The organism is Nonomuraea sp. NPDC051191, assembly GCF_044455665.1.
Lineage (GTDB): Bacteria > Actinomycetota > Actinomycetes > Streptosporangiales > Streptosporangiaceae > Nonomuraea.
Map to the genome: position 1 here is coordinate 115,344 of NZ_JBITEZ010000003.1, position 113,208 is coordinate 228,551.

Sequence of the window (113,208 nt, forward strand, 5' to 3'; positions counted from 1 at the left end):
CCATGCTCACCCCCAGTTGTGGTGACGTCTAGGGCCTTGACTCCTCCCGCCGTGCCGTTGAACTCGAAAACACCCTTACGTCGTCGTTCGGCAAGCTTCTTTGTGCCCTTCGAGAGGGTGGCCGTTTCGGTGAAACTCACCCCGTGTCCGGATGCCAGAACGTTTCTCAGTACCTGGACGGGATCTTTGGAGACTGCCCGCACCGAAGCGTGCACTGGAGCAGCCCCCGCCAGCAGAGCACCACTGGCCAGCAAAGCTAAGATCATGTTTCTCATGATGATGATTCTGCCTTGATCAGGACACGTATGGAACACGGCTTGGATGCGACTGGCGATAGCGAGTGAAGGCTAGGTGGCTGAGCTGCAGGTGCAACAGCAGAGGTTGGCGCTGTGGTTGCGGCTGACGGGATCCCGCCCCTGAGGAAGACCCCTCACAGGAATGCCTCCTGCCGAGATGAGAAGCGCCCCAGACTGCCATCAGCAGTCATAGGTATTACCTTTCTTCTCCGCTTGCTGTTCGAAAAGATTATCGCAGGCCTCTATCGGCTGGTCGAGATAGAGGACGAGATACGTTGGCCAGAATTTGGTGATGTTGTAATAGTGGTACCACTGCTCCCTGTGTTCGGCCTCGTGACGAAGGAACTCCGGCTGATTCTTGTCAAACCAGTCGGGGCTGCGACGATTGCCTTGGGAGTCGTATCCAGTGAGTGTCACGTTTCCCAGTGTGGTTCCACCTCGACCAAAGTGCAGACCTTTGGTGAGGCCGCTACAGACAGTGAGCCCAGTCGCGGCATGCTTTTCACATGTCCCATGTTCCTTCGTGGCCCATGCAATCAATTTCTTCTCGAATGTCTTGCTCGACCAAGTGGGGTCTGCGTTCACGAGGAACAGTACGAGCCTTCTACCAATCCCTCCGTTGCCCACGATTGTGCCGACATCGCTGAGCTGGCAGGGTCCGTCGCCGACCTCTCCCCTGCAGAACAAGTCTCGCCATTCGAGCCACTTATACCGAACCTCTTGCTTACACTTATCCGTTTGCATCTGCTGATAGCAGCTACTGAGCCGCTGGTCCAGCTCGTAGGTCGCTTTTAGAGCGCGGGTAACTTCGAGGCGCGTCACCTTCTTGCCATCGCCACCCGACGGCAAGGCGACGCTCCACAGAGCCTTCCACAGCGCCCTGACGTCCTCCTCCGGGGCGCCATCGTAAACGAAGTCGATAATCTCTTGACGGATCTTCTTTTCGACCGTCCAGAAACCGTCCATGGCCTGCATACCGTTTGGCAGGATGTTCCGCTTCTTGAGTTCGGATTCCGGCAGTGCAAGCGTGACGTTGTAATCGACAGCTCCGCAATAGTTGTATGCGGGGCCGGCGCAGGCGACTCCTCCTCCGCTCCCCCCGAACCCGTCGCCGATCGTTTTGCCTCCGCTCCCTCCGGCTCCCCGGCAGTAGGTTGCCTTGAAGGCGTCGATGGAGTCATTGCAGAGGTTGCCTGAATAGCCGCCGGAGCCGTACTCGAAACCGGTGGAAGCGGCCGCGTGCCCCGTGGGATCGGTTCTGGTGAGGGGGGAGGCGTTGGCGTAGGTGTAGCGGTTCGCCTGAACGGATGGGGTCGGATCGAGCGTGGCGGTGTCGCGACTGGCGAAGGTGCCGGTGCCGGGCTGGTACCAGCGGGCGTGCATGTTGACCTTGCCGGTGTCTGGGTCGGTGTATTCGCCCTGGTAGCCGAGCTGTGCCTTGGTGCCGGTCTGGGCAGTGACGATGCCGAACGGATCGTAGGCGGTGGAGGTTTGCAAGGTGGCGGTGTATGTGGCGATCAGGTCGCCGTGCAGGTCGGACAGCGCCGCCACGGCTGCGCTGGCACCTTCCTTGATGCCGAGCAGGGCACCCTTGGCATCTCGGGCGTACTTGGCCTGGGCGGTGCCGCTGCTGTCGGTGATGGCGGCCAAGTCGTTGCCGAGTCCTGAGTAGGCGAAGGTCTGCTTTGCAGTGCCGCGAATGCGACTGACGGTGCGGTCGAGGGCGTCGTAGGCGTAGAGGCTGTCGCCGTCGGCGATCATGCGGTTGAACGCGTCGTAGGTGTAGCTCGTGGTGGTTGCGGTCTTGGTCTGGCTGGCCAGCGTGCCACGGGGTGTGTAGCTGTAGTCGGTGCCATCACCACTGGTCAGGCGGTTGCGTTCGTCATAGGTGAAGGTGGTACTACCAGCCTTGGTGCGGTTGCCCGCAGCGTCCCACTCGTAGTTGGTGACGGCGCCGCCGGGGGAGCTCCAGGAGGTGAGGCGGCCGGCCTGATCGTAGCTGTAGGTGTTGGCACCCGCCCCTGCGGTGCCGACGGTGGTTTTGGTGGTGAGGTTGTCGTCCTTGTCCCAGCCGTAGCCAATCTTGGCGATCTGGGTTCCGGAGCCGTTCTTCAGTGTCTGGCCGGTGACCCGGTTCATGTTGTCGTAGTCGATGGTCTGGGTGCCGGCAGTGCCACTGGTGGCGGTGATGGTTTTCAGACGGCTGGCGCTGTCGTAGCCGTAGGTGAGGGTGCGCGCGGTGACCGGGTCGGTGGCGGTTGCCAGCCTGTTGGCGTTATCCCAGGTGAAGGCAGCCGTCCCGGCTGCATCAACGCGCTGGGTGGGGTTGCCGAGCGCGTCGTAGGCGTAGGCGGTCTCCTGCACGGTGCCGCGGGTCACCTTCAATGGCAGGCCGCGGTCGTTGAGGTCGACGGTCAGGTCGCCAGCACTGGTCATGCGACCGGCCAGGTCATAGCCCAAGGTGCGCTCGGCGCTGGCTGCGCCGGCGCCTGCGCCGGTCTCCTTGGTGAGCTGGTTCAGCTGGTCGAAGGTACGGTCAATGCGAACGCCGCCGGGCTGGATGGTCGCAGTCTGGTTGCCGGCGGCATCGTAGAGCTGGGTCCAGGAGCGGTCGGCCACATCTGGGTGCGCGGTCGTAGCCGATTCTGTCAGCGTTTCAGGCAGCCCAAGAGTGTTGTAGCTGGTCCAGGTGGCGTTTCCGCGACCGTCGGTGATCCTGGTTCGGGCCCCAGAAGCGTCGTAGCCGAAGGTCGTGGTGATCGATTCATCTGCCGAAACCGGCTCGATGCGCGAAGTAAGCTGGCCAAGCGCGTCGAAGGTCTGCCGGGTGATGTGGCCTTCGGGGGAGGTGGCGCTGGTCTGATTCCCCGCCAGGTCGTAACCCACGCTGTAGGTACGCAGTACCGCGCCGGTGTCGTCCAGGTCCTTGACTGTGGTCTTTCGGCCGGCCAGGTCGTAGTCGGCGGTGGTGGCGTTGCCGTTCGGGTCGGTCGTCTTCGTCAAGCGTCCGGCTAGGTCGTGAGCCATGGTGGTCTTTTTGAGCAGCGGGTCGGTAGTGGACGTGGTCTCACCGGCCGCGTTGACCGTGAAGCTAGTCACGCCACTGCCTGGGGCTGGGGCGGTCTGCTTGACCAGCTGGCCCGCGTCGTCGTATTCCAGCTTGGTGATGTAGCTGGCTGTGGACGGTTTGCGCTCGATCTGGGTGGCGGTGATCTGCCGACCGAGATCGTCATAGGTGGCCTGGCTGCGGGCGCCGGTGGGGTCGATGCTTGCGACCTTCTCCCCGGCCAGGTCGTATTCGGTCACCCAGGTCCCCGCGGTCTGGCCGTTCGGGGTGGGGTCGGTGGTGCGAACCTGGCGGCCAAGCTGGTCGTAGTCGTAAGAGGTGACGTTGCCGCGCGGGTCGGCGGTGGACGTCAGCCGTCCCGCCGGATCGTAGGCATGGACGATCGTGGGGGTGATGGCGGTTCCACCGGGAGGGGTGTAGCTCGGCGCGGTCTGCTGCGTCGCCCGTCCAGCTTTGTCGAAGGTGGTGGAGATCCGGCGGCCCTCGGCGTCGAGGGTGTGCGTCTGGGCACCGAAGGTGTCGTAGCCAGCCCGAGTGGTGGGCCGAGTAGTCGTGGTCGCCCCAGCCTTGTCCACCTTGACCTGCGGCCCGGTGGTTTCCATGGCGCGGCCGAGGGCGTCGTAGCGGATGGTGGTCGTGAAGTCGGCCGCCGTTGCTCCTGCCGCGTTTCCGCGCGGGTCGGTCAGCTCGGTGACCAGACCTCTGTCATCAACCTTCCACGTGGTGGTGAGGTCCTGATCGCCGTTCTCGATCGTCTGCCGGGTCTTGATGCCGAGCGCGTTGTAGCTGAACTCGGTGATCTCCACTCGGGAGTCACCGCCACCGGAGCGCGAGACCTTGATCGGGTTGTTGACGGCATCGTACTCATAGCTGGTCTTGCGCTTCAGCCCGGCCGGGTCGAAGAGGGTCGAGGTGACGCGATTGGCGGCGTCCACGGTGACCTCGGTCGTGGCGATGCCACTGGACACGGTCTTGAGCACATTCCCAGCCGGGTCGTAGGTCGTGTCCTTGAGGATCACGTCCCTCGTTGAGGTGGAACCGTTGAGCTTGACGTCATCGGCGATCACCTGGGAGGGCAGGTTGTCGCCGAAGTAGGTGTAGGAGGTCTTGCGGCCCATGGCGTCGGACTGGGTCGCGAGCCGGCCAGCCGGGTCGTAGGCGAACGACTCCAGCACGACGTCCTTGGCCGGCTGTGGCACAACGGGGCTGCCCGTCCAACCCTTGAGGGTGCGTGAGAGGAGTTCGCCGCGTTTCGAGTAGACATGTTCGATGGCAGTTCCCGCAGCATCGATGGTGCGGACGAGGGTGCCCATCTTGGACCATTCCTGTTTGCTCACCCCGCCCCCAGGCCCGGTGATGGTTTCTAGGCGGCCCAGCGGGTCGTAGCCGTACGTCGCGGTTCGCGCGGTGTCACCTCCGGTCAGGTCGGCCAGAGTCTCCGACTCCTTGTTGCCGTCGGCGTCGTAGACCAAGCGTGCCTGCGCGGTGTGCGTCACGTCGGTGATCTCGTTCCGCGCACCGGGCCCGGTCTGAGTAAGGACCCGGCTGAGGGCGTCGTAGGTGAAGGTGGTCTTGACGCCGTCGGGATGCGATGCCGACACCTTCGTCCGGGACGTGACGCGTCCTAGCGCGTCATGGGTGTAGACGGTCTTTAGCCCGGTCGGGCTGGTCTCCTCGGCCAGGTCACCGGCCGCGGTGTAGGCGTAGCGGTATTCGCGATGCCGGCCGTTGTGCCAGTTGAAGCGGCCCTTGACCAGCCCTGCGGGCATGGTGCCGCCGCCGATGGCCGGCTCGGTGCCGTTGGTGTAGTCCTGTCGTTTCCCCCACCAGGAGTCACCTGCGACGTTGGGCCATGTCTCCGCCTCGACTAGGCCATTGTCCAGCAGCCACCACCGGGTGGCGTAGGTCTCGTCGAGGAATCCGCTCGATCGGGCGTCCAGATGGGCGACCATCCGGTCGTTGCGGGGATCGACCGGGTTGCTCTCGTTCAGGTAGTAGTTGAACCACTCCCAGAAGCAGCTCTGCGCCGTCCGGCAGACGTTCCGTCCGAAGACGTTGCCACGCTTGTCGTTGGCCAGCGTGACCTTGTTCCCGTTCGGGTCGACGGTCTCGGAGAGGTAACCACCGGTGTCGTAGCTGTACTTGGTGAGTTTGCCGAGCTGGTCGGCCTCGGAGACGATGCGGTAGCCGCGCCAGGCGTCATAGGTGGACACCAGTGTGTTGTTGTCCGGGTCGGTCACCGTCACCTTCGACAGTCCGGTCGAGGCGGTGTATTCGGGTGCGCCGATCTGCCAGGTGCCGCCGTTGGCGTCGGTGTGGGTCTTGAGCCGGTCGGTCGCTGGGTCGTAGGTGTTGCTCATCCACACCCTGCCGGACGGCAGGGTGATCTTCGCCAGCTTGTACGGCACGGCTAGCCGCGCCTCGTAGTGCAGGCGCACGTCTTCAGGGGTCAGCGGCTTGGCGTAGACGGCGACCTCGTCGACCTGCCCCTTCAGGCCGAAAGTGGTCTGGGCTCCGGCGGTCCCCGGCGTGGCCGGCCACTGACCTCCGACGATGGTGCCGAGGCCGACGTCCGCCTGGGAGGGCCAGCCGACGGTGGTGGGCTGGGCCAGGGTGCCGGCTTGGGCGCCGTCGAGGTACATGCGCTGCTCGAAGCCCGACAGCGTCAGCACCACGTGATGCCACTGCCCATCGTTCACCGTATTGGCGGAGGTGATCGGTGAGATCCCGGCGGTGCCGCCGCTGCCGACGCGCCGTAGCTGGCCGCGCAGCTTGCCATCCGTGCCGACGTACACCAGGGCGGACTTGGTGTCCGCGGACGTCCCGACCGACAGCAGCGCACCGGCCTGCGTGGTCTTGAACCAGGTCTCGAACGACGCGGCTCCTTCCACCCGGGCCAATGCGTGGCCGGGCAGACCGACCCCTTGCGTGCCGGACAGTGAGACCGCAGTGTCGCCGGTGCCGGCCAGCACGCCCGGCTGCTTGAGCGTCGCGGACTTGTAGGTCGCGGGCCCAGCACCCCAGCCGAGGTCGGTTGCCTGGCTGCCGCTGGCCTCACCGAGCCGCCAGTAGCCGATCGGGTCGGAGTTCAGCACAGCGCTGCGGTACAGCGATCCGTCGGTGTAGTCGAAGGAGACGCAGTTGGGCGCCTGCAGCGGCGAGCACACCTGCTTGAGCTGGTCGCCCTCGTACGCGTAGGTCCAGGTGAGCGCCCTACCGTCGACGGGCTGGGTGGACACGCTCGCCACGTGGGCGCCGTTCCAGGTGAAGGACAGCGACCGGCCGCCCGGGCTGGTCACGCTGGTGAGCTTGCCGCTGTCGTCGTAGGCGAACTGCTGAGCACGGCCGAGATTGTCAGTGATCGTCGTCAGTTTGCCCAAGGTGTCGAACAGGTAGGTGGTGGAGGACTTGTCCATCAGCCGCCACCCGGACGGCTCCTTCACGCACTGCTGTACCTGGCAGACGTCCCTGAATGTCTGCACCAGCGTCGCGTACATGCCCGGCGGCGGTTGATAGCTGCCGTCTCCCTTGGCCGCGAAGCGCACGTGCCGCCCATCTGGGTGGGTCAGCAGCAGGGTCGGTACCGCTGCCACCGTCTCGGGCTGGATCTTCATGTCGAACCGGGTCGACCAGCCGGCCCCGAACATGCCGTCCTTGCGCGGGTCCATGCTGTTGTAGGAGCGCACGATTGACAACGGCGGCCCGGCCGCCGCCACCGTCGCGTCGGTGAAGGACGTGGTGTAGTTGCCGGGAAGCTGGTGGAACTCCTGGCCGTTCACGCCGGAGCTGGCCAGCTGAGAGGTGATGGCGGGCTGCCGGACGCCGGTGGTGAACGACAGCGCGGGCGTGGTGGTGGTCAGCGAGTAGGCGCTGTCCAGCGCCGCGATCGTCCACCAGTACTCCTTGCCCCACACTAGCTTGTCCGCGGGCACCCGCCAGGTGTTGACGTTGCTGGCGAGCTGGCCCGAGGTGAAGCAGGCGGTCCCGGTCATGTCGGCGTTGTCGCACACCTTGAACGTGTACTTGATCGTCGAACCGCCGTTGTTGCTGCGCGCGTGCGAGACCAGCAGCGGCGTCAGCGAGTCCACCAGCATCTCATCGACCGGGAAGGCGTCCTCGACGGTCGGCGGGTAATACACCGGCTCCGGATCGGGATCCGGAGCCGGCGGGTCAGTGCACACCGGGCCGCGATTCCAGTAATCCCGCAGAATTCCCGCCCCTTCGGGCGTGATCTCATAATACGTCGAACCCGGCGCCTGAAAGGCCGGGACCGATACACGTGCGGTCCAGATGTACCTCGTCCCGCCACTACTGCCGTACGCGACCTGCGACCCCCAGGAGTAACTGTTCGATGAAACGTAAGCAGGGTACGACGAGCAATACACGTCGGCTAACGATTGAGCGTCGGAGGATTTCGCTGACGTGGACGGCTGGGCTTCCACGTCGAACCGGCCCTCGGGCCGCAATACGCCCTTACGCTGACGCGGGTCCTGCTTGGAAGGCTCGTTCTTCGCACTACTGGTCGTGGCATCCGCATCGACCAGCGGCGGCAACGCACCAGTTGATCCCCACTGCTGGTCCGGTGTATCTGGAACGCCCTGCCCATCAGTAAAAGTCCCACCAGCTGCAGCTTGGGCCTGCAAGGCGGATACGAACGTAAGGCCAGGGAGCAGCGCCAAGGGCGCGAGAACGCGCCAGCCATTCCGAATTAAAGCAGCAGAAAACTGTCCACGACGCATGTAGTCATACTCCGAACCAACGAGGGCGCCCCTATGGGAACGCCAGACGTTGCTCCCCCCCATCCGGCGCGGAACTTGTTCTTTGTCACGGAAGGCTCAGAGCGGCGCTAAACAGGGCAGAGCGTATCTTCGTGTCGATTCATTCCGCAAGATCTTGTTCTGGCACGCAAGGCTCACAAAGAGTAACAATGCATTCTTTTGGTATTTTTAGAGAGAAATACCGTAGCGGTGCGACCTATATTTCATCTACACATGGAGCACGGCACCCGACGACTGCACCTCGCCGGAGTAACCGCCCACCCGACCGGGGCATGGACCGTGCAGCAGGCCCCCAACCTGGCAATGGACGTGAGTGACCGCATCGCCAGGCTGCGATTCCTGATCCACGACCGGGATCCGCTCTTCACCTCCACCTTCAGGCAGGTTTTCGAAGCCGAAGGGCTGCAGATCATCACAACGCTGTCGCGGACGCCGAGGATGAACGCCATCTGCGAGCGCGTCATCGGCACCCTGCGCCGTGAACTCCTGGACCGGATCCTGATCCTCAACGAACGCTACCTGGCCCTCGTGCTCCAGGAGTACCTGATCCACTACAACCGGCACCGGCCGCACCAATCCCGGCAGCAACCCCCTGGACCTCACAACGCCCACCCACGACGTGACCGACCTCAACGATCAGCGAACCGTCCATCGAAAACCCGTCGTAGCCGGCATGATCAGCGAATACCACCACGCCGCTTAACCACAGCTCAGGACAAGTAACTCAATATTCGAGCGGCACACGCACCGAGCCCGGCCGGGCCACTTCATTCGACGTTGCGTCGCGGCCCCCGGAATGGGATCCGCGCTCCAACCACGCCAGCGCCATCCACGGACGAGGGTCATGGTGCTCGGCGGGCGCTCCAACCTGTACACCACTCCCTGCATGCTGCTCCGACCGCCCGACAAGACCAACTTTGCGGCATCCTCCTCGATGACCTGCTGGCGCTGGCCGATCCGCGCGAGCCCGCCACCCGCACCCAGATCGCCGACCTGATCAAGCGCACGCTGGCCGAGACCGACACGCTCCCGACGCTGGAGACGGTCCGCCGCAAGATCAAGACCGGGCAGCATCTGACCCAGGAGATCACCGTCGAGCAGTGGCTGACCGAGTTCCTGCACCGCAAGCGGAGGATCGAGGAGACCACCCGCCGCTCCTACGAAAGCCACATCCGCCTCTACCTCACCCCATACCTGGGACGGCTCAGGTTGGATCAGCTCAAGGTCAGCGACATCGCGTTGATGTTCGAGCAGATCGAGGAGTTCAACGACACCATCGCCGAACGCCGCACCGACCCCGACCCGCAGGTGCGCCAGAGCGTCAAGTTCCGGCGGCCGATCAGCATCGCCACCATGCACCGCATCCGCGCCACTCTCCGCCACGCGCTAAACATGGCCATGCGCCAGGACCGGCTGGTCGACTTCAACCCCGCCGCCGTGCTGGAGATGCCCGCCCATGTCCGGCCCAAGCCATTGGTGTGGACCGAGGACCGAGTCCACGCCTGGCAGCAGGACTTCCGCACCTACCGGCAGGCGGAGAAGCAGCGCCGAGGCGGGCGGCGAGTCGATCCCCTCGACGCCTACACCAGCGTGCCGCGCCCCTCCCCCGTCATGGTGTGGACACCCGCCCAGACCCGCCTGTTCCTCGAAGAAGCCCGAGCCCACCGGTTGTTCGCCTTGTATCAGCTGATCGCGCTGCGCGGGCTACGGCGCGGCGAGGCATGCGGGCTGCGGTGGAAGGAGGTCGATCTCAACGGCCACAGTCTGACGGTGAACTGGCAGCTGGTGCAGCTGGCCTGGCAGGTCCACGAGGGCACACCGAAGACCGACGCCTCGGTACGCACCATCGCCCTGGACAGCGACACCGTCCAAGTGCTGCGCGCCCACCGGCAGCAGCAACTGCAGGAACGCTTGGCCATGGGGGAGGCGTGGATCGACTCCGGGTTCGTGTTCACCCAGCCCGACGGCACCCGCCTGCACCCCCAGCACGTCTCTGATCAGTTCCTGTGGCTGGCCTACCTGGCGGGCCTGCCACCCATCCGGCTGCACGACCTCCGCCATGGGGCCGCCTCGCTGATGCTGGCGGCCGGGGTGGAGATGAAGGTGGTGCAGGAAACGCTGGGACACACCTCCAGCGCGTTCACCGCCGACACCTACACCTCCGTCTACCCGCAGGTGGCCACCGCCGCCGCTGAGAAGACCGCGGCCTTGCTGTTCGGCAAGGAAGACCAGACAGTGGCGGGGAGAGTCGTCTCGTTGAGGAGCTGACAGTCGGATTAGGCATCCGGCCCCGCGTTCGCCGCCTGCTCGCGGCGAGGCGGGGCCGCTACTCTTGCCGCACAGGCTCGGAGATGCCGGATGATCATGGTGTGTGCAGGGTTGGTGCAACCGAGCACGCACGGAGCACGCAATCGCTAGACGAAAATTCTAGAACGCATCCGATTCCGCATAGCCGCAGGTCAGGCCATGAGCAAAGCGCGCCCTGCAGGATTCGAACCTGCGACCGTCGGATTAGAAGTCCGGTGCTCTATCCAGCTGAGCTAAGGGCGCTCCTGCCTTATTGTGCATGATCCGGCGACTTGTCACGCACACGTTTTGGTCGTGTCAGGCAGACAGGGCGATCACCAGCCACATGAAGAGGGTTCCGGAGACCGTGGCGGCCAGGGTCCAGCCGGTGGCGCGTCTCGTTGTGTGGGCCTCGGGGAGGATGTCGGAGATGGCCAAGTAGAGGAGGAAACCGGAGAAAAGGCCCAGGTAGGCGGTCAGGATGTGGGCCGGGATGGTGATGAGGAAGGTCAGGGTGGCGCCGATCACGGGGGCGAGGGCGTCCAGGGCCAGGAGGGTGAAGGCGCGGCGGCGGGCGTTTCCGTACAGAGAGGTGATCGTGTACGTGTTGAAGCCGTCGGTGAAGTCGTGGGCGATGACGCCAATGGCGACGGCCACGGCGAGGGAAGCGTCCGTCTGGTAGGAGGCGCCGATGGCGGCGCCGTCCAGGAGGCTGTGGATGACCAGGGCGGATCCCGCTGTGACGCCTACGCCGGCTCGGGCGTGGCGGTGGGCGGCGTAGTCGCCTTCGTGGGCGTCGTGCATGCCCATGGAGCGTTCGACGATGTGGATGCCGAGGAACGCCAGGGCGAACATGAGCATCGGGAGCGGCACGCCGAGGACTTCGACGGCGTCCCGGGTGAGGGCTTCCGGGAGGAGGTCGAAGGCCACGACGCCCAGCATCACGCCTGCGGCGGCGCCGAGTACGAGGTGGCGGTTGTTCTTGACGCGGTCGGCGACCAGCCCGCCCAGCAGCGTCATGAGGAAGGCCGCCAAGGAGAGCAGGATGGGCACGGTTCCTCAGGCTAGGGGGTGGGTGGGGGCGGGGGGTGGTGCGACACTCGGCCTGCGTTCCAGGCCACGCGCCGAGGGGCAGGGCTGGGCAGGGGCAAGCGGGGCGCGGTGGCCGTGCGTCACGCATGCCTCCCGCGGTCGGGGCGCCGGTCGGGGCCAAGGTGCCGATCGCGGTTGGGGTGCCGGGTGCCGGTCGGGGTTGGAGCTGCCGGTCGAGGTCAAGGGGCCGGTCGGGGTTGGGGTGCCAAATACCGGTCGAGGTCAAAGGGCCGGTTCGTCTCGGATGCCCCCGTGGTCGGGAGGGCCGGTTCGTCTCGGACGGCTCCCGCTGTCGCCGGGGCTGTTCGTCACGAACGTGCCCCCCTGTTGAGGTGCCGGTTCGGCGTGGATGGCCCTCGTGGTTGTGGCGTCAGGGGTGGGGACGGCATGGAGGTGGCGAGCTTGCAGGGGCGGGCATCGCCGGGCCAGGCCGATTCGGAGGCGAGGGAGGAAAAGGAGGTGGAAACGAGGGAGGGAGGCAAGGAAGGGGCCGGTGGGGTGGGTGAAAGGGCAGGCGGCGGTGGGGCAAATGGGGCTAAGCTGTTGTGGCATGGTCGCGACGCTCCTGCATGAGATTCCCCTGCAGGGCGGGGACGTGACAGACGGGGTGGTGCGCGTCGGTGACACGGTGCGCAGGCCGGTCTGTCCGGCCACGCCCGCCGTGCACGCCCTGCTCAGACACCTTGAGGCAGCCGGGTTCGGGGGTGCGCCGCGGGTCCTGGGGACGGACGGTTTAGGCCGCGAGATGCTCACCTACGTCCCGGGGCGGAGTGGGTTGTGCCTGGCGAGTTCGACCGACGGGTTCCTGGTCGAGCTGGCGATGCTGGTAAGGGAGTTCCACGACGCGACCGCGGGCTTCCCGCTCGACGCCGGACGATGGGAAGGCGGCTCGAACGACGACCGCGCGCCGGAGATCATCGGCCACTGCGACCTGACGCCCGACAACGTGGTCTTCCATCAGGACGGCGACACCACCGCGGCCCCCGTCGCGCTGATCGACTTCGACCTGGCCCGGCCCACCACCCGCCTGTTCGACATCGTGACCACCCTGCGCCACTGGGCCCCGATCGCCGACCCGGTCGACCGTCCCCCGCTCCAGCGCAACGTCGACGTGGGGGCCAGGATCCGCCTGTTCTGCGACGCGTACGGCCTGCCGCCCCGCGAACGACGACGGCTGCTCGAACTGTCCAGGCTCCGCTTCCACCGCTCCTACGACGTCATGCGCACCCGTGCCACGGCCGGCGGCAACTGGGCCAAGATGTGGGCCGGCGGCGCGGGGCAACGCATCCGCCGGGCGGCAGCCTGGCTGGATGTGCACGAAGATGAGCTTCATGCCCATTTGGTATGACCCGCTAGGTCTCGCGCTCGGTGTCGCACTCGATCAGGTTCTCGGTGATCCGCGCAGCTCAGCCCACCCGGTCGCCCTGTTCGGACGGGCGGCGGCGAAGCTGGAGGAGTCGTCGTACGGCGACACGAGGTGGCGTGGGGTGGTTCATGTCGGGATCTGCGTCGGAGGCGTGACCGCCCTGGGCATGCTGGCTCAGCGCAGCGGCGACCGGGCCGTCCGTACGGCGGTGACGGCGTTGGCCACGTGGGCCGTGCTCGGCGGCACGACCCTCGCCCGCGAAGGCGTGCACATGGCCGAGGCCCTGGAGGCGGACGATCTCCAGCGGGCCCGGGACCGGCTGCCCCACCTGTGCGGGCGCGACCCGTCGCGGCTGGAGGCGTCCGAGCTGGCCAGGGCGACGGTGGAGTCGCTGGCCGAGAACACCTCCGACGCCGTGGTGGCCCCGCTGTTCTGGGGCGCGGTGGCCGGCGTCCCGGGGCTGCTGGCCTACCGGGCGGTCAACACGCTGGACGCCATGATCGGCCACCACTCCCCCCGCTACGAACGGTTCGGCTGGGCCGCGGCCAGGCTCGACGACGTGGCCAACTACGTACCGGCACGCGTGACGGGCCTGCTGACGGCGGCGCTGGCGGCCGACCCCGTCCAGGCGCTGCGGGTGCTGCGGCGGGACGGCCACCGCCACCCCAGCCCGAACGCGGGCAGGTGCGAGGCCGCCTTCGCCGGCGCGCTGGGCGTCACCCTCGGCGGCACGAACGTGTACGGCGGGCGGACGGAACACCGTCCCACGATGGGTGACGGCCCCAAGCCGGACGTCAAGGACATCAGGCGCGCCGCCCGGCTCACCCGCGCGGTCGGACTGGCGGCGGCGGGGCTGGCCGTGGTCACCGCTTGGGGCCTGCGCCACCGCCGCCGTTCCGGATAATCGCGGTAATCGGCTGAATGGCGGTCAGCTCATTATCCGATTGAGATTGATCGCGAGCCAGATGACGAATGCGGCGACCGCGGTGACGGCGACGAGACCCTTCACCGCGTTGTGCGCGGTCTCCCGTCGCACCGTCACCTGCCTCTGCGTTTGCTTCCAGGCCTGCCTGAGCATGATCATGTTCTGGAAGCGGCGTCCCAGCGCGAACAGGGCCAGCCCGATGAGGACGAACAGGATGACCCGACCATCGGCAGGTTCCACGACACGGCCCCCTTTTTCAGCGTGAAGAAGGTGTGCCCCCGCACATTTGGTCACTCACGATACTCGTCTTGCTGCTGTTTGTTGATTAAATTATCGCGTCGAGATCCACCACGATGGGCGCGTGATCCGAGGGGCCTTTCCCCTTGCGCGCCTCGCGGTCGACGTACGCCGACCGCACCCGTTCGGCGACGTCGGCGCTGGCGTACACCAGGTCGATCCGCATGCCCTTGTTCTGGTGGAACATCCCGGCCCGGTAGTCCCAGTACGTGTACGGGTGCGGCCCCTTCATCGGCGTCGGCACCACGTCGCGCAGCCCGAGGTCGAGCAATTCGGCGAGCGCGCGGCGCTCGGCGGGGGTGACGTGCGTGGAGCCGACGAACAGCGCGGGGTCCCAGACGTCGGCGTCGGTCGGCGCCACGTTGTAGTCACCGCAGGCCACCAGCGGCGAGCCCAGCTCCTCGGCCAGCGCGTCCCGCAGCGCGGCGAACCACTCCAGCTTGTACGCGTAGTGCGGCGAGTCGAGCGCGCGGCCGTTCGGCGCGTACAGGGACCAGACCCGCAGGCCGCCGCAGGTCGCGCCGATCGCGCGGGCCTCGGGACGGGCGGCGCCCACCCCGTCGAGCTCGGCGAAGCCGGGTTCGCCGGGGAAGCTCCGCGTCACCTCCTCCAGCCCCACCCGCGACAGCACCGCGACGCCGTTCCACCGGCCGTCGCCGTGGGCGGCGGCGGCGTAGCCGAGCTCGCCCACCTCCGCCACGGGGAACGACTCCGCGGGACACTTGGTCTCCTGCAGGCAGACGATGTCGGGCTCGGTCGCGGCCAGCCAGTCGAGCAGGCGCGGCAGCCGTGCCTTGACCGAGTTCACGTTCCAGGTCGCAAGGCGCATCCCCCCAGCCTGCCACGGCCGAACCCGGCGCCCGGTGTCCGGTGTCCGGTGTCCGGTGGCCGGTGGCCGGTGGCCGGTGGCCGGTGGCCGGTGGCCGGCGTCCGGTGGCCGGCGTCCGGTGGCCGGTGGCCGGTGGCCGGTGGCCGGCCGCCTTCGGCGAAAGTGTCAGACCGCCTTCATGAGAGGGGCCGAGATCTCGCGCAGGAAGCCGCCTTCGCCCGCGTCGAGGGCGGCCTTGGCCTGGCGCACGGCGTCGAGGACGTTCCCGGCGGCGCTCGGCGAGTCCTCCACCACCATGCGCAGCTCCACCTCCAGCGGGGAGCCGCCGAACCCCTCACCCTCCAGCCGGATGAACGCGATCTTGCGGTCGTCGAGGAAGGGCAGGTACTGGGCGCCGACGTGGGTGGAGGTGCCGGCGCCGGTCGCCTTGGTGGCCCGCTTGCCCGCCATCCTGGCCGGGTCCTGGAGGTTGACGAAGTCCATGTTGCCCCCGGCCAGGAGCTGGTAGCCGTCGTGCAGGCGCACCCCGCTCGCGGTCAGGGCGTCGACCAGCGCGCGGTGCACGAGCGTGGCGCCGAAGGAGCTCTTGAGGTCGTCGCCGAGCAGCGGCAGCCCGGCCGCGGCGAAGCGGTCGCGCCACTGCTCGGAGCGGGCGAGCACGGCGGGCATGCAGTTGACGAACGCGCAGCCGGCCTCGATCGCGGCCTCGGCGTACAGCTCGGTGGCGCGCTGGGCGCCGGTGGGCAGGAAGTTCACCACGACCTGGGAGCCGGTCTCGCGCAGGTGGGCGGCCACGTCGGCGACCGTGGCGCCGCCGGTCGGCTCGACCAGCTCGGCCGAGCCCTCGCCCACGCCGTCGGCCAGGACGCCCTCGCGCACCGGCACGTCCAGGTGGGGCACGTCGGCGAAGCGGCGCGAGTTGTTCGGCGGCGCCCAGATCGCCTGCGACAGGTCCAGGCCGAGCTTGGCGCGGCCGACGTCGAAGGCGGCGGTGAAGCGCACGTCGGAGACGGCGTATCCGGCGCACACGGGGTTGAGCAGGCCGGGGGCCTCGCCGTCGCGGTAGTACTCGACGCCCTGCACCAGGGACGACACGCAGTTGCCCACGCCGACGAGGGCGACGTTCACGGTGGTCATGCCGAGTTCATATCAGGCCGGTCCGGCGGGCCAGCGCGGCGGCCTCGACACGGGAGGCGGCGCCTAGCTTGGCCATGATGTTCGACACGTGCACGCCGGACGTCCTGGCCGAGATGAACAGCCGCTCGGCGATCTGCCTGTTGCTCAGGCCCTCGGCGACCAGGCCGAGCACCTCCAGCTCGCGGGCCGACAATCCCGGCGTCGCGGACAGGGCCACCCGCGTGGTGGCCGCCGCCGCCTCCGCCTGCCGGCGCAGGGGCTCCGCGCCGAGCGCGGCGGCGATGGCCAGGGCCTCGCGCAGCGGCTCGCGGGCCCGCGCCGGGTCCTGCTCGGCCGCCCTGACCAGCGCCTGCCCCAGCCCGTACGGCTGCGCGACGGCCCGCCAGGCGGCCACCGCGTCCGCCCACGAGCCGCCGAGCTCGGCCTCGAACGTGGCCCGGTACGCCTCCTGCACCCGCCCGACGGTGGACAGGCCGGGCGGCGCGGCGCGCACCCGTCCGATGCGGGCCGCGAGGGCCAGCAGCGGCCAGGCGTAGCGGCGGCTGCGGGTGAGGTCGTGCTCCGACAGCACGTGGTCGACCAGCCGCCGCGCCCGGTCCAGGTCTCCCCCGGCCTCGGCGAGGCGGAGTTCGAGCAGGTCGGGCTCCAGGCAGGAGTCGTAGCCGCGCGACCGCCCGCGCATGAGCGGCCTGGCCTGCGCGAGCAGCGCGTCGGCCGCGGACGCCGAGCCCTCCCGCACCGCGACCGTGCCGAGCACCAGCAGGATCCAGGCGCGGTGGATCGGCGGCGGGTCGAGCGCGAGCGCGGGAGCGGCCACCTCGCGGGCCTCCCGCCAGCGGCCCAGCGAGGCGAGCGGTTCGGCCAGGTTCGCTGCCAGATGGGCGCCGCGCGAGCGGGCCAGGCCCAGGCGGGCGGCCTCGGCGATGCCGCGCCGCGCGACCGCCTCGGCCCTGGCGTGCTCGCCGGCGGCCTCCAGCGCGTCGGCCTCGCCGGCGTACGACACGAGCAGCGTATCGTCGTCGGGCGCGCCGACCCGGGCGCGGGCGTACAGGGCGGAGGCGGTACCGAGGTCGCCGTCGAGCGCCGCGAGCGCGGCCAGGGTGGTCAGGGACCTGGTGTCGCCCAGCTCGTACGCCTCCTCGGCGCGGACGCGGGCCTCTCCGTCCCGGCCGTGCCAGGCCAGCGTGCACGCCAGGGCGCCGAGCAGCCTGGACTCGCGGGGAGCCAGGCGTACGGCCTCGCGCAGGTCGTCCAGGCCCTCCTCGCCGTGCAGGTCGCGGACGGCGACGCGCAGCTCCAGCAGGTGGGCCGCGCGCAGCGGGTCGACGACCTCGGCGAGCGCCCTGGTGGCCAGGTCCTCGGCGCGGTGGGCGTCGCCGTCGCGCAGGGCGTCCCTGGCGGCGTTCTCCAGCACTTCGGCATGGTCCTGGCCGTCCGCGTACGCCCACAGTTTCAGCACCAGGTCCCATCTGCGGGCCCGCCAGGCCGCCTCGAAGGCGCGCGGGCCGTCCCCGGCGGCGTGCCAGTGATCGGCGGCCAGCTCAGGCTGGACGGGGGCGCAGCGGGCGTGCAGGCGGCGGCGTTCGCCGGGGAGCAGGTCGTCGTAGACGGCCTCGCGGATGAGCGCGTGCCGGAAGACGTAGTCGTCGCCGTCCACGAGCAGCAGCCGCGCCCGTACGACCGGCCGCAGCGCCTCGTCGAGCGCCAGGTCGTCGAGCCCGGCGACCCGGCGCAGCACCTCGTGGGGCGTCCTGCGCCCGGCCACGGCGGCGATCCGCAGCACGTCGAGGCCGGGGCCCGGCAGCTTCTCGGCCCCGGCGAGCAGCAGCTCGCGCAGCGAGGCCGGGGTCGTGTCGCCCGCCTCGGCCAGCGCCTCGGCGAACAGCGGGTTGCCCTCGCTGCGCGCCACGATCGTGTCCACGTCGTCGCGGCCGAGCAGGCGGGCCACCTCGTCCCGGCCGAGCGGTGGCACCCTGACCACCTCGGCGCCGGGCAGCCGCAGCGGCTCGCGCGAGGTCACGACGACCATCACGCCGGGCCGCGTCAGGTTGCGCAGCAGGTACGCCAGCAGGTCGCGGGCGGCCTGGTCGGCCCAGTGCAGATCCTCCAGCAGGATCAGCAGGGGACGGCGCTCGGCGGCCCGCTCGACCAGCAGCAGCACCTCCTCGAACAGCCGGGCCCGGCCCAGGTCGGGCGTGTCGTCCAGCTCCCCCAGCTCGGGCAGCAGGCACGCCAGCCCCTTGCGCCCGCCGCCCGGCACGAGCCCGGCGCCGTACTCCCTGACCAGGCGGCGCAGCACGGGCACGAACGGCGCGTACGCCGGCCCGCCCGGATCGGCCCCGCCCTCGGCCACCAGCGCGTCCACCCCACCGGCGAACCGCTCGACCAGCCTGGACTTGCCGATCCCCGCCTCGCCCACGACCAGCACCGCACCGGGGGTACGGGCCCACGCGGCGGCCAGCCGGGTCAGCTCGGCCTCACGTCCCACGAACACCTCCTCATTATGAAGAGGCGGCTACGCATCATGCCCGATCCCGTCCAAGGCGGGATTTGTCATCGTCGAAGGCGTGATGACGCGTTCGTTAGGTCTGATGATGGCCGCCTCGGTGTCCGGGATGCTCGGCTTCTTCCTGTTGTTCTCCGCCGTCCCCCTCTATGCCGCGACCGGCGGCTCCGGCGCGACCGGCGCGGGCCTGGCCACCGGCGCGATGATGGCGTCCACGGTCCTCGCCGAGCTGGCCGTGCCCTGGCTGCTGTCCCGGCACGGCTACCGGGTGGCGCTGGCGCTCGGCCTGCTCCTGCTCGGCCTGCCCGCCCTGCTGCTCCCGCTGTCGGCGGACCTGCCCGTGGTGCTGGCCGTGTCGCTGCTGCGCGGCGCGGGCCTCGGCGTGCTCGTGGTCGCCGGCACCGCGCTCACCGCCGACCTGGTGCCCGCCGAGCGCCGCGGCGAAGGGCTGGGCCTGTACGGCCTGGCCGTCGGGGTGCCCTCGGTCGCCGGTCTGCCGCTGGGCCTGTGGGCGGCCGACGCGCTCGGGTTCGCGCCCGTCCTGGTGGTCGGCGGGCTGCTGCCGCTGGCCGGGCTCGCGGCCGTGACCGGCCTGCCCGCCGCCCGGCCGGTCACCGCCGGTCCGGGCGGGCGGACGGGCGGGCTGGCCGCGCCGATGCTGGTCTTCGCCTCGGTCACGTTCGCCGTCGGCGTGCTGGTGACGTTCCTGCCGCTGGCGGGCTCGCCCGGACTGGCCTCGGCGGCCCTGCTCGCCCAGTCGCTGGCCACGCCGGCGGCCCGCTGGTGGGCGGGCCGGTTCGGCGACCGCCACGGCCCGGCCACGCTGCTCGTGCCGGGCCTGCTCGCCGCCGCCACGGGCACCGCGCTCCAGGCGTGGACGGACGCGCCGGTACCGGTCGTGGCCGGGATGGCGCTGTTCGGCGCGGGCTTCGGGGTGCTGCAGAACGCGACACTGACGCTGATGCTCCGGCGCGGCCCGGCGGCCCGGGTCAGCGCCCTGTGGAACCTGGCCTACGACGCCGGGATGGGCGTGGGCGCGACGGGGTTCGGGCTGGTGCTCGGGCACACCGGCTACCGGCTGGGGTTCGTGCTGGTGGCCGCGCTGATCGCGGTGACGGTCCCGCTGGCCGTGGTCAGGCCCGCGTACGCGCCACTCCCACGGTGATCTCGTGGCCGAGGCGGCGGCCGGTCAGCAGCTCCAGGTCGTCGCCGCTCCAGAACCTGCCGGGGTCGTACCAGTTGGGACGGCGTCCGCCGGGCAGCAGGCCCATCGCCTCGTAGGTGACGGCCACGACCTCCGCGCAGTACGCGCTCTCCAGCGTGCGGTCGTTCCTGGCGCGGCGCGGGACCCGGCCCCTGGCCCAGCGGGCGGCCAGCCGGGCCGTGGACGGGAACGGGGTGCCGTCGAGCCGGGCGACCGTGCGCAGCGCCGCGTCCTCCATCTCGGGGGTGGCCTGCGGTTCGAGCTGGCGCAGCCACGGACGCTGCCCGTAGCGGTCGGCCCAGACGGTGACCGCGTCGCGCAGGTCGTGCAGCTGGACGCCGCGGTGGTGGGTGCCGTCCCACAGGTCGAGCAGCGACTTGCCCAGCTCGGCGTGCCACATCATGGGCGGCAGGTCCTCGATCACGATCGCCATGCCCACGTGGTTGACCGGGCTGTTGGTCATGGTCTGGATGGCCCGGTCGGGCACGGACCTCCCGCGGAAGATCCACAGATCGCCGGTCCTGGTCACCTTGACGGCCTCGTCGAGAGTCAGCACATCGCTAGCCTAGGCACATGCGCTGGTGGAAGATGCTCGGTCTGGCGGGAATCGCGGGAGTCGCGGCGACAGGGGTGGTGATCGCGCGCGCCGAGCGACGGCGGCGGGCGTACACGCCCGAGGAGATCAGGACGCGGCTGCGCGAGCGCGTCGAGGCGTCCTCGGCGGAGGCGGTTCAGCCGGAGGGGCGCAGCTCGTAGGCGAACACCACGTCGGGGTAGGCCGGGTTGTCGTCGTAGCCCTGCACACCGCCCAGGTAGGCCCGCTGGTACCGCACCACCCAGGGCAGCGCCGCGGCGGCCCGCACGTCGAGCACGCGTCCGGTGGCCTGCTCGTAGGCCGCCCGCGCCGCCTCCTTGTCGGTCACGCTCAGCTCGGGCAGCCCTTCGAGCAGCTCGTCCAGGGTCCTGTCGCGCAGGTAGGCGAGGTTGAACACGGGCGGGTCGGCGCTGCGGAAGACGTTGCCGAACCATGAGTAGCCGTCGGCGTACTCGGGCCACCAGTACATGAGGAAGATGTCCTGCTCACGTTTCCTGCCCTGCTGCCACTGGGCGTTCCAGGACAGGGCGCGGGCGTCGAGCGTGACGTTGAGCGGCTTCAGCTCCGCCGCCAGGCTGGTGGCCAGCAGCCGCTGGTCGTGGTCGCCCTGGGCGTAGGTCAGCCGCAGCCGCAGCGGCCGGCCGGCGGGCCCGTACCCGGCGCGGCCCAGCAGCCGCGCGGCGCCCGCCAGGTCCTGCCGGGGCTCGCGGCCCGCGACGTGGCCGGTCAGCCCCTCGGGGACGATGCCGCTGGCCGGCGCGACCGCTCCCCTGAGCGCCCTGACCAGGCCGCGGTAGTCGACGGCCTTCTGCACCGCGCGGCGCACCCGCACGTCCTTCATGGGCCCGGCCGCGGTGTTGAACAGCAGCATGGCCGTCTGGTACGAGTCCCGCTCGCTGGTGCGCACCCCCGGCGTGACCGCGGCCCTGGCGAACAGCCGGGGGCTGAGCCGGTCCACGAAGCTCACCTCGCCGCGCGCCAGCATCCGCCACGCGCGGTCGGGGTCGGGCACGACGCGGTACTTGACCGCGCTGTAGTGCGGCTTGTCCCATCCGCCCCAGTATTTGGGGTACGCCTTCAGCGTCAGCTCGTCCTCCTGGCCCGGACGCCAGGCCGCCACCGTGTACGGCCCCGACCCCGCGTCCCGGCCCGCGCCGAGCCATGAGCGCAGGTCGGGCGCCGCCTGCGTGTCGTAGATGTAGGCCGCGTACCCGGAGGAGGCCACCAGGTCCAGCGGCACGGCGTACTTCAGGGCGAAGGTGACCGTGCTCGCGTCCACGGCCCTGATGGAGGAGACGGCGTCCCAGATGTAGGACGCGCCCGCGCGGGCCTTCATCGTGCGCTCGATCGACGCCTTGACCGCCGCCGCGTCCACCGGCCTGCCGGTGTGGAAGGTCGCGCCCTGGCGCAGCGTGAACGTCCAGGTGCGGCCGTCGGGGGTCGAGCGCCAGGAGGTGGCCAGGCGGGGGGCCGACTTCTTGGTGAAGGGGTTCCAGAGGGTCAGGGTCTCGTAGACGTTCTGGAAGGCGATGAGCTCGTTGGAGTCGGAGGTCGCCGGGTCCCAGTCGGAGATGACGTCCAGGTTCTGCGCGTACACGAAGACGGACTCCGCGGCGGGGGGCCGGGGGATCTCCGCCGGGGCCGAGCAGGCCGACAGGAGTGCCAGCGCGGCGGCCGCTACGAGACGACGGCGCAACGCATCTCTCCTCTGTAACCGATTTGGGGGAAACCTACTGCAAGATCACGGACACATGTCCAAAAGTCCAGAAAAATTGGGCAATTGGGTGATCGAATTGCTATCCTCTGGGCTTGTCCCGTCCGGGGTTGCCAGCAGGGGACCGACCGGAGTGAGGTGCCATGGGTCGTAGCCGGACGATCCGCATGAAGATCATCGGACTACTACTCGTGCCCCTGACCTCCATGGTCGTGCTGTGGGGCGTCATCACCGCCGTCACCGCCGGCGAGAGCCTGGAGCTGCGTCAGTACAAGACACTCTGGACGAACCTCCGCCATCCGGCGTACAAGTTGATCAGCGAGCTCCAGCACGAGCGTCTCTCCTCGGCCAAGCTGCTGCGCCGGGCCGCCTCCCCGAAGGACGTGGCCGACCAGCGCACCCGCACCGACGCCGCCAGGGACGAGTTCAGAAAGCTCTCCAGCAGCTCCAAGGACCGATCGGAAGAGATCCGTACGCAGGTGGACGCGGTGTACACGCAGCTCGGCAGGATCGACGCGATCCGCAGTGAGATCGACGACGGCCATTCCGACCGTCTGCTCGTCGGCGAGGCGTACAACACCGTGGTCGACTCCCTCTACGGCCTGCACCGGCGCGTCGCGCTCATCAACGACATCCCGATCTACGAGCAGTCCCGTGTGATCATCGAGCTGGGCTACGCCAAGGAGCTGCTGACCAGGGAGCAGGCCATCGCGCTCGGGCCCGTCACGCCGTCCGAACGCCGGCAGTTCACCCAGATCGTCGGCAACCGGCGCTTCCTGATCGACCAGGGGCTCGGCGAGCTGGACCCGAGCCTGCGCGACACCCAGGTCTCCCTCGTCACCTCCCCCGCCTACCAGCGCATGCGGCTGATGGAGGACCGGATCATCGCCGGCGCCACGCCGCCGCGCGGCTGGCTGAGCACGACCGAGTCGATCTCCAAGACGTACGCGGAGTCGCTCATGCGGGCCAGCACGCTGCTCAACTCGCGCGCCGACCCGGTGGCCGACCAGGTGCTGTCGCGGGCGTTCATCCTGGCCGGCACGTGTTTCCTGCTGGTCATCGTGTCGATCGTGTTCTCGCTGCGGATGGGCAACCGGCTGTCGAAGGAGCTGGGCGCGCTCAGGCTCGCCGCCCTGGAGGTCGCCCAGGAGCGGCTGCCGCACGTGGTGGCCAAGCTGCGCAAGGGCGAGCGCGTGGAGATGCCGGAGTTGTCGGTGGCGACCAGCACGGTCGAGATCGGCGACGTCGGCCAGGCCTTCTCCACCGTCCAGCAGACCGCCGTCGAGGCCGCGATCGGCCAGGCGCAGCTCAGCGAGGGCGTCGGGCACGTTTTCCGCAACCTCGCCAGGCGTTCCCAGGCCCTGCTGCACCGCCAGCGCATCCAGCTGGAGGACATGCAGCACCGCGCCACCGACCCCGAGGCCCTGGACGACCTGTTCCGCCTCGACCACCTGACCACCCGCATGCGCCGCCACGCCGAGGGTCTGATCATCCTGTCGGGCGCCACCCCGGGCCGCGGCTGGAGCAAGCCCGTGCCGCTGCTCGACGTGGCCCGCGGCGCCACGGCCGAGGTGGAGGACTACCGCAGGGTCACCGTCGAGCCGATGTCCGGACAGCGCCTGGCCGGACCGGTGGTCGGCGACGTGATCCACCTGGTCGCCGAGCTGATCGAGAACGCGACCGTCTACTCGCCCCCGCACACGCAGGTCATCGTGCGCGGCGAGGAGACGGCCCGCGGCTTCGCCTTCGAGGTCGAGGACCGCGGGCTGGGACTGAGCACCCAGGAGCTGGCCGAACTCAACGAGCGGCTGGCCAGCCCACCCGAGTTCGACCTGGCCGACAGCGACAAGCTGGGGCTTTTCGTCGTCTCCCGCCTGGCCGCCAGGCATGACATCCGCGTGACGCTACGCGGTTCACCATATGGAGGGACCACCGCGATCGTGTTGATCCCGGCTGAGCACGTGGCCGATCCGGAACCGGAGGCCGACGTGAAGGAGCCCGCCCGTCCTGTGATGCGGGTGGTGCCAAGTGAGTGACGAGCGCTGGCTGGACGAGGACGCCGGTCCGATCGTCCCGGCCTACCTGCTGACCAGGGGCCGTACGGTGCCCGCGAGCGAGGCCATCGACCTCATCGCGGTCATCGTCACCGCCGGCGGGCTGACGCCTCCGGTGGGGCTCGGGCCCGAGCACCTGATCATCATGCAGAAGTGCACCAAGCCCACCCGGCTGGTGGACGTGGCCGCCGAGCTGAACCTGCCCATCGGCGTGGTCAGGGTGCTGGTCGGCGACCTGCACGCGCGGCAGCTCGTCCAGGTCGAGCTGCCGCCGCCCGCGCCGGACGCCAAGGTGCTGCTGGAAGTGATCAGTGGGCTGAAGGCGCTGTGACGGCCCGGCTGTTCAGCTTCCCGTAGACCGTGGCGAAGGCCGCCGCGACCAGCCCGGCCACCGCGGCGGTGCCGAACACCCACTGGAAGCCCAGGACGCCGGGCCGCGCGGCCAGGGTCGCGGCGATGGCCGCGCCCGCCACACTGCCGCCGACGATGCGCACCAGCGCGTTCACGCCCGCGGCCAGCGCGGTCCTGGACGACTCGACATGCTCGACGGCCATCGTGCCCAGCGCGGCGTAGCCGACGCCGAGGCCGACGCCCATGAGGGAGGAGGCCACGTACAGGGTGGCCGGGCTGCCGTGCTCGAACGCCAGCCACGCCCCCGAGAGCCCGGTCACCCCCGCGCCCGCCGCCACCATGTACGAGGCGGCGAACCGGCGCATGAGCCGCCCCGCGAACAGCGAGATGACCAGCATGAACAGGGTGCTCGGCAGCAGGAAGAAGCCGACCTGCAGGGTGGAGGCGCCGAAGCCGTAGCCGGTCACCTTCGGCACCTGGGCGAACTGCGACATGCCGGTCAGCAGCGTGAAGAACGAGAACCCGAGCAGCATCGAGGAGACCGTCGCGCCGATCGTGCCCCTGTGCACCAGCATCGACATCTCGACCAGCGGCTCGGCCACCCTGCGCTCGACCAGCACCCACACCACGGCCAGCGCGGCGGCCGCGGCGAACAGGCCGAGCACGCCGGGCGACGTCCAGCCCCACGAGCCGCCCTCGCTGATCGCCAGCAGCAGCGCGACCAGCCAGGCGGTCAGCAGCGCGGCCCCGGCGAGATCCGGACGGCCCTTGCCGGCCGGCGCCACGTCACGCACGAGGAAGGCCAGGATCACGAGGGCCACCAGGGAGATCCCGCCGGTGATCCAGAACACCAGGTGGTAGTCGCCGGCGGCCAGCCCGGCCAGGATCATGCCGCCGCCGCTGCCGAACCCCATCGTCGCGCTCAGCACGCCGATGCCGGTCGCGAGCTGCTGCCGGGGAAGCAGGTCGCGGACCACTCCGATCGACAGCGGGACCAGCGCGGACACCGCTCCCTGGAGGATGCGGGCGACGATCAGCCAGGCCAGCGACGTGGCCAGCGCCGCCATGACCGAACCCACCACCAGCAGGGCCAGGGCGCCGAGGATCATCCGGCGCCGGCCGTACATGTCGCCGAAGCGCGACAGCAGCGGCGTGGAGACCGCGGCGACCAGCAGGCTGATGGTGAGCGTCCAGCTCACGGCCGAGAGTGAGGCGTGCAGCTCGCGCTGCAGCACGGGAAGCAACGGGACCACCGCGGTGTTCTGGAGGGCGGCTATGGAAGCCGCGAACGCCAGTGAGACCACCGTGGGCCAGGGGTTGCGCATCGACGTCTCACGCGCCGCGGATGCGACGACTGTCGCCATGTCGGCTCCTTTAGATAACTTAGGTAAGTAACCGAGCAACGATGATACATACGTAAGTTAGGTAAGCAAACAGATGGGCGAAGATCTCAACAAGACGGTGTCGGCCTTCCGCCGGCTGGTCATCACGCTCAACCGCGCCAAGGCCCACGAGTGGCTCACCGAGGCCGCCGGCATCCGGCTCGACCGGCCCGACGTGCAGATCATCGTCTACCTGCTGGACGCGGGCGAGCCGCGCAGGATCGGCATGATCGCCGAGGGCCTGCAGGTGGAGAGCCCGCACGTGACCAGGCACGTCGCCGCTCTGGAGCAGCGCGGGCTGGTCGAGCGCGTACGCGACCCCGACGACCGGCGGGCCTGGCGCATCGCACTCACCGAGGAGGGGGCCGAGGTGGCTGGCAGGTGCCGCCGGATCACCACCGGCTGGTTCGAGGAGGCGCTGGCCGACTGGCCGGAGTCGGAGCGGGAAGAGCTGTCCAGGCTGATGACGAAGCTGTCTGACGATTTCTGCGAGCGCATGCGCGCCCGGTACACCTGAAAAACGCGTTGCGGGGCCGGTCGGCCGGGCGGCATGCTCGTGCCATGGTCATCCGGCGAATGCGCGTCCCGCACCCGTCCGGGGGTTCCCGCCGTTGAGATCGGCAGCCCCCGGCTCGTTCCAGGCGGGTGGGGGCGCTGGTGTGCCCGGCGGTTTCATAAGCCGCTCCAGGCGGGTTCGATCCCCGCACCCGCCACCGCGTTGCTGATAGAGATGAACCCATGCGGATCTCGGTGGCGGCGGACAGCGACGACGGAGTGGCCGGGCGCGTGGTGTCCGAGCTGCGCGGGCGGGGTCACGAGGTGCTGACCCACGGCGCACTCGACGACGGCGAACGCGACGACTGGGCCTGGGCCTGCGAACTGGCCGCCAGAGACGTCGCCGAGGGCCGGGCCGACCAGGCGGTGGTCTGCTGCTGGACGGGCACGGGCGCCTCGATCGCCGCCAACAAGGTGCCGGGCGTGCGCGCCGCGCTCTGCGTCGACGCCTACACCGCCGACGGGGCGCGCAAGTGGAACGACGCCAACGTGCTGGCCCTCAGCCTCCGTCTGACCTCCGACGTCGTGCTCGGCGAGATCCTCGACGCCTGGTTCTGCGGCCGGCCCAGCACCGATCCGGCCGACGTGGCCAACGTGGCGCACCTCGCGGAGATCTAGGCTCTGTGGCATGGACAACTTACGGTGCACGCACTGCGGCGAGGAGGGCCTCGAACCCGGGTTCGTCGCGGACCAGGGTGAGCACTCCCGGGGGTACGCCCGCTGGGTCGAAGGGGCCTTGCGGCGCGGGATCCTGGGCGGGGCCCGGCTGATGGGCCGTCCCAAGTGGGAGATCGACGCCTACCGCTGCCGTTCCTGCCACCACCTCGAACTCTTCGCCACTCGTCCCGACTAGGCCGTGCCCGCCGTCCGGGGGCGACTCACAACCCTCGCGTCCGGGGGCACGGAAATCGTCGGTGCCGCCCTCTAGGGTGCTTGCCATGACCGACGTGCTGATCCGCGGCGGGCGGCCCTGGGGGCTCGCGTTCCCCGCCGACCTGCTCGTCCGCGACGGCCGCATCCACCAGGTGGGCGCGTCCCTCGACGCGCCCGGCGCCCTCGTCCTCGACGTCACCGGCCAGCTCGTCCTGCCCGGTCTCGTCGACGCCCATTGCCACCTCGACAAGACGCTCTACGGCGGCCCCTGGATCCCTCACTCCGCCGACGACTCGCTGGCCGGCCGCATCGCCAACGACCTGGGCCGCCGCGCCGAGCTGGGCGTGCCGAGCGCCGAGCGCGCCGGCGCGCTGCTGGCCCGGATGAGCGAGGCCGGCACCACCCACGTGCGCACCCACACCGACATCGACCCTTCCGTGGGCCTGCGGGGCGTGGAGGCCGTGCGCGAGGCCGCCGCCCGCTCCCCCGTCGACGTGCGGCAGGTCGCCTTCCCGCAACACGGCGTGCTCACCAACCCCGGCACCGCCGACCTGCTGGCCGAGGCGCTCAGAAGCGGCGTCGAGGCGGTCGGCGGCCTCGATCCGGCCGGCGTCGACCGCGATCCGGTGCGCCACCTCGACCTGATCTTCGGCTTGGCCGACCGGTTCGGCGCGCACATCGACATCCACCTCCACGACGGAGGCTCGCTGGGCGGCTGGGAGCTGGAGCTGATCATCGAGCGCACCAAGGCGCTGGGGCTCGGCGGCCGGGTGACGGTCAGCCACGCGTACGCGCTGGGCGAGCTCGGCGACGCCGCCCAGGACCGCCTGATCCAGGGCTTCCTCGACGCGGGCGTGGCCGTCGCCACCGCCGCCGTCTACAGCTACCCGGTGCCGCCGGTCAAGAAGCTGCGCGCCGCGGGCGTCACCGTCGCCTGCGGCCACGACGGCGTCCGCGACCTGTGGGGCCCCTACGGCTCGGGCGACATGCTGGAGCGCGCGATGCACCTCGCCTACCGCAGCGCGTTCCGCCGCGACGAGGACATCGAGCTCGCTCTGGAGGCGGCCACCGTGGGCGGCGCGCGGGCCCTCGGGCTGCCCGACTACGGCCTGGCTCCGGGCGACCGGGCCGACCTCGTCGTGGTGCCCGCGAGCGGCCCCGGAGAGGCCGTGGTCGTTCACCCTCGGCGCACTCTGGTCATGAAGGACGGCGTAGTCCTGCACAATTGACCGGCGGGACCATCGAAAGGCAGGCAAGTGCTCTCTATACACCAGCGGATCGCGGCAGAGCTCGACGTGCGCGACGGGCAGGTGCAGGCGGCGGTCGATCTGCTCGACGGCGGCGCCACCGTGCCGTTCATCGCGCGCTACCGCAAGGAGGTCACCGGCGCCCTCGACGACGCGCAGCTCCGCACGCTCGAAGAACGGCTGCGCTACCTTCGCGAGCTCGACGAGCGCCGGGCGGCGATCCTGGAGTCGATCGAGTCTCAGGGCAAGCTCGACGACGACCTGCGCGCGCAGATCATGGCGGCCGAGACCAAGGCCAGGCTCGAAGACATCTACCTGCCCTACAAGCCCAAGCGGCGCACCAAGGCGCAGATCGCCCGCGAGCTGGGCCTTGAGCCGCTGGCCGAGAAGCTGCTCGGCGACCCCACGCTCCACCCGGCCACGGTCGCCGCGGAGTTCGTCACCGAGGGCGTGGCCGACGCCGGCGCGGCCCTCGAAGGGGCCAGGGCGATCCTGATCGAGCGGTTCGCCGAAGACGCCGACCTCATCGGCGACCTGCGCGAGCGGCTGTGGAGCCGCGGCCGGCTGGTGTCGAAGGTGCGCGAGGGCAAGCAGGAGGCGGGGGCGAAGTTCTCCGACTACTTCGAGTTCACCGAGCCGTTCACCAAGCTGCCCTCCCACCGCGTCCTGGCGATGTTCAGGGGCGAGAAGGAGGAGGTCCTCAACGTCGTGCTGGAGCCCGGCGAGACCGCCGACTACGAGCTGCGCATCGGCGCCCGGTTCGGCATCTCCGACAAGGGGCGTCCGGCCGACGCGTGGCTGGCCGAGACCGTGCGCTGGGCCTGGCGCACCCGCATCCTCGTGCATCTCGGCATCGACCTGCGGATGCGCCTGTGGCAGGCGGCCGAGGAGGAGGCCGTGCGGGTCTTCGCCGCCAACCTGCGCGACCTGCTGCTCGCCGCCCCGGCCGGCACCCGCGCGACCATGGGCCTCGACCCCGGCCTGCGCACCGGCGTGAAGGTGGCCGTGGTCGACGCCACGGGCAAGGTCGTCGAGACCGCCACCATCTACCCCCACGAGCCCAAGCGCCAGTGGGACCAGTCGCTGGCCGTGCTCGGCGCGCTGGCCCAGAAGCACGGCGTCGAGCTCATCGCCATCGGCAACGGCACCGCCTCGCGCGAGACCGACAAGCTGGCCGGCGACCTGGTCAAGCTCATGCCGTCGATCACCAAGATCGTGGTGTCGGAGGCGGGCGCCTCGGTCTACTCGGCCTCGGCCTACGCCTCCCAGGAGCTGCCCGACCTCGACGTGTCGCTGCGCGGCGCGGTCTCCATCGCCCGCCGGCTCCAGGACCCGCTGGCCGAGCTGGTCAAGATCGACCCCAAGTCGATCGGCGTCGGCCAGTACCAGCACGACCTGGCCGAGTCCAAGCTCTCCCGCTCGCTCGACGCCGTCGTCGAAGACTGCGTCAACGCGGTCGGGGTCGACGTCAACACGGCGTCCGCGCCCCTGCTCACGCGGGTGTCGGGCATCGGCGCGACGCTGGCCGAGGGCATCGTGCGCCACCGCGACGCCAACGGGCCGTTCCGTACCCGCACGGCGCTGAAGGAGGTCTCGCGGCTCGGGCCCAAGGCGTTCGAGCAGTGCGCCGGCTTCCTGCGCATCCCGGACGGCGACGACCCGCTCGACGCCTCCAGCGTGCACCCCGAGGCGTACCCGGTGGTCCGGCGCATCCTGAGCTCGGTCCAGACCGACCTCAAGTCGCTGATCGGCAACACCTCGGCCCTGCACACGATCCGGCCGCAGGACTTCATCGACGACACCTTCGGCCTGCCGACCGTCACCGACATCCTGCGCGAGCTGGAGAAGCCGGGTCGCGACCCGCGTCCGGCGTTCAAGACGGCCGCCTTCAAGGAGGGCGTGGAGAAGATCTCCGACCTGGTGGCGGGGATGATCCTGGAGGGCGTGGTCACCAACGTGGCCGCCTTCGGCGCGTTCATCGACATCGGCGTCCACCAGGACGGTCTGGCGCACGTGTCGGCCCTGTCCCGCACCTTCGTCAAGGACCCGCGCGACGTGGTCAAGCCCGGCGACATCGTCCGGGTCAAGGTGCTCGACGTCGACATCCCGCGCAAGCGCATCTCCCTGACCCTCCGCCTGGAGGACGACGTCACCCAGCCGTCCGCGGAGGGCCGCCCGCCCCGCAAGTCCGGCACCCGCCCGGAGGGCGCCCGCAACGGCGACGGCGGCGGTCGCAACGGCAACCGTGACGGCTCCGCCCCCCGTGGCGAAGGCGGCCGCAACGGCGGCGCCCGCGACGGTGGCCGGGGCGACGGCGCTCGCGGTGACAGCGGTCGCGACGGCGGTCGTGACGGTGGCCGCGACGGCGGCCGCGACGGCGGCCGCGACGGTGGCCGCGACGGTGGCCGCGACGGTGGCCGCGACGGTGGCCGTGGTCAGGGTGGTCGTGGCGACGGCGGTCGTGGTCAGGGCCGCGGCGACGGTCAGCGCGGCGGCCAGCGCCGCCAGGACCGTCCGGCTCCCATGGGCGCGATGGCCGAAGCCCTCCGCAAGGCGGGCCTCGGCGGCGACAACCGCTGACCCAGCCACTGGACGGTGGGCCGGCCACCATCACCTGACCGGCCCACCATCCAGCCTGCGCCGACATACGCCGCCCACCATGACGGCCCACCATCCAGCCTGTGCCAACCACACGCCGCCCTTGGCCCGCCACTCGACAAGTGGTCCCCTGCACCACCCCACCACCGACCGACCACCCCCACCCGCCCCACCAGCCGGTGGAGCCGACCAACGACACCGCCACGCCAGGCGCGGCGCCGGTCGAAGCGAGCCGGCCCGGCCTGAGCGGAGGGTGAGGTGGGCGGGGGTGTCGGTGGGCGGGGTGTCGGTGGGCGGGGGTGTCGGTGGGTGGGGGGTGTCGGTGGGTGGGGCGGTACGGTCGGGGGGTGAGCACAACTGCGTTTTCCGCGGCCGTCGCCCAAGCCCGCGACCTGCTTCGCTGGCGTTCGCCGCTGCGGACCGAGCTCTGGGCGGCCCGGCTCACCGCCGGTCTGGAGCCCGACGAGGTGGAGCCGTTCCTGCGCGAGCTGGCCGAGGACGGGAGCGCCGAGTCGCGCCTCACCCTCGCCGCCCTGGCCGCGATCGACAGGACCGGTTGGACGGGGACGCGCCCCCTCCCGGACGCCGACGACGAGTCGGCTGACCCGACGGCCGATCAGCACGTACCGGACGGAGACCGGCGGGGCCCGGAGCCAGGGGCCCCCGGCACAAAGGACCGGGAAGCCTCCGCCACGTCCGGCACACAGGACCGGGAAGCTCTCGGGGCGTCCGAGGGGCAGGAGCCGGAATCGGATGAGGGACCGCTGCGGATTCTCGGGGTGGAGGTTCCCGGGACGACGTACGCCGATCTCGTACTGCCCGGCTGGGTAGGCCGTATGGGCCAGGTGACCTGCGAAGGAGCCTGGTACGGCAAGGCCGACCCGTACGGCGAGCAGACCTTGGCCGTCCTGTCGTTCCGGTACGGGAACGGCAAGGAGCCGCACCTCCTCGTCGTCGGCATCGACCAGCCCAACGGCGGCCTCGCCGTCGACGCCGTCGTCGAGGAGGTCAAGTTCCTCGACGATCTGGGCCTGCGCCCGGCCGAGCCCGGGGTGGTGGCCGGGCGGGTGCTGGACGGGTTCGAGCTGGGCGACCGGATCATGGGGGCTCAGGTGGCCGACACGCTGGCCGCCGTCCGTCCGCTGGCCGTCGCGCGGGCCCTCGCCGTGCCGGGGCTCGTCCGGCAGGCGCCCGACGGGACGATGGCCGACTTCCATGACCTGCCCGACGTGCCGGGGGCGCGGGAGGCGTTCGAGAAGCTCGTGGAGTTCGTGGGCGGGCGTCCGCTGTGGTGGAGTCCGGCGCGGGTGAGCCAGTTCCTGACGTCGTGGCTGCCGCGGGAGGCCATCCTGTCGGACCCGGCGGTGGCCGCGATGCCGGAGGTGGTCCGGGCGTGGAGCCGCTTCAACGGCGGCCATCCCGCCGTCCTGCACCAGATCGACCTGGACGCCCCGCGCCTGCCCGCCCTGATGGCGGACGAGTCCCTGGCAGGGCTCGGGAAGCGCATCGCCCGCCGACAGCTGTGACGAGGGCCCGTGCAGCGAACGCGTGACCGAGGGGTGGGCCTTGCCGGAAGTGGGTGGACCGCGATGGGGGTGGGGGCGGCTATGCTGCGCAGTGACGTTTAGCAGTGCCCCACTTGGGCGTTTCGAGGGAGACTTGCGCGATGTACAAGGAGTTCGCTGTCGAGGCCGTCATGTGGCTCGTCCCGGTTGCGGTGCTGATCGGGGTCGCGCTCCTCGTCACCGCCTGACCCAGGACCCGAGGAGTGACGGGGGCCGGGCGCAGGCTCGGCCCTCGTCCGCTGCCTGAGGCGCGGCCGGGAGTCAGGATGCCCAGGCCAGCAGGGGGCCGTCCTGGCGGAGCCGTTTGAGCGCCTGCTTCTCCAGCTGCCTGACGCGTTCCCTGGTCAGCCCGAGACGGTCCGCGATCTCGCTGTGGCTCTGTGCCTTCTGCCCGGTGAGGCCGTACCGGAGCTTGATGACGAACGCCTCGCGCGGCGGCAGCGACGTGACCACCTCCCGGACGTCGGCGCTCATGGCACGGTGTTCGGCGACTTCCTGCACCCCCATGCCGTCCTCGTCGGCGATCAGATCGGCGATGCGGCTCTCGCCGGACTCCCCTACCGGGAGGTCCAGGCTGACCACGTCCTGGCCGAGGCCGCGTAACGCGGCGACCTGGCAGGAGGGCAGCGCGGCCGACCGGGCGAGCTCGCCGTCCGTCGGGTCGCGGCCCAGGTCGGCGGCGAGCTGCCGCTCGACCCTGAGCAGCCGCGACAGCTCCTCGCCCACGCGGATGGGCAGCCGTACGGTGCGGCTCTTGTCGTGGATGCCGCGTTCGATGGCCTGGCGGATCCACCACATCCCGTACGTCGAGAACTTGTACCCGCGGGTGTAGTCGAACTTCTCCACGGCCCTGATCAGCCCGAGGTTGCCCTCCTGGATGACGTCGAGCAGCGGCAGCCCGCGGAAGGCGTAACGCTTGGCGGCGGCGACGACCAGGCGGAGGTTGGACCTGATCAGCTCGTCCTTGGCACGCCGCCCGTCGCGTACGAGGTGTTCGAGCTCGGGGGTGCCGTCGCCGCGCCCGATGAGGTGGCCCGCGTACAGGCCGGCCTCGATGCGACGGGCGAGGTCGACCTCGTCCGCGGCGGAGAGGAGGGGGTTCTTGCCGATCTGCTTCAGGTACATGCCGAGCGGATCGGGCTCTGAGGCCGACATGTACCGGCAACTACCCGGTGAACGGCGGCGAATTCCCGGCTTCGTTGAGTTCCGCGATGGCGAGTTCGGCCGTGCTGCGGATGTCGAAGAACTTGTCCAGCGCGGTGATCGCGAACAGGTGCTTGCACCGGCCGTTGAGACCGGACAGCAGCAGCTTGCCACCGGAGGCGGTGACGGCCTTGTGCAGGTAGACCAGCACGGACAGGCCGGAGGAGTCGCAGACGCTGACGGCCTGCATGTCGATGACGAGGAGCGGCGGCTGGGTGAGGTCGAGCGCCTTGGTGACACGGTCGCGCACCTCGGCCGCGGACCCGAAGTCGAAATCTCCAGTCAGCCGCGCGATGACGCAGGGGCCCTGGAGTCCGAGGCTGATCGACAAAGCCTGCTCCGAAGTCACCCAGCTCCACCTACCTGCGTCGCTTTCCCACTTGTCGTCACTTCTCGACCACTTTACGAGAAGTAACGCCTTGGGTTGAACACCAGCATCTGCTCAATCTGGTCGTCGGTGACACCGGAGTCGAGCAGTGCGGCCAGTACGTCATCGTGAATGTGATCGTAGCGCCAGTTCGGCGCGAGCGTGCTTCTGGCCTCGTCCCATGCGCCGCCGAAGTAGTCCATGAAGCAGGCGGCGTCGTGGCTGAGGACCATGCGGTCGGCGTATCCGCGTCCGCAGAGGGCGGCGACCGTGGCCACGCGCTGCTCGGTCGAGTTGTAGGCGTCGAGACCGAACCGGTCCATCCCCAGCGTCGCGCCGGTGTCGGCCAGGCGCATCAGGTAGTCGAGGTCGTTGCTGTCGCCCGCGTGCCCGATGACCACCTTCTCCAGGTTCACCCCTTCCTTGGCGAACAGGTCGAGCGCGAGCAGACCGCTCTGGGTGAAGGAGTTCGTGTGTACGGTGATCGGCGCCCCGGTCCGTACGTGGGCCCGCGCGACGGCCCGGCAGATGCGCTCGACGCCGGGCGTCAGGCCCTTGTGCTCCACCACGCACTTGAGCAACGCGGCCTTGACCCCGGTGTCGGCGATGCCCTCGGTGAGGTCCCGGACGAAGTCGTCGATCATCGGGTCCGGCATGTCGAGGAACAGGCCGGGGCCGCGGTGCTCGTACTGGTGGGGCAGTTCCTCGAAGGCGTAGAGGCCGGTGGCGACGACGATGTTGAGTCCGGGCACCCCGGCGGCCACGCGCTGGATGCGCGGGATGTGGCGGCCCAGGCCCCACACCGTCGGGTCGACGATCGTCCGCACGCCCTTGGCCGCCACCGCGTTGAGCTTCGAGATCGCGTCGGCGACCCGGAACTCCTCGTCCCACCAGGCGCCTTTGCCGTAGTTGTCCACGTGCTCGGCGGCCACGACGAAGACGTGCTCGTGCATCAGCGTCTGACCGAGCTCCTCGACGTCGATCGGGCCGCGGACGGTCTCGACGGTGGGCATGGGACCTCCATACCAACTGGTCAGTAAGTGGGCCCAACGTAGGCCGCCCCTGCCGCACCGTCAACCATCCCCGGGTCGGACGTCCGCACCGGGGGTGGACGCGTCCGTACATGTCAGGACTCATCGGGTCAGGCGCGGGAACAGCGGCTCCGGCCGTGGCAACCGCTCCCCCGCCACCGCCGCCGCCACCCGCGCCGCCGCCGTCGGCAGGAAGGGCTCCAGCTGGTCGGCCAGCGTCCGGCACGCCCCCACCAGCACGCCCAGCGACGCCTCCCGCTCGGCCGGGGGCTGCTTCCACGGCCGGACGCGTTCGACGTACCTGTTCGCCTCCTCGACCAGCCGCCACACCGCTCCGGCGGCCCGGCGGAAGTCGAAGTCCCCCAGCGCGCCGTGCACGTCGCCCGGCCCGAACTCCGCGCGCACCTCCGGCACGTTCCCGTCCAGGAACCGGTGGACCATGGTGACCACCCGGTTGACCAGGTTGCCCACGCCGTTGGCCAGGTCCTCGTCGGCCCTGGCGACCAGGCGTTCCTCGGTGAAGTCGGCGTCGCCCACGCGCGGCACCTCGCGCAGCAGCCACCACCGCACCGCGTCCACGCCGTACGCGTCCACCAGGGCCACCGGGTCGGCGGCCGTCCCGGACGACTTGCTGATCTTGCGGCCGTTCGCCGTGAGGTAGTCGTGCACGAAGATCTGCGAGGGCGGCGGCTGCCCGGCGGCCAGCAGCATCGCCGGCCAGTAGACCGCGTGGAAGCGGATCACCCCCTTCCCGACCAGGTGCACCTTGTCCGGCTCGGCCACCCACCAGCGCTCGTAGTCCGAGCCCTCCAGGGCGGTGACGTAGTTGGCGAGGGCGTCCCACCACACGTACACGACCTGGCTGGGATCGCCCGGCACGGGGATGCCCCAGCCGCGGGCGCGCGCCGCCGACCGCGAGACGCTGATGTCGGCCAGCCCCGCCTCGACGAACGCCAGCACCTCGTTGCGCCGGGCCGCCGGCTCGATGCGCAGGTCGCCGCCGCGGATGAGGTCGAGCAGGGCGTCCTGGTAGCGGGAGAGCCGGAAGAACCAGTTCCGCTCCGACACCGCCTGCAGGGGCGCCTCGTGCCCTTCCGCGCAGGGGCCCTCCGGGTAGAACTGCTCGCAGCCCACGCAGTAGAGCCCTTCGTAGTGCCGCTGGTAGAGGTCGCCTTCGACGGCCTTCCAGATGCGTTCGACGCCGGCGCGGTGCCCGGGATGGCTGCTCGTCCTGACGAACGCGTCGAAGGACAGGTCCAGCGGTTCCCGCAGCTCTTGGAAGGCGGCCGCGTTGCGGTCCACGAACTCCCGTACCGGCACTCCTTCGGCCTCGGCGGCCAGCACGTTCTTCAGCGAGTTGTCGTCGGTCCCGGTCTGGAACCGCACGGGTTCGCCGCGCCGCCGGTGGTGCCTGGCCAGCACGTCCGCCTGGACGAGCTCCAGCGCGTGCCCGAGGTGCGGTCGCGCGTTGACGTAGGGGATGGTCGTCGTGATGTACATCGGTCGCCTCCCGAAGGGGCCCCGACACGACGAGAGGCCCCGGGTCGCAGGGCCTCAACAGGTCGTCGTCGGTGAAACCCCCTACGGGGTCATCATCACCGCGCTGATCGTCATGTTCGGCATCGTACCGTTCTCAGGCGAGCCCGGCGAGCTTGTAAAGCACCAGCGACCCGGCCACCGCCACGTTGAGGCTGGCCCCGGTGCCGATCATCGGGATCTCGACCACGGCGTCGAGCAGGTCGAGCGCCTCGCCGGGGATGCCGGTGGCCTCATGACCGAGCACGACGACGGTGGGCTCGCGGGCCATGGGCAGGTCGGCCAGCCTGATGGCGTTCTCGGCCAGCTCGACGCCCAGCACGCGCTCGCGCCGGGAGGCCAGCCAGGGCAGCGGTTTCACCCAGTGCACGCACGCCCCGGCCCGCAGCGTGTTCCCCCTGGCCAGCGCCTCGGGGACCCACGGCAGGCGAGGCACGGCCATGCAGGCGCCGGCCGCGTCGCAGGTGCGCAGCAGGGTGCCGAGGTTGACGCCGTGCATGGGCCACAGGGGGGCGACGGTGAGGTGGCCGAGGCATCGGGGCGGCCTGCGCCGCCGCTGGGCCCGGAGCTCTCCGGAGGTGCGCACCCGGATGCCGCTCATGCGGCCGGGAGGAGGTTCCTTACGCGGACGTTCACGAGGAGGGCGCTTTCGTCGGCACGCCCGGGCCATCACCGAAGGGATTCGCGGCCAGTCTACGCCCGCGAGCCGGTCGAGGCACGATCACGAGCGATGGCGTACGGCCCACGCGACCAGCCCCACGGCGAAGACCGCCACGCCCGCGAGCACGGACGCGAGCGGCAACGTGAACGCCAGCACCAGGCACAGGACCAGCCCGAGCACCGGCACGGCCTTGACCGGCGCGCCCTCGGCCCGCGAGAGCGTCAGCGCGCCGGCGTTGGCGATCGCGTAGTAGACCAGCACCCCGAACGAGGAGAACCCGATCGCGCCGCGCAGGTCGGCCACCAGCAGCAGCACGACCACCGCGGCCCCCACCGCCGCCTCGGCCCGGCGCGGGACCCGCCGCTGCGGATCGACCGCGGCCAGCACGCCCGGCAGGTCGCGCTCCCTGGCCATCGCCAGCACGGTGCGCGAGACGCCGAGCAGCAGCGCGAGCAGCGCCCCGAGCGAGGCCACCGCCGCCCCTGCCCCCACGACCGGGACCAGCCACTCGGCCCCGCCCCGCCGTGCGACCTCGGCCAGCGGCGCCGCCGACCCGGCCAGCCCGGACGCCCCGAGCGTGCGCAGGGCGGCCACCGCCACCAGCGTGTAGACGACGAGCGTGACGCCCAGGGCGATGCCGATCGCCCGCGGGATGGCACGGGCCGGATCGCGCACCTCCTCCCCCAGCGTGGCGATCCTGGCGTATCCGGCGAACGCGAAGAACAGCAGCCCGGCGCCCTGAAGCACCCCCCACAGGCCGGCCCCGGACAGCGCGGCCTCGGGCGTCACAGGCGGCCGCTCCCCCGTCAGCCCGGCGACGATCACCGCCGCCAGCACGGCGAGCACGAGCACGACGATCACCCGGGCGACCGCGGCCGAGCGCTGGACGCCGTAGAGGTTGAGCAGGGTGATCGCGACGACCGCCGCGACGGCCAGGGGCCGGGCCGCGCCGGGGGCGACGTACGAGCCGAAGGTGAGCGCCATCGCGGCGCACGAGGCCGTCTTGCCGACGGTGAAGCCCCAGCCCGCCAGGTAGCCCCACAGCGGGCCGAGCCGTCGCCTGCCGTAGACGTAGGTGCCGCCGGACTCGGGGTAGAGCGCGGCCAGCCGGGCCGAGGACGTGGCGTTGCAGTAGGCCACGACGGCGGCGAGCGCGAGGGCGGCGAGCAGCTTGCCTCCCGCCGCGGCGGCGGCCGGGGCGAAGGCGGCGAACACGCCCGCGCCGATCATCGCGCTCAGCCCGACCACGACCGCGTCGCCGGTGCCCAGCCGCCGTGCCAGGCCGTCAGCCATGCCGCCCCTTCCTCCGGGCCCGCGCCCGCGTCGGGGGTCGCCGGTCAGGGGATCCCGAGGGGGCCCACTCTGCCGTACGTTCCCGGCGTTCCCGTCCCCGGGGCCGTCAGGAGGTCGCCTCGGGGCCCGGGACCACCAGCACGGGACGGCGGGCGTGGTGCAGGACGCGGTCCGAGGTGCTGCCGAGCAGCAACGACCGCACTCCGCCCAGTCCCCGTGTCCCGGTGACGATGAGGGTGGCGTCGATCTCGTCGGCCACGTCCACGATGGTCGACCACACCGCCACCGAGTCCAGGTCGCACCGCGGTGTCGCGTCGAGGCCGGCCTCGCGGGCCAGCTCGGCGCCGTGTCCGGCCAGCTCGGTCATCGCCTGGCCGATCGCCTCGTCCTCGGCCGCGGTGTTGTCGAGGGTCATCATGAGCCCGGCCGAGGCGCGGGCCGAGGTCATCGCCAGCCGCTCCCACACCGTGAGCACGACGGCGGACCTGTCCTGCACCGCTCGTCCGGCGAAGGCGATGGCGGCCTTGGAGTCGTCCGAACCGTCATAGGCGATCAAAATGGTCATGTTCACAGCTCCTTGCCCGAGGTCAGATGCCTCTCCTCTTTCCAGGAGCGGACCGTTCTCACGCGAAAAGGGGCGGGAAGATCATCCCGCCCCTCGCGAACCAGGCGTCACGCCAGCACGGCCGACACCCGCCGGGCCGCCGGCCTGAGCATCGACAGGCCCGCCAGCGCCAGCACCCCGATCTCGGTCACGACCACGACCCGCTGCGTCAGGCCCGCCGGGATGTCGTCGTTGCTCAAGGGGATGCCGAACATGCGCACCACGTACGGGACCACGACCAGCAGCAGCGCGCCGAGGGCCACGCCGCTCAGCACCCGCATCGCCGTGGCGTACCTGGTCCTGGCCTTGGCCAGCAGGAAGCCCGCGGCGGGCATCACCAGGAAGGCGGCGAAGGCGGCGTAGCGGTGGATGCCTCCGGACAACGACAGCGGCACCCCGGGACGGTCGGTCGGGAACGCCCCGATCAGGAACATGCTCGCCCCCCACGCCAGCAGCAGCGCGACGACCCAGCGGTTCGCTCCGGAGCGGCGCAGCGCCTCGGCGATCAGCCCGGACCCGACGGCGAACAGCGTCAGCGAGGCCGGCAGCAACCATCCGGACGCCTGGAAGGCGTACTCGCTGATCACGCTGTGCAACGGGTCGAGGCCCGCTTCGGCGTGCAAGGTGAGCATGGCGCCGGTCCCGGTGCCGATCGCCGTGAATCCGCTGGCAAGCAATCCCCTCATGCCTTAAAGCTCGCGGAATGCGCTCTTTGCCAACATCGGAGATGAGCCCCAGCGGGCCCTGACTCGTCCCTTAAGACCTTGGTCGCGGGGCCTCAGGGTCGGGCCTCCGACCTGCGGGAAGATGACCCTGAGTAGGGCCTGCCCCCTCAGGGTGGCTACAGCCGGCGGCACCCTCGACTTGACTTCGAGTGCACTCAAAGGGTGAACCTGTACGCATGACGATCCAAGAGGCCGCCCAGCGTTCGGGCCTCAGCGCCCACACCTTGCGCTACTACGAGCGCATCGGGCTCATCCACTCGGTCGGCCGCAACCTCAGCGGGCACCGGGACTACGCGGAGGAGGATCTCCGCTGGCTGGACTTCCTCACCAAGCTCAGGACCACCGGCATGCCCATCGCCGACATGTGCCGTTACGCGGAGCTGCGCCGCATGGGCGAGCACACCTCCCCCGAGCGCCTGGCCATGCTGGAGCTGCACCGCGAGCGCGTCCAGGCCAGGATCGCCGAGCTGAGCAAGGACATCAAGGTCCTCGACCTGAAGATCGACGTCTACAAGGGCCGGGTGTGAACGGGCGTCCTCCCGCCCGCTAGCCGAGCGCGCCGGAGGCCGGGCGCCGGGCCTCGCGCCTGGTCACACCGGTCACGATCACCAGCGCGACCAGCACGACGGCGATCAGCGGGACCGGCGTCGGCGTCAGCGCCGACAACAGCACCAGCACGGCCGCCCCCAGGAAGGCCGCGCTGTCGGCCGCGCCGTAGCGGTGGGGCCGCACGTGCAGCAGCCAGACCATGAACAGGAACACCGCGACGGGCACCGAGACGGCCAGCGCCGCGCCCGTGCCGGACAGGTGGGCCGTGCCCGACTCGAAGTCGATGGCCACCTCGACCCCGGCGCTGAAGGCCCCGACGGCCGCGAAGACGGCGTAGTGGCCGTACCCCCACAGGATGGCGCGCCTGGTGGAGTCGAGGATGTCGGCGGTCGGCGGGTCGAAGTAGAGCCACCACATGGCGAACGCGATCACCAGCGCGCCCAGGGCCAGCACGATCAGCTCGGGCCGCAGGCCGCCGCCGCGCGCCTCGCCCTGGAAGGCCACCGTGGCGGCCAGCACGTTCTCGCCCATCATGATGATCGTGAACGAGCCGTACCGCTCGGCGATGTGGTGCGGGTGCCAGGCGGTCGGACTGCCGCGCTCGGCCCATACGGGCACCGAGAGCTCCAGGACGACGCCGAACGCGAACGCCGCCAGGTACCACTCCCCCGGCACGACCAGCAGCGGGATCCAGCCGGCCTGCGCGAGGCAGATGCCGACGGCGTACCGCACGGCCGTACGCCGTCCCGCCGGGTCGCCGCAGGCCGCGCGCAGCCAGTGGGCGGCCATGGCCAGGCGCATGATCAGGTATCCGGCGTAGACGACGCGGAAGTCGTGGTCCTGGAACGCCCTGGGCACCCCGGCGGCCAGCACCAGCACGCCCGACATCTGCACGAGCGTGGTCAGCCGGAACAACCAGTCGTCGTTGTCGTAGGCGGAGGCGAACCAGGTGTGGTTCATCCACGCCCACCAGATGGCGAAGAACGTGGTCAGGTAGCCGAGGACGCCCTGGGCCAGGTGCCCTTCGCTGAGCGCGTGGTGGAGCTGGGAGCCGGCGAAGGAGACCGCGACGACGAAGCACAGGTCGAAGAAGAGTTCGAGGTTGGTGGCGGTGCGATGGGACTCGCCCGCGTCGCGTGCCCGCATGGGCCGGAGCCGGATCATCCTCCGATGTCTACACCAGGACGTCCGGCAGGTCGAAGTAGGCGCGGACCGCGGTCGCGCCGGGGCGGGTGTGGACGCGTACGAGATCGCTGAGCAGGTTGACGATGAGCAGGCCGCGCGAGCCGGAGCGCTGCGCCTCGACGGGGACGCGTCCGGCCAGCGGATCGGCGATGTGACCGCGGTCGGCGACCTCGCAGACCAGCCGCGCGTCCTCGGTCCAGATCCTGACCAGGCCGGAGCCGCCGCCGTGGTCGAGGCTGTTCGCGCCGAGTTCGGCCACCACGAGGCGGATGTCGTCGAGCCGGTCGTCCCCGAAGCCCGCCGCACTGGCCTGCTCGCCCGCGAGGTTGCGGGCCGCGGCCAGGTCGGTGCGGTCGAAACGCAGGGAGACGCACGCCGCGGGCTCGTCGAAGGGCCGGTTGTGCCGGGCGACGACCAGATCGGGCGCGTAGCGGGGGCTGGCCCGCTCACCTGTGGCGTCGCGCAGCACGGGATGGGTGCGCTCGGCCTCGCGCAGCACCTCGGGCGTCAGCCCCTCCAGGTCGTACGGGCACAGGATCGTGACGTGCCGGCCCGCGAACGACAGATTGATCAGCGCCTCGTGCTGGGCGCAGGCCGGGTATTCGGTGCCCGAGCGACCGGGCCAGACGGGCTCGCCGATGATCCGCACGTGCTGGCCGGGATGCCGGTCGGCGACGGCCCGCAGCACGGCGGGGATGATGCGCCCCGGGTTGCGGCCCGCCACGCCCATGTCGATCAGGGTCACCCGGGAGGCGTCGGCGCCGAGCCCGGCCTCGATCCTGGCCAGATTCGCGGCGGGCACGGCCACCGCGACGGGCTCGCCTGCGGCCAGCCCCTCGCGCACGAAATCCGTGGTGGCAGCCACATATTCCGGGTCACCTCGGTAGAAGAGGGCCGGATGCACGAAGAGGTCCGCCGACATCAGGCATCACGGTACCTGCGCATGAGGACTCCAAGACAATCAAATGGGTATTTGTCGGGTGTGAAGAGACTTCAGCTCGTACGCAGGCCCCTGAGGGGGCGCCGGTACTCCCACCTCGATCTGCGGACCCCTTCAGGGCGACGCCTCCCGTTCTGATCGCCGCGAACCTATGCTCGGGACATGTCGGAAATGCAGATGCGGGTCTCCGACGAGGACCGGGAGCGCACGGCAGGGCAGCTCCAGCAGGCGTTCGCCGAAGGCCGCCTGACGCGTCCCGAGCTCGAAGACCGGCTTGAACTCGCGTTCACCTCCAAGACCTATGGCGACCTGCTCGGCCTGATCACCGATCTGCCCGCCGGGACGGCACCGGCCGACGACGTGGTCGAGCTGGAGTCCAAGAGCGGCCACGTGCGCCGCTCGGGCGACTGGGCCGTCCCCCGGCGGCTGCGGATCGCCTCCAGGTACGGCAGCGTCGATCTCGACCTGTCCCAGGCCGTCATCCCCCACCCGGTCGTCGACCTCGAACTCGACCTCACGTACGGCTCCGCCAAGATCGTCGTTCCCGAGGGCGCCGTCGTGAACGTGGACGCTTTCCGCACCGACTGGGGGCAGACCGTCGTCACCGACGTGCCCGGCAGGCGGCGGCCCGGCGTGCTCTACCTGGTGGTCGGCGGCCGGGCCAAGTACGGCGGCCTGCGGGTGCGCTATCCGCGCAAACGCTGGTTCACCCACTGATGGAAGGCCGAGATGTGGTGCTCGCTCGGCACCAGCACGCCGCCCGCCCGGTAGGCGCGTGACCCCATGCCGAGCTGGGTCCGCTCGCAGGCGTCGAAGTCCTGCTCGTTGACCCGGTGGAACAGCTCGACCGACGGCGACAGGTCGGCCCCGGAGGCCACCACGTCCGGGTGGTAGAGCCAGTCGCACTCGACGACCGTGCGGTCGGCGGCCATGGGGAACATCCGGTGCAGGATCACGTGGTCGGGCACCAGGTTGACGAACACCTGCGGCTTGACGGTGATCGCGTAGTAGCGGCGGTCCTGCTCCGGCGCCACGTCGGGGAGGCGGCCGAAGCCCGCGCCGCCGTCCACGGTGAAGCCCTCGACACGCGGCGCGAACTCGGCGCCGTGGCCCACGTAGTACTGGGCGGCGTACCCGCCGGCGAACTCGGGCAGCACAGCCACCAGCTCGGGGTGGATCGTGGCGCAGTGGTAGCACTCCATGAAGTTCTCGACGACGAGCTTCCAGTTGGCCTTGACGTCGTAGACGACGCGGCGGCCCAGGGCGAGCCGGTCGACGTGGTAGTTCTCGATCGCGGCGGGGTCGCCGAGGCGCTCGGTGGCCGCGTACGTGACGGTGTCCTCGAAGGAGGGCGGCTCGTCGGCCAGGCACACCCAGGCGTAGCCGAGCCATTCGCGCAGGGCCACCGGGACCAGGCCGTACTCGACGCGGTCGACGTCGGGCATCCTCGCCAGGTTGGGGGCGGCGGCGAGGCGGCCGTCCAGGTCGTAGGACCAGGCGTGGTAGGCGCACCTGATCGTCCGTCTGACCTCGCCCTGCTCCTCCATGCACAGCCGCGCCCCGCGGTGGCGGCAGACGTTGAGGAAGGCGCGCAGCAGCCCGTCGCGCCCGCGGACCACGATCACGCTCTCCCCGCCCACCTGGACGGTCCGGAACGCGCCGGGGCCGGGCAGGTCGCCGGCCCGGACGGCGCAGAACCACATGGACTCGAAGATCTTGGCCTGCTCCTCGGCGAACAGGTCGGGATCGGTGTAGGAGCGGCCGGGAAGCGTGGAGATCAAGCTCGACGTGGTGGTCAACCGACACCCCTTGTTGCGTATTACGCACCGAGTTGCTCTATATGCGACATCGTCCGGCGGCTTTCACAAGGCTGTCAAGAGGTAGGAGCTGAACCTGCGCAGCGACTCCGTGTGCGCCCAGGTCGCCATCCGGTCGGGGAGCAGTCCGGCGAACGAGCGCTGCCGGTTCGTCACCTCGGTCCCGGCGATCATGGCGGGCCGCCGCGCGATCCGCGCCCTGGCTCGCTCGTACGCGCGCAGGTCGCCTCCGGCCGAGCGGGTCAGCAGCCAGGCGTCCTCCAGCGCCTGGTTGGCGCCCTGGGCCATGGTGGGCGGCATGGTGTGGGCCGCGTCCCCGGCCAGCGTGGTCGGACCCCTGCCCCACACCCGGGGGATCGTGTGCCGGTGGTGCGGGAAGAAGTCGATCTCCTTCATCGTCTCCAGCACCGTGGGCACCGGGTCGGCCCAGCCGCCGAACCGCTCGCGCAGGCGCGGCACGATGTCGGGGTCGTCCCCCCAGAACGGCCCGCCGGGCGACGCCTGGACGTCGAACCACCACAGCAGCCTGCCCTCGCCCGCCGGGATCAGCCCGCACAGCTCCCGCCGTCCGGCGATCATCACCGCCCGGCGAGCCCCGGTCAGCGACGTCGGCGCGGTGGTGAACCCCTGCCAGGTGACCCAGCCGCTCAGCGTGGCCGGATCGTCCCCCCACAGGGCGCGGCGCACCGCCGACCTGCGGCCGTCGGCCCCCACCAGCAGGTCGCCGCGTACGACGCGGCCGTCGGACAGCCGCGCCTCGGCCCGCTCGGGCTCGGCGTGCTCGACGCCCGCGCCGTAGACGACGGGCACACCCTCGCACAACGCCTCGACCAGCTCGCGCCGGGCCACGTGGACGCACGGACGCCCGTAGCGCCGCTCGGCGGCGGTGAGGTCGATGGTGAACAGCCGGCGGCCGTCGTCGGCCCACGACTCCATCGTCTCCAGTCGCCATCCGACGTCCGCGTGCCCGACGCCGAGCTCGTCGAGGATGGACGTGCTGCCGGGCCACAGGGTGACCGAGCCGCCCGCCGTGCGCTGCTCGGGCGCCTTCTCGTACACCTCGACGTCATGACCGGCGTTCAGCAGGCCGCGCGCCGCCGCGAGCCCCGCGACCCCGGCTCCCGCCACGATTACTCTCATAGAAGCCCCACTTTGAGAGACTGTCAGTATCAGATACTTGGAGTATCACAATGTCCGCGCGTGGCCGCAAGCCCGACCCCACGGTCCATCACCGCATCAGGCAGGCCGCCACCGAGCTGCTGCTCTCCCACGGTCTGGACTTCACCATGGACGACGTCGCCCACGCGGCAGGCGTGGGCCGGGCGAGCGTGTTCCGTCGCTACGCCACCAAACGCGACATGCTGCTCGAATCGCTCGGCGGCCTCATGGACACGCACGTCGCCGTCCCCGACACCGGCTCGCTCGAAGGCGACCTGCGCGTGGTCGTCGCCGACACCCTCGCCCTGTGGCGGCAGCCCGGCGTCGCCCGCCTGACCAGGCAGATGTACGGCGAGACCGGCCGCGACCCCGCCGTGGCCGACATCATCCGCACCGGCATGCGCACCCGCATGGAACGTTCGTGGATCGTCTACGAGCGCGCGATCGACCGCGGCGAGCTGCCCCCGGACGCCGACCTGTGGCTGCTGACGGACCTGTTCGCGGGCCTGGTGACCTACCGAGGCATGCTCGACCTGCCCATGCCCGGCCCCGCGGAGGTCGTCGAGGTGCTGCTGCGCGGCTTTACGCGCATCTGACGGCCGGAATGTTAGCGGCGTGCAAGCGGCGATCAAGCAGAGATCGCTAATGTCCTCCTCGTACGGAAAACCAACGAAGGGCACCAAAAATGACTCCCCCTCGCCGACTCGCCCTCGCGGTCGCGACGATCTCCCTTGCCGTTCTGTCCACCGCCTGCGGTGCCGTCGGCCAGGCCGTTGACTGCAACAGCGCCGTCAACGAGCTTTCGAAGATCACCACTGAGTGGAGCGGCGCCATCACGAAGAACGCCACGGACACCGCGGCGATCGGCGACGCCTCCAAGGCCGCCGCCGCCAAGACCAAGGAGCTCGCCGGCAAGTACGACGGCGACGTCGCGGCCGCCCTGAACGACTTCGCCTCCGGCTTCGAGAGCCTGGAGAGCGGCGACCTCAGCAAGGCGACCGAGTTCAGCGGCAAGATGAGCGGCTTCACCACCAAGATCACCGCTGCCTGCTCCTGATCGGCCCGCGGTCGCCGCACCGCCTGCGGGGGGCAGGCCGGCGCGGTGACCGCGTCATCCGGTCCGTCGGAATGGGGAACGGACAGGACCGGATGGCCCCTTTACGCTTGCTGCCGTGACGGACGAAACGGTGATCGCGCGGCCGCAGGCAGACACCGCACTCCCCGCCAGAGTGCTCTTCCGCCACCGTGTGCGGGTCGGCGCCCTCGCGCTGCTCGCCGCGGTGGCGTACGCCGTTCTCGGCCTGGTCAAGCTGGCCACCTTCCGCGCGACCACGTTCGACCTGGTGATCGTGGATCAGGCCGTGCGCAACTACGCCCGGTTCCGGCCGCCGTACGTGCCGGTGCTCGGCGTCTTCCACGAGCGCGGCACGGACTACCTCCAGCTCGCCGACCACTTCTCGCCCATCTACGCGCTGCTCGCGCCGTTCTACTGGGTGCACGACGGGCCCGAGACGCTCATCGTGGCCCAGGCGCTGCTGTTCGCGGGGGCGATCCCGTTCCTGTGGCTGTTCACCCGGCGCGTGCTCGGGGTCGGGCCCGCCTATCTGGTCGCCGTGGCGTACGCGCTGTCGTGGCCGATCGCGCAGGCCGTCGCCTTCGACGCGCACGAGGTGATGTTCGTCCCGCTGCTCACCGCGATCATGATCGAGCGTTACCACGCCGGGCGCGTGCTGCCGGCGTTCCTGGCGATGCTCGGGCTCCTGCTCGTCAAGGAGGACATGGGGCTCCTGGTGATCGGGGCGGGGCTGTACCTGTTCGCCGTCGGCGACCGCCTGCGCGGCGTCGTGGCCGCGCTGCTCGGCGCGGGGGCCGTCGTGCTCGTCCGTGGCCTGCTGATCACCTCGTTCGGCGGCGACAGCAAGGACTTCTGGGCCTACGGCGACCTCGGCCCCGACGCGCCCGGCGCGCTGCTCGCGATGTTGCGCGACCCGCTCGCCGCCCTGCTGCTGCCCTTCAGCGACGAGGCCAAGGTCGACACGCTGTTCCTGCTGGTCTGGCCGACGCTGTTGCTGTGCCTGCTGTCGCCGCTGTCGCTGGCGGCGCTGCCGCACGTGCTCGAACGCCTGCTGTCCGACCGTCCGCAGTGGTGGCAGGCCGACTTCCAGTACAGCGCGTTCACCGTGCTGATCCTCTTCTGCGCCGGCGTGGACGGCCTGGCCAGGCTGCTGCGCTGGACCGGCCGCGCCGATCGGCAGGGGCTCAAGCTGGCCTGGGCCGCCGCGGCCTGCGCCGTCGCCCTCACCCTGGTGCCCAGGTTCGCGCTCGACCAGCTCTACCATCCCGCCTTCTACAAGGAGGACAAGGCCGCCGCCGCGGCCGAGGCGGTGAGCAGGGTGCCCTCCGGGGTGACGGTCGAGGCGGTCAACTCCGTCGGCCCGGCGCTGAGCTCGCGCACCACCGTCCTGCTGTGGAGCGCGGCCCCGCGCGGCGCCCCGTGGATCGTGGCCGACACCGCCCGCTGGGAGTTCCCGTTCGGCTCGGCCGACGACCAGCGCAACCGGGTCGAGCAGCTCCAGACCGAGGGCTACACGAAGGTGTACGAACGCGACGGGTACGTCGTCCTCCGGCGGAACTGACCGTACCGGCCGATGCCGCAGAATGTCGGCATGGGAATGATCGTGCTCACCGGCGCCGCCGGCATGGTGGGCGGCGCCGTACGCGAGCGGCTCCGCCAGTCCGCCACCAGGCTGATCCTGGTCGACAGGGAGCTCATGGAGGCCGGGCCGGGCGAGGAGGCCGTCCGCACCGACCTGTCGGACCTGGCCGCGACCGTGGCGCTGGTCAAGGGCGCCGACGCGATCGTGCACCTGGCCGGCGTGCCGGACGAGGCGCCCCTGCCCGACCTGCTCGACGGCAATGTGCTGACCACCCACCGCGTGCTGGAGGCGGCCCGGCTGGCCGGCGTGCCACGCGTGGTGCTGGCCAGTAGCAACCGCCTGACCGGCATGTACCCGGCCACCGCGACGATCTCCCCCGACCTGCCGCCGCGCCCCGACGGCCTGTACGGCGTCAGCAAGGCCGCCGTGGAGGCCCTCGGCCGCCTGTACGCCGACAAGTTCGGCCTTGAGGTGGTCTGCCTGCGCATCGGCAGCCTGGAGGCCGAGCCTCAGGACGTCCGCCACCTGGCGACCTGGCTGAGCCCCCGCGACTGCGCCGGCTTCGTCCACGCCGCCGTCACCACGCCCGGCCTGCGCTTCCTGGCCGCCTACGCCGTCTCGGCCAACACCCGCCGCTTCTGGCTGCTCTCCCCCGAACTCGGCTACGAGCCCGAGGACGACGCCGAGTCGTACGCCGCCCGCGTGACCGGCACGCCGGACGCCTTCTTCACCGAGGGCGTCCCGCAGGGCGGCGACTTCGCCTCGCGCGAGTACACGCTGCGCAGGGGCGGCCTGGTCTAACGCGCGATCGCCTGCTCGTAGGCCCGGTCGAACCCCTCCAGCACCCCGGCCCACGAGCCCGCGACGGGCGGCGTCGACCGGTTGTGGGCGGCGATCTCCCTGCGCAGCCCCGCGTCGGAGCACAGCCGCGCCACCGCCCCGGCCAGGTCGCCCAGCGTGCGGCCGAGCAGCCCCTCGGTGCCGTCCTTGACGAAGTCGGCGACGCCGCTCTGGGCCCTGGCCACCACCGGCACGCCGGCCGCCCGCGCCTCCAGCGCCGCGATGCCGAACGACTCCCTGGCCGCCGGGGCCACGAAGACGTCGGCCGAGTCGAGCACCTTGGCGATCTGCTCCCGCGTGTAGCGGCCCGGCAGCGACACCCAGCCGGTCATGCCGTGCTTGACCAGGAACCGTTCCATGCGGGCGCGGGCGGGCCCGTCGCCCACGATCGTGGCGCGCATCGGGATCTCGGCGGGCACCCGCTCCCGCGCGGCCAGCAGCAGCCTGAGCAGCCGTACGGGCTGCTTGCGCGGCGCGAGCCGGCCGACGGCGACCACGTGCACCTCCGCCCGCGCGGCGGGCACGCCCGGGGAGGGCGCCCAGCCCGTCAGGTCGAGGCCGTTGGAGACCACCCGCACCGGCACGCCGGCCCCCGCCACCGCCCTGATCGGCGCCGCCGCCGCCGTGCTCACCGTGGTGGCCACCAGCCCCCAGCGCTGCCAGCCGAACGCCAGCCGCAGCAGCCGGTAGAGCCCCCGCGTGACCGGGTCCCACATGCTGTGCACGGTCACCACGCACGGCACCCCCGCCCGCCGCGCCGCCCGCACCCCCATCCAGGCGAACGGCGAGACCGCTCCGGTGTGCACGTGCACCACGTCCGGCCGGACGACGGAGATGCCCCGAGTGAGATGCCCCACTCCGAACGGATGGACCGGCAGGTCGAACGGCATCCTGGCGACGACCCTGCGCACCCCCGGCAACGCCTCGCCCCTGGTCGCCGTGGCCACGAGCACGTCGTGCCCGGCCTCGCGCTGAGCGCGCACGAGGTCGGCCACCTGGACCTCGATCCCCCCGAGTCTCGGCAGGTAACAGTCACTCACGTGAAAGATCCGCACCCCTCCCAGACTAATCTGGGCGTGTGCCTCCACGTACCGCGGTCTTCTTCCACGCCCATCCCGACGACGAGGCTTTGCTCACGGCGGGCACCATGGCGATGCTCGCGGCCGAGGGCCACCGCGTGGTGCTCGTGGTCGCGACGGCCGGCGAACGCGGCCTGGCCGAGATCGGCCCCGGCGAGGAGCTGCGCGAGACCAGGCTCAAGGAGCTCTACGAATCGGCCGCGCTGCTCGGCTGCGCCCGCGTCGAGTGCCTGGGCTACGGCGATTCCGGGCTCAGCCCCAAGGGCGGCGTCGCCGACGAGCGGCCCGACAACGCCTTCATCGACGCCGACACCGAGGCCGCGGCCAGGGCGCTGGCGGCGATCCTGGAGGAGGAGAAGGCCGACCTGCTGTCGATCTACGACCCGGCCGGCGGCTACGGGCACCCCGACCACGTGCAGGTCCACCGGGTGGGCAAGCGGGCGGCGCAGATCGCGGGCACGGAGATCGTCCTGGAGGCGACGGTCAACCGCGACCCGCTGGTACGGCTGCTGCGCATGGCGGGCCGGGTGTACAAGTTCCCGCCGGAGTTCGACGTGCGCACGTTCGAGAGCGCGTACTCGGCGAGCGACACGATCACCCACCGGGTCAACGTCCGCCGGTACGCCCGGCAGAAGCGCGCCTCCATGGCCGCGCACGCCTCCCAGGCCAGCGGCGGCGACAGCGACCGCACCCTCGCCGTCATGCTGAAGGTCCCCGGCCCGCTCTACCGCCTGGTCTTCGGCACCGAGTGGTTCGTCCGCCGCGACCTGCCCCCCGGCGCTCGTCTCACTCACCCTTTCGACCGATGGCCGAAGTAGCACCTGAGGGTGACGTGCCGGCTCCGGCGACCCGTCAGACTGGTGGGCGATGAAGAACAAGCCGCTCCAGATCGCCCTGTCCGTCCTGTCGCTCGGGCTGGCCGTGCTGCTCGTGGTCTACCTGCCGCAGATCGTGCGCACGCTCACCGGCAAGCCGGTCTCCTGGCACGCGATCGGCGAGGTCTTCGGGGCGCTCGGCGCCGGCCAGATCGTCCTGATGACGGCCCTGTGGCTGCTGAGCCTGCTGGCGTACACGTTCGTGCTGACCAACTCGCTGCCGGGGCTGACCAACCTCCAGGGCCTCACACTCAACGCGGCGGGCAGCGCGGTCAGCAACCTGCTGCCGTTCGGCGGCGCGGTCGGGGTGGCGCTGTCGTTCGCCATGACCAGGGGCTGGGGCTTCGCCAACCGGCCCATCGTGGTGATGACGCTGGTCAGCGGCATCTGGAACACCTTGTTCAGGTTCATCCTGCCGGCTGTGGGCATCATCGCGCTGCTCATGGCGGGCGAGGTGCTCGACCCGGCGTTCGTCAAGGCGGGCTGGACGGGCGCGATCTCCATCCTGGCGCTCTGCGTGATCGTGGCCGTCGCCCTCTACTGGGACCGCGCCGCCGCCGTGCTCGGCCGGGCGCTCGACGGCCTCACCCGGCTGCTGCGCCTGAAGGTGCACGCCTCCGAGGCCTTCCACCGGCTGCGCGCCGACACCGCGGAGATCGTCCGTACGCGCGCGCTCGGCCTGTCGCTCGGCATGGTGTTCTTCCTGGGCTTCCAGTGGGCCATCATGGCGGCCTGCATGTGGGCCACCGGCGCCTGGCCGGGCCTGGCCCAGTCGATCGCGGTCTTCGCGCTGTCCCGCGTGCTCACCAGCGCCGTGATCACGCCCAGCGGGGCCGGGATCATGGAGAGCGGGGTCGCCGCGTTGCTGATCACGTTCGGGGTGCCGGGCACTCCGGCCGTCGCGACAGCACTACTTTTCGGCTTCTGGACTTACACTATCGAGATCCCGTTCGGCGGCCTCGCACTGGGCGCGTGGGCGCTCCTGCGCAGGCGCAACGGCCGGAACGCCGCCGCGGAGCCCCCGTCCGCGATCTCGAAGGCCCCCCAGTGACAATCCCAAAGCCATCAAACACCTTGTGCGCCGTTCGGAAGCCCGCATAGCGTGGCGGCTGACATGGTGGCGTTCCGGGTTCTGGGGCCAGTCGAGGCGTACGAACACGACGACGAACTCGACCTCGGCGGGTTGCGGCAGCGGGCCGTCCTCGCCCGACTTCTCGTGGCCAGAGGTCAGGTCGTGCCGGTTGACACGCTTCTTTACGATCTGTGGGACGACGACGCCGCCAAGGGCGCCCAGTCGGGTCTCCAGGTCTACATCTCCCGCCTGCGCAGAGTGCTCGAACCGGGCCGTCCGCGCGGCGGCCCCAACCGTCTGCTGGTGACCGTCGCCTCCGGCTACGCCCTGCGCGTGGCCGCCGAGCAGGTCGACGCGCTGCGTTTCGAGCAACTGGTCAGGGCGGCGGGCGAACACCTCGAAGAGGGCGACCCGCAGTCCGCCCGCGGCCGCCTGGAAAAGGCGCTCGGCCTGTGGCGCGGCACCCCCTACTCCGACTTCGCCGACCAGCCCTGGGCCGAGGCCGAGGTCAACCGGCTGGCCGAGCTGCGCCTGGTGGCCCGCGAGCGGCACGCCGACACCGGCCTGCGGCTGGGCCTGCACGCCGAGACCGTGCCCGACCTGGAGGCGCTGACCACCGAACACCCGCTGCGCGAGGAGGGCTGGCGGCTGCTGGCGCTCGGTCTCTACCGCTGCGGCCGGCAGGGCGACGCGCTGGCCGCGCTGCGCAGGGCCAGGAACATGCTGGCCGACGAGCTGGGCATCGACCCGGGCCCCGCGCTGCGCAAGCTGGAGTCCGACATCCTGGCCCAGTCCCCCGAGCTGGAGCTGGCCGCGCCGCCGCGGCCCGCCAGGTCCGCCCCGGTCACCGACACCTGGCCGCCGCGGCCCGCCGCCGCCCACGTCGAGCCGCCGCCGCTGGAGCCCGAGCCGTTCGTCGGCCGCGACGCCGAGCTGGCCAGGCTGACCACCGCCGCCTCGCGCACCGGCCGCTTCCAGGTCTCGATCGTGACCGGCGTCGCCGGCGCGGGCAAGACCACGCTGCTGCGCCAGCTCGACGGCAGGCTCGGCGCCGACGGCTGGATCACCGCCTCCGGCGCCTGCCCCGACTCCAGCGCGACCCCGCCGGGCTGGGCCTGGGTGGAGATCCTGCGCTCGCTGATCGGCGCGACCGGCGCCGGCGAATACGCCCAGCTCCTCGCCCCCCTGCTCGACGACACCGCCCCCGACCCCGACGAGGACGAGGTCTCCGGCGGCTTCCGCCTGCACCGCGCGGTCGGCGGCTACCTCGCCGGCGTGGCCCGCCGGGCGCCGGTGCTGCTCACGCTGGAAGACCTCCACTGGGCCGACGACCAGACGCTGGCCCTGCTGCGCGCGCTGCCGAGCCTGCTGGCCACCAGCCGCGTCCTGCTCGTCGTGACGTGCCGGGAGAGCGAGCTCGACGACCGCCAGTCCGACGTGCTGGCCGCCCTGGCCCGTCTCGAACCGGTCCGCGTAGGCCTGTCCGGTCTCGACCCCAAGGCCGTGGCCGAGCTGGTCAAGGCCACCTGCGTCCGCGAGATCGACGAGGACGCGGTCGAGTCCATCGTCGAGCGCACCGGCGGCAACCCGTTCTTCGTGCGCGAGACCGTGCGCCTGCTCGACGCCGAAGGCGCGGCCGACCGGGCCAGCGCCACGCAGGTGCTCTCGCGCGTGCCCTCGGGCGTGCGCGACGTGCTGCGGCGGCGCATCTCGCGGCTGCCCGCGGGCGCCCAGCAGATCCTGCTCCAGGCCGCGGTCATCGGCCGCGACGTCGACCTCGACGTGCTGGTCACGGTCGCCGGCGACGAAGACGCGGTGATCGAGGCGGTCGAGGCCGCGCTGCTGGCCGGCCTGGTGACCGAGCCGGGGCCGGGGCTGCTGCGCTTCGACCACGACCTGGTGCGCGACACGATCTACTCCGACGCCTCCCGGCTGCGCCGCACCCGGCTGCACGCCGCCGTCGCCGCGGTGATCGAGCAGCGCACGTCCTCCGACGTGGCGGCGCTGGCCCACCACTACTTCCTGGCCGACGCGGCCGAGAAGGCCGTCCACTATGCGGGCCTGGCGGCCGAGCAGGCCGAGCGGCGCTTCGCCCACCGCGAGGCGGCCACGTTGTGGGAGCAGGCCATCGCGGCCTTCGACCGGGGCGGCCCCCGTACCGAGGACAAGGGGCGCGAGCCCGGCCAGGAGCGCGCCAAGGAGCGGCTACGGCTGATGCTGCGCCAGATCAAGGCACTGGCGCTGTGCGGCGACATGACGGCCGCCAGGCTGCTGCGCCGCCAGGCCATGGACGCCGCGCTGCCGCTCGGCGACCTGGAGATCACCGCGAAGGTGGCGGCGTCGCTGGCCGTGCCGCACAAGGGCATGGCGCGCGACTTCACCCGCACCGCATGGGAGATCGTCGACGTCACCGAGAAGGCGCTCATCGAGCTGCCCGCGGGCGAGCAGCGCCTGCGGGCGAGCCTGCTCACCACGCTGGCGCTGGAGCTGGAGGGCTCCTCCTCGCCCGAGCGCGGGCGGCAGGCCTCGCTGGAGGCGCTGGAGCTGGCCAGGCAGAGCGGCGACCCGACGCTGATCGCGGCGGCGCTGAGCGGCCGGCTGCGCCAGTCCTACGACATCCCGGCCGTCGACACCCGCGAAGGCATCGGCAGGGAGCTGCTGGAGGTCGCCCAGCGCTCGGGCCAGATGGCCACGCAGGCCCTGGCCCACCTGGTGCTGCTGGAGTGCGCGGCGGCCAGGGGCGAGTTCGCGGCCGCCGACCAGCACGCCGCCGCCGCCGACCGGCTGGCCAAGCAGTACGACCTGTCGGCCCCCGCGGCCGTCGTCGTCTGGTACGCCGGCCAGCGTCTGATGATCTCCGGCGACTACGCGGGCGCCGAACGCACCTACCGCGAGGCCGCCCGGATGACCGCGCGGGCCGGCATGCTCGAAGGCCGCCAGGACCTCCCGCTGATCACCGCGTTCTGCCTGCACCTGGTCGACGGCCGGGCGGCCCAGACCGTCGACCTGCTGGCGGCGGCCCACCAGCGTGGCGCCAAGTGGACGCTCGACGCCTACGCGCTCGCGCTGGCCTCGGCCGGGCATCTCGACGACGCCAGGGCGGTCGCCGCGACGCGCCCGCCGGTCCGGCCCGACTTCCTCTACGAGCTGGTGATGACCTGGCGCGCCCTGGCGGGCATGCTGCTGGACGACCGCGAGCGCATGGTCGACTGCTACGACAAGCTCAAGCCGTTCGCCGACCGGGTGGCCGGCGCGGGCACGGGCGTCGTGGCGCTGTGGCCGGTGGCGCTGACCCTCGGCGATCTGGCCATCCGGCTGGGCCAGCCCGACGCGGCGCGCGCGCACTACGAGAAGGCGCTGGAGGTGGCCCAGCGGGTGGGCGTGCCGCGCTGGGTCGAGGCGGCGCGGCGCTCGGTCAGCAGCTCACCTGGAAACGCTCGCTCATGACGGTCCCGCCGGGCCGGGCGATCAGCTCGACCCGGTACCACCCGGCGTTGCCGGTGATCTGCGGCTGCCATTCCACGTTCCGGCTGCCGGCGGCGAACCCGGAGTGGTCCACCAGGTAGGTGCGCCACGTCCTGGCCGCCGGGCTCCAGCGCGACAGCCGCCAGCGGTACAGGACCGTCGTGCCCGGCCGCGGGTTGACCAGCAGGCCGCGGGCCAGGAACGACTTGCCGCAGCCGGGGGTGGCGTCGGGCAGGGCGCTGAGGGCGATCTCGCCCGCCCTGGCGGGGGCGCTCTGCCGGGCCGGGGCGGTGATGGGCAGCTCGCGGGCCGAGAGGGTGACGGTCCGCGCGGGCCCGGTGTCCGAGCCGGCGCTGCTGTAGGCGGAGACGCCGACGTAGGCGCTGGTGAAGGCCAAGGCCGCCACGAGCAGCTTGACCGCGTTGGCGGTACCGCCTGCCAGGACCACCGCGCTTCTCGACGACATGATCAACACCCCTTTTGCTCAGTTCAGGTATAGGGCGTGAGGGTTGAGGGGTGGTTGTCGCCTACTTGCAGCCGGTGCCGTGCCCTTGCAAGCTGATGTGGCGGAATGCCTTCTCCTTGACTAAGGTAAGGCTGACCTAAGGCGTTGGAGTGGGGGTGAGCGGGCTCATGTGGCATGCGGCTGCCGCCCTCCCTGATCCCGCCCGGCCGTTCTGGTTCGGGCTGCCGTACTGGCTGGTGGGGGCCGTTCTCATCCTCGCGCTGTTCGGCGCGTTCCAGGTCTACTACTGGGTCGGCCGCAAGCTCGGCGAGAAGCTCTACGAGTCGCGGGTCGGCGTACGGCTCGGCCGCGAGCGCATCGCCAGGATCGAGGGCGTCGTCGAGAAGTGGGGCGCGCTGGCCGTCTACGGCTGCTTCTGGGTGCCCATGCTGCGGCACACGCTGCCGTGGGTGGCGGGCGCGCTTCGGGTGTCCTATCCCTGGTACGTGGTGGCGAGCGCGCTCGGCTGCCTGACCTGGGCGCCCATCTGGTGGTTCGGGCTCACGGCGCTGGTGTGGGGCTGGCTGGAGCTGGCCGCCCGCTCGCCCGCCGGCGCGCTGCTGCTGCTCGCGGCGGTCGCGGCCGGCGTCGCGTGGTTCTTCGTCCGCCGCCGGCGTAAGGCGCTGGCCTCGTCCTAGATCGCCGCCGGGGTCTGGTCGTCGATGGCGGCCTCTGGAGCGTTCCTGCGTACGGTCTCGATGCCGTTCACGCAGGCGGCCTTGCTGGGATAGCCCTCGCCCACGGCCAGCGTCTGCCCGTTGTTCGCGACGAGCGCGAAACGGAACGCGCCTCGCTCGTCCTGACTGATGATGAATCTGCCTGCCACGGCCTCGTCTCCCCGCAGATGTCGGATCTATCAAGCATTTACCCCCAACTGGGCGCCACTTACGGCCGAGTTTCGCAAACCAAGCCTTGATCTCCTGCGAACATGTCTGGCATGCGTATTGGGGGTTTCATCGGCTCTGCCGTACTCGCGTTGCTTGTGGGGATCTCTTACCCGGCGTCCGCCGCACGGGCCGCCGACGTCCCGGCGGTGAAGGCCGGGGCGGCGTACGTGGTGGACTCGGACGGAACGATCCACTTCAGGAAGCGGGAGACCCGGCGGGTGCCGGTCGCCAGCCTGGTCAAGGTGATGACGGCCTACGTCGTCCTGCGGGAGGGACGCCTGAACGAGGCGATCACGGTCACCGCCGCCGACACGAAGCACGCGACCAGCAACGGCGCGACCACGGCGGGCCTGCGCAAGGGCGAGCGCCTCACGGCCAGGGACCTGCTGTACGGCCTCATGCTCCCCTCGGGCGCCGACGCCGCCAACGCCCTGGCCAGGAAGTACGGGCCGGGCAAGACGGCGTTCGTGGCCAAGATGAACCGGGCCGCCCGCTCGCTCGGCCTCGCCGACACCCGCTACACCAACCCCGACGGACTGCCCACGCCGGCCAACGGCGGCTACTCGACCGCCGTGGACCAGGTCACGCTGGCGCAGCGGGCGCTGACCGACCCGACCTTCCGCGCGGTGGTGGGCAGCCAGGTGCACAAGGTCGCCAAGTCGGCCCTGCACCGGGCGCACACCTGGCGCAACTCCAACAAGCTGCTCGGCCGGTCGGACGGCGTGCTGGGCGTGAAGACCGGCTACACGAACGCGGCGCAGTACTGCCTGCTGTTCGCCGGTGAGCGCAACGGCAGGCTCGTGGTGGGGGCGCTGCTCCACGACGGGGACGAGCGCCGCTTCACCACCGCCGCGCAACTGCTGGACTACGCGGGCGAGCAGATGGCCGCCGGCTGACCCGCGAGGGTCAGCCGAACGTGAGCCGGCCCGCCGCGGGCAGCGTGCTCAGGCCCCCGGTCGCGCAGGCCAGGATGCCCATGGCGGGCGTGATCGAGCCGCGGACGTGCTCGCCGGACAGCGGCCCCGAGGCGACCGTGCCGGTCAGGAAGCTGTCGGCCGGGCTCTGGGTGGCCAGCCGGTCGGCCCGCGCGCGCACCTGCGAGGTGCCGACCGGCCGCCCGTCGAGGCCGAACCAGGTGATGCGGACGGCGCCGTGGACGTGCCGGGCGCTCGCGCACGAAGCCTGGCCGACGCTCTTCAGGGTGACCCAGCCCGAGCGCAGGTAGGGGGCCGTGCCGTCGCCCGACAGGCAGCCGGTGAGCTGGAGGTTGCCGCGGACCGACACCGGCCTCGCGGTCAGGCCGACGCGCGGGCTGAAGGTCAGCGGCCGGCCGTCAGGTGAGCTGACGGCGCAGGTCAGGGCGTGCTGGTCGGGAGCGGCCCACAGGGGGGAGGCCGCCGACGCGTACGGGGTCGCCGCGGCCGCGGCCGCGATGATCCAGGCCAGCTTCACAGGACCTCCGTAGGTCGCTCTCGGTGATCGGCAGCTCACATCTTGCCGTATCCCGGGCGGGTGACGGTCCTCCGCCGGCCCGAAAGGCAACAGCCCGGCCGGCGGGAGCGCGATCACGGCCGTCGGTTCGCGATTGAGGCGGCCGGCCCTGGGTACCCGCTGATCGCGAACTGAAACCACTCAGGTGGACTTCGCCCCCCGAAGCCGACCCCAGGGTCGATTCACGCAGATAGGGTGGTGAATCTACCCCTCCGCAATAAGGAAGATCATGGCGGAATTCATCGAAGTCCGCACGACGATCGAGGGCCATGAGCAGGCCGCCGCGCTCGCGCACACGATCCTGCTCGCGGAGCTGGCCACCTCGATCGACATCGCGGAAGCCCCGGCCGCGGAGGCCGGGGACTCCTGGCAGCTCACGCTCATCACCCCGCGGGAGCGGGCCGCCGCGCTGGAGGCGCACATCGTCGCGAACGGCGGCGCCGTCGACTCCCAGCCGGTGCTGCACGACATCGACGCCTACCCCGACTGGCTCACCGAGGACACCGACCGCCCCTGAACCGGCTATCGCGGCGGCTGCTCCCAGTCCCAGCGCGGCACCTCGCGCAGCGGATGGAGCTGGTCGTCGGTCTCGGCGTGGGAGTTCTGGAGCGCGACCTGCGTGCCGAACTCCACGTGCGAGCGGAGCGAGGCCCGGAACGGCTCGTCGCCGGGCAGCCCGGCCTCGTCGGCGGCCCGCATGTACAGCTCGACGAACCGCAGCCGCTGGGCCTCCTCGATGGCCAGCCCGCGATGCGCCTCGATGAGCAGCGGGAAGCCGCCCATCTCCGCCGAGAACGTGTCGGGGCCGCCGAAGGTCTCGACGGTGAAGGCGGTCAGGTTGTCCACGTGGCCCGCCTTGCCCTCACCGAACAGCGGCTGGAGCAGCGGGTCCGTCAGCAGGCTGCGGTAGAAGATCTCGATGAAGCGGCGTAAGCCCTCTTCGCCGCCGGCGTGCTCGAACAAGGTCTGCATGATTACAGGGTTACACGGCTGGTCGAGACGCCACCAGACCCACTCGCCGGGAGGTCAGCGCCCGGCCGGGCGCATCAGCCCGTGGCAGGCGATCGCCGCCGCGGCCACCACGTTGAGCGAGTCGACGCCGGCGTCCATCGCGGCCGGGCTCATGGGGATGCACACCGCGTGGTCGGCCTCGTGCAGCCAGTGGGAGGACAGGCCGTCGCCCTCGGCGCCGAGCAGGAGCGCCACCCGGTCGCCCATCGCGATCCGGTCGATGGGGGTCGCGCTCTGGTCGGGGGTCAGCGCCAGGCTCTGGAACCCGGCCTCGCGCAGCTCGCCGAGGCCGGTGTACCAGTCGTCGAGCCGGGCGTACGGGATCGAGAAGACCGCGCCCATGGAGACCTTGACGGCCCGGCGGTAGAGCGGGTCGGCGCAGCGCGGCGAGAGCAGGACGCCGTCGACGCCGAGCGCGGCGGCGCAGCGGAAGATCGCGCCGACGTTGGAGTGGTCGACGAGGTCCTCCAGGACCAGCAGCCGGCGGGCGCCCTTGATCAGGGTCGCGGCCGTGGGCAGCGGCAGGCGTTGCATGGAGGCCAGCGCGCCGCGGTGGATCTGGAAGCCCGCGATGCCGGTCATCAGCTCGTCGCTCACCTGGTAGACGGTGGCGTCGCCGATGACGTCGGACAGCGACTCGTACCAGCGCCGGGTGGTCAGGACCGAGCGGATGGGGTAGCCGGCGGCGACGGCCCGCCTGATCACCTTCTCCCCCTCGGCGAGGAACAGGCCGCGCTCCGCCTCCAGGCTCTTGCGCAGCTCGACGTCCCGCAGCCGGGTGTAGTCGGCGATTCGGGGGTCGTCGGCGTCGAACACGTAGTCAGGCACCTTCCGATACTGCCATGCGCCGCCTGACCTGCCAGACGACCGCGTAGCAGACCAGGACGGCCGAGAGCCCGACCACGGTGCCGGCGCCCGTCTTGGTGACCACGCTCCTGAAGCCCAGCGCGGGGTTGGGCTCGTCCACCAGCGGCCACAGCAGGGCGCCGGCGACGATGCCGAGCGCGCACGCGGCCAGCACGACCCACCGTGCGGCGGGGGCGAGCCGCAGGCGGCCCGGCACGTGGGCCGCCTCGCTCCTGGACAGGGCGCGCCACGCCCACCACACGACCACGGTCAGCCCGACGGCCGACGAGGTGTACTGCAACACGCTGAAGAGCCTGGTCGTGCCGTAGACGAGGGTGTCCGGCCAGGCGCCCCAGCGGGCGGAGGCGTAGGAGTGGGTGAAGGAGTCCCAGAACACGTGGGTGGCCGCGCCGATCACCCCACCGGCCGCCACCGGCAGGATTCTGAGCCGGACCGGACGCAGGAGCGCGGCCCGGCCGGTGAGCGACGGCGGCAGCAGCGAGATCAGCGGATCGCGCAGCACGAGGTGGAACAGCGGCAGGAGCAGCAGCACGGCGGCCACGTCGAGGGTGAGCACGCCCTGCCAGGAGTGCCAGTTCCCGTAGACGGGCAGGAACGGCAGGAAGATCGGCAGGTCGGGGACCATCGCCCCCAGCGCGAGCGCCCACGGATCGGCGAACCGCCGCGCCCGTTCGGAGGCCACCAGCGGCAGCACGGCGGCGATGTGACTCGGCGTGAACGGCACGACCCCTCCCCCGGACGATGACCGCCATTATCCGGTGAATCTTGAACATCCTTTGCCGCACAGGCCTTAAAGTCACTCTGAGTCATGGGTACGTTACGTAACGCTGTCGACGGCCGGATAGCCGGAAGTTCGGGGGTTCATGGTGTCTGACCAGCGGATTCATGAGCATCCGGCCGCGACGGCCGACTGGCTGCGGGCCGCCCGCGCCGCGCGTGCGCTCTCCGTGGCCACGCTCGCCTGGCTGGCCGTGGAGAGCACGCTCGGCCTGGCCGCCGGGCTGTCGGCACACTCCGTCGCGCTGATCGGCTGGGGGCTGTCGGCCTTCGCCGAGGCGGGGGCGAGCCTGATCGTGGTGTGGCGCTTCACCGGCGCCCGCACGCTCTCGCCGCACGCCGAGACCACCGCCAGGCGCGCGGTGGCGGTGAGCTTCTGGCTGCTCGCGCCCTACCTCGTCGGGCACGTCGCGCATGACCTCGACGCCGGCCACCGGGCCACGCCGACCGTGCTCGGCATCGTGGTCACGACGGTCAGCCTGGTCAGCATGCCGGCGCTGGGGCTGGTCAAGCGGCGGCTGGGGGCGCGGCTGGCGTCGGCGGCGACGTCCGGGGAGGGCACCCAGAACCTGATCTGCGCCGCCATGGCGGCCGGCGTCCTGGTCGGCCTGTGGCTGAACACGCTGGGCTGGTGGTGGGTGGATCCGGCCATGGCGGTGGCCCTCGCGGCGGTCGCCGTGCGTGAGGGGGCGCGCGCCTGGCGCGGTCACGCCTGCTGCCACTGAGCGCCACTCTCCGTAATAGGCGCACCAAAAGAGCGGTTTTGCCACACAGAGTCCACCGAGTATCGTTCCCGAAGTATTGCGGAGCAACTCCCGCTAGGGTCTCCGGAAGGTCTCAACGCCTAAGAGGACACCAAGAGGACATCGTGGGGCGACACCGGACAGACGAGCTCGATGGCGGCTACCGAGCCCAGGAACCCCCCTCCCGCAGGCGGTCCGTCAGCGGGCGTGGCAGAGTGCTCGTACCGCTGGCCGGGGCCGTCGCCCTGGCCGTGCTCCTCGGCGTCGCGGCGTTCGTGATCTTCAACCGCGAGCACGACTGCTCGGCCGGCAAGCTGCCGCTGCGCGTCGTGGCCACCCCCGACATCCACCCCGCGCTCAGCAAGATCGCCGCCAGCTACACCAAGGCCATGCATTCGATCGACAGCAAGTGCGTCGAGGTCACCGTGGCCAAGGAAGGGGCGGCCAAGACCGCGAACGGGCTGGCCGCCGGCAAGTCCGCCGCGGACGTGTGGGTGGCCGACTCCAGCCTGCTGGTGGGCAACGTCCGCAACTCCCCCGCGGGCTCGGCGCTGCCGGAGCCGGCCGGCTCGGTCGCCGTCTCGCCCGTCGTGCTGGCGACCGCCAAGTCCGCCGCGGCCAAGCTGTCCGGCAGCCTCACGCCGAGCTGGGCGGGCATGATCGCCGCGGCGAACGTCGCCAACCCCGACGGACCGGGCAGGAAGGTCCGGGTGCTGGCGCTCGACCCGCAGAAGAACTCCGCCGGGCTGGCCGCACTGCTGGCCGCCGCCACCTCGGCCAAGGAGGCCAAGCAGGACAAGGCGCTGGTGGGCGCGCTGAAGGAGATCTCCGGCCAGCTCGCCTCCGACCCGGCGGCGCTGCTGGCCAGCCTGACGGTGAAGTCGGGCAGCAGGGTGCCGGTCGGCGTGGCCACCGAGCAGGCCGTCTACGCCCACAACGCCAAGAAGCCCGAGGCCCCGGTGGTCGCCCTCTATCCCAAGGAGGGCACGCTCAGCCTCGACTACCCGATCACGGTCCTCACCAAGGACCCGGCGGTCCAGAAGGCGGCCACGGACTTCAGGCAGGACCTCGGCACGGACGCGGCCAAGAAGACCCTGCGCGCCGCGGGCTTCCGCAGCGCCGACGGCAAGGCCGGCGACGCGCTGTCGAAGGAGAAGGGGTTCGTCCCCGACAAGCCGGAGGCGCTGCCCAAGCCCGACGCCAAGGCCGTGGCCTCGATGGTGCAGACCTGGTCCCGGCTGAACCTCGGCACCCGCCTGCTCACCCTGCTCGACGTCTCCGGCACGATGGCGCTGCCCGTGCCCGGCACGAACATGACCCGGATGCAGGCCATCAACAAGATCGCCATGGAGGGGCTGGGTCTGTTCCCCGCCGACTCCGAGCTGGGCCTGTGGACGTTCTCCACGCACATGGACGGACAGGGCAAGGACTGGAAGGAACTCGTCTCGGTCGGCCCGCTCGCCGAGTCGACGGACGGTGTGCTCCGCAAGCAGGCGCTGGCCGCCCAGTTCGGGCAGATCCAGGCCAAGGCCACCGGCGACACCGGCCTGAACGACACCATCAGGGCGGCCTACGGCGAGCTGACGAAGACGTACCAGGACGACAAGATCAACACGCTGCTGATCCTCACGGACGGCGCCGGCAACGACGACCCCGACGGCGGCGTCACGAACGCGCAGATCCTGCAGTACCTCAAGAAGACCTACAACCCGAAGCGGCCGATCAGCATCCTGCTCATCGCCTTCGGCCCGGAGGCCGAGGCGGGCAGGAAGCAGATGGACACGCTGGCCAAGACGACCGGCGGCGAGGCCTACATCGCCAAGGACGTGCTCCAGGTCCGCGACTTCTTCCTGCAGGGCATGGAACGCCGGCTCTGCGCCCCCAGCTGCGACGGCTGAGCCACTCCCGTCACAACCATCACGAGGTCATGCCTGTTGGGCATGGCCGGGGCCGCGCCGGTCAACCTGGCCGATCGAGGCGGCGTCCTCTCCCGCGTGGGTGCTTTGAGCGCCCGTTCACCCGCGGGGAGGGGAATCCGTGCCTGGATGGCCGACGGTCGGCCGCGCCGACGATCAAGAGCTGGTCGACGCCCTGCGACGGGCCGACACCGACGCCCCCGCCGACCTGTACGACTCCTACGGCGAACGGCTCCACGACTACGCCTTCTCGCTGATCGGCGACCGGGAGGCGGCCGCGGACGCCGTGCACGACGCCCTGGTGACCGCGCAGGGTTGCGTGGAGCGGCTGAAGGAGGCCGGCCGCCTGCGCCCCTGGCTGTACGCGCTGACCAGGTTCCAGGTCCGGGCCAGGATGGCGCATCGCGGCACGCCCGCCGGGGGCGTGCCGCGGACGCCCCCGGCCGGGCAGCCCGACTCCGAGCTGGCCGAGCTGGTCCGCGAGACGCTGGCCGAGCTGAGCGGGAACGAGCGCGAGATCGTCGAGCTGTCGGTGCGTCACGGCCTGACGCCGGTCGAAGTCGCCTCGGTGCTGGGGCTGACCTCCCGTCAGGCCGCCACGCGGCTCGGCCGGGCCCGCGACCAGCTGGAGAACGCCGCCGCGGCGGTCGTCCTGGCGAAGACGGGCCGCGCGCACTGCCCGGATCTGTCGGCGATGGTGGATTCGTGGGAGGGGCCGCTCACGCCGTTGCTGCGGCGGCGGCTGTCGGGGCACATCGCCGGGTGCGAGGTGTGCACCGAGGGCAAGCACCGGCAGATCTCGGCGTCGCGGCTGCTCGACCTGGTGCCGGTCGAGTTCCCGCCGATCTCGCTGCGCCGCCGGGTGATCGACACCTGCGTCAATCCCGAACGCGACCAGACCAGGACGCTGATCACCGACCGCGGCGACAGCTTCGACAGGGCCGGCTTCCCGGTGGTGGCCGAGCGGCGCTCGCGCCGCCGCCGTCCGCGCCGTCTCGGGCCGGTGGTGCTGGCCGGGGCGTGCGTGCTGGCCGCGACCGGGGCGGTGGTCGTGATGAACGGCGGCGACACCGCGCAGACGGCGTTCACCGTGACGCCCACGCCCGCCCTCTCCTCCGTCGAGCCGGCGGTCACACCCGAGCCTGACCCCGAGCCGGAGCCGGACGACGACCTGACGCCCGAGCCCACGCCGAGCGACGGCGGGCCGGAGACGTCCCCGGCCGCCACGCCCACGGCCCGGCCGTCCGCCCGGCGGCCCAGTCGCGGGCCGGCCGCGCCCACGGTGGTCCGCCGCAGGCCGGTGCCGGTCGCCCGGCTCGGCACGTCGTGCCCCGGCTCGATCGCCGGCGCCGCCAAGATCGGGCTGCGCGCCCGCAACGCCGCGGTCTCCTGGACGGCGACCGCGTCACAGGGCCTGGACGTGTTCCCGGCCAGCGGTTCGGTCAAGGCGGGACGCTCGGTGTCGATCTGGGTGACCGTCCTGGACCCGAGCGCCGCGGGCCGCGGCCGGGTCGCGTTCACCTCGAACGGCGGCGCCGCCACCTGCTCGCTGGCCTGGAACGCCGACCGCGCCCCGCAGACCGACCCGCCGTCCGACCCGCCGGCCACCCCCGAGCCGTCCGAGCTGCCGAGCGAGGACCAGTCGTCGAATGTGGACGCGGCACCACAAGGGTGACGAACAGCCTCCCAGCTAGAACGGACATAACGGGATAAACAGGACCCTGGCTCGAACATCATAGGCCACATAGGGCATTCTGGTTAGCTTGGGGAACACGCCTGGAAACCCGGAGTCACCATGTCACGTGGCGGAAGTCACATGAAGAACTTCGCCATGCCGGTGAACCTATGCGGCTCTCCAAGCGTCGGCATTGACGTGTCCGGACCCGGATTGGTCCCATGAAAGTGGATCAATCATGTCTTAACCAGAAAGAGCAGGAGAGAAACAGGAGATGCTCAAGCACCGCAGAGCGCTGGCATGGCTGCTGGCACTCGCCTGCATAGCGGGGGCCGTGGTCGCCTTGTTCGACCTCGACACCCCGCTGCGCCCGCTCTTGATCTCCTTGTTCCTTCTCGTGGTTCCGGGGGCGGCGGTCGTGGGACTGTTGCGCGATCGTGACCCGCTTGCCGCACTATCAGTAGGAGCCGCGGCCAGCCTCGTCCTGAACGTGCTCCTCGCCGAAGCCATGCTGCTGTTCAACGCATGGTCGCCCAGAGCCGGGGTCGCGACGGTCGCCGTGCTCGGAGGGTTCATGTACGTGCTTCGCGTGTTGTACCGGGGGAAGAACATGCAGACCGAACAGGGGGCCAGGGCAAGGTGAACATCCAGGTAGTGCGCCCGAGAGACCTCGGAGACTCCGAACGCGCCCGATGGCGCGAGCTCCAGAAGGCCGACCCGAGTCTGGACAACCCGTTCCTTTCGGTCGAGTTCGCGGTCGCGATGGACCGGCTGCGCGACTACGTGCGCGTGGCGGTCATCTCCGACGGCAACCGCATCGCCGGGTTCTTCCCGTACGAACGGCACAGCTTCGGCATCGGGAAACCGCTCGGCGGCTTCCTCACCACCTGCCACGGCCTGATCGCCGTGCCTGACCTGCGGCTCGACGCGAAGGACCTGCTGCGCGCCTGCAAGCTCAGCGTCTTCGACTTCGACCACCTGGTCGCCGGCCAGCCGACGTTCGCCCCGTACGAGGCCGACGTGCGCCCGGCCCCCGTGATGGACTTCACCTCCGGCTTCGACTCATGGCTGGAGCAGGTCAAGGTCAACTCTCCCAAGAACCTCAAGACCGTCCGCTACAAGGAGCGCAAGTTCGGCCGGGAGCAGGGCGGGCTGCGCTTCGAGTGGAACGCGACCGACCCCGAGGTCCTGCGCACGCTGCTGACCTGGAAGTCCGACCAGTACCGGCGCACCGGCCGGGTCGACCGGTTCGCGCAGCCGTGGATCGTCGAACTGATCGACATGATGCATGCCGAGAAATCATCGGATTTCTCGGGCATCCTCACCATGCTTTATGCCGGGGACGTGCCCGTCGCTGGGCATTTCGGCCTCCGTACCGCCACGACCCTTGTAGGGTGGTTCCCCGCCTACGACACCGAGTACGCCCGGTACTCGCCCGGCATCGTCCATCACCTGCAGATGGCCGAGGCCGCCGCGAACGACGGGATGCACATGGTCGACATGGGCAAGGGCGGCAAGGAGTACAAAGACTGGCTCAAGAGTGGGGTCCTGTACGTCGCCGAAGGCCGCATCTCACGACCGTCCGCGACAGCGGCCGTCCACTGGATGGGCCGAACTCCTTTCAACAAAGCTCGAACAATCGTGATGGATCGACCGTCTCTTTATAGGGCGGCCGACCGCGTCCTCAAGGGCTTTGGTCGGGTGCGCACCTCGATGCAGCAGCAACAGGAGTCACCCAATGTAGTCAAGGAACCAACGGGAGCGAGCTGAGCGCTCCTGGCACCACCCCCCGGCACCAGCACACCCTCACTCCACAGGACCCAAGTGCACCGCTCGACGGCTCCGCCATTCCCGCAGCACCCGGGGATGACTCCGGGCGGTGAGCAGGGCCGGGTCCCGGAAGGATATCCCTCGCCATGAGTCCCGAGATCACCAAGCACAACGGCAAGGCCCAGAAGTCGCCCTTGCGCTCCATGCCTCCGCCTTCCAGCTTCACGCCGGTCACCCCTCACCTGGCCATTTCCCCGACGGTGAGCGTGGTCGTACCGGCGATGAACGAGGCCGAGAACCTCCCGCACGTCTTCGCGACGATCCCCCAGTGGGTCGACGAGATCGTGCTCGTCGACGGCAACTCCGTCGACGACACCGTCGAGGTCGCCAAGCGCCTGCGGCCCAACGTGAAAATCGTCACGCAGACCGGCAAGGGCAAGGGCGACGCCCTTTCCGCCGGCTTCGCCGCGTGCACCAGCGACATCATCGTCATGATCGACGCCGACGGCTCGACGGACGGCCGCGAGATCATCTCGTTCGTGGGCGCCCTCGTGACCGGGGCCGACTTCGTCAAGGGCTCGCGCTACGCCGCCGGCGGCGGCAGCGACGACCTGACGCTCAACCGGCGCCTGGGCAACAAGGTCCTCACCGGCATCGTCAACGTGATGTACAAGACCAGCTACACCGACCTGTGCTACGGCTACAACGCGTTCTGGGCGCGTCACCTCGACGTGCTCGACCTCGACTGCGACGGCTTCGAGGTCGAGACCCTGATGAACGTGCGCGCGGCCAAGGCCGGGCTGAAGGTGCACGAGGTGCCCAGCCACGAGCGCAACCGCATTCATGGCGAGAGCAACCTGCGTGCCGTACGAGATGGCTTCCGTGTGCTCAAGACGATCCTGAAGGAGTGGCGCCGCCAGCCCTCCGCCCCTCAGCCTGAGCCCACCGCCACTCCCGCCGCTGACCGAGGCGTCGCGTAAGAGGAACCGTTGTGAACACGTCTGTTGTCATCTGCGTCTACACAGAAGAGCGCTGGGAGGACATCAGGCAGGCAGTCGAGTCGGTCGAGAACCAGAGCCGCCCGGCACACGAGCTGATCCTGGTGGTCGACCACAATCCGGACCTGCACCTGAAGCTCAAGCGCACCTATCCACAGGCCATTGTGGTGGAGAACACGCACGAGCAGGGGTTGTCCGGCGGCAAGAACACCGGCGTGGCCACGGCCACCGGTGAGATCGTCGCGTTTCTCGACGACGACGCGGTCGCCGAAGCGGGGTGGCTGGAGGCTTTGGAGGAGGGCTTCCAGGAATCCGGTGTGGTGGGCGTGGGCGGGCGTACCGACCCGTTGTGGGCGTCCAAGCGCCGGCCCCGCTGGTTCCCGTACGAGTTCGACTGGACGGTCGGGTGCACGTACCGCGGCATGCCCGCGGTACGTGCGCCGATCCGCAACGTCATGGGCGGAAACGCCGCCTTCCTGCGCGAGGTCGTCGCCGAGGTCGGCGGCTTCCACAGCGGCATCGGCCGCAGCGTGCAGGGCCGCAAGTCGCGCCCGCTGGGCTGCGAGGAGACCGAGTTCTGCATCAGGCTGAGCCAGCGCAAGCCGGGCTCGGTGATGTTGTTCGAGCCCCGCGCGGTCATCGGGCACAAGGTGTCCAGGCAGCGCGAGGGCTTCGCCTACTTCAGGTCCAGGTGCTACGCGGAGGGCCTGTCGAAGGCCCTGGTCACGCGGGAGGTCGGCACCCAGGACGGGCTGGCCAGCGAGCGCGCCCACGCCATGAAGACGCTGCCGCTCGGCGCGCTTCGCGGGGTGGGCGACGCCCTGCGCGGCGACCTGTCCGGGCTCGGCAGGGCCGCGGCGATCGTCGTCGGCCTGGCCTGGACGACCTGGGGTTACGTGGTGGGCACGGCAAGGCTGAAGGCGGCACGCTCATGATCCGCATTCCGATCCTGATGTACCACTCGGTCAGCGACACCCCCAACGACGACACGCGCCCGCACGCCGTGCGGCCGTCCGACCTGGCCGAGCAGCTCGCCTACCTGTCGGAGAGCGGGTTCACCCCGCTCACGCTGGGCGACCTGGTGGCCGCGCTGAACAAGATCGACGGCCGTACGGTGCCGGAGAAGCCGATCGTCCTGACCTTCGACGACGGCTACGCCGACTTCCACAGCCAGGCGCTGCCCCTGCTCGACCGCTACAACTTCCCGGCCACGGTCTTCCTGACCAGCGGCTGGGTGTCCGACGCGGGCAAGGACGCGGCGGGCCGTCCACTCGACGACATGCTGTCGTGGGGCCAGGCCCGCGAGGCCGCCCAGAACGGCATCGAGATCGGCGGCCACAGCCACAGCCACCCGCAGCTCGACCAGCTCCGCACCGACGAACTGCGGCAGGAGCTGCGCAGGAACAAGGGCCTGCTGGAGGAGAAGATCGGCGCGCCGGTCGCCACCATGGCCTACCCCTATGGCTACTCCAGCGCCCGGGTCCGCCACGAGGTGCGCAAGGCCGGCTACTTCGCCGCCTGCGCCGTGAGCAACACGATCGCGGCCGACCGCCACGACATGCTCGCCATCCCCCGGCTGACGGTCGGCAAGCCGACGACCATCAGCATGTTCAGACGCGCCGTCGAAGGCAACGCCGTACCTCTCATCTACCTGCGCGAACGCATCCTCACCAAGGGGTACGCGGTCGTCCGGCGGACGAGGTACGGGCTGCAGCGGGTGCGCGGAAATGTCTAGCCTGCGGGAAAAGATCCTCCGCGACCTCAGCAATCCGCTCTTCCGCCAGGGTTACGCCCTGATGGCCAACACGGTCGTCACGGGCACCCTCGGCATGGGCTACTGGCTGCTGGCGGCGCACTTCTACACCCCTGAGGAGTTCGGGCGCGGCCAGGCGGTGATCACCGCGATGCGGCTGTTCGCGTCGCTGACCGCGCTCGGCTTCGTGGGCGCGCTGGCCCGCTTCCTGCCGGTGGCCGGGCGGCGTACCCCCGAGCTCATCCTGCGCGGCTACGGCCTGGCCGCCGCCACGGGCGGGGTCGCGGCGCTCGGCTTCCTGCTGACGCTGCCGCTGTGGGGGAAGACGTACTCGGTGCTGGCCGGCTTCGGGCCAGGGCTGTTCTTCCTCGCCTCGGTGCTGGTGTGGGCCGTCTTCACGCTCCAGGACGTCGTGCTCACCGGGTTGCGCAAGGCCACCTGGGTGCCGGTCAACAACCTGGTGTTCGGGCTGGTCAAGATGGGCCTGCTGGTCGCGCTGGCCAGTGCGCTGCCCGACGGCGGGATCTTCGTCTCGTGGATGATCCCGACCGCGCTCGCGCTCATCCCGGTCAACTGGCTGATCTTCGGCGTCGTGGTGCCCCGGCACGTCAAGAGCCTCGGCACCGCCCACGAACCGCCCCGGCTGCGGCAGATCGGCCGGTTCCTGGCCGGTGACTTCCCCGGGACGCTGTCGATCCTGGCGATCGTCTACCTGGTGCCCGTGGTCGTGGCGACCAAGGTGGGCGAGGCCACGTTCGGGCGCTTCTCGATGGCCCACACCCTGGCCAGCATGATCGAGCTGCTGGCCATGAACATGGCGGTGTCGCTGACGGTCGAGGGGTCCTTCGATCGTTCCAAACTGGCCCTGAACTGCCGGCGGGCGCTGCGGCGCGGCTTCATGATCGTGACGCCGATCATCGTGGTCGCGATCATCGGGGCGCCGCTGATCCTGACCGTCTTCGGCGCCGAGTTCGCCGACGAGGGGTCCACGCTGCTGCGGCTGATGGCGCTGGCGGTGCTGCCGCGGGTGCTGATCGAGGTGTACCTGAGCGCGCTGCGGGCACAGAGTCACGCGCGCACGCTGGCGCTGGTGCAGATCGGGCTGGCGGTGCTGGTGCTGGTGTCCACGGTGGCGCTGTTCCCCAGCTTCGGGGTGAACGCCGTCGGCTACGGACTGCTCTTCAGTGAGCTGCTGGTAGCACTTTTGATCTTCGGAAATCTACGCAAAATACTCAATTTTGGTGAAACTGGGCAGCCGACTGTCACTCAGGGGTCGTCCGGGGCCGCATGATGGTCAACGTGAGGCAACGGGACGGCGATGGCATGACTAAGGGGAAAACCGGCTCTCCCGACGTTCGCAAGGACGCCGGTGAGGAGACAGAGGCACCCTTCGATCCGGAGGCCACGGGGGTGATCCCGCGGCTGACGTTCGACGGCGGCCAGGAGGGCGCGTCCGACGAGGACGCCGCCGGCTCCTCGGATTCGGATTCGGCTGATTCCTCTGCCGAAGTGAACGCCGACGCGACGACGGCCTTCCGCATCCCCGGGAACGTGCACATCGGCCACCCTCCCACGGCTGACGAGCCCTCTTCCGGGCCTCCGCAGGCGTTCGCGGAGCGTGGCGCGGAGGCGCAGCCGAAGACTTCCGGGCCCAACGCGTTCACCGCCAGGGCGCCGCACGCACCGGCCCCGTCCCCGGAGGGGGCGGCGTCGGGTGGTCCGGCTTCGGCCCCGAAGGGGTCGGCGGCGGCTGGAACCATGCCCATGTCGACCGCGGAGCCCTCTCAGGCCCCCGCCTCCGGGGGTGCCAAGAGTCCGGCTCCCGAGGCGTCCGGCGAAGGCGCGGCGGGTTCGGAGACGGCCGCACACCCCGGCTCGACGGCCCCCGAGGGCGCCGGTGCGGCCGGTGCGGGAGCGGGCCGTGCGGGTACCGCCGACGTGACGAGCGAAGGCGCGTCCGGCGCTGGTGCCGGTTCCGAGGGAGCCGGTTCCACGGCGGGCCGACCTGGTGGGGCGAGCCCCGAGGCGACGAACGCCAGTAGGACCAGCGCCAGTGGGACCGGTGCCGGTGAGGCCGGTGCCAAGGTCGCCGGTGCTGGCGGTGCTGCCGGCGAGGTCGGCGAGGTCGGCCGTGATGGCGAGGCTGAGGGTGAAGGGCCTGAGGCCGGAGAGGCTGACGGCCGGACCGTCGCCTTCCGCGCGCCCGGTTCCAGGACGACCGTTGCCGGTGCCGCCGGTGCCGGTGCGGCTAATGGTGGCCCGGCTGGTGGCGCTTCCGCTGGTGGCGTTCCCGGAGGTGGCGCTACCGCCGGCGGTGCTTCCGGGGGTGGTGCCGCCGAGGGGGGTGCTTCCCGTGGCGGTGTTGCCGGGGGGCCGGGGGTTGCGGTTGTGGGGGCTCCGGTTGGGGCTCCGGTTGTCGAGCGGGTCGACGTACCCGCAGGTAAGGGACCGGGTTCCGGAGGCGCGCCCGTCGCTGCGGGGCAGAAGGGCAGGGTCGCCGGGGGGCGGGTCGGGGCGCTGATCGCGAGCGCGCCCAAGTGGTTGCCCGTCGTCCTCGTGCTTGAGGGCCTGCTCATGTACATCCTCGCCCTGCGCGTGCCCCCGGGCCCGCTGCGGGGTGTGGACCCGGCGAACATCAACGGCCTGGGCCTGATCTCGGCGCTGCCCACGACGGCGTTCATCGCCATCCTGATCATGATCGCGTCGTTCTTCGTCACGGTCGCCCAGAGCACCGACCGCAAGTTCCTGCTGCTGTTCCAGATCGCCGCCATCACGTTCGCCCTGCACGGCGCGGGCGCGCTGGTGGCCAGCGAGCCGCGTTTCCCCACGGCGTACATCCATGCCGGTTTCGTGGAGTTCATCTCCCGGACGGGCGAGACCGCGATCAGCATCGACGCCCGCATGGGCTGGCCGGGCTTCTTCGCGTTGTTCGCGTTCGTCACCAAGGCCGCCGGCATCACCGACATGACGACGATCCTGCAATGGACGCCGCTGCTGTCGAACCTGCTCTATCTGCTCCCATTCGTCCTGATCCTGCGTCAGGTGGTGGCGACGACGCGGGCCCGTTGGTTCGCGGCGCTGCTGTTCATCCTCGTGCAGTGGATCGGGCAGGACTACTTCTCGCCGCAAGGGTTCACGTTCGCCCTTTATCTGGCGTTCGTGGCGATCCTGTTGCGGTGGTTCGGACGGGTGGAGCCGCGTACGAAGCCGGTGCCGCCCAAGGGGCTGCGCAAGCTGCTCGGCAAGCTCGACGCGATGACGCCCGGCGAGATCGTGAACACCGGCACCTACCGGGCCGACAAGCTGCTGATGCTGCTGATGCTGCTGGCGCTGTTCTTCGCGTCGGTGGCCTCGCACCAGATCACGCCGTTCATGATGATGGGCGTGGTGACGGCGTTCCTGATCTTCAAGCGCACCTCGCTGTCGTGGGCGATGCCGTTCTTCCTCGGGCTCGTGACGCTGGCGTGGATCAGCTACATGACGGTGGGGTTCTGGGCGGGCCAGATCGACGCGATCTTCGGCGGTCTGGGCAAGATCTGGCAGAACATCGGCAGCGCCACCTCCGACCGCGTCGAGGGCAGCGACCCCGCGCACGCGATGGTGCTGCAGGCGCGGCTCGGCATCCTCGGGGTCATCCTCTCGCTGGCGGCGGCCGGGTTGTTCCGGCGGCTGCGGCGCGGGGTGTTCGACCGGTCCGCGCTGATCCTGCTGTGCGTGCCGGTGCTGGCGCTGGGGCTGCAGAGCTACGGCGGCGAGATCGGCCTGCGCATCTACATGTTCGCGCTGCCGGGCTCCTGCCTGCTGGCCGCGTACGCGTTCTTCCCGAACCTGCCGGCCGACAGCGCGGACGTGCGCGAGGAGACCGTGCCGCTGCGCAGACGGAACGTGCGCTTCAACCCCGAGCTGACCAGGAAGCTCTCGGTCGTGCTCGCGGCCTGCTTCGCGGTGCTGTTCGCGTTCGCGTTCCTGCTGGCCCGGTACGGCAACGAGAAGTTCGAGCGGGTCACCACCGGCGAGGTGGCCGCCCTGCACTACGTGTACGACCACGACAAGCCGAGCGCCAAGGTGCTCTACCTGGTGCCCAAGGAGGGCCCGGAGGTCACGCCCACCCTGCCGTGGGGCGAACGGGACGTCGAGCTGGTCAACTTCGGCGTGCAGGCGCTGGTGCACAAGGACCCGACGCAGATCGCCGACGCGGTGGCGAAGCTGAAGGAGCAGCCGCGCAACTCGTACCTGATGGTGAGCCGTGGGCAGGTCAGCTACCTGCAGCTCAACGAGGGCTTCCCCGAGGACTGGGGGCAGCGGTTCCGGGCCGCGCTGGACGCCTCACCCGACCTGAAGAAGGTCTTCTCCAACGAGGACGCCGCGCTCTACACGTGGAAGAAGTTCGTGAAGGGGACGGAGATCCCCGATCCGAACCCCTACAAGGGCCGTGGCGACCCCACCTCACCGTGGACGCCCGTCGGCATCGGGGCGCTGGTCGTGACCTGGGTGGCGCTGTTCGGCTACGAGGTCATCGGGTTGAACGGGCCGAACCGGGCGCGACGGGCGCGCAGAGGGCTGATGTTCCTGGCCATCCCGGCGTTTTTGATCTCTGTAGCAGTGATCATTGAGAGATTCATCCACATAGCACTAAATAACTGAATTCACAGGAAACGCTAAGGTTTTGCGGGATGATGTACGCCTGATGAGGACACAGGAGACACTTCCCGCCATGCCCGACGCACGACTCGCGGCCGCGAGGATCACTTCTGTAGACGCCCTGCGTGGCTTCTCCCTGCTGGGGATCCTCGTCGTCAACATCGCCTTCCTGGCCTCCGGCTACCGGATGGCCGGGATGGCGGAGCCCGGCTTCGACTCCTCGCTCGACTGGGTCGTGCGCTGGCTCGTGACGCTGTTCATGGAGAACAAGTTCTACCTGCTGTTCTCCTTCCTGTTCGGCTACAGCTTCACGCTCCAGCTCGACTCGGCCGTACGGCAGGGGCGGACGTTCGTGCCGATGTTCCTGCGCCGCCTGGCCGGGCTGCTGCTGCTCGGCCTGGCCCACGCGGTGCTGCTGTTCCCCGGCGACATCCTGACGACGTACGCCTTCGTCGGGATCGCGCTGCTGGTGCTGCGCAGGATCGGCCCCAAGACCGCGATCGTGCTGGCCGGGCTGCTGACGCTGATGCTGGCGTTCGGGTTCCTGATGCTGGCCCTGCTGGCGATGGTCGGCCTCGACGCGTCCGGCACGGTCGCCGAGGGCACCGCCGAGGCCGCCAGGTCCGACACCGCGCTCGGCGGGGTGTTCTGGCAGATCATCTCCGAGCACATGCGCAAGCTGTCGCTGATCGTCCTGCTGCGCGTGCTGTTCCAGGGGCCGGCAGTGCTGGCCGCGTGCCTGATCGGGCTGGCCGTCGGCAAGCTGGGCGTGTTGCGGAACCTGTCGGCGCACAAGGTGGCGCTGCGCAGGTTGCAGTGGACCGGGTTCACGGTCGGCCTGACCGGCGCCTTCGTCTACACGCAGTCTGCCTGGAACGGCACGGTGAACAAGTTCCTGGGCGAGGCCGTGGACCTGGTGACCGCGCCGCTGCTGGCCGCCGCGTACGCGGCCACGTTCCTGCGGGTGCTGCCGTACCTGCCGCGGGTGGGCCGGGCCCTGGCGGCTCCCGGACGGATGGCCCTGTCGAACTACCTGGGCCAGTCGCTGATCTGTTCACTGATCTTCACCGGCTACGGCCTGGCCCTCGTGGACCGGGTCAGCCCGGCCGTCGAGGTGCTGATCGCGCTGGCCATCTTCGTCGTCCAGGTGCTCTACAGCCACTGGTGGCTCAAGGGACACCGGTACGGGCCGGTGGAGTGGGTGCTGCGCTTCCTCACATACTGGCGCAGGCCCACGAGCGAGCGGCGCAAGGCCCGCGGCTCCGCACAGATCGCCTGAAACTCGTCTGTCCAAACCGTCCTTGGGCGAGGTACGCTCGGACGTGTAAGGAAAACCTTTCACGTGACGGGAAATCATGACGGATGCCGGGCCGACCGGTGACGAACTGGTCGAGATGCTGGCGGCGCTGGCCAACCCCCTGCGGGTGCGCATCCTCGCGACCCTGTCCGCCGGCCGCGACTACGTGAGCCATCTGGCCCGCGAGATCGGCGTCAGCCGTCCGCTCCTCCACATGCACCTGCGGCGGCTCGAAGCGGCCGGCCTGATCGTCGGCACGCTGGAGCTCTCCGAGGACGGCAAGGCCATGAAGTACTACGAAGTCACCGACTTCGACCTCCACCTCACCGCCGCGGCGCTGGCCGAGGCGGCCAAGACCCTCACCGCGCCCGACCCGGAGCCCAAGGAGCGCCCCTGATGCCCACCGCCTGGCCCGAGGTGATCTTCATCCTCGGCGTGCTGCTCGTGACCGGCTTCCTGATCTGCCTGGTCATCGTCGGCCTCTTCGACTTCCGCAAGGCGAAGCTGGAGGCCATGCAGAAGGACGATCTGCGTCGGCTGGTGCACCGGTTCGAGCAGCTCGCCGAGAACACCCTCGACGCCCAGCAGCGCTCGGCCGCCGACCTGGCCGAGCTGCGCGCCCGTACGGCGTCGATCGAGCAGATCCTGAGAACCGTCGAGTAGGAGCGTGCCATGAAGGCCATCCGTTACGCCGCCTACGGGCCGCCCGATACCGTCATCGAGCTGCGAGAGGTCGACCCGCCCGCGGTCGGCGACGACGACGTGCTGGTCCGGGTGCGGGCGGCGGCCGTCAACCCCGGCGACTGGCACTACGTGCGCGGCCTGCCGTACGTCATGCGGGCCGTCTCCGGGTTGCGCCGGCCAAGGTTCGGCGGGCTCGGCATGGACCTGGCCGGGCAGGTCGAGGCGACCGGCCGCAACGTCACCCGGCTGAAGATCGGCGACGAGGTGTTCGGCCACTGCCAGGGCGCCTTCGCCGAGTACGTCGCCGTCCCGCAGGACAAGGCGCTGCTGGCGAAGCCGGCCGGTACGACGTACGAGCAGGCGGCGGCCGTGCCGTCGGCGGCGCTGACCGCCTACGAGGCCCTGGCCACCAGAGGCGAGGTCAAACCGGGACAGAAGGTGCTGGTCATCGGCGCGGCGGGCGGGGTGGGGACGTTCGCGGTGCAGATCGCCAAGGCGCTGGGCGCCGAGGTGACGGGCGTGTGCAGCGGCGGCAAGGCGGAGCTGGTGGCGTCCCTGGGGGCAGACGAGATCATCGACTACACCAGGCAGGACTTCGCCCACCACACCGGCCGCTACGACCTCATCCTTGACAACGTCGGCGACCGGCGCCTGTCGGACTGCCTGCGAGTCCTCACCCGTACCGGCACCTACATCCCCAATTCGGGCTCCGGCGGCGGGGCCTTCCTCGGGCCGTCCGGGCGCATCCTGCGCGTGCTCGCGGCCAAGCCGTTCGTCCGGCAGCGCCTGGTCAACTTCGTCACGGCCGAGGACCGGGACGCGCTGGCCGCCGTACGCGGGCTCGTCGAGGCGGGCGAGGTCGTCCCGGTCGTCAGCCGGACGTACCGGTTGGACGAGGTGCCGCAGGCCGTCGCCCACGTCGAGCAGGGCCACGCCACGGGCAAGGTCGTCGTCACCCTCTAGGCGCTCCCAGGCGGCGCTGGGCGGAACGGAGCATGGCCCGGACGACGATCGGGTGCACCAGGCGTACCGGCCAGAAGTAGAGCCGGCCGCGCCACCCCTTCAGCCGGACCGTGGTCGTGACCCGCACGAGCCGGGCCTCCCGGTCGACCCCCACGCCGCAGCGGAAGTCGAGATGCCGGTCGTCGGCCGCGATCAGCGCCTCGTCCCCCTCGACGCGGCCGACCCGGAAGACGTCGCGCGGCGCGCGCGGGATGCCGATCAGCGGCACGATCGCCTGCCGCAGCCCCATGGCCGCGGTGATCCAGCGGGGCATCGACCTGATCGAGAAGATGGTCTTCGCCCAGACCCGCGGATCGTCGGTCGCGCGGGGCGGCAGCACGCCGACGATCATGTCGGCGTAGTCGGGCGCGGGGATGTCCTCCAGGGCGGACGACCAGTAGACGGGTGTTCTCATGACGCCTCCATACGGTGCCGTATGGTCAGGACTATACGGTACCGTATGGCAAATGGCGCAAGGGGGCCGCAGGATCACGGCGGAACAGTGGGTGGACGCCGCGTACGCGCGTTTCACCAAGATCGGACTGGACTCGGTGCGGGTCGAGGCCGTCGCCCGCGACCTCGGCACCACCAAGGGCTCCTTCTACTGGCACCACGCCGACCGCGGCGCGCTCGTCCGGGCCGTCATGGAACGCTGGGAGGCCGAGGAGACCGAGCACATCATCGCGGCCGCCTCCGCCGAGGCCGAGCCACGCGCCCGGCTGCGCGCCCTGTTCGGCACGGTCGCGGCCCGCGCCGGGCGGCGCGGCGGCGAGAGCCGCCTCTACCTCGACGCCGAACACGAAGGCGTCGCCGACGTCGTCACCCGGGTCACCCGCCGCCGCGTCGACTTCGTCGCCGGGCTCCTGGTGGAGCTGGGCTTCGGCGCGGAGGAGGCGGAACGGCGCGCGCTGCTCGCGCTGGCGGTGGTGCTCGGATTGCAGCAGCTCGAACGTGGCACGCGGCCGCACATCTCCTTCGATCACGCGCTCCTCACCGAGACCGCCTTCACGATGGCCGTCACACCGCCGCACGCCCAGGTCGGCTGAGGGGGTTCGGGCGCGAGCGGCCTGCTCGGGTGTCCGGACCGCTCGGATGGTCCGGCCGCTCAAGCCCCTGGGCCGTTCACGATGTCGGGCCGTTCAGGCGTACGGGCCGGTCGGTGTCCGGGCCGCTCGGGCGTCGGGCCGGTCAGGCGTACGGGCCTGTCAGGTGTCTGGGCCTGTCAGGTGTCTGGGCCGGTCAGGTGCCTGGACCGTTGCGTTGTAGTTCCAGGAAGTCCTGGTCGCAGCTCAGACGGTAGCCGTCCGGGGTGCGGAAGTGCTCCTGGAGGTAGGCGGCGACCTCGTCCACGACGGGCGGCTGCGCCAGCGGGACCACGTTGAGCATGAACTGCGCGACGGCCAGGGCGGTTTCCAGGTCGGGCATGGTGACGGAGGCCGGGTCCGTGCTGATGCCGATCTCCCATTCGGCGCCGGCGGTGGCGGCGAAGGCGCGTCCGAGCGCGTCCAGGTCGTAGCGGTGCCCGGTGAAACGCCGCAGCAGGCGCATGCAGTCGCTGTCGGGGTTCTGCATGACGACCACGGTGAAGCCGCCCTCGGCGGTCCAGGAGGCCAGCCGCTGGAGCTGATGCAGCCAGGACTCCTGCGGGATGTAGTACAGGACGTGCGCACACAACACGAGGTCGGCCGACTCCCCCGGATCGGCGACGGCAACCCCCTGGCCGAGGACGGTCGCCTCAGGACACCGCCTGACCAGTTCCGCCCGGAGGTGCTCGTTGGGCTCGATGGCGATGGTCCGCTCGAAGCTGGGGGCCAGCCAGGCGGTGGTCTCGCCCGTCCCCGCGCCGGCGTCGATGAGCGTACGGCGGTGGGGCAGCCGGTCCACGACCCGGCCCAGTTCCTCGCGGGCCCGGATCTTCTGGTCGGTGTGGGCCAGGAAGGTGGCGAAGGCGGCGTCGTAGGCCGCGCTCATCGGGTCGAGAAGGTGCACGATGGGCGGCTCGGCGTTGCTGCTGTCGGTCATCACGGCCCCCGGCATCACAAGTCGGTCACTTTCAGCTTATGGAGCACCACTCTACGTTCCCGTCTGCCTGGATCAGCGGAGTGGTGGACCGTGCCGGGCGGACGGCTGGTTGGGGGGCCGTGGCGCGAACTCGGGCGGCGGGTCGTCGTGTTCGCAGCGTCAGTACGCCACGCCAGAGCGTTCGACCGGTTCGACCTGTTCGTCCTGTGGTGGCGGTAGTCGGTCGCTCTTAACCTGAGGCGCAAGGCTCTCCGCAGGCCCACCCGGTGGCCACGCAACGACACGCATCACCCCTGAGGGCCGAAGGCCCCCTCCCGGGTGGGCTCCAGCAGGCCCACCCGGTGGGGGAGGTCGTCAGGTGCCGCCTCTGCCGGCCCACTTGATCTCGTACGCCCCCAGCGTCACCGCCCTGCCGTCCACCGTGGCCGTGACCTCCCGGTCGGACGTGTTCACCATGACGACCTGCTGCTCCTGCGCCAGCACCTTCACTTTGGGATCGGACGACGTCACCGCCCCGTCGAGCCGCGCCCCCGCCGGGAACCACCGGGTGAAGCCGCTCAGCAGCCCCGCCATCGGCATCTCGTCCCCCCGCCCGGGAGCCCACAGGCAGCCGGGGCAGTCACCGGAGCCCTTCACCTGCGGGTTCCAGTACAGGGCCGTGGTGACGCCGCTCCTGGCGAACTCCATCAGCGCCGCCGCCTGCACGGCCGTGCGCCGCTCCTCGCTCCACCCCGAGTTCTCCGGCTCGACGTACCACTCGGCCCACCAGACGGGCAGGTCGTCGCTCTTCTGCCGCAGCCACGTGGTGATCGCGCTGAACTTGCCGAGCGCGCCGAAGTCGTCGGGAACGTTCCCCTTGTCGGTCGTCATGGAGGCGCCGTCCACGACGACGAAGTCGGCGCCCTTCTTGTTCTGGATCCAGTACTCGATCGCGTCGAGCGCCCGCTGGTCGACGGTTCCCCACGGGCCCTTCAGCTCGGAGGCGCCGTCGCCCGAGCCGCTCTCGATCGGCATGTACGGCCCGCCCACCTTGATCTGCGGGTCCACCTTCTTCAACGCCGTGTAGACCTTGTTGTACAGCTGCGTGTATCCCTCGACGTCCCACCGGTTGGTCGACGGGTCCCAGAAGCCCTTGAACTCGTTCCACACCATGTAGTACTTGACGGTCGGATACTGCCTGGCCACCCGCGCGGCCAGCTTGGCGTAGTCGTCGAAATGCTCTGGTTTGGGAGCGACGGTGTGGTTCTTGCTCCAGTCGGTACGTCCGGGCTGCCCGCCCTTCATCCAGTCGGGCGCGCAGCACAGGGTGATCACCGGCACGGCCCGCGACGACGCCATGAACGTCAGCCGCCGGTCGAGGTCGCGGAAGCTGAACTGGCCGGGGCTCGGTTCGGGGTTGCCCACCCCCCAGCCCATGATGTGCTGGTTCTGCAGCATCGGCACCCGTCCCAGCATGCCCCTGGCCTGCTCGACGACCTGCCGCGGCTCGGTCTCCGTGCTGTACTGCGTGTGCGTGACGCCCCAGCGGGGCCAGTTCTGGAGCACGGGCGGCTGTTCGAGCTGCGGCGGGGCCTGGGTCGGCCCGACCTCGGCCACCTCGCCGCCCTTGTAGCCCTTGTCGCCCACGCGCGAGCTCGACCGGACGCCCGCGTAGATCATGATGCCGACGACGAGCACGACCGCGAGGATGCCCGCCCCGAGGGCGATCGGCCATGGCGACCGTCTGCGCGCGTGTCTGCCGTCGCTGGGAATCACGGAACGCTCCTTACCATCACGCAACGTATCAAGAACCGGGCAGTGCCCAGCCCTTATGACGGTAATCGTCCCGCTTGCAGCAGACTTGACGTCAGTCGGAAGCGGGTGGCCGCTGACCGCCCGCGGGCCCGGGAACCCCCGAGTAACGGTACGGCACCGGCTGCCTACCCGGCTGCACGACGAGAAGGGTGCCCGGCGTCTCGGCGTAGAAGGCCGACTCGACGGCGGCGGCGACGTCCTCGGCCGTGAGCAGCGGGAATCCGGCGTTCACGAACATCTCCCGCGCGGCGGCCACCAGCGGAGTGTCGGTGAATCCGGGGCAGACGGCGTTGATCCGGATGTTCTGCTGGGACAGCGGCTCGGCCAGCGCCCGGACGAGTCCGACGACGGCGTGCTTGGTCATCGTGTAGATCGGGTCGCCGGCGAAGGCCACCAGCCCGGCCAGCGAGGACGTGGCCACGATCGCGCCGCCGCCCGACCTGGTCAGCAGCGGCACGCTGGCGCGCACGCCGAAGACGACGCCGTCCACGTTCACGCCGACGATCGCGCGGTAGCGGTCCAGGTCGAAGTCCGCGAGGTCGACGCCGCCGGAGATGCCGGCGTTGAGGTGCACCAGGTCGAGGCGGCCGTACCGCTGCTCGGCGAGCGCGACGGCCTCCAGCGAGGCTTCCTCGTTGCTGACGTCGGCGGCCAGCCACGCGCCCTCGACCTCCTTGGCCAGCCGCTCGACCCCCTCGGCGTCGCGGTCGACGAGGACGCACTTCGCGCCGCCCGACGACAACCGCCGGGCCACCGCGGCGCCGATGCCGCTCGCCGCTCCGGTGATGAGTGCAACTGTGCTCATAACGCTCCTTGCGAGGGTCAGGGCTGGTCGAGCTTTGCGATAGGCGCGGAAGGTCGGGACTGGTCGAGCATCGCGATGGACGCGGAAGGTCGGGACTGGTCGAGCATCGCGCCGGGCGCGGGAGATCAGGACTGGTCGGGCATTGCGATGAACGCGGAAGGTCAGGGCTGGTCGAGCATGCGATGGGCGCGGGAGATCAGCGTCGGAACGGCCGCACCGATGCGGTCGAACCCCTCCCCCACGGTCTTACCCTGCTTGAACCGGGCGTGGATACCCTCCACGATGACCGCGAGCTTGAAATTGCCAAAGGCCACATAGAACCCAAGGTCCGAAATATCGCGACCTGACACTTTCCCGTAGTGGGCGGCGAACTCGGCGGCGTTCATGAACCCCGGCGCCACCGTCACGTCCCCCGACACCGGGATGCGGGCCCGCTCGTCGTCCCCGCGATCGTGCCAGTACGTCAGCGTCAGCCCCAGGTCGGCCAGCGGGTCGCCGAGCGTGGACATCTCCCAGTCGACCACGGCCATGATCTCGATCTCGGCCGGCGGCGGCGCCAGGCGCACCAGCGTGTTGTCGAGCCGGTAGTCGCCGTGCACCAACGTGCTGTCGGACGTGACGGGCAGCCGCTCGCGCAGCCGCCGTACGAGGCTGTCGTAGTCGGGCAGGTCTGCGGTCTTCGACCGTTCCCACTGCTGGCACCACCGGTCGAGCTGCCGGGCCATGTACCCCTCGGGCCGGCCGAAGTCGCCGAGGCCCACCTCGCGGTAGTCCACGGCGTGGATGGCGGCCAGCACCTCGGCCAGCCGCTCCGACAGCCGCCGCGTCTGGGCCGGCGTCGGCTCGCCCAGCTCGGCCCTGGTCTGGACGGCGGCGCCCGGCACGTACCCCATGACGTAGAACGGCGCCCCGACCACCTCTTCGTCGGCGCAGAAGGCGACCGGCTCGGGCACCGGGACGGGCGTCTGCGCGAGCGCGGAGATGACCCGCCACTCCCGCCGCATGTCGTGGGCGGTGGGCAGCACGTGACCCAGCGGCGGCCTGCGCAGCACCAGCCGGCGCTCGCGCGCCTCCACCAGGTAGGTCAGGTTCGACCTGCCTCCGGAGATCAGCGAGACGGACAGCGGCTCCCCCGCGTCCGGCACGTTCAGGCCCAGCCACGAGACCAGCCGGGGCCAGTCGATCCCTGGTACGGTCATGGAAACACATTAGAACGCCACTCGGTCCTGAAAGCCAGCTGAGAGTTGCATAACAGTAGGCCCGGCCTAGCCCAGGCATGGATTCTCATCCTTTAATCTGGCCATACACCTCTGACCGCATGCTGGTCAGATCGTGGTAAGCCGACAGTAGGAGCCCATGCGCGTCACCGTTGCCCACCCTCGCGAACTGGGACAGCCCGAGATCAGCCGATGGCGCGCCCTTCAGGAGTCGGACGCCGCCTTCGACAACCCCTTCCTGTCCCCGGAGTTCACGGTCACGGTGGGCGATCTGCGGGATCCTGTCCGGGTGGCCATCCTGTACGACGGGCCGGACATCGTCGGCTTCTTCCCCTTCGAACGTCATCCGCTGGGCATCGGCAAGCCGGTCGCCGCGGGGCTCACCGACGCGCAGGGCCTGGTCCACGCCAAGGGGTTCGACCTCGACCCGCACCGCCTGATCAAGGCGTGCGGGCTGTCGGTCTACGAGTTCGACCACCTGGTCGCGGGCCAGCCGCTGCTCGACGGGCGGCACACCACGCACCCCTCGCCGATCATCGACCTGCGCGACGGCTACGGCCCCTACACCGAGACGCTGAAGGCCCAGTCCGGCAAGACGTACAAGTCGACCCTGGCCAAGTCGCGCAAGCTGCAGCGCGAGGCGGGCGCGCTGCGCCACGACTACGCGATCACCGACACCGGGCCGCTGCAGACGCTGCTCGGCTGGAAGACCGACCAGTACCGGCGTACCGGGCGCACCGACCGGTTCGCCCAGCGGTGGATCGTCGAGCTGGTCGAGCGGCTGCTCGCGACCCAATCCGACGGCTTCGCCGGCGTGCTCGACATGGTCTACGTCGACGACGTGCCCGTGGCCGGGCACTTCGGGGTGCGCACCCGTACGACGCTGGCCGGCTGGTTCCCGGCCTACGACACGCAGTTCGCCAAGTACTCCCCCGGGCTCATCCACCACCTGGCGATGGCCGAGGCGGCCGCCGCCTCGGGCGTCCAGGTGATCGACATGGGCCGGGGCGAGAAGGAGTACAAGGACAAGCTGAAGAACGGCCAGTACGAGGTGGCCGAGGGCCGGGTGGCCAGGGCCGGGGTGGCGGCCGGGGTCCACTGGATGATGCGGGTGCCGGTGCGCAAGACGCGCGCCACGGTGATGGCCAACCCGCTGCTGCTCAAGACCGCGGACAAAGCGTTGAAAACCTTTGGGCGACTGCGTACCGTCCTACAAGGGTGAGACTCATCGCGGAGCGCACCGGACGGCACTGCCTGTCGCTCCCCTCCAACCGCCTCGGCCTCTACCTCGCGCTGCGCCACTGGTGCCTGCCGGGTCAGCGGCTGCTCATGTCGCCGATCTCGGCCGACGAGATCCTCTTCCTGGTGCTGGCGGCCGGCCTGCGGCCGGTGATCGCGCCGCTGAACCCGCGTGACGGCAACATCGACGTCTCCCGCGCCGACCTGTCCACCGTGGACGCCGTCCTGACCACGAACCTGTACGGCCTGCCCGACCAGGTGTCCGCCTTCGCGGGAAAAATCCTGATCGAGGACGTGGCCCACGCCCTGGAGACCGCTCCCGGCGGGCGTCCGCTGGGCACGTTCGGCCAGGCGGGGGTCTTCAGCCTGTCCAAGCATCCGGGGGCGGGCTCGGGCGGCGTGCTGGCCGTGACCGACCGCGCCGACCTCGAAGCGCTCGAACGCGCCCGCGACGAACTGCTCGTCCCCGGCGCGCTCCGCGCCGACCTGGTCAGCGTCGCCACGTCCATGGCCCGGCAGGCGGCGCTCCGGCTCGGCCTCGTACGGCCCGCGCTCGCGCTCATGCGCGCCCTCGGCATGCAGGAGGAGCGCGAGGGCTACCGCATCGCCCTGGAGGCCGACGCGCTGGAGCTGGCGCTCAAGCAGGTGCCCGCGCTGCCGCCGTTCGACCCGTGGGTACGCGCCGACCTGGCGGCCTACCGCGCCCGGCGGGGGCGGCTGGTCGGCTGGTACCAGTCCAGGCGCCTGGCCAAGGTGCCCGGCGAGCGGGCGCGGCGGCTGGCCGGGATCGCCCGGCTGGCCGAGCTGCCCACGGTGGCGCCCGCCGTGCTGGACAACCTCGATCAGCCGCTGTTCCGCGTCCCGCTGCTGGTGCGCGACCGGGACGCGGCCGTCGCCGAGCTGGAGCGCCGCGGGGTGGCCACCGGCTACCTGTACGACCCGCCGTACGACGACTACGCCCCCGGCTTCACCGACGCCTCGCCGGACCCGGGCCCCGCCCGCTGGTGGGCCCGGCACGTGCTGCCCGTCGACCCGGTGTACGTGTCCCGTTCCCTGCCCGTGCTGCGCACTCTTGAGCCGCCTACGCGGGGTCCGCGCGAACCAGCCTGAGGAACGCGCGCAGTCCGGTGATGATCTCCTGGTTGTCGTTCAGGCCGTCCACGGTCTCCTCGAAGCGGCGGGCCATCAGCGTGATGCGGCGGGCCAGGTCGTGGTCGGCCTGCTCCAGACCGGCCCTGGCGGCCGCGAGCTCGCCGCCGAGCTCCTCGACCTGCCCGGCGAGCCGTTCGGAGGCGGCGGTCAGCGTCTCGACCTGGCCGCGCAGCGCGATCACGTCGAGGCGCGGGTAGCGGACCTCGCCGCCGAGGGTCCTGACCCGCTCGCGCAGGTGCGCGACGTAGGCCCCGGCCGGCCGGAACGCGGTGGCCAGCAGGTAGAACCCGGCGAAGTAGTAGCCGACCTGCCGGCCGGAGAAGAACGTGACGACCGCGACCACGACGGCCGAGACCACGTGCCCGGCGACCGCGAGGACGAGCATGCGGCGGGCGATCGTCCTGGCCTCCTCCTCGCGGTGGGCCGGGACCTCGATGCCCGACTCGCGGGAGACCGCGATGTCGTGCACCACCTGCCGGGCGGCGAAGGACAGGTTCCACGGGAAGGTCAGCAGGACGACCAGCCAGAACAGGCAGACCGCGCCCAGGCCCAGCGACAGCAACGTGGACAGGGGCACGCCCGCGTGGAGCACGAGCCAGGCGGTGACCGCCGTGACGAGCAACGAGATCAGCAGGAGCCAGGGTTTCATGCCCGCCACCCTGCCGACGGCGGGACGTCCGCCGCCAGCGCTCAGATACTCAATCCGCCCTGAGCATCCCGGATCAGGCCGGCCAGCACCGCGCAGCCGCGCCGGACGTCCCTGAGCGAGGCCGAGCCGTAGCCGAGGACCAGGCCGTGCAGGCGGGCGCGGTCGTGGTGGTGGCGGTCGGCGGGGTCGAGCAGCACGCCGCGCTCCCTGGCCCGGTCGACGACCCCCTGGACGTCGCCCGCCGGCAGCTCGGCCAGCACGTGCAGGCCGGCGGTGTCACCGCGCAGGCGGCAGACCGGGCCGAGGATCTCCACGATGGCGGCCCGGCGGCGGGCGTACTCCAGGCGCATCCTGCGCAGGTGGCGATCGAGGTCGCCGCGTTCCAGGAGAGTGGCGACGGCGTGCTGCACCGGGCCGCTGGTGCGGTCGGACATCATGTCGCGGACGGCGGCGATCCGGCTCACCAGGTCGGGCGTGCCGACCAGCCAGCCGACGCCGACGTCGGGCGAGAGGGTCTTGGACAGGCTGCCGAGCAGCACGACGCGGGTGGGGTCGAGGCCGAAGAGGGCCGGCAGGGGGGCGACGTCGTAGCGGAACTCGCCGTCGTAGTCGTCCTCGACGATCGTGGCGCCGGTGCTCCTGGCCCAGGACAGCAGGCGTTCCCTGCGCGGGATCGGCAGCCGGCCGCCCAGCGGGTACTGGTGGGCCGGGGTGGTGTAGAGGACGCGCAGGTCGCGCGGGAGGCCGTCGACGATCACGCCGTCCTCGTCGACCGGGCAGGGCACGACCTCGGCGCCCCTGGCCGCGAACACCGTGCGGGCCACGTGGTAGCCCGGGTCCTCGACGCCCGCGCGTCCGCCGCCGGACAGCAGGGCCAGCGCGCACAGGTCGAGGCCGTTGCCGGTGCCCCTGGTGACCAGGACGTTCTCCGGGCCGACGGCCATGCCTCTGGCCCTGCGCAGGTGGTCGGCGAGCAGCTCGCGCAGGCGCGGCAGGCCGTGGGGGTCGGGCGAGTCGCCGGGCGGCAGCTCGCCGGCCCTGCGCCAGGCCCGCTTCCAGGCGGCCCGGTCGTAGTCGCGCACCCAGGGGTCGCCGGGACGCAGGTCGATCCACTCCCCCTGGGGGCGGCGGGCGGGCGGCGCCGGCTCGTACCGGCTCTCGCGGGGCGGGACGTGCGACTCCATGGCCGCCACGAACGTGCCGGACCCGTGGCGCCCCTCCAGCCAGCCCTCGGCGTAGAGCTGCTGGTACGCCTCGGTGACGACCGTCCGGCTGACCTTGAGCTGGTCGGCCAGCGCCCGCGTGGACGGCAACCGCTCGCCCGGCGCGAGCGCGCCGCCCATCATGGCGCGGCGCAGCCAGTCGGCGAGCTGGGTGGTCAGCGGGACGGCCGAGCCGCGGGACAGGGATACGGGCAGGTCAACGTTGGTGCGCACGGAAGTGGTCTCTAGGAAGGGTGGGTTAGTGGCCCTACAGGATAGGTCCACTTCGCGACTAGCGTCGAATCATGCTCTCCTCCACCCCGCGCACGACCCTCGGCCGAGAGAAGCACCGCGGCAGCACCGACAGGAACGACCTCTACGAGGTGCTCGACGCCGGGCTGGTCTGCCACCTGGGCGTGCTGGCCGACGGCTGTCCCATGGTCGTGCCCACCGGCTACGGCAGGATCGGCGACACCCTCTACCTGCACGGCTCCACCGGCGCCCGGTCGCTGCGGGCCGGCGACGGCGACGAGGTGTGCGTCACGGTCACCCACGTGGACGGCATCGTGCTGGCCCGTTCGGTCTTCAACCACTCCGTCAACTACCGTTCGGCGATCGTCTACGGCCGGGCCCGGCTGGTCACCGATCCCGACGAGCGGCTGGCGGCGCTGCGGGCGCTCACCGAGCAGCTCGCCCCCGGCCAGTGGGACTACGTCCGCCCGCCCACGCGCAAGGAGCTGGCCGCCACGGCCGTGCTGGCCCTGTCGCTGGCGGAGGCGTCGGTCAAGATCCGCCAGGGGGCTCCGGAGGACGACGAGGAGGACTATGCGCTTCCGGTCTGGGCCGGGGTGCATCCGCTGGTCACGACCTGGGGCGAACCGCAACCGGATCCGGCACTTCCAGAAGGTATCGATATACCGGTTCACATCCTCCATCGGGAGTAGTTCCATAATTCCGGAACCACCTGGCAAACCCGACTCCTTGATCACGCGTCTCATCAGGTGGGCCGGCTCCTGATGGGAGAGGGCGATGGAGTGGAGTGCTCCCGGTTACACGGAGATCAGACAGCTCGGCGCGGGCGCGAGCGGGCGCGTCGTGCTGGGCGTGCACGACGAGACGGGCGTGAAGGTCGCGATCAAGTACCTCTCCGAGGCACTGCTGCGCGACCCCGCCGCCCTGTCCCGTTTCCAGGCCGAGGCGCGGGTGCTGACCTCGCTGCGCGATCCCAACATCGCCACGATGTGGGAGTACATCCAGGAGCCGAACGGCGCCTGCATCGTGATGGAGCTGGTCAACGGCGTCTCGCTGCGCGCCCTGCTGCGTGAGAACGGCACGACCGAGCCCGAGGCGGCGCTGGTCGTGCTGAAGGGCTCGCTGCTGGGCCTGGCCAGGGCCCACAGGTCCGGGGTCGTGCACAAGGACTACAAGCCCGAGAACGTGCTCGTCCGCGACGACGGCATGAGCAAGCTCGTGGACTTCGGCGTCGCGGTGCCGCAGGGCACGGCCACGCATCCGGAGGGCACGCCGCCCTACATGGCGCCGGAGTTGTGGGCCGGCAGGCCCGCCTCCCCGGCGACCGACGTGTACGCGGCCACCGCGGTCTTCTTCGAGTGCCTGACCGGGCACCGGCCGTACCGGTCCACCGAGGCCAGCGTGCTCGGCTACCAGCACGTGCACGCCCCGGTGCCCTTCCACGACGCGCCCGAGCCGGTTCAGGAGCTCGTCCGGCGCGGCCTGGCCAAGGAGCCGCGGGACCGGCCGCAGAGCGCGCTGGCCTTCGTGGAGGAGCTGGAGGCCACGGCGCGGGCCGCGTACGGCGAGGACTGGGAGGAGCGCGGCCGGCGGCGCCTGGCCGCGCTGGTGGCCCTGCTCGCGCTGCTGCTGCCGACCCCGCCGCAGCCCACCCCCGAGGTCACCACGTCGCTGGCCAGGACGGTCTTCCGCGGCCTGCGTTCCAACGCGGTGCGGGTGGGCATGGGCACCGCCCTGGTGGCGGTGGTGACGGTGGCGGTGGTGGTCGCGCTCGCCGCCCGGCGGCAGCCGCCCGAGCAGCCGGTCGGCGCGGCCGTCGCGGTGCCGCCGGCCACGACCGAGGCGGTGGCCGCGCCGCCGGGCACCGAGGAGGCCGTGATCGCGCCGCCGAGGACGCCCGAGGCGACGCCGCGGACCTCGCCGGAGGGGCCGCCGTCCCCGTCGTCCTCGCCGGAACTGCTGCCGCCCCCGACGGCCCCCGCCTCGCGACCGCCCACCACCACCGCTGCCCCGCGCACGCCGACGCGTACACCGACGCCCACGCCCACGCCCACGCCCACGAGGAAGCCGACCAGGACCGCCACGCCGAAACCCCCGGTGACGCCCACCCCGACCCCCACGCCCACCCCGACCCCCACCCCGACGCCGACACCCGTCGCGACCGTCCTCGGGGTGAGCGTCGGTGACGTCACGGTCGACGACGACGGCGTCGCGCGCGCCTCCGTCACCGTCCGGACCGGCGGGGGCGCCGCCGTCACCGCCACCGGGACGTGGACCGCGCCGGGCGACGACGGCCGCGTCCAGCGGCTGCGGCTCAGCGGCGCGACCTCCTATACCCGCGCCTTCACCTGGGACCTCGGCGAACGTCCCTGCGGCCGGACCGTCACGCTGACCGTCGCAACCTCTCCCGCCGCGCCCGGCGGCCCCCGGTCGTCCTCGGTGTCGGTGCCGGCCTGCCCGACACGGGTGAGCGGGCTGTTCGTCTCGCTGGCGATGCCCGACGCGCCGGGGCTGACCGCGCGCGCCCAGGTCAGGGTGCTCGCCACCGGCGCCGGCGAGATCCCGGTCGAGGCCGCGTTCGCGGTGGACGGCGAGACCGTCGGCACCCGTACGGCGAGCCTGTCCGGCCGGACCGCCTACTCCCGCGTCTTCACCCACGCCTTCCGGTCGCGCCCCTGCGGCTCCACCCTCTCGGTACGGGTCCGCGCCGGCGACCGCGTCCTGACCGCCCGCACCGAGGTCGCCTGCCCGCCCGCCGTACGGAAGGTCTCGGTCGTCCGGGCCGGGCTGGGCGAGAACGGCCTGGTGGCGACCGTCTCGGTGGTCACGTCCGACGACCGGCCGGTGACGCTGGACGTGGGGTTCCTGATCGGCGGGGAATCGGTCGGCTCGGAGCGGGTCACGCTGTCCGGCGACACGACGTACACCAGGACGGTGAGCCGGGCGCTCAGGACCGTCCCGTGCGGCACCACCTGGACGGTCACGGCGAGCACGTCGCCCGCGGCGGACGGCGGCGCGGACCGGGCGACCGGGAAGACCCCGGAATGCCCTGGAGAAACCCCCAAGCCGGAAGAAACCCCAAAGCCACAGGAAACGCCCAAACCACAGGAAACCCCACAATCCAATAAGACCGACACAGCGGACTAACCTCGCAAATTCGGCCATATCGGCATATCGGTGGCGGGAAAGCCCTTCCCTCTGGTTAAGCTACGCAGCGTTTGATGCGGGTGGGGGCCCGATGACTCCAGAGGAGACCGTTTTATGTACGGCGAAGGGCAGTGGGGGGTCCCCGGCTACACCGAAGTCCGGGAACTGGGCAGCGGTGCCGCCGGCCGGGTGGTCCTGGCCGCGCGCGATCACGACGGCGTGGAAGTCGCCATCAAATACCTCAATGACGAGCTCAGGTCCGACATGGGCTTCGTGGCCAGGTTCCGGCACGAGGCCCGGCTGCTCGGCACCCTGCAGAGCTCGCACCACGCGCGCCTGATCGACTACGTCGAGTCGGGGCAGGGCGCGGCGATCGTCATGGAGCTGATCAACGGCGTCTCGCTGCGCGAGATCCTGCGCTCCGAGGGGCCGACCGGGCCCGAGGCCGCGCTGGTCGTGCTCAAGGGCTCGCTCCAGGGCCTGGCCGCCGCGCACGCGATCGGCGTCGTCCATCGCGACTTCAAGCCCGAGAACGTGATGGTCCAGGGCGACGGCGTCAGCAAGCTGGTGGACTTCGGCATCGCGGTCCGGGCCGGCGAGGGGGTCAGCGCCGCGGGCACGCCGCCGTACATGGCGCCGGAGCAGTGGATGGGCGGGGCCGCCGGGCCCGCGACCGACGTCTACGCCGCCACCGTCGTGTTCTTCGAGTGCCTGACCGGCACCCGGCCCTACCGGGCGCCGAACATCGCCGCGCTCGCCCGTCAGCACCAGAGCGCGCCGCCGCCCGTCGAGGAGGTGCCGACGGCGCTGCAGAACCTGGTCGAACGCGGCCTGGCCAAGCAGCCGGGCGAGCGGCCGCCGTCCGCCGAGGCGTTCCTGACCGAGCTGGAGGCCATCGCGGCCGAGGCGTACGGCGCCGACTGGGAGGAGCGCGGACGCCGCCGCCTGGCCGCGCTGGCGGGCCTGCTGATCCTGCTGTTCCCGAGCCCGCTGCACGATCCCGCCGAGACGCAGACCGCGCTCACCGAGACCCGCTTCCCCGACCCCGCCCGCCTGCTGAGCAAGCTCTCGGCCAAGGTGGCGATCGGCGCGGTGGCCGTGGGCGTGGTGGTGGCCGTGGGCGTGATCCTGGTCAACTCCTCCACCGACGAGCCGGTGCTGCGGGCCCAGACGAGCGAGGTCACGCCCACCGGAGCCGACCCGGTGATCGAGGACGAGCCCACGGACGACCCCACGGAGGAGCCGACCGCGACGCCCGAGGAGAGCACCCCGGAGCCGGACCCGACGCCGACGTCCGCGGACCCGGTGGCCTCGACCCCGCCGGCCGTCCTGCCGACGGCGTCGGCGTCGGCCTCGGCCTCGCCGTCCAGGACGCCCCGGCCGACCCCGACGCGGAAGCCGACCAGGCGGCCGGTCAGGACGCCGAAGCCGACCCCGACGGACTCCCCCGAGCCGGACATCACCGGCAGGAACAGCACGACCAGCGACGGCAGCAGGCCCACCACCGCCGCCCCCACGCGCACCCCGCCCCCGACGCCCCCGACCACCGCCCCGCCCACCAGGACGCCCCCGACCAGGACGCCCCCCACCAGCCCGCCGCCGTCGGAGACGGAGGAGCCCAGTCCGACCGGCACCCCGGGCGGCGGCGAAGGGGGCACCGAAACGCCCACCCTGGACAAGGTGGGCCAGGCTCAGGCCGGACTGCTCGCGCTCGGCCTGATGACGTCCGGCGCGGTTCCGGTCACACTTGCGGTGAAACGTCGCATGACGGGACGCCACAGGAAGCAGCGCTAGACGCGCCGGGGGGCCAAGGGGGATGGACAACCACAGGAACGGCATCGCCGGGTTCCGGCTGACCGAGCACACGTGGATGACCGAGCTGGGCAACTGGATCGACGCCATCTCGCCGGACGGCCGCAGGGCCGGGGCGCTGCTGTTCGACCCGCGGGTCATCGGCCGGCCCGGCGTCCGGGAGCGGGTGGTGAACACGGTCATGACCGACCAGCACCTCGTGCTGGGCGGCCTGGGCGGGCTGATCCCGGTGGCCGACGTGGTCGCGGCCGGCGACCAGGTGTGGCTGCTCACCGCGCAGGCGGTCAGCCCCACGCTGGCCGATCTGCTCTCCGGCGCGCCCATCGACCCGGCGGGGGCGGCGTCGGTGCTGATGGAGACCGGGCAGACGCTGCTCGCGCTGCACGCCGCCGGGGTCACGCACGGCTCGGTGCACCCCGGCACGGTGGTGATCACCGCCGAGGGGGCCGCGCTGCTGTCGGAGCGCGGCCTGTCCGACGCGATCCGCGGCCAGGTCTCGCCGCGCGAGCGGGACGCGGCGGGCTGGGCGTCGCTGGCCCGCGGGCTGGCCGCCTCGTTCACGCAGACCGCGCCGCGCGCCGCCGGCCTGTTCGAACGGGCCGCCGGCACGGCCACCACGCTCGGCCTCGACGCGGCCCGCGCCATGCTGAGCCAGGAACGCGCGGCGCTGCCCGGCGGCCTGATCAGCCGGGACGCGCTGGCCCGTGCGGCCCGCGGCCGGTCGGCGTTCGCGCAGGCGCCGTCGTTCGCCGCGCAGCCGCCGCCGGCGCCCCAGGACGAGGGCGACATCGTCACGCTGCTGCACGTGCCGTCGTCGGGGTCGTCGGGGACGCCGCCGCGCCTGCAGTTCGGGCCGGGGGTGGGCCCGGGAGCCGGCCCGGGCGCAGGGGCGGGGGCCGCCGGGACCGCGCAGCAGTACCGTCAGGAGACGACGGCCGAGCGGATCTGGCGCGAGGGACGTGACGGCGCGGCGACCGTCCACCAGCCGGAGAGGCGGTCCGGCGGCCGGGTGGCCAAGGTCTCGCGGCGACGGCGGCGGCGCACGATCCTGTCCACGGCGATCTTCGCGGTCGTCATGGCGGGCGCGATCGTGGCCTGGTTCCGGCTGACGGACGCCCCCGAGCTGGCGGTCCGGTCGATCGACGTGGTGGCGCCGAAGAAGACGCTGGGCTGCGACGGCGCGATCGTCCTCACCGCGACGGTGGTCACCAACGGAGGCGTGGGCGAGATCCGCTACGAGTGGCGCAAGAACCTGGACAAGGAGGTGGTCGAGGGCAGCCTGCGCACGAGCGCGGACAAGACGTCCTACTCGGTGCCGTTGCGCTGGACGTTGTCGGGCAAGAGCAACGTCAAGGCCACGGCCACGCTCAAGGTGCTCTCACCGGGCCCGGTGCGTACGGACAAGGCGAGCTTCACGTACAAGTGCTGACGTTCCCTGAATGCGCAACAAAGCGGTTCTTACTAATCTGACGGGCATGACCACGCAGACCCCCGCGGGCTGGTACCCCGACCCGTACGGAGAGCCGCAGCTCCGCTGGTGGGACGGCAACCAATGGACGGACGCCACCCACGCGCAGGAGCGGCAGCCTCAGCCGCAGCCGCAGCAGCCGTCCTCCGGGCCGCAGCCGGGCCCGGGGCCGCAGCCCCAGTCGTCCCCCGACTGGTCGGCCAGCCCGGCGAACCCCACTCTCCAGTACGGCCAGCCCACCTTCGGCCAGCCCCCCTACGGGCAGCCCGCGGCCGGACAGCAGCCCGCCCAGGGCCGTGCCGCCCACGGGCAGCCCACGCAGGGGCAGCCCGCCTTCGGGCAGCAGCCCACGCAGCAGCCCACGCAGTGGTCCGGCGGTCCGCTGCCCGGCCCCGGGCAGGCGCCGCCCAAGCAGGGCAACCCGCTGCCGTGGGTGTTCGGCGGACTGGCCGCGCTGGTCGTGGTCGCGCTGATCGTGGTCGCCGGGATCTTCTTCCTCAACCGGGGCGGCAGCACCCCGGTGGCCTCGCCCTCCACCGAGGAGTCGCAGCCGTTCCCGACCGAGGAGCCGCCCTCCGGCGGGCCGCCGACCGAGCTGCCCTCGCAGGGCGGCGAGCTGCCGCAGCCCCAGGACGGCCGCATCACCGACGCGCGGAGCGGCCTGTCCTACCTGGCGCCCGACGGCTGGAAGGTGCCCGCGTACGGCGACGTCAACGGCTCGGACCCGTCCCAGCAGATGTGGACGAGCGGCGTGCAGGCCAGCTCGCAGGAGAACTACGAGGGCGACAAGGACTGGATCGGCAACGCCTACGCGGGCCCGCTGGCCGGGCTCATCCCGTACGCGGGCGCCTCGGGGCTGGAGGAGACGAGCAAGGCGCTGTTCATGCAGTTCAGCACCGAGTTCTACGAGCCGCAGCACACGACCAAGATCATCGAGAACAAGGGCGTCAAGATCGGCGACCGCCAGGCGTGGGTGATGCAGTTCCAGCTCGACTTCACCGCCGTGGCGGAGAAGAACGGCTACAAGTGGAAGAAGGAGAACGCCGCGATCGTGCTCATGGACCGCGGGCCGGGGCAGCGTCCGACGCTGCTGTACATCTCCGTTCCCGACAATCTGGGCACCGACGTGGTCGGCAAGGTTCTCGGCTCCCTCAAGCCCGCGTAAGCGGGTGGCACTAGGCTGGTGGGGTAACAAGCGGGCGGATTGCTCCGAGCCGCTGGGCGAGGAGATCGAATGAGTGACGTGCTGGTCTGGATCGACTGCGAGATGACCGGGCTCGACCTGGGGCGCGACGCGCTGGTCGAGGTGGCGTGTGTCATCACCGACAGCGAGCTCAATCAGCTCGACGAAGGCGTCGACGTGGTCATCAAGCCGCCGCCGGAGTCGCTGGAGCAGATGTCGCAGGTGGTGCGCGAGATGCACACCGCCTCGGGCCTGCTGCCCGAGCTGCCGGGCGGCGTCACGCTGGCCGAGGCGGAGTCGCTCGTGCTCGACTACATCCGGCGTCACGTGCCGGAGGCGAAGAAGGCGCCGCTGTGCGGCAACTCGATCGGCACCGACCGCACGTTTATCGCCAGGGACATGCCCGGCGTCGACGGCTATCTCCACTACCGCATGGTCGACGTGTCGTCGATCAAGGAGCTGGCCCGCCGCTGGTACCCGCGGGTCTACTTCGCGGCCCCCGAGAAGCAGGGCGGCCACCGCGCGCTGGCCGACATCAAGGAGAGCATCAGGGAGCTGCGCTACTACCGCGCGGCGATCTTCGTGGCCCAGCCCGGGCCCGACTCGGCGACCGCCCGGCAACTCGCCGAGCGGGTCAGCGGCTAATTGGATGGCGTAAAGACTCCCGAACCCCGCTACACTTTTCCTGTGCCGCCACGGAACTGGCGGCCATGGTGGGTGTAGCTCAGTTGGCAGAGCGCCAGGTTGTGGTCCTGGATGTCGAGGGTTCAAGTCCCTTCACTCACCCCAAGCGCACAGCCGGTCCCTCGGGACCGGCTGTTGTCGTTTTCTCCCGACAACGCCCCCAAATCAGGACAATGCGAGTTATGCTCGCTGTCTACCGCTAACGCCGGAAGCACGGGGGCCATCGGCGATCAGACCGTCTGCGCGCCCCCGGAGGCCGGATGAGAGTCGACGACGCAGCGTTCGATAGCGTGCTCACGTCCTTGAGCAAACGCGAGGCCGAGGTCATGGACCTGATCGCCACGGGCCAGTCCAACGGCCAGATCGCCCAGCGCCTGTTCCTCAGCGAGAAGACCGTGAAGAACCACGTCAACCGGATCTACGCCAAGCTCGGCGTCGACTCCCGGGTGACGGCCATCGGGCTGTGGCTCTCGATCAGGAAGGACGGCGACTGATCGGCCGAGGCGTTCAGCCGGGCGCGATCCTGCGTCCGGTCAGGCGGGTGGGCCTGATCTTCAGGTAGTGCTGGCGCCGCCCGCCGGCCCACGGCTCGACGCCCGTGCTCTCCGCCTCCGCGCGTTCCCGCTCGGTCGTGACGTGGTGGAGCGAGCCGCGGACCAGCACGCTCCAGCCGCCCCGGGTCAGCTCCTCGATGCGGTCGACCTCGAACGCGACCTCGTACTCGACGTTCTCCACCCCTGTGTTCAGGTCCTCGTCGGTGCTGCCGCCCGCCACCGTGCGGAACACGATCGCCCCCTCGGACATGCGGAAGTTCACCGGCAGCACGGTCAGGCCGTAGCGGCCCTCGAAGGCGATCCGGCCCACTCCTCCGGACCGCAGCAGGCGCAGGCACTCCTCCTCGCCCAGCGGGAGCAGCGTCGGGTGCGCCGAGGCCGGGCCCACGCCGGCGGGCGTGTCCGCCACCTCCCCGAGCAGGCCCTCCACGGTCGTCTCCAGCGCCGCGGCCAGGCGGGTCAGGGCCTCGCGCACCGAGATGCCGGACTGGTCCTCCAGATAGGCGACGTAGCCGGCCGCCACGCCGGACCTGTCGGCCAGGTCCTGCCGGCTCAGGTTCAGCGATTCGCGGCGTTCGGCGATGCGGCGGCCCAGACGTTCCATCGTGGTCACTTGCTCAGACATACGAAATGCCCTACCCCGGATCTCCCCACTTCCCGGTGGTGTATCCGACAGAAATGGTTTAACCGATGCTCTCGGTGCCATATGGACCATGAATCGGAATCCCGGGAAGGAACGTGGTCATCGTGCGGAGAGCGCGCGTCGTCGTCGTGGGGGCGGGCTTCGCCGGCCTGGCCGCGACGCGGGAACTGGCCAAGGGCGGCGCCCTGGTCACGCTCGTGGACCGGAACCCCTACTCGACCTTCCAGCCCCTGCTCTACCAGGTGGCCACCGCGGGGATGGGCACGTCCGACATCTCCTACCCGATCCGTACGTTCGCCGCGAAGTGGCCGAACGTCCGCGCCCACCGGGCCGCGCTGAGCAAGGTGCACCCGTCCGACCGGCGGGTGGAGTTCGAGGACGGCTCCACCCTCGACTACGACTACCTGGTGATCGCCACCGGCGTCACCACCAACTGGATCCACGTGAGCGGCGCCGAGGAGAACGCGCTGCCGATCTACTCGCTGCGTGACGCGGCCGAGCTGCGGCGACGGCTCCAGCACTACCTGGAGGACACCGCGGCGGGCCGTCGCGAGGGCACCCACGTCGTGGTGGTGGGCGGCGGCGCGACCGGCGTGGAGACCGCGGGCACGCTGGCCGAGCTGCGCCGCCGTACGGTACCGCTGACGCATCCGGAGATCCGGCCCGACCAGACGAGCGTCACCCTGGTCGAGCGGTTCGACCACGTGCTGGCGCCGTACAAGCCGCGGCTGCGGGACGCGGCGGCCGCGGCGCTGCGCAGGAGAGGCGTGCGGATGCGCCTGGGAGCCACGGTGGCGGGCGTGGAGCCGGACGCCGTCATCCTGGAGGACGGGACGCGCCTGGCGAGCGACGTGACCGTCTGGGCCCTCGGCGTCACCGCGCCCAAGGAGGTGACCGACTGGGGGCTGCCGCAGGGCAAGGGCGGCCGGATCACGCTCACCGACGCGCTGAACGTGCCCGACCATCCCGAGATCTTCGTGGCCGGCGACCTCGCGGGGCAGCCGGACGCGCTGCCCCAGCTCGCCCAGCCGGCCATCCAGATGGGCAAGCACGTGGGCAGGCAGGTCCTGGCCGCGGCGCACGGGCGGCCACTCAGCCGCTTCTCCTACCGCGACCCGGGGATCATGGCCACGGTCGGCAAGGCCGAGGCGGTGCTCCAGCTGCGCGACGGGCTGACCATGCGCGGCCTGCCCGCCTGGCTGGCCTGGATCTTCGTGCACGTGGCGTACCTGCTGGGCGGGCGCAACCGGGTCAGCGTGCTGCTGAACTTCTTCTGGCGCTACGGCGGGCCGCGCCGCAGCGCCACCAGCATCGCCTCGACCGAGTGAGCGGCGCTCAGAGCGCGGCGGACAGCGCGTTCAGGCCGTGTTCGAGGTCGGTCTCGGGGATGTTCAGCGCCGGGCGCAGGCGTACGGACCGGGGCCCGCAGGGCAGCGCCAGCACGCCGTGCTCCTCCCTGAGCCGGGTCACGAACCCGTCGCGGGCGGCCTGGTCGGGCAGGTCGAAGGCGCACATCAGGCCCCTGCCGCGCACGGCCGAGACCGTGTCGGGGTGCTCGGCCTCCAGCTTGGTGAGCCGTTCGAGCAGGACGCCGCCGAGCGTGCCGGCCCGGGCGATCAGGCCGTCGCGTTCGACGATCTCCAGGATGCCGCGGCTGCGGACCATGTCCACCAGGCCGCCGCCCCACGTGGAGTTGATCCGGCCGCTGAGCTGGAAGACGTTGTCGGCCACCTGGTCGACCCTGCGGCCGGCCATGATCCCGCCGACCTGCACCTTCTTGGCGAAGGCCACCACGTCGGGGGCCAGGCCGAGCTGCTGGTAGGCCCAGGGCGTGCCGGTGGTGCCGCCGCCGGTCTGGACCTCGTCCAGGACGAACAGGGCGTCGTGCTCGTGGCACAGGTCCTGCATCGCGCGCAGGAACTCGGCCCGCATGTGGTTGTCGCCGCCCTCGCCCTGGATCGGCTCGGCGATGAAGCAGGCGATGTCGTGCGGGTGGCGGGCGAACGCCTCCCTGGCCTGGGCCAGCGCGCGGGCCTCGGCGGCCTCCACGTCGCCGAGGTGGATGGCCGGCACGTCGATGCGCGGCCAGTCGAACTTCGGGAAGCGGTCGGTCTTGCCCGGCTCGGTGTTGGTCAGGCTCAGCGTGTAGCCGCTGCGGCCGTGGAAGGCCCGGGTCAGGTGCATGACCTTGGTGCCCAGGTCGCGGGGGCGGCCGGCGGCCTCGTTGCGCCGGCTCTTCCAGTCGAAGGCGGTCTTGAGCGCGTTCTCCACGGCCAGGGCGCCGCCCTCGACGAAGAACAGGTGAGGCAGCTCCGGGTCGCCGAGCACCCGGGCGAACGTGTCGACGAAGTCGGCCAGGTGCTCGGTGTAGATGTCGGGGTTGGCGGGCTTGTTCCGGGCGACCTGGCCGAGCAGCGCGGCGAAGTCGGGGGCGAAGGGCGGGTTCACACCGAGGGGGGCGGACGCGAAGAAGGTGTAGAAGTCCAGGTAGCGGCGGCCGTTGCGGGCGTCGACCAACCAGGAGCCACGGCTGAGTTCGAGATCGAGGACGAGACGGTAGCCATCGACGAGCAGGTGACGGGCAAGGCGGGTGTGTACGTCCATGCCTTCTCCAATGTCGTGAGACAGGCCGGAGGTTCCTCACAGGGAACCCGGTCGTATCCGTAAAATTTACGGTATTCCTGCCCCGCGAGTGAACTTCTTCAAACGAAGTGACAGCACAATCATTGCGATTCCATACAGGATCGCGAAAATGCCGATCAGCCAGACAAGGCTCAGCATTCCGGCGCCGGGCCAGATGAGCAGCAGCACACCGAAGATCACCGACAGGATGCCGGCGATGATGAACATCCATTCGTTCTCGATGCTCTTGCGCAGCCGCACGCCCGCCACGATCTCGGAGACGCCGGAGATGATGGCCCAGAAGGCGATGAGGTAGAGCAGGGCGAGTGAGGTGATCCCCGGCCAGACGAAGGCGATGACACCCGCCACGATGCCGACGATGCCCGAGAAGATCAGCCAGGCCCGCGACCGGGCGCCGTGCCGGAAGGCGGCGAACAACTCGAAGACGCCGGAGACGATGGCGTACGCACCGAAGAAGATCACCAGCACCAGCAGCGTGATTCCCGGCCAGATCAACGCCAGCACACCGAAGATGATCGCGGCGATGCCACGGATGAGCAGCAGCCACCACGAGCGCGTAAGTTCCTGCATACTGGTCTGCTTTCCGTGATGAGTGCGAAAAGAGACCAGCTTCGGGTCAAATGTCTATCTACATGTGGGAGTAGACCACGATCGACACCGCGATGTACTGCACCAGGTACGCGGCGATCGTGAAGGCGTGGAAGACCTCGTGGAAGCCGAACCAGCGCGGCGACGGATCGGGCCGGCGCAGGCCGTAGACGACGGCGCCCGCCGAGTAGAAGACCCCGCCCACGGCCACCAGCACGACGGCGGCCACCCCGGCCCCTTCGAGCAGTTGCGGCATCACGAAGATCGCGGTCCAGCCCAGCGCCAGGTACAGGACGGTGTAGAGCCAGCGCGGCGCGCTCATCCAGAACACCCGGAACAGCACCCCGGCCAGCGCGCCGCCCCACACGACGGACAGCACGGCGACCCTGGCCGCGCCGTCGAGGGCCAGCAGTCCGAACGGCGTGTACGTGCCCGCGATGATCAGGTAGATGTTGGCGTGGTCGAACCGGCGCAGGACCTCGGCCAGGCGCGGCCCCAGCGTGCCCCGGTGGTAGGTCGCCGAGATGCCGAACAGCAGCGCCGAGGTGATGGCGTAGACGCCGGCCGCCAGGCGGGCCTGCTGGGTCGGGCCGAGCGCCACGAGCACGAACCCGGCCACCAGCGTCACCGGCAGCGCCCCGGTGTGCAACCAGCCACGCAGCCTCGGCTTCACGGTGATGGTCGTCATGTAACCTACGGTACCGTAGGTTACGGATTCGGCTGAAGTGCCGCTGGTCACAGTCCGTTCAGGAAGCGCACGGCGATCGGCACCGCCGCCGAGCGGCCCGAGCCCCCGTTCCTGACGAACACGCAGAACGCCAGGTCGTCCCGGTAGCCGATGAACCAGCCGTGCGACGTCTGGCCCTCGACCTCGGCGGTGCCCGTCTTGCCCGCCACGCCCGCCGGCAGGCCGGCCTGGCTGGCCGTCCCGTGGTCCACGACGGCGGCCATCATCTCCCGCAACGCCCCGACCACCCCCTCGTCCAGGTGGACGTCCGGGAACGGCTCGCCGTCCACGCGGCGCACGTCGTCCTCCGACAGCAGGCGGGGCGAGCGCCACGTACCGCTCTGCACGGCGGCGGCCACGGTGGCCATGCACAGCGGGGTGGCCACCACCGTGCCCTGGCCGATGACGTTCAGGGAGAACATGTCCGTGTCGTCGGTCTCCTGCATCGTGCCGCACCGGCCGCCGACGCCCGTCGCCATCGTCCGGTCGAACCCCCACCGGGCGGCGGTCGCGCGCAGGTCCTCCATGGTGAGCCTGGTCGTGGCCTGCTCGACGAAGGTGGTGTTGCAGGAGTAGGCGTAGGCGTCGGCGAAGGTGACGGTCCCCCGGTCCGCGCCGCCGTCGTTGCTGATCGGCGCCGAGAAGTCCGGCGTGTACGAAGCCGGGCAGCCCATCTCGTCGGCCGGCGTAACCCCCTTCTCCAGCAGCGCGGCGGCCACGATCGTCTTGAACGTCGAGCCGGGCGGGAAGGCGTCGCGCACCGCGCTGAAGTTGTCCTCCAGCCGGTCGGCCAGGGCCAGGATCTCCCCCGTGCTCGGTCTGAGCACCACGATCGAGGAGTCGGCCACGCCGTCCAGGGCCCGCGCGGCTGCCGCCTGGACCGGCCGCGACAGGGTGGTGCGCTCGACGTTCGCCTTCGGCAGGCGGCTCAGCAGCGCCCTGTCGGGCTGTCCCGGCACCCTCGACACCAGCTCCAGCCCCTTGTTGGCCTTGGCGAACTCGGGCTTGAGCGGGTTGAGGTAGGAGTCGGCGTAGCTGTCGTTGGGGATCTTGGCGCCCTCGCTGGTGACCAGCTCGGCCGCCGTCGCCTCGACCTCCTCCAGCTCCAGCGTGCCGCCGCCCTTGAGCAGCGGGTGCAGCGTCTCGGGCGTCCACAGCACCCGCCAGGTCCGGTCGCGCACGCCCAGCCGCAGCGTGCTGTCGAACGGCCACGGCCCGAGGTCGGTCAGCTCGCGCACGCCCGCGAAGCGCACCTCGGCCGACTCCTCCCCCGTGCCGCGCACCGGGCCCGGCGTGAGGCTGATCGACTCGACGCCCAGCTTCTGCGACAGCGAGCGGTGCCGGTCGAAGAAGTCGGCCGGCGGCCGGTCCACCAGCAGGGCCATGCCCGCGACGTCGCCTTTCCGCCAGGCGTCGAAGTAGGCGGCGGCGGTCTGGGCGGCGCTGCCCTTGACGTGGTCGGCGGCCAGAACGGCGAAGGCGCCCGCCCCTAATATCGCGACAACCGCGATGACGAGCACAATCAGCCTTCTGCGTCGCATACGGTTCTCCCAGGGAGGGATCAGCGTGGCACGTGGACAGCGGGAACCGATGCCCGGCCTTTATCCGGTGACGTTCGGTGAGGTCGAACTTCTCCGGGACCTGGACAGGCAGGACGGCTGGGTGCTGTCCAAGGATGGCGTACCGCAGTCGTACGTTGACCTGCAAGACCCGACATTTCTGGATTTCGAGTACGTCCGGCTCATGGCCGACGTCATCGACCTGCTGCCCGAGGGGCCGCTGAGCTGCGTCCACGTCGGGGGCGGCGCGTGCACGATCCCCCGCTATGTCGCGGCCACCCGTCCGGGCTCGCGGCACATCGTGATCGAGCCCGACGGCCTGCTGGTGAACCTCGTCCGTGAGCAGCTCGACCTGCGCTCGGTCCCTCGCCTGAAGGTCATCGTGGCCGGCGGCCGCGAGGGCACGGCCAAGGTGTGGGACGAGTCGGCCGACCTGGTCGTGCTGGACGCGTTCACGGGCGCCACGATGCCGGTGGAGCTGGCCACCGTGGAGTACATGGGCGATCTGGCTCGGGTGCTGCGCCCGGACGGCACGCTGCTGGTCAACATGGCCGACGGCAAGGGCCTGGCGTTCGCCAAGCGGCTGCTGGCCACGGTGTGCGACACGTTCCGGCACGTGGCGCTGCTGGCCGAGCCGGGGATCATGCGGGGCCGCCGGTTCGGCAACCTGATCGTCGCGGCCTCGCGTACGGAGCTGCCGCTCGACCTGCTGACCCGGCGCGCGGCCGGCGGGCTCACCCAGGCGCGCTGCCTGCACGGGGAGGCGCTGAAGAACTTCATCGGCGGGGCCTACCCCATCAAGGACGGCGACTCCGTCCTCGCCCCGGTCCCGCCCCCGGCCGTCTTCGGCTGAGTCAGCGGTCGGCCGGGCCGAGGTAGGCGAGCACGGCGGCCACCCGTCTGTGCACGTCGCCGCTGTTCTCCAGCCCCAGCTTGGTGAAGATGGCGTTCACGTTCTTCTCCACCGAGGAGATCGACAGGTGCAGGGCGCGGGCGATGCCGGCGTTGGAGCGGCCGTGGGCCATCTCGCGCAGCACGTCGCGCTCCCTCGGGGTCAGCGACTCCCCCTGCCCCCGGACCTCGCGCCTGGCCAGCAGGCCCTCGACCACCTTGGGGTCGATGACCGAGCCGCCGCCGGAGACCGCCCGGATCGCGCCGAGCAGCTCGTCGAGGTCGCCCACGCGGTCCTTCAGCAGGTACGCGAACCCGGCCGTCCCGTGCTTGAACAGCTCGAAGGCGAACAGGGCGTCGGAGAACTGCGACAGCACCACCACGCCGATGCCGGGATGCGCGGCCCTGATGCGATGGGCCGCGTCGATGCCCTCGAAGCCCTGACGCCACTGCCCTCCGGGCATGCGGATGTCGGTGACGACGACCTGCGGCTCCAGCCTGCGTACGGCGTCCAGCAGCTCGTCGGCGTCGCCGACCGCGCCGACGACGGTGACCTCGCCGGACAGTTCGAGGAGCTGCCGGGTGCCCTCGCGTACCAGGTAGTGGTCGTCGGCGACGACCGTGCGGACGGGCTCAGGCATCGGCCGGCACCCAGGCGTGCATACGCGTCCCCTTTCCGGGCTCGCTGTCGAGTTCCATGCCGCCGCCCAGGGCGTCCAGGCGGTCGGCGAGCGTGGCCAGGCCCCGGCGGGCGGCGGCGGCCGGGTCGAAGCCCTTGCCGTCGTCGGCGACGGTGGCCCGTACGCGGCCCGGCGCCAGGGTCAGGCGCACCTCGATCCGGGCGGCGTCGGCGTGCTTGAGCGCGTTGGCGACGGCCTCGCTGACGGTGAAGTACATCGCGCCCTCGATCTCGTCGGCGAAACGGCGGGCCCGCAGCCCGGGGTCGGAGGTGACGGTCGTGGGCACGGGCAGCCGGGAGCAGCGTTCCTCGACGGCCTCCACCAGGCCGCCCTGGCTGAGCGCCGACGGATGGATGCCGGCGGCCAGCTCGCGCAGGTCGGTGAGCGTCTGGCGGGCCTGCTCGCGCAGGCGGGCCAGCGCCTCGGGGCCGGCGCCGGTGACGCGGGCCAGCTCCAGCCCGGCGATGAGGGCGACGAGCTGCTGCTGCACGCCGTCGTGGATGTTGCGCTCGATCCGCCGTCGTTCGGCCTCCTGCGCGTTGACCAGGCGGGCGACCAGCCCGGCGCTCTGGATCGCCAGCCCGGCGGGCACGGCCAGGGCCTCCAGGAAGCGCTGGTCCTCCCGGTCGTACCGGCCGGCTCGGCGCGGGCCCAGCTCGATGCGTCCGAGGCCGCCGCGCACGGGCACGGTCAGCGCCGTCCCGCCCTCCTCCTCGCCCGCGGCCACCCGGGTCCCGTCGGCCAGCTCCACGGCCGCCCACCTGGCCTCCAGCCCGTCGCGGACGGCGGCGGCGAGCCGTCCGAGCTGCTCGACGGGCTCGGGCGTGGCCGCCAGCGCGGTGCCGAGCCCGGACAGCACCTCGTCGACGGTGGGCCGCAGGTCGAAGATCAGGTGCAGGCGGGAGCCCCGCAGGCCGAACCGGATGTCGAGCAGCCGGTACCGGACGATCCCCACCAGGACGGCGGCCGGCAACGCCGTCATCAACGCGAAGACGCCGATCAACGCGGCACCCCACAGCCGCGTGCTCAGCACGTACAGAAGCAGCACGCCCGCGAGGAGCTGGACGGCGGCGCCCGCGACCATCCAGGCGTACTGGCCGCGCTCGGCCGGCTCACTGCGCCGCCAGCGGACCACGAGCCCGGCGAGGACCACGACGGCTGTCAGGAAGACGAGGAGCTGGCCCAGCGCGCTGGCCAGGGACGCCCAGATCAAGGCGGCGGACAGCTCGGCGGGCAGCTCTCCCGGCCGGGCGGGATCGGTCACGAACAACCCGTATCCCACCGTGTGCATGGCGATCGCGATCCCGCCGAACCAGGCCACGGGCCGCCAGCGGCGGGACGGCAGGCGGCCGTCGGGAAAGAGCAGTGGGACGAAGATCCAGGTCAGGCCGTAGTACATGGCGTAGAGCGCGGACATCCAGACGACGACCGGCCCGGCGTAATGGAACCTGATGGCCAGGCCGGAGCCCAGCGTGCCGAGGCCGAGGCAGGCGGCGGCGGCCAGGAACAGCCAGCCGTAGCGCAGGTCGGCGCGGCGGACGACGAGCAGCCAGCCCAGCGCGGGCAGCACCACGCCGAGGACGGCGTAGGCCCACTCCTGCGGCGCGATGCCCGTCCGGGACTCCATCAGCGCGCCCGCGAGGGCGCCTCCGGCCCCGATCGTCGCCAGCGACCCGGCGAGCAGCCTGGAACTCATGAACCACCATCGTCCGGGGGAACTGAAAGGGCGTCTATGAGGTTATCCGCACATTTCATGCAGCTACCCTCACCTGCGAGAACGGTGGCCCATATGGTGGGCGCGGGCCCGGCCGCGGCTGTTGGCTGGGGTCATGTCTCACCACAAGTTCGCGGTTCCGGCCACGGCCGGAGTCAGGTCTCACCACAGGTTCCCGGTTCCGGCCACGGCCGGAGTCAGGTCTCACCACAGGTTCCCCGTTCTGGCGACGGCCGTCATGGCGGCGGCGGTGACCGCCTGCGCGGCGCAGCCCGTCCCCGCCCTCGCCACGGTCACGGCCGCCACCGCGCCCACCACCGCGCCCGCCGCCGCGCCCACCACCGCGCCCGCCGCCGCGCCCACCGCCGCGCCCGCCACCACGTCCACCTCCGCCGCGGCGGCGGAGATCCCCGACACCCCCGCCGGCAGGCAGCTCACCTGGCTGCTGGACGCCGTCAACCGGCTGCCGGTCGGCGACGCCGAGCTGGCCGGGCACTTCGCGCCGAGCTTCCTCGAGAACATCCCTCCGGCGCAGGTCAACCAGGCGCTGGCCGGGTTCGGGGGCATGCGGCTGGACAGGCTCGACCAGGCCCAGGAGCGGTCGCTGTCGGCGACCGTCACGGCGGCCGGCAAGGCGTTCACCCTCGCGCTCAGCGTGGACGGCACCGACAGGATCGACTACATCCAGTTCAGCGGCATCGCGCCGGCGAGCTGGTCGGAGCTGGACCAGCGGCTGCGTCAGGTCGCCCCGCGCGCCGGCTTCCTGGCCGCCGAGCTGACCGGCGACGGACGCTGCCGCCCGGTGCACGCGGTGGCCGACGCGAAGACCTTCCCGCTCGGCTCGATGTTCAAGCTGTACGTGCTGGGCGCGGTGGCCAAGCGCATCAGGAGCGGCGCATTCGGCTGGGACACCCGGCTCACGATCCGGCCGGAGCTGAAGAGCCTGCCGAGCGGCGAGCTCCAGGACCGCCCGGACAACAGCCAGGTGACGGTGCTGGAGGCAGCCCGGCTGATGATCTCCATCAGCGACAACACCGCCGCCGACCTGCTGATCGACAAGGCCGGCCGCCGGACGGTCGAGCGGGTCATGCGCTCGTGGGGCGGCGACCGGCGCAACGTGCCGTTCCTGACGACCAGGGAGCTGTTCGTGCTCAAGGGCGCCGACCACCCCCGGTACGCCGAGCGGTACCTGTCGCTCGGCACGTCCGCGCGCCGCGACTACCTGGCCCGGGTCGTGGACAAGGTGCCGGTGTCGAAGGTGCGGGCCTGGAGCGAGCCGCGCGAGCTGGACCGGCTGGAGTGGTTCGCCACGCCCGCCCAGGTCTGCCGGGCCTACGGCGAGCTGGCCCGGCTGAAGGACGCCCGCGTCGGCGAGGTGTTGTCGATCACCGACGCGGGGTTGCGGCTGGACAAGGCGCAGTGGCCCGTGGTGTGGCACAAGGGCGGCTCGGAGCCGGGCCTGGTGGCCATGAGCTTCCTCGCCCGTACGGCCGGCGGCCGGACGTACGTGGTGTCCACGACCGCCGTGAACCCGTCCGCGCCGCTTCAGCAGGGGCCGGTGGCCCAGGAGCTGCTGACGCTGACGCGGGGGGCGTTCACGCTCGTCACGTCCTCATAGGGCGGCGTGGGCGAGGTCGACGAACAGGGCCGAGGACCAGCCGAAGCCGGTCGTGGCGCGGCCCGCCCGCCGTCCCGTGAGGGGGTTCCAGTACTCGTACAGACCGCCGCCGTCGCGCACCATGGCCAGGGTGCGCGCGGCGAGCTCGTCGGCGACGTCCGGACGGCCGGAGCGGCGCAGGCCGTCGATCAGCAGGTAGTTGACGTTCAGCCAGACCGGGCCGCGCCACATGGCGTCGGGGTCGAAGCGCGGGTCGTCGAAGGCCACCGTGGGGACCGGACGTTCGGCCCAGAAGGAGGGCGAGGTCAGGTCCTGAACCAGCCGGTCCGCGATCTCGGCCGGGAGGCGGCCGGTGAGCAGCGGCATGAGGTCGAGCGGCGTGCGCACGTCGGCGTCGGCAGCTCCGGCGACCTTGGTGACGAAGCGGTGGCCGTTCCAGCGGCGTTCGACCATGCGGTCCACGAGTTCCTGCGCCCTGGCCCGCCACCCGCCGGCGTCCTTGCCGAGCACGGTGGCGATGTCGCCCAGGCGGTCGTACTGGAGGGCCAGGTAGGAGTTCAGGTCCGGGGGCTCGGCGCGCGGGCCGCCGTCCCAGATCGGGCTGTCGTCCAGGCCCGACGAGTACGGGTGCAGGTACTCGGCCAGGCCGTCGCCGTCCGGGTCGGAGTGGGCGAACCACCATTCCTGCGACCTGACCAGCGGCTCGTAGACCTCGGCCAGGAAGGCGGGATCGGGGTCCACCTCGTGGATCTTCCACACGGCCCACGCGGTGAGCGGCGGCTTGGTGACGGGCACGACGTGCCGGATCGGCTCGCCGCCGACGTGCTGGGCGAGCCGGGCCAGGTCGGAGCGCGGCAGGTCGGTGGTCTCGGCGAGCACTCCCTGGTCGTGCACGACGTCGGGGATCAGGCCGTCGGGCCGCTGGTTGTCGAGCAGGATGCGGATCTGCTCCCTTGCCAGGGCGGGGTCGGCGTGCCTGAGGGCGATGGCGTGGAAGTAGGAGTCCCAGTTCCACAGGCCGACGTAGCCGTACTTGGAGGGGACGAGAGACTCCCTGCCCTGGATGCGTACCAGGTTGACCGCCAGCGTCCACCAGGCCTGCTCGGCGCGTTCGCGCAACTCGGCGGGGACGGCGGGCATCCGGGCGAACCAGGCGGCCCAGCGTTCGGCGGCCCGGGCCAGGACCTCGGCCCCGTCGCGGACGGTCGGCTCGCCGGCGAGGGTGACACAGCCGTCGATGGCGGTCTCGCCGCCGTCCCAGACGGCCCGGGCGCCCTCGCCGACCGCGACGAGGGTGCCGGGGTCGGCGAAGGCCAGGGTCACGTCGCCGTCGAGCTCCACCCGGTCGGGCAGGGCCCGGCGTACGCGCAGCTCCCGGGAGCCGGCGTAGAACCGCAGGCCGGCGCGGACGGTCGTGTCGTCGAGCCGGGTCTCGTAGAGCGCCTCGGCGACGCGCAGCGAGCCGTCGTCGGCCGCCATGACGAGCAACCGCGAGCCGCGCTCGGTGAAGGGGCGTTCGCGCAGGTCCAGCACTTACTTTCCTCCCAGGCCGGAGGCGGCCATCGAGTTGATGATCTTCCGCTGCCCGATCAGGAACGCGATCAGCGTCGGCACCACGGCGATCGCCGAGGCCGCCAGGATCTGCCCGTAGTCGGTCGCGCCGTGCTGCTGGGCGAACTGGCTGAGCAGCAGCGGGACGGTGAACAGCTCCGGCGTGTTCAGGAAGATCAGCGGGAACAGGAACGAGTTCCAGGACGCCAGGAACACGATGATGCCGAGCGCGCCGAGCCCCGGCCGGATGTTGGGCAGCACGATGCTCCAGAAGCACCGCCACCGGCCCGCGCCGTCGATCCTGGCCGCCTCCTCCAGCTCGATCGGCACCGCCCTGATGAACTGGCGCAGCAGGAACACCGCGAACGGGTTCGCGATCGTCGGGACGATCAGCGACAGGTGCGAGTCGATCCAGCCGAACTTGGCCAGCATCAGGTACAGCGGCACGATCGTCACCTGCGACGGCACCATCTGCGTGGCCAGGAACAGCACGAACAGCACGCCCGAGCCCCTGAACCTGATCCGGGCGAAGGCGTAGGCGGCCATCGCCGAGGTGAGCAGGGTGAGCACCACGTTCAGGGCGGCGATGTAGAAGCTGTTCCAGTACGCCAGCCCGAACGGCATGGTCGACAACGCGTCGGGATAGTTCTGCCAGGTCCAGGGGTCCGGCAGCCAGGCGGTCGGGTCGTTGATCATCTGCCGCACGCCCTTGGCGGAGGTGAACAACATCCACACGAACGGGAACAGCATCAGCAGCCCGCCGACCGTGAGCGCGGCGTGCAGACCGATCTGCCGTGATCTCATGCGTACCGCCTCACGAGTCGTAGTGGACGAAGCGCTTCTGCGCGGCGAACTGGACCAGCGTCACGAGCAGCGTCAGCACCAGCAGGATCAGGGCGGCCGCGCTGCTCGGCCCGAACTCGAACTTCTTGAAGCCGAGATCGAAGATGTGGTACACGATCGTGCGCGCGCCCTCGTTGTCCTTCGGGTCCACCAGCACGTAGATCTGGTCGAACGCCTGGAACGAGCTGATCACCGCGACCACGCTGGAGAAGAAGATGGTGGGCGACAGCAGCGGCAGCGTGACCGACCGGAAGATCCGGAAGGAGCTCGCGCCGTCGATCCGGGCGGCCTCGACGACCTGCGGCGGGATGGTCTGCAGCCCGGCCATGAAGATCACCACGTTGAGGCCGAGCGAGGACCAGATCGTCACCACGGCGATGGCCACGATGACCCAGCCGGGGTCGAGCAGCCAGTCGGGGCCGCTGACGCCGAACCAGCGCCGGAGCGAGGTGTTCAGCACGCCGTTCTCGTCGCCGGCCAGGATGACCTGCCACATCAGGGCGACGGCCACCGAGCTGGTGACGACCGGCATGAAGTACACGACCCGGTAGACGTTGCTGCCCTTGATGCTGTTCAGGGCCACCGCGATCAGCACCGCGAGGGCGAGCCCGAACGGCACGGTCAGCAGCGCCAGCTTGACCGTGTTCCACACCGCGCGGCCGAACAGCGGGTCGGTGAGCTGGGCGGCGAAGTTGGACAGCCCGGCCCACGACTTCTCGCCGAGCCCGTCCCAGTTCATGAAGGCCAGCACCACGGCGAACCCGAGCGGGATCACCAGGAACACCACCAGCGCGCCGACCTGCGGCGCGAGGAAGATCGCGGCCCACCAGCCGTCGCGGTCGCGCAGCTTCTTGGCGGGCCGCGCGGCGGTCTTGCCGCGCGGCCCGGCGAGCACGGCCATCCGCTAGCCCAGCTTGCCGTCGACGAGGGTCTGCAGCTCGGTCATGCCCTGCTCGAAGCCGAGCTTGCCCTGCCAGACCTTCATCAGGTGATCGTTGATCGAGGCGGTCAGGCCGGGCACCGCGACCTCTTCGGGGTAGTTCGCGAAGCCGGTGTCCCGCACGTCGAGGAAGGTCTGGGCGTGCGCGGGGTAGTTGCCGGCCAGCACGACCTGCTCGGCGCCCTTGATCGAGGGCACCGCGCCGCCGTCCTTGAGCCGCATGAGCTGGCCCTCCTTGCTGACGAACTCCGTCAGGAAGGTGAAGGCCTCCTTGGGCTGCTTGGTGCCCTTGTTGAGCGACAGGTAGGAGGCCGCCACGGCGCCGGGCATCGGCTCGCCGGTCTCGGACGGGAACGGGACGATGTCGTAGTTGTCCAGCTCGCCGCCCTTCTTGACGATGTCGATCACCCAGCGGCCGCCGGCGTAGAAGCCGACCTTGTGCTTGATGAGCTGGGTGTTCCCGCTGTTGCTCGCGGGCTGCAGGTCCGCGCTCAGGAACGTCTTGTCCTGGTAGCCCTTGGCCAGGGTCTCCAGCGCCTTGCGGGACTTGGGGTCGGTGGTGGCGACGAACTTGCCGCCGTCCCAGACCTTGCCGCCGAAGCCGGAGATGACCGAGTACGTGGATCCGTACCAGTTCCAGTAGACGGACCCGCCCAGGCCCGCGGCCTTGAGCTTGGCGTTCATGTCCAGGTACTTGGCCATGGTCCACTGCTTGGACGCGTTGAGGGTGGCCGGGTCCTCGGTGATGCCGGCGGCCTTCAGGGCCTTCTTGTCGTACCAGAGGACCTCGGGGTTGGTGTCGTTCGGGACGCCGTAGATCTGGCCGTCCTTCTTGGCGCCGCCGTACACGCCCTCGAAGAAGTCCTCGGGCTTGCTCTTGGAGTCGGGGCCCGCGAGCTGGTCGTTGAGCGGCTGGACGACCCCGGCGGAGACGAACTTGCCGATGTTGTCGTCGCCCACGAAGAACACGTCGGGGGCGGTGCCGCTGGTGAGCTGGGCGAGCAGCTTGGGGTGGTAGTCCTCGTACTTGGCGACGGACTCCAGCTTGAGCTTGATGTTCGGGTGGCGCTGCTCGAAGTCCTTGGTGAAGGACTCGTAGAGCTTGACGTCCTCGGCCGATCCCCAGGTGGACCAGCGGACGGTGACCTGCCCCGCGGCGGCGTTCCCGCTCACGCCTGGAACATTCCCGCCACCGCCGCTGCAGGCGGTGGCGGCGGTGGCGAGCAGACCCAGTACGGCCAGCGCACGCTTCATGATGGGCTCCTTCAGGGGGTGGTGCTGTTGGGGGCTACGCGAGCCCGCCGCCGTCGACGACGAGAGCGGATCCGGTGACGTAACTGGCGGCGTCGCTCGCCAGGAAGAGGACGGCCTGGGCGATCTCCTCGGGGCTGCCCGAGCGGCCCATCGGCCGGTCGGCGGCGTCGGCCTCGAAGGCGGCCCAGTCCTCGTTGAGCTGGCGGGCCTCGTCCCGCAGCATCGGGGTGTTCGTGTCGCCGGGGTTGACGGAGTTCACCCGGATCCCGGCCTTGGCGTGGTCGATCGCCAGCGCCCTGGTCATGTTGACGACGGCCGCCTTGGAGGCGCAGTAGGAGATCGCGTTCCCACCGCCCTTGAGCCCCCAGCCGGAGCCGGTGTTGACGATCGAGCCGCCCTCGGTCATGAGCGGGATCGCGTGCTTGCACATCAGGAACACCGAGCGCACGTTGACCGCCATCACGCGGTCCCACTCGTCCACGTCGAGGTCGAGCGCGGTGGTGCGGCGGATGATGCCCGCGTTGTTGAACAGCACGTGCAGGCCGCCGTAGGTGTCCACGGCCGTGCGGGCGATGCGCCGGCAGTC

General features: G+C 71.0%; 101 protein-coding genes and 3 tRNA genes (2 of these 104 running past the window's edge). 55 read left to right on the forward strand and 49 right to left on the reverse strand.

The window, feature by feature from the left end; all coding sequences use genetic code 11:
• Positions 1-275 carry the 5' portion of a hypothetical protein gene (locus tag ACIA8R_RS08950; protein ID WP_397037499.1) on the reverse strand. It extends 547 nt beyond the left edge of the window, so 275 of the gene's 822 nt are visible here — the first part of the coding sequence; its start codon is at positions 273-275; its stop codon lies off the left edge, out of view.
• Positions 276-476: 201 nt separating this feature from the next.
• Positions 477-7,916 (reverse strand): RHS repeat-associated core domain-containing protein, encoded by a 7,440-nt coding sequence (locus tag ACIA8R_RS08955; RefSeq protein ID WP_397037501.1) that lies wholly within the window; start codon positions 7,914-7,916, stop codon positions 477-479.
• A gap of 438 nt (positions 7,917-8,354) precedes the next feature.
• On the opposite strand from ACIA8R_RS08955, the gene ACIA8R_RS08960 reads away from it, so the two are divergent.
• Positions 8,355-8,864 carry an integrase core domain-containing protein gene (locus ACIA8R_RS08960; protein ID WP_364104052.1) on the forward strand — a complete coding sequence of 170 codons (510 nt, stop codon included), beginning with the start codon at positions 8,355-8,357 and terminating at the stop codon, positions 8,862-8,864.
• A 54-nt stretch (positions 8,865-8,918) separates the two neighbouring features.
• Complete coding sequence (locus ACIA8R_RS08965) at positions 8,919-10,409, forward strand: tyrosine-type recombinase/integrase (RefSeq protein ID WP_397037503.1); 1,491 nt, start codon at positions 8,919-8,921, stop codon at positions 10,407-10,409.
• 208 nt (positions 10,410-10,617) lie between these two features.
• Here the strand turns inward: ACIA8R_RS08965 and ACIA8R_RS08970 are convergent.
• Together ACIA8R_RS08970 and ACIA8R_RS08975 are read right to left on the reverse strand one after the other, a co-directional pair.
• Positions 10,618-10,691, reverse strand: a tRNA-Arg gene (locus tag ACIA8R_RS08970).
• Between the two features lie 54 nt (positions 10,692-10,745).
• The gene (locus ACIA8R_RS08975) at positions 10,746-11,480 is read right to left on the reverse strand and encodes a ZIP family metal transporter (protein ID WP_357699384.1); all 735 of its coding nucleotides are present in this window, start codon (positions 11,478-11,480) and stop codon (positions 10,746-10,748) included.
• Between the two features lie 589 nt (positions 11,481-12,069).
• Between ACIA8R_RS08975 and ACIA8R_RS08980 the strand changes: the two genes are divergently transcribed.
• Together ACIA8R_RS08980 and ACIA8R_RS08985 are read left to right on the forward strand one after the other, a co-directional pair.
• Positions 12,070-12,867 (forward strand): aminoglycoside phosphotransferase family protein, encoded by a 798-nt coding sequence (locus ACIA8R_RS08980; protein ID WP_357699382.1) that lies wholly within the window; start codon positions 12,070-12,072, stop codon positions 12,865-12,867.
• On the forward strand, positions 12,851-13,789 hold the full coding sequence (locus ACIA8R_RS08985) for a cobalamin biosynthesis protein (protein WP_397037505.1): 939 nt from the start codon (positions 12,851-12,853) through the stop codon (positions 13,787-13,789). Before ACIA8R_RS08980 ends, ACIA8R_RS08985 begins: the two co-directional genes overlap by 17 nt.
• A 24-nt stretch (positions 13,790-13,813) precedes the next feature.
• Here ACIA8R_RS08985 and ACIA8R_RS08990 read toward each other — a convergent pair whose 3' ends face one another.
• The 4 genes from ACIA8R_RS08990 to ACIA8R_RS09005 all read right to left on the reverse strand — a co-directional run bounded on the left by ACIA8R_RS08990 (position 13,814) and on the right by ACIA8R_RS09005 (position 18,561).
• Positions 13,814-14,050 (reverse strand): hypothetical protein, encoded by a 237-nt coding sequence (locus ACIA8R_RS08990; protein WP_357699378.1) that lies wholly within the window; start codon positions 14,048-14,050, stop codon positions 13,814-13,816.
• 85 nt (positions 14,051-14,135) lie between these two features.
• The gene (locus ACIA8R_RS08995; RefSeq protein ID WP_364084424.1) at positions 14,136-14,936 is read right to left on the reverse strand and encodes an exodeoxyribonuclease III; all 801 of its coding nucleotides are present in this window, start codon (positions 14,934-14,936) and stop codon (positions 14,136-14,138) included.
• A gap of 165 nt (positions 14,937-15,101) precedes the next feature.
• Positions 15,102-16,073 carry an inositol-3-phosphate synthase gene (locus ACIA8R_RS09000; protein WP_397037508.1) on the reverse strand — a complete coding sequence of 324 codons (972 nt, stop codon included), beginning with the start codon at positions 16,071-16,073 and terminating at the stop codon, positions 15,102-15,104.
• Between the two features lie 7 nt (positions 16,074-16,080).
• Positions 16,081-18,561, reverse strand: a complete 2,481-nt coding sequence (locus ACIA8R_RS09005; RefSeq protein WP_397037510.1) for an ATP-binding protein — start codon at positions 18,559-18,561, stop codon at positions 16,081-16,083.
• An 82-nt stretch (positions 18,562-18,643) separates the two neighbouring features.
• On the opposite strand from ACIA8R_RS09005, the gene ACIA8R_RS09010 reads away from it, so the two are divergent.
• On the forward strand, positions 18,644-19,744 hold the full coding sequence (locus tag ACIA8R_RS09010) for an MFS transporter (RefSeq protein ID WP_397037512.1): 1,101 nt from the start codon (positions 18,644-18,646) through the stop codon (positions 19,742-19,744).
• Here ACIA8R_RS09010 and ACIA8R_RS09015 read toward each other — a convergent pair.
• Entirely contained in the window at positions 19,713-20,339 is a 627-nt protein-coding gene (locus ACIA8R_RS09015) for a hypothetical protein (protein ID WP_357699368.1), read from the reverse strand. The two genes, ACIA8R_RS09010 and ACIA8R_RS09015, sit on opposite strands and share 32 nt — an antisense overlap.
• 17 nt (positions 20,340-20,356) lie before the next feature.
• On the opposite strand from ACIA8R_RS09015, the gene ACIA8R_RS09020 reads away from it, so the two are divergent.
• Entirely contained in the window at positions 20,357-20,539 is a 183-nt protein-coding gene (locus tag ACIA8R_RS09020) for a hypothetical protein (RefSeq protein WP_357699477.1), read from the forward strand.
• On the opposite strand, the gene ACIA8R_RS09025 is transcribed toward ACIA8R_RS09020, so the two are convergent.
• On the reverse strand, positions 20,515-22,074 hold the full coding sequence (locus ACIA8R_RS09025) for an ABC transporter substrate-binding protein (RefSeq protein WP_357699366.1): 1,560 nt from the start codon (positions 22,072-22,074) through the stop codon (positions 20,515-20,517). The two genes, ACIA8R_RS09020 and ACIA8R_RS09025, sit on opposite strands and share 25 nt — an antisense overlap.
• 161 nt (positions 22,075-22,235) lie before the next feature.
• On the opposite strand from ACIA8R_RS09025, the gene ACIA8R_RS09030 reads away from it, so the two are divergent.
• Positions 22,236-24,128: a nitrate- and nitrite sensing domain-containing protein gene (locus ACIA8R_RS09030; RefSeq protein ID WP_364084442.1), complete on the forward strand. Its 1,893-nt coding sequence runs from the start codon at positions 22,236-22,238 to the stop codon at positions 24,126-24,128.
• Positions 24,121-24,477, forward strand: coding sequence for a DUF742 domain-containing protein (locus tag ACIA8R_RS09035; RefSeq protein WP_352328721.1), 357 nt, complete (start codon positions 24,121-24,123; stop codon positions 24,475-24,477). Before ACIA8R_RS09030 ends, ACIA8R_RS09035 begins: the two co-directional genes overlap by 8 nt.
• Here ACIA8R_RS09035 and ACIA8R_RS09040 read toward each other — a convergent pair.
• A complete protein-coding gene (locus ACIA8R_RS09040) occupies positions 24,455-25,861 on the reverse strand; it encodes an MFS transporter (RefSeq protein ID WP_397037514.1) in 1,407 nt (468 codons plus the stop codon). The genes ACIA8R_RS09035 and ACIA8R_RS09040 overlap by 23 nt on opposite strands.
• 73 nt (positions 25,862-25,934) lie before the next feature.
• Between ACIA8R_RS09040 and ACIA8R_RS09045 the strand changes: the two genes are divergently transcribed.
• The 7 genes from ACIA8R_RS09045 (at position 25,935) to ACIA8R_RS09075 (ending at position 32,678) form a co-directional block, all read left to right on the forward strand.
• Positions 25,935-26,396, forward strand: a complete 462-nt coding sequence (locus ACIA8R_RS09045) for a MarR family transcriptional regulator (protein ID WP_357699360.1) — start codon at positions 25,935-25,937, stop codon at positions 26,394-26,396.
• A gap of 123 nt (positions 26,397-26,519) precedes the next feature.
• Positions 26,520-26,592 (forward strand) — tRNA-Met (locus ACIA8R_RS09050).
• 25 nt (positions 26,593-26,617) lie between these two features.
• Complete coding sequence (locus tag ACIA8R_RS09055; RefSeq protein WP_397037515.1) at positions 26,618-27,052, forward strand: RpiB/LacA/LacB family sugar-phosphate isomerase; 435 nt, start codon at positions 26,618-26,620, stop codon at positions 27,050-27,052.
• Between the two features lie 10 nt (positions 27,053-27,062).
• Positions 27,063-27,287 (forward strand): hypothetical protein, encoded by a 225-nt coding sequence (locus ACIA8R_RS09060; RefSeq protein ID WP_357699355.1) that lies wholly within the window; start codon positions 27,063-27,065, stop codon positions 27,285-27,287.
• A gap of 85 nt (positions 27,288-27,372) precedes the next feature.
• Complete coding sequence (locus ACIA8R_RS09065) at positions 27,373-28,536, forward strand: amidohydrolase (RefSeq protein WP_397037517.1); 1,164 nt, start codon at positions 27,373-27,375, stop codon at positions 28,534-28,536.
• Between the two features lie 27 nt (positions 28,537-28,563).
• Positions 28,564-31,134, forward strand: coding sequence for a Tex family protein (locus tag ACIA8R_RS09070; RefSeq protein ID WP_397037519.1), 2,571 nt, complete (start codon positions 28,564-28,566; stop codon positions 31,132-31,134).
• A 365-nt stretch (positions 31,135-31,499) separates the two neighbouring features.
• Entirely contained in the window at positions 31,500-32,678 is a 1,179-nt protein-coding gene (locus ACIA8R_RS09075; RefSeq protein WP_397037521.1) for a hypothetical protein, read from the forward strand.
• A 300-nt stretch (positions 32,679-32,978) separates the two neighbouring features.
• Here ACIA8R_RS09075 and ACIA8R_RS09080 read toward each other — a convergent pair whose 3' ends face one another.
• From ACIA8R_RS09080 to ACIA8R_RS09115, 8 genes are all read right to left on the reverse strand, one after another.
• Complete coding sequence (locus ACIA8R_RS09080) at positions 32,979-33,872, reverse strand: RNA polymerase sigma factor RpoD/SigA (RefSeq protein WP_397037523.1); 894 nt, start codon at positions 33,870-33,872, stop codon at positions 32,979-32,981.
• A 10-nt stretch (positions 33,873-33,882) separates the two neighbouring features.
• Positions 33,883-34,269 (reverse strand): STAS domain-containing protein, encoded by a 387-nt coding sequence (locus tag ACIA8R_RS09085; protein WP_352327166.1) that lies wholly within the window; start codon positions 34,267-34,269, stop codon positions 33,883-33,885.
• A 53-nt stretch (positions 34,270-34,322) separates the two neighbouring features.
• Positions 34,323-35,300, reverse strand: coding sequence for a phosphotriesterase-related protein (locus ACIA8R_RS09090; RefSeq protein ID WP_364084465.1), 978 nt, complete (start codon positions 35,298-35,300; stop codon positions 34,323-34,325).
• A gap of 120 nt (positions 35,301-35,420) precedes the next feature.
• Entirely contained in the window at positions 35,421-36,818 is a 1,398-nt protein-coding gene (locus tag ACIA8R_RS09095) for a methionine--tRNA ligase (protein WP_397037525.1), read from the reverse strand.
• Between the two features lie 133 nt (positions 36,819-36,951).
• On the reverse strand, positions 36,952-37,455 hold the full coding sequence (locus ACIA8R_RS09100) for a TrmH family RNA methyltransferase (RefSeq protein WP_357699342.1): 504 nt from the start codon (positions 37,453-37,455) through the stop codon (positions 36,952-36,954).
• A 120-nt stretch (positions 37,456-37,575) separates the two neighbouring features.
• Positions 37,576-38,808 (reverse strand): APC family permease, encoded by a 1,233-nt coding sequence (locus ACIA8R_RS09105; protein WP_397037527.1) that lies wholly within the window; start codon positions 38,806-38,808, stop codon positions 37,576-37,578.
• Between the two features lie 106 nt (positions 38,809-38,914).
• Positions 38,915-39,373 (reverse strand): universal stress protein, encoded by a 459-nt coding sequence (locus ACIA8R_RS09110; RefSeq protein ID WP_357699338.1) that lies wholly within the window; start codon positions 39,371-39,373, stop codon positions 38,915-38,917.
• Positions 39,374-39,480: 107 nt separating this feature from the next.
• A complete protein-coding gene (locus ACIA8R_RS09115) occupies positions 39,481-40,098 on the reverse strand; it encodes a DUF998 domain-containing protein (protein WP_397037529.1) in 618 nt (205 codons plus the stop codon).
• A 215-nt stretch (positions 40,099-40,313) separates the two neighbouring features.
• Here ACIA8R_RS09115 and ACIA8R_RS09120 point away from each other — a divergent pair, with 215 nt between their 5' ends.
• On the forward strand, positions 40,314-40,664 hold the full coding sequence (locus ACIA8R_RS09120; RefSeq protein WP_357699334.1) for a MerR family transcriptional regulator: 351 nt from the start codon (positions 40,314-40,316) through the stop codon (positions 40,662-40,664).
• 19 nt (positions 40,665-40,683) lie between these two features.
• On the opposite strand, the gene ACIA8R_RS09125 is transcribed toward ACIA8R_RS09120, so the two are convergent.
• Positions 40,684-41,850 carry a low temperature requirement protein A gene (locus ACIA8R_RS09125; RefSeq protein WP_364084483.1) on the reverse strand — a complete coding sequence of 389 codons (1,167 nt, stop codon included), beginning with the start codon at positions 41,848-41,850 and terminating at the stop codon, positions 40,684-40,686.
• 10 nt (positions 41,851-41,860) lie between these two features.
• Positions 41,861-42,793, reverse strand: a complete 933-nt coding sequence (locus ACIA8R_RS09130) for a sensor histidine kinase (RefSeq protein ID WP_364084486.1) — start codon at positions 42,791-42,793, stop codon at positions 41,861-41,863.
• A gap of 180 nt (positions 42,794-42,973) precedes the next feature.
• Here ACIA8R_RS09130 and ACIA8R_RS09135 point away from each other — a divergent pair, with 180 nt between their 5' ends.
• Positions 42,974-43,528 (forward strand): DUF1707 domain-containing protein, encoded by a 555-nt coding sequence (locus tag ACIA8R_RS09135; protein ID WP_357699328.1) that lies wholly within the window; start codon positions 42,974-42,976, stop codon positions 43,526-43,528.
• Here ACIA8R_RS09135 and ACIA8R_RS09140 read toward each other — a convergent pair.
• Complete coding sequence (locus ACIA8R_RS09140) at positions 43,498-44,610, reverse strand: aromatic ring-hydroxylating dioxygenase subunit alpha (protein ID WP_357699326.1); 1,113 nt, start codon at positions 44,608-44,610, stop codon at positions 43,498-43,500. The two genes, ACIA8R_RS09135 and ACIA8R_RS09140, sit on opposite strands and share 31 nt — an antisense overlap.
• Before the next feature lie 63 nt (positions 44,611-44,673).
• Positions 44,674-45,768 carry an FAD-dependent oxidoreductase gene (locus ACIA8R_RS09145; protein WP_397037533.1) on the reverse strand — a complete coding sequence of 365 codons (1,095 nt, stop codon included), beginning with the start codon at positions 45,766-45,768 and terminating at the stop codon, positions 44,674-44,676.
• A 50-nt stretch (positions 45,769-45,818) separates the two neighbouring features.
• Between ACIA8R_RS09145 and ACIA8R_RS09150 the strand changes: the two genes are divergently transcribed.
• The 4 genes from ACIA8R_RS09150 (at position 45,819) to ACIA8R_RS09165 (ending at position 49,244) form a co-directional block, all read left to right on the forward strand.
• Positions 45,819-46,382 carry a TetR/AcrR family transcriptional regulator gene (locus tag ACIA8R_RS09150; RefSeq protein ID WP_357699322.1) on the forward strand — a complete coding sequence of 188 codons (564 nt, stop codon included), beginning with the start codon at positions 45,819-45,821 and terminating at the stop codon, positions 46,380-46,382.
• An 89-nt stretch (positions 46,383-46,471) separates the two neighbouring features.
• Positions 46,472-46,843 carry a hypothetical protein gene (locus ACIA8R_RS09155; RefSeq protein WP_357699320.1) on the forward strand — a complete coding sequence of 124 codons (372 nt, stop codon included), beginning with the start codon at positions 46,472-46,474 and terminating at the stop codon, positions 46,841-46,843.
• A gap of 115 nt (positions 46,844-46,958) precedes the next feature.
• Entirely contained in the window at positions 46,959-48,422 is a 1,464-nt protein-coding gene (locus ACIA8R_RS09160; protein WP_397037535.1) for a DUF2079 domain-containing protein, read from the forward strand.
• A gap of 30 nt (positions 48,423-48,452) precedes the next feature.
• On the forward strand, positions 48,453-49,244 hold the full coding sequence (locus tag ACIA8R_RS09165) for an NAD-dependent epimerase/dehydratase family protein (RefSeq protein WP_397037537.1): 792 nt from the start codon (positions 48,453-48,455) through the stop codon (positions 49,242-49,244).
• Here ACIA8R_RS09165 and ACIA8R_RS09170 read toward each other — a convergent pair.
• Positions 49,241-50,323 (reverse strand): glycosyltransferase, encoded by a 1,083-nt coding sequence (locus ACIA8R_RS09170; protein WP_364084500.1) that lies wholly within the window; start codon positions 50,321-50,323, stop codon positions 49,241-49,243. The genes ACIA8R_RS09165 and ACIA8R_RS09170 overlap by 4 nt on opposite strands.
• Before the next feature lie 38 nt (positions 50,324-50,361).
• Between ACIA8R_RS09170 and ACIA8R_RS09175 the strand changes: the two genes are divergently transcribed.
• The 3 genes from ACIA8R_RS09175 (at position 50,362) to ACIA8R_RS09185 (ending at position 55,756) form a co-directional block, all read left to right on the forward strand.
• A complete protein-coding gene (locus tag ACIA8R_RS09175; protein ID WP_357699313.1) occupies positions 50,362-51,180 on the forward strand; it encodes a PIG-L family deacetylase in 819 nt (272 codons plus the stop codon).
• Between the two features lie 49 nt (positions 51,181-51,229).
• Entirely contained in the window at positions 51,230-52,288 is a 1,059-nt protein-coding gene (locus ACIA8R_RS09180) for a lysylphosphatidylglycerol synthase domain-containing protein (protein ID WP_357699311.1), read from the forward strand.
• A 63-nt stretch (positions 52,289-52,351) separates the two neighbouring features.
• On the forward strand, positions 52,352-55,756 hold the full coding sequence (locus ACIA8R_RS09185; protein ID WP_397037540.1) for a BTAD domain-containing putative transcriptional regulator: 3,405 nt from the start codon (positions 52,352-52,354) through the stop codon (positions 55,754-55,756).
• On the opposite strand, the gene ACIA8R_RS09190 is transcribed toward ACIA8R_RS09185, so the two are convergent.
• Positions 55,725-56,240, reverse strand: a complete 516-nt coding sequence (locus tag ACIA8R_RS09190) for a hypothetical protein (RefSeq protein ID WP_397037542.1) — start codon at positions 56,238-56,240, stop codon at positions 55,725-55,727. The genes ACIA8R_RS09185 and ACIA8R_RS09190 overlap by 32 nt on opposite strands.
• Positions 56,241-56,395: 155 nt before the next feature.
• Between ACIA8R_RS09190 and ACIA8R_RS09195 the strand changes: the two genes are divergently transcribed.
• A complete protein-coding gene (locus ACIA8R_RS09195) occupies positions 56,396-56,917 on the forward strand; it encodes a VTT domain-containing protein (protein ID WP_364084508.1) in 522 nt (173 codons plus the stop codon).
• Here the strand turns inward: ACIA8R_RS09195 and ACIA8R_RS09200 are convergent.
• Positions 56,914-57,105, reverse strand: a complete 192-nt coding sequence (locus tag ACIA8R_RS09200; RefSeq protein ID WP_357699303.1) for a DUF1508 domain-containing protein — start codon at positions 57,103-57,105, stop codon at positions 56,914-56,916. The genes ACIA8R_RS09195 and ACIA8R_RS09200 overlap by 4 nt on opposite strands.
• Before the next feature lie 156 nt (positions 57,106-57,261).
• Between ACIA8R_RS09200 and ACIA8R_RS09205 the strand changes: the two genes are divergently transcribed.
• Positions 57,262-58,062, forward strand: a complete 801-nt coding sequence (locus ACIA8R_RS09205; RefSeq protein ID WP_397037544.1) for a D-alanyl-D-alanine carboxypeptidase family protein — start codon at positions 57,262-57,264, stop codon at positions 58,060-58,062.
• A 10-nt stretch (positions 58,063-58,072) separates the two neighbouring features.
• Here the strand turns inward: ACIA8R_RS09205 and ACIA8R_RS09210 are convergent, their stop codons facing one another.
• Positions 58,073-58,618, reverse strand: coding sequence for a hypothetical protein (locus tag ACIA8R_RS09210; protein WP_364084515.1), 546 nt, complete (start codon positions 58,616-58,618; stop codon positions 58,073-58,075).
• 268 nt (positions 58,619-58,886) lie between these two features.
• Between ACIA8R_RS09210 and ACIA8R_RS09215 the strand changes: the two genes are divergently transcribed.
• On the forward strand, positions 58,887-59,174 hold the full coding sequence (locus tag ACIA8R_RS09215; RefSeq protein WP_364084518.1) for a hypothetical protein: 288 nt from the start codon (positions 58,887-58,889) through the stop codon (positions 59,172-59,174).
• A 5-nt stretch (positions 59,175-59,179) separates the two neighbouring features.
• Here the strand turns inward: ACIA8R_RS09215 and ACIA8R_RS09220 are convergent, their stop codons facing one another.
• From ACIA8R_RS09220 to ACIA8R_RS09230, 3 genes are read right to left on the reverse strand one after another with little or no spacing between them, the layout of a single operon-like run.
• On the reverse strand, positions 59,180-59,629 hold the full coding sequence (locus ACIA8R_RS09220) for a group II truncated hemoglobin (protein ID WP_357699295.1): 450 nt from the start codon (positions 59,627-59,629) through the stop codon (positions 59,180-59,182).
• A 54-nt stretch (positions 59,630-59,683) separates the two neighbouring features.
• Complete coding sequence (locus tag ACIA8R_RS09225; protein ID WP_364084521.1) at positions 59,684-60,496, reverse strand: RNA methyltransferase; 813 nt, start codon at positions 60,494-60,496, stop codon at positions 59,684-59,686.
• A complete protein-coding gene (locus ACIA8R_RS09230) occupies positions 60,489-61,259 on the reverse strand; it encodes a DUF4184 family protein (RefSeq protein ID WP_397037547.1) in 771 nt (256 codons plus the stop codon). Before ACIA8R_RS09230 ends, ACIA8R_RS09225 begins: the two co-directional genes overlap by 8 nt.
• A gap of 139 nt (positions 61,260-61,398) precedes the next feature.
• On the opposite strand from ACIA8R_RS09230, the gene ACIA8R_RS09235 reads away from it, so the two are divergent.
• The 14 genes from ACIA8R_RS09235 to ACIA8R_RS09300 all read left to right on the forward strand — a co-directional run bounded on the left by ACIA8R_RS09235 (position 61,399) and on the right by ACIA8R_RS09300 (position 77,752).
• Positions 61,399-62,037 (forward strand): hypothetical protein, encoded by a 639-nt coding sequence (locus tag ACIA8R_RS09235; protein ID WP_397037549.1) that lies wholly within the window; start codon positions 61,399-61,401, stop codon positions 62,035-62,037.
• Positions 62,038-62,270: 233 nt separating this feature from the next.
• Positions 62,271-63,953: a substrate-binding and VWA domain-containing protein gene (locus ACIA8R_RS09240; RefSeq protein ID WP_364084530.1), complete on the forward strand. Its 1,683-nt coding sequence runs from the start codon at positions 62,271-62,273 to the stop codon at positions 63,951-63,953.
• A 139-nt stretch (positions 63,954-64,092) separates the two neighbouring features.
• Positions 64,093-65,646 (forward strand): sigma-70 family RNA polymerase sigma factor, encoded by a 1,554-nt coding sequence (locus ACIA8R_RS09245; RefSeq protein ID WP_397037551.1) that lies wholly within the window; start codon positions 64,093-64,095, stop codon positions 65,644-65,646.
• 274 nt (positions 65,647-65,920) lie between these two features.
• On the forward strand, positions 65,921-66,289 hold the full coding sequence (locus tag ACIA8R_RS09250) for a hypothetical protein (RefSeq protein ID WP_125636955.1): 369 nt from the start codon (positions 65,921-65,923) through the stop codon (positions 66,287-66,289).
• 11 nt (positions 66,290-66,300) lie between these two features.
• Complete coding sequence (locus ACIA8R_RS09255) at positions 66,301-67,416, forward strand: GNAT family N-acetyltransferase (RefSeq protein WP_364084536.1); 1,116 nt, start codon at positions 66,301-66,303, stop codon at positions 67,414-67,416.
• Between the two features lie 146 nt (positions 67,417-67,562).
• Positions 67,563-68,396 (forward strand): glycosyltransferase family 2 protein, encoded by an 834-nt coding sequence (locus tag ACIA8R_RS09260; protein ID WP_357699280.1) that lies wholly within the window; start codon positions 67,563-67,565, stop codon positions 68,394-68,396.
• Between the two features lie 11 nt (positions 68,397-68,407).
• Positions 68,408-69,349: a glycosyltransferase family 2 protein gene (locus tag ACIA8R_RS09265; protein ID WP_357699278.1), complete on the forward strand. Its 942-nt coding sequence runs from the start codon at positions 68,408-68,410 to the stop codon at positions 69,347-69,349.
• Positions 69,346-70,149, forward strand: a complete 804-nt coding sequence (locus tag ACIA8R_RS09270; RefSeq protein ID WP_357699276.1) for a polysaccharide deacetylase family protein — start codon at positions 69,346-69,348, stop codon at positions 70,147-70,149. The genes ACIA8R_RS09265 and ACIA8R_RS09270 overlap by 4 nt, the downstream gene beginning before the upstream one ends.
• On the forward strand, positions 70,142-71,458 hold the full coding sequence (locus tag ACIA8R_RS09275; RefSeq protein WP_397037554.1) for a lipopolysaccharide biosynthesis protein: 1,317 nt from the start codon (positions 70,142-70,144) through the stop codon (positions 71,456-71,458). Before ACIA8R_RS09270 ends, ACIA8R_RS09275 begins: the two co-directional genes overlap by 8 nt.
• Before the next feature lie 1,250 nt (positions 71,459-72,708).
• Complete coding sequence (locus tag ACIA8R_RS09280) at positions 72,709-74,811, forward strand: hypothetical protein (protein ID WP_397037556.1); 2,103 nt, start codon at positions 72,709-72,711, stop codon at positions 74,809-74,811.
• A gap of 70 nt (positions 74,812-74,881) precedes the next feature.
• Positions 74,882-76,087, forward strand: a complete 1,206-nt coding sequence (locus tag ACIA8R_RS09285; protein ID WP_364084546.1) for a DUF418 domain-containing protein — start codon at positions 74,882-74,884, stop codon at positions 76,085-76,087.
• A 76-nt stretch (positions 76,088-76,163) separates the two neighbouring features.
• Positions 76,164-76,502 (forward strand): winged helix-turn-helix domain-containing protein, encoded by a 339-nt coding sequence (locus ACIA8R_RS09290; RefSeq protein WP_357699269.1) that lies wholly within the window; start codon positions 76,164-76,166, stop codon positions 76,500-76,502.
• Positions 76,502-76,768: a hypothetical protein gene (locus tag ACIA8R_RS09295; RefSeq protein ID WP_357699267.1), complete on the forward strand. Its 267-nt coding sequence runs from the start codon at positions 76,502-76,504 to the stop codon at positions 76,766-76,768. Before ACIA8R_RS09290 ends, ACIA8R_RS09295 begins: the two co-directional genes overlap by 1 nt.
• 9 nt (positions 76,769-76,777) lie before the next feature.
• Positions 76,778-77,752, forward strand: a complete 975-nt coding sequence (locus ACIA8R_RS09300) for an NAD(P)-dependent alcohol dehydrogenase (RefSeq protein ID WP_397037558.1) — start codon at positions 76,778-76,780, stop codon at positions 77,750-77,752.
• Here ACIA8R_RS09300 and ACIA8R_RS09305 read toward each other — a convergent pair.
• Positions 77,742-78,206, reverse strand: coding sequence for a DUF2867 domain-containing protein (locus tag ACIA8R_RS09305; protein ID WP_364084554.1), 465 nt, complete (start codon positions 78,204-78,206; stop codon positions 77,742-77,744). The two genes, ACIA8R_RS09300 and ACIA8R_RS09305, sit on opposite strands and share 11 nt — an antisense overlap.
• Before the next feature lie 52 nt (positions 78,207-78,258).
• Here ACIA8R_RS09305 and ACIA8R_RS09310 point away from each other — a divergent pair, with 52 nt between their 5' ends.
• Positions 78,259-78,837 carry a TetR/AcrR family transcriptional regulator gene (locus tag ACIA8R_RS09310; RefSeq protein ID WP_397037560.1) on the forward strand — a complete coding sequence of 193 codons (579 nt, stop codon included), beginning with the start codon at positions 78,259-78,261 and terminating at the stop codon, positions 78,835-78,837.
• A 193-nt stretch (positions 78,838-79,030) separates the two neighbouring features.
• Here the strand turns inward: ACIA8R_RS09310 and ACIA8R_RS09315 are convergent, their stop codons facing one another.
• The 4 genes from ACIA8R_RS09315 to ACIA8R_RS09330 form a co-directional block, all read right to left on the reverse strand.
• Positions 79,031-79,813, reverse strand: a complete 783-nt coding sequence (locus ACIA8R_RS09315; RefSeq protein WP_397037562.1) for a class I SAM-dependent methyltransferase — start codon at positions 79,811-79,813, stop codon at positions 79,031-79,033.
• Between the two features lie 354 nt (positions 79,814-80,167).
• Complete coding sequence (locus ACIA8R_RS09320) at positions 80,168-81,568, reverse strand: xylan 1,4-beta-xylosidase (protein ID WP_397037564.1); 1,401 nt, start codon at positions 81,566-81,568, stop codon at positions 80,168-80,170.
• Positions 81,569-81,659: 91 nt separating this feature from the next.
• The gene (locus ACIA8R_RS09325; RefSeq protein ID WP_357699255.1) at positions 81,660-82,412 is read right to left on the reverse strand and encodes an SDR family oxidoreductase; all 753 of its coding nucleotides are present in this window, start codon (positions 82,410-82,412) and stop codon (positions 81,660-81,662) included.
• 161 nt (positions 82,413-82,573) lie between these two features.
• Entirely contained in the window at positions 82,574-83,611 is a 1,038-nt protein-coding gene (locus ACIA8R_RS09330; RefSeq protein ID WP_357699253.1) for a phosphotransferase family protein, read from the reverse strand.
• A gap of 157 nt (positions 83,612-83,768) precedes the next feature.
• On the opposite strand from ACIA8R_RS09330, the gene ACIA8R_RS09335 reads away from it, so the two are divergent.
• Together ACIA8R_RS09335 and ACIA8R_RS09340 are read left to right on the forward strand one after the other, a co-directional pair.
• Positions 83,769-84,851 (forward strand): GNAT family N-acetyltransferase, encoded by a 1,083-nt coding sequence (locus tag ACIA8R_RS09335; RefSeq protein ID WP_364084569.1) that lies wholly within the window; start codon positions 83,769-83,771, stop codon positions 84,849-84,851.
• Positions 84,848-85,978 (forward strand): DegT/DnrJ/EryC1/StrS family aminotransferase, encoded by a 1,131-nt coding sequence (locus ACIA8R_RS09340; protein WP_357699249.1) that lies wholly within the window; start codon positions 84,848-84,850, stop codon positions 85,976-85,978. Before ACIA8R_RS09335 ends, ACIA8R_RS09340 begins: the two co-directional genes overlap by 4 nt.
• On the opposite strand, the gene ACIA8R_RS09345 is transcribed toward ACIA8R_RS09340, so the two are convergent.
• A complete protein-coding gene (locus ACIA8R_RS09345) occupies positions 85,950-86,669 on the reverse strand; it encodes a hypothetical protein (protein ID WP_364084575.1) in 720 nt (239 codons plus the stop codon). The genes ACIA8R_RS09340 and ACIA8R_RS09345 overlap by 29 nt on opposite strands.
• Before the next feature lie 41 nt (positions 86,670-86,710).
• Positions 86,711-88,105 carry a PLP-dependent aminotransferase family protein gene (locus ACIA8R_RS09350; RefSeq protein WP_397037567.1) on the reverse strand — a complete coding sequence of 465 codons (1,395 nt, stop codon included), beginning with the start codon at positions 88,103-88,105 and terminating at the stop codon, positions 86,711-86,713.
• Positions 88,106-88,176: 71 nt separating this feature from the next.
• On the opposite strand from ACIA8R_RS09350, the gene ACIA8R_RS09355 reads away from it, so the two are divergent.
• The 8 genes from ACIA8R_RS09355 (at position 88,177) to ACIA8R_RS09390 (ending at position 96,911) form a co-directional block, all read left to right on the forward strand.
• Positions 88,177-88,815 carry a pyridoxamine 5'-phosphate oxidase family protein gene (locus ACIA8R_RS09355; RefSeq protein WP_357699243.1) on the forward strand — a complete coding sequence of 213 codons (639 nt, stop codon included), beginning with the start codon at positions 88,177-88,179 and terminating at the stop codon, positions 88,813-88,815.
• Between the two features lie 85 nt (positions 88,816-88,900).
• Positions 88,901-91,270, forward strand: coding sequence for a serine/threonine-protein kinase (locus ACIA8R_RS09360; protein ID WP_397037569.1), 2,370 nt, complete (start codon positions 88,901-88,903; stop codon positions 91,268-91,270).
• A 114-nt stretch (positions 91,271-91,384) separates the two neighbouring features.
• A complete protein-coding gene (locus ACIA8R_RS09365) occupies positions 91,385-93,064 on the forward strand; it encodes a protein kinase (protein WP_397037571.1) in 1,680 nt (559 codons plus the stop codon).
• A 22-nt stretch (positions 93,065-93,086) separates the two neighbouring features.
• Entirely contained in the window at positions 93,087-94,511 is a 1,425-nt protein-coding gene (locus ACIA8R_RS09370; RefSeq protein ID WP_397037575.1) for a hypothetical protein, read from the forward strand.
• A 46-nt stretch (positions 94,512-94,557) separates the two neighbouring features.
• Positions 94,558-95,715 (forward strand): DUF2510 domain-containing protein, encoded by a 1,158-nt coding sequence (locus tag ACIA8R_RS09375; protein ID WP_357699235.1) that lies wholly within the window; start codon positions 94,558-94,560, stop codon positions 95,713-95,715.
• A gap of 69 nt (positions 95,716-95,784) precedes the next feature.
• Positions 95,785-96,378, forward strand: a complete 594-nt coding sequence (gene orn, locus ACIA8R_RS09380) for an oligoribonuclease (RefSeq protein ID WP_357699233.1) — start codon at positions 95,785-95,787, stop codon at positions 96,376-96,378.
• A gap of 68 nt (positions 96,379-96,446) precedes the next feature.
• Positions 96,447-96,522 (forward strand) — tRNA-His (locus tag ACIA8R_RS09385).
• A gap of 155 nt (positions 96,523-96,677) precedes the next feature.
• Positions 96,678-96,911 (forward strand): helix-turn-helix transcriptional regulator, encoded by a 234-nt coding sequence (locus ACIA8R_RS09390; protein ID WP_364084591.1) that lies wholly within the window; start codon positions 96,678-96,680, stop codon positions 96,909-96,911.
• Positions 96,912-96,924: 13 nt separating this feature from the next.
• Here ACIA8R_RS09390 and ACIA8R_RS09395 read toward each other — a convergent pair whose 3' ends face one another.
• Positions 96,925-97,596, reverse strand: a complete 672-nt coding sequence (locus ACIA8R_RS09395) for a pyridoxamine 5'-phosphate oxidase family protein (protein ID WP_364084594.1) — start codon at positions 97,594-97,596, stop codon at positions 96,925-96,927.
• A 122-nt stretch (positions 97,597-97,718) separates the two neighbouring features.
• On the opposite strand from ACIA8R_RS09395, the gene ACIA8R_RS09400 reads away from it, so the two are divergent.
• Positions 97,719-98,942, forward strand: a complete 1,224-nt coding sequence (locus ACIA8R_RS09400; protein WP_397037578.1) for an NAD(P)/FAD-dependent oxidoreductase — start codon at positions 97,719-97,721, stop codon at positions 98,940-98,942.
• Between the two features lie 7 nt (positions 98,943-98,949).
• Here ACIA8R_RS09400 and lat read toward each other — a convergent pair whose 3' ends face one another.
• The 4 genes from lat to ACIA8R_RS09420 form a co-directional block, all read right to left on the reverse strand.
• Positions 98,950-100,218: an L-lysine 6-transaminase gene (gene lat / locus ACIA8R_RS09405; protein WP_364084600.1), complete on the reverse strand. Its 1,269-nt coding sequence runs from the start codon at positions 100,216-100,218 to the stop codon at positions 98,950-98,952.
• Positions 100,219-100,284: 66 nt separating this feature from the next.
• The gene (locus tag ACIA8R_RS09410) at positions 100,285-100,827 is read right to left on the reverse strand and encodes an HdeD family acid-resistance protein (RefSeq protein ID WP_357699224.1); all 543 of its coding nucleotides are present in this window, start codon (positions 100,825-100,827) and stop codon (positions 100,285-100,287) included.
• Between the two features lie 58 nt (positions 100,828-100,885).
• On the reverse strand, positions 100,886-101,533 hold the full coding sequence (locus tag ACIA8R_RS09415) for a hemolysin III family protein (RefSeq protein ID WP_357699222.1): 648 nt from the start codon (positions 101,531-101,533) through the stop codon (positions 100,886-100,888).
• 47 nt (positions 101,534-101,580) lie between these two features.
• On the reverse strand, positions 101,581-103,113 hold the full coding sequence (locus ACIA8R_RS09420) for a penicillin-binding transpeptidase domain-containing protein (RefSeq protein ID WP_397037581.1): 1,533 nt from the start codon (positions 103,111-103,113) through the stop codon (positions 101,581-101,583).
• A 25-nt stretch (positions 103,114-103,138) separates the two neighbouring features.
• On the opposite strand from ACIA8R_RS09420, the gene ACIA8R_RS09425 reads away from it, so the two are divergent.
• A complete protein-coding gene (locus ACIA8R_RS09425) occupies positions 103,139-103,984 on the forward strand; it encodes a fused MFS/spermidine synthase (protein ID WP_364084608.1) in 846 nt (281 codons plus the stop codon).
• A 1-nt stretch (position 103,985) separates the two neighbouring features.
• Here the strand turns inward: ACIA8R_RS09425 and ACIA8R_RS09430 are convergent, their stop codons facing one another.
• Both ACIA8R_RS09430 and ACIA8R_RS09435 read right to left on the reverse strand, forming a co-directional pair.
• A complete protein-coding gene (locus ACIA8R_RS09430) occupies positions 103,986-104,663 on the reverse strand; it encodes a response regulator transcription factor (protein ID WP_357699216.1) in 678 nt (225 codons plus the stop codon).
• Positions 104,656-106,398, reverse strand: coding sequence for a histidine kinase (locus ACIA8R_RS09435; RefSeq protein ID WP_397037583.1), 1,743 nt, complete (start codon positions 106,396-106,398; stop codon positions 104,656-104,658). The genes ACIA8R_RS09430 and ACIA8R_RS09435 overlap by 8 nt, the downstream gene beginning before the upstream one ends.
• Positions 106,399-106,654: 256 nt before the next feature.
• Here ACIA8R_RS09435 and ACIA8R_RS09440 point away from each other — a divergent pair, with 256 nt between their 5' ends.
• Positions 106,655-108,034, forward strand: a complete 1,380-nt coding sequence (locus ACIA8R_RS09440; protein WP_397037585.1) for a serine hydrolase — start codon at positions 106,655-106,657, stop codon at positions 108,032-108,034.
• Here ACIA8R_RS09440 and ACIA8R_RS09445 read toward each other — a convergent pair.
• The 5 genes in view from ACIA8R_RS09445 to ACIA8R_RS09465 are tightly spaced (at most 34 nt apart) and all read right to left on the reverse strand, a layout consistent with a single transcriptional unit that may run on beyond the window.
• Positions 108,029-109,567, reverse strand: coding sequence for an amylo-alpha-1,6-glucosidase (locus ACIA8R_RS09445; protein ID WP_397037587.1), 1,539 nt, complete (start codon positions 109,565-109,567; stop codon positions 108,029-108,031). The two genes, ACIA8R_RS09440 and ACIA8R_RS09445, sit on opposite strands and share 6 nt — an antisense overlap.
• Positions 109,568-110,389 carry a carbohydrate ABC transporter permease gene (locus tag ACIA8R_RS09450; protein ID WP_357699208.1) on the reverse strand — a complete coding sequence of 274 codons (822 nt, stop codon included), beginning with the start codon at positions 110,387-110,389 and terminating at the stop codon, positions 109,568-109,570.
• A gap of 10 nt (positions 110,390-110,399) precedes the next feature.
• Positions 110,400-111,329 (reverse strand): carbohydrate ABC transporter permease, encoded by a 930-nt coding sequence (locus ACIA8R_RS09455; protein WP_397037589.1) that lies wholly within the window; start codon positions 111,327-111,329, stop codon positions 110,400-110,402.
• Positions 111,330-111,332: 3 nt separating this feature from the next.
• Positions 111,333-112,622, reverse strand: a complete 1,290-nt coding sequence (locus ACIA8R_RS09460) for an ABC transporter substrate-binding protein (RefSeq protein WP_397037591.1) — start codon at positions 112,620-112,622, stop codon at positions 111,333-111,335.
• Between the two features lie 34 nt (positions 112,623-112,656).
• Positions 112,657-113,208, reverse strand: partial view of an SDR family NAD(P)-dependent oxidoreductase gene (locus ACIA8R_RS09465; RefSeq protein ID WP_357699202.1) — the 3' portion only. Its footprint extends 204 nt past the window's final position; 552 of the gene's 756 nt are visible here — the last part of the coding sequence; its start codon lies beyond the right edge, outside the window; it ends in the stop codon at positions 112,657-112,659.

Bases quoted from the DNA above. Each gene is read 5' to 3' on its own strand.
- ACIA8R_RS08960 (WP_364104052.1), top strand. From the start codon at position 8,355: ATGGAGCACGGCACCCGACGACTGCACCTCGCCGGAGTAACCGCCCAC.
- ACIA8R_RS08980 (WP_357699382.1), top strand. From the start codon at position 12,070: ATGGTCGCGACGCTCCTGCATGAGATTCCCCTGCAGGGCGGGGACGTG.
- ACIA8R_RS08985 (WP_397037505.1), top strand. From the start codon at position 12,851: ATGCCCATTTGGTATGACCCGCTAGGTCTCGCGCTCGGTGTCGCACTC.
- ACIA8R_RS08995 (WP_364084424.1), bottom strand. From the start codon at position 14,936: ATGCGCCTTGCGACCTGGAACGTGAACTCGGTCAAGGCACGGCTGCCG.
- ACIA8R_RS09000 (WP_397037508.1), bottom strand. From the start codon at position 16,073: ATGACCACCGTGAACGTCGCCCTCGTCGGCGTGGGCAACTGCGTGTCG.
- ACIA8R_RS09010 (WP_397037512.1), top strand. From the start codon at position 18,644: ATGACGCGTTCGTTAGGTCTGATGATGGCCGCCTCGGTGTCCGGGATG.
- ACIA8R_RS09020 (WP_357699477.1), top strand. From the start codon at position 20,357: ATGCGCTGGTGGAAGATGCTCGGTCTGGCGGGAATCGCGGGAGTCGCG.
- ACIA8R_RS09030 (WP_364084442.1), top strand. From the start codon at position 22,236: ATGGGTCGTAGCCGGACGATCCGCATGAAGATCATCGGACTACTACTC.
- ACIA8R_RS09040 (WP_397037514.1), bottom strand. From the start codon at position 25,861: ATGGCGACAGTCGTCGCATCCGCGGCGCGTGAGACGTCGATGCGCAAC.
- ACIA8R_RS09045 (WP_357699360.1), top strand. From the start codon at position 25,935: ATGGGCGAAGATCTCAACAAGACGGTGTCGGCCTTCCGCCGGCTGGTC.
- ACIA8R_RS09055 (WP_397037515.1), top strand. From the start codon at position 26,618: ATGCGGATCTCGGTGGCGGCGGACAGCGACGACGGAGTGGCCGGGCGC.
- ACIA8R_RS09060 (WP_357699355.1), top strand. From the start codon at position 27,063: ATGGACAACTTACGGTGCACGCACTGCGGCGAGGAGGGCCTCGAACCC.
- ACIA8R_RS09065 (WP_397037517.1), top strand. From the start codon at position 27,373: ATGACCGACGTGCTGATCCGCGGCGGGCGGCCCTGGGGGCTCGCGTTC.
- ACIA8R_RS09080 (WP_397037523.1), bottom strand. From the start codon at position 33,872: ATGTCGGCCTCAGAGCCCGATCCGCTCGGCATGTACCTGAAGCAGATC.
- ACIA8R_RS09090 (WP_364084465.1), bottom strand. From the start codon at position 35,300: ATGCCCACCGTCGAGACCGTCCGCGGCCCGATCGACGTCGAGGAGCTC.
- ACIA8R_RS09095 (WP_397037525.1), bottom strand. From the start codon at position 36,818: ATGTACATCACGACGACCATCCCCTACGTCAACGCGCGACCGCACCTC.
- ACIA8R_RS09100 (WP_357699342.1), bottom strand. From the start codon at position 37,455: ATGAGCGGCATCCGGGTGCGCACCTCCGGAGAGCTCCGGGCCCAGCGG.
- ACIA8R_RS09105 (WP_397037527.1), bottom strand. From the start codon at position 38,808: ATGGCTGACGGCCTGGCACGGCGGCTGGGCACCGGCGACGCGGTCGTG.
- ACIA8R_RS09110 (WP_357699338.1), bottom strand. From the start codon at position 39,373: ATGACCATTTTGATCGCCTATGACGGTTCGGACGACTCCAAGGCCGCC.
- ACIA8R_RS09115 (WP_397037529.1), bottom strand. From the start codon at position 40,098: ATGAGGGGATTGCTTGCCAGCGGATTCACGGCGATCGGCACCGGGACC.
- ACIA8R_RS09120 (WP_357699334.1), top strand. From the start codon at position 40,314: ATGACGATCCAAGAGGCCGCCCAGCGTTCGGGCCTCAGCGCCCACACC.
- ACIA8R_RS09125 (WP_364084483.1), bottom strand. From the start codon at position 41,850: ATGATCCGGCTCCGGCCCATGCGGGCACGCGACGCGGGCGAGTCCCAT.
- ACIA8R_RS09130 (WP_364084486.1), bottom strand. From the start codon at position 42,793: ATGTCGGCGGACCTCTTCGTGCATCCGGCCCTCTTCTACCGAGGTGAC.
- ACIA8R_RS09135 (WP_357699328.1), top strand. From the start codon at position 42,974: ATGTCGGAAATGCAGATGCGGGTCTCCGACGAGGACCGGGAGCGCACG.
- ACIA8R_RS09145 (WP_397037533.1), bottom strand. From the start codon at position 45,768: ATGAGAGTAATCGTGGCGGGAGCCGGGGTCGCGGGGCTCGCGGCGGCG.
- ACIA8R_RS09150 (WP_357699322.1), top strand. From the start codon at position 45,819: ATGTCCGCGCGTGGCCGCAAGCCCGACCCCACGGTCCATCACCGCATC.
- ACIA8R_RS09155 (WP_357699320.1), top strand. From the start codon at position 46,472: ATGACTCCCCCTCGCCGACTCGCCCTCGCGGTCGCGACGATCTCCCTT.
- ACIA8R_RS09165 (WP_397037537.1), top strand. From the start codon at position 48,453: ATGGGAATGATCGTGCTCACCGGCGCCGCCGGCATGGTGGGCGGCGCC.
- ACIA8R_RS09180 (WP_357699311.1), top strand. From the start codon at position 51,230: ATGAAGAACAAGCCGCTCCAGATCGCCCTGTCCGTCCTGTCGCTCGGG.
- ACIA8R_RS09185 (WP_397037540.1), top strand. From the start codon at position 52,352: ATGGTGGCGTTCCGGGTTCTGGGGCCAGTCGAGGCGTACGAACACGAC.
- ACIA8R_RS09190 (WP_397037542.1), bottom strand. From the start codon at position 56,240: ATGTCGTCGAGAAGCGCGGTGGTCCTGGCAGGCGGTACCGCCAACGCG.
- ACIA8R_RS09215 (WP_364084518.1), top strand. From the start codon at position 58,887: ATGGCGGAATTCATCGAAGTCCGCACGACGATCGAGGGCCATGAGCAG.
- ACIA8R_RS09220 (WP_357699295.1), bottom strand. From the start codon at position 59,629: ATGCAGACCTTGTTCGAGCACGCCGGCGGCGAAGAGGGCTTACGCCGC.
- ACIA8R_RS09235 (WP_397037549.1), top strand. From the start codon at position 61,399: ATGGTGTCTGACCAGCGGATTCATGAGCATCCGGCCGCGACGGCCGAC.
- ACIA8R_RS09250 (WP_125636955.1), top strand. From the start codon at position 65,921: ATGCTCAAGCACCGCAGAGCGCTGGCATGGCTGCTGGCACTCGCCTGC.
- ACIA8R_RS09260 (WP_357699280.1), top strand. From the start codon at position 67,563: ATGAGTCCCGAGATCACCAAGCACAACGGCAAGGCCCAGAAGTCGCCC.
- ACIA8R_RS09270 (WP_357699276.1), top strand. From the start codon at position 69,346: ATGATCCGCATTCCGATCCTGATGTACCACTCGGTCAGCGACACCCCC.
- ACIA8R_RS09275 (WP_397037554.1), top strand. From the start codon at position 70,142: ATGTCTAGCCTGCGGGAAAAGATCCTCCGCGACCTCAGCAATCCGCTC.
- ACIA8R_RS09285 (WP_364084546.1), top strand. From the start codon at position 74,882: ATGCCCGACGCACGACTCGCGGCCGCGAGGATCACTTCTGTAGACGCC.
- ACIA8R_RS09290 (WP_357699269.1), top strand. From the start codon at position 76,164: ATGACGGATGCCGGGCCGACCGGTGACGAACTGGTCGAGATGCTGGCG.
- ACIA8R_RS09295 (WP_357699267.1), top strand. From the start codon at position 76,502: ATGCCCACCGCCTGGCCCGAGGTGATCTTCATCCTCGGCGTGCTGCTC.
- ACIA8R_RS09300 (WP_397037558.1), top strand. From the start codon at position 76,778: ATGAAGGCCATCCGTTACGCCGCCTACGGGCCGCCCGATACCGTCATC.
- ACIA8R_RS09305 (WP_364084554.1), bottom strand. From the start codon at position 78,206: ATGAGAACACCCGTCTACTGGTCGTCCGCCCTGGAGGACATCCCCGCG.
- ACIA8R_RS09310 (WP_397037560.1), top strand. From the start codon at position 78,259: ATGGCGCAAGGGGGCCGCAGGATCACGGCGGAACAGTGGGTGGACGCC.
- ACIA8R_RS09315 (WP_397037562.1), bottom strand. From the start codon at position 79,813: ATGACCGACAGCAGCAACGCCGAGCCGCCCATCGTGCACCTTCTCGAC.
- ACIA8R_RS09325 (WP_357699255.1), bottom strand. From the start codon at position 82,412: ATGAGCACAGTTGCACTCATCACCGGAGCGGCGAGCGGCATCGGCGCC.
- ACIA8R_RS09330 (WP_357699253.1), bottom strand. From the start codon at position 83,611: ATGACCGTACCAGGGATCGACTGGCCCCGGCTGGTCTCGTGGCTGGGC.
- ACIA8R_RS09335 (WP_364084569.1), top strand. From the start codon at position 83,769: ATGCGCGTCACCGTTGCCCACCCTCGCGAACTGGGACAGCCCGAGATC.
- ACIA8R_RS09345 (WP_364084575.1), bottom strand. From the start codon at position 86,669: ATGAAACCCTGGCTCCTGCTGATCTCGTTGCTCGTCACGGCGGTCACC.
- ACIA8R_RS09355 (WP_357699243.1), top strand. From the start codon at position 88,177: ATGCTCTCCTCCACCCCGCGCACGACCCTCGGCCGAGAGAAGCACCGC.
- ACIA8R_RS09360 (WP_397037569.1), top strand. From the start codon at position 88,901: ATGGAGTGGAGTGCTCCCGGTTACACGGAGATCAGACAGCTCGGCGCG.
- ACIA8R_RS09365 (WP_397037571.1), top strand. From the start codon at position 91,385: ATGTACGGCGAAGGGCAGTGGGGGGTCCCCGGCTACACCGAAGTCCGG.
- ACIA8R_RS09370 (WP_397037575.1), top strand. From the start codon at position 93,087: ATGGACAACCACAGGAACGGCATCGCCGGGTTCCGGCTGACCGAGCAC.
- ACIA8R_RS09375 (WP_357699235.1), top strand. From the start codon at position 94,558: ATGACCACGCAGACCCCCGCGGGCTGGTACCCCGACCCGTACGGAGAG.
- orn (WP_357699233.1), top strand. From the start codon at position 95,785: ATGAGTGACGTGCTGGTCTGGATCGACTGCGAGATGACCGGGCTCGAC.
- ACIA8R_RS09390 (WP_364084591.1), top strand. From the start codon at position 96,678: ATGAGAGTCGACGACGCAGCGTTCGATAGCGTGCTCACGTCCTTGAGC.
- ACIA8R_RS09395 (WP_364084594.1), bottom strand. From the start codon at position 97,596: ATGTCTGAGCAAGTGACCACGATGGAACGTCTGGGCCGCCGCATCGCC.
- lat (WP_364084600.1), bottom strand. From the start codon at position 100,218: ATGGACGTACACACCCGCCTTGCCCGTCACCTGCTCGTCGATGGCTAC.
- ACIA8R_RS09410 (WP_357699224.1), bottom strand. From the start codon at position 100,827: ATGCAGGAACTTACGCGCTCGTGGTGGCTGCTGCTCATCCGTGGCATC.
- ACIA8R_RS09415 (WP_357699222.1), bottom strand. From the start codon at position 101,533: ATGACGACCATCACCGTGAAGCCGAGGCTGCGTGGCTGGTTGCACACC.
- ACIA8R_RS09420 (WP_397037581.1), bottom strand. From the start codon at position 103,113: ATGCGACGCAGAAGGCTGATTGTGCTCGTCATCGCGGTTGTCGCGATA.
- ACIA8R_RS09430 (WP_357699216.1), bottom strand. From the start codon at position 104,663: ATGCCTGAGCCCGTCCGCACGGTCGTCGCCGACGACCACTACCTGGTA.
- ACIA8R_RS09435 (WP_397037583.1), bottom strand. From the start codon at position 106,398: ATGAGTTCCAGGCTGCTCGCCGGGTCGCTGGCGACGATCGGGGCCGGA.
- ACIA8R_RS09440 (WP_397037585.1), top strand. From the start codon at position 106,655: ATGGCGGCGGCGGTGACCGCCTGCGCGGCGCAGCCCGTCCCCGCCCTC.
- ACIA8R_RS09450 (WP_357699208.1), bottom strand. From the start codon at position 110,389: ATGAGATCACGGCAGATCGGTCTGCACGCCGCGCTCACGGTCGGCGGG.
- ACIA8R_RS09455 (WP_397037589.1), bottom strand. From the start codon at position 111,329: ATGGCCGTGCTCGCCGGGCCGCGCGGCAAGACCGCCGCGCGGCCCGCC.
- ACIA8R_RS09460 (WP_397037591.1), bottom strand. From the start codon at position 112,622: ATGAAGCGTGCGCTGGCCGTACTGGGTCTGCTCGCCACCGCCGCCACC.